Source organism: Mesorhizobium sp. P2_F8 (genome assembly GCF_056403655.1).
This window is the reverse complement of the sequence record NZ_JBFUFB010000005.1, coordinates 345402-460744: the sequence shown is the minus strand read 5'-3', so window position 1 is coordinate 460744 and position 115343 is coordinate 345402. Positions and strand designations below refer to the sequence as shown.

General features: G+C 62.4%; 100 protein-coding genes (2 of these 100 cut by a window edge). 72 read left to right on the top strand and 28 right to left on the bottom strand.

The window, feature by feature from the left end:
• Positions 1-391 carry the beginning of an FkbM family methyltransferase gene (locus tag AC1DZP_RS15480; RefSeq protein WP_477303514.1) on the bottom strand. 797 nt of this gene lie to the left of the window's left edge, so only the first 391 of its 1188 coding nucleotides appear in the window; the start codon lies at positions 389-391; the stop codon falls past the left edge of the window.
• A gap of 74 nt (positions 392-465) precedes the next feature.
• Between AC1DZP_RS15480 and AC1DZP_RS15475 the strand changes: the two genes are divergently transcribed.
• The 8 genes from AC1DZP_RS15475 to apnL all read left to right on the top strand — a co-directional run bounded on the left by AC1DZP_RS15475 (position 466) and on the right by apnL (position 9918).
• A complete protein-coding gene (locus AC1DZP_RS15475; protein ID WP_477303512.1) occupies positions 466-1398 on the top strand; it encodes a hypothetical protein in 933 nt (310 codons plus the stop codon).
• A gap of 193 nt (positions 1399-1591) precedes the next feature.
• Positions 1592-2419, top strand: a complete 828-nt coding sequence (locus AC1DZP_RS15470; RefSeq protein WP_477225736.1) for a phosphogluconate dehydrogenase C-terminal domain-containing protein — start codon at positions 1592-1594, stop codon at positions 2417-2419.
• Between the two features lie 330 nt (positions 2420-2749).
• Positions 2750-3691, top strand: coding sequence for a D-ribose ABC transporter substrate-binding protein (locus AC1DZP_RS15465; RefSeq protein WP_095080533.1), 942 nt, complete (start codon positions 2750-2752; stop codon positions 3689-3691).
• A gap of 109 nt (positions 3692-3800) precedes the next feature.
• The gene (locus tag AC1DZP_RS15460) at positions 3801-4442 is read left to right on the top strand and encodes a DUF2291 family protein (RefSeq protein ID WP_477303510.1); all 642 of its coding nucleotides are present in this window, start codon (positions 3801-3803) and stop codon (positions 4440-4442) included.
• Entirely contained in the window at positions 4439-5986 is a 1548-nt protein-coding gene (locus tag AC1DZP_RS15455; protein WP_477303508.1) for a sugar ABC transporter ATP-binding protein, read from the top strand. The genes AC1DZP_RS15460 and AC1DZP_RS15455 overlap by 4 nt, the downstream gene beginning before the upstream one ends.
• Positions 5979-7043 (top strand): ABC transporter permease, encoded by a 1065-nt coding sequence (locus tag AC1DZP_RS15450; RefSeq protein ID WP_477303506.1) that lies wholly within the window; start codon positions 5979-5981, stop codon positions 7041-7043. The genes AC1DZP_RS15455 and AC1DZP_RS15450 overlap by 8 nt, the downstream gene beginning before the upstream one ends.
• Positions 7044-7045: 2 nt before the next feature.
• Positions 7046-8080 carry a Gfo/Idh/MocA family protein gene (locus AC1DZP_RS15445; protein WP_477225732.1) on the top strand — a complete coding sequence of 345 codons (1035 nt, stop codon included), beginning with the start codon at positions 7046-7048 and terminating at the stop codon, positions 8078-8080.
• A complete protein-coding gene (gene apnL / locus AC1DZP_RS15440) occupies positions 8077-9918 on the top strand; it encodes a D-apionate lactonase (protein WP_477225731.1) in 1842 nt (613 codons plus the stop codon). The genes AC1DZP_RS15445 and apnL overlap by 4 nt, the downstream gene beginning before the upstream one ends.
• A gap of 10 nt (positions 9919-9928) precedes the next feature.
• On the opposite strand, the gene AC1DZP_RS15435 is transcribed toward apnL, so the two are convergent.
• On the bottom strand, positions 9929-10642 hold the full coding sequence (locus AC1DZP_RS15435) for a transcriptional regulator NanR (RefSeq protein ID WP_457153140.1): 714 nt from the start codon (positions 10640-10642) through the stop codon (positions 9929-9931).
• Positions 10643-10826: 184 nt separating this feature from the next.
• Between AC1DZP_RS15435 and oiaX the strand changes: the two genes are divergently transcribed.
• Together oiaX and AC1DZP_RS15425 are read left to right on the top strand one after the other, a co-directional pair.
• Entirely contained in the window at positions 10827-12077 is a 1251-nt protein-coding gene (gene oiaX, locus AC1DZP_RS15430; RefSeq protein ID WP_477303504.1) for a 3-oxo-isoapionate-4-phosphate decarboxylase OiaX, read from the top strand.
• Positions 12078-12081: 4 nt separating this feature from the next.
• A complete protein-coding gene (locus tag AC1DZP_RS15425) occupies positions 12082-13416 on the top strand; it encodes a four-carbon acid sugar kinase family protein (RefSeq protein WP_477226406.1) in 1335 nt (444 codons plus the stop codon).
• Positions 13417-13459: 43 nt separating this feature from the next.
• On the opposite strand, the gene AC1DZP_RS15420 is transcribed toward AC1DZP_RS15425, so the two are convergent.
• The 9 genes from AC1DZP_RS15420 to AC1DZP_RS15380 form a co-directional block, all read right to left on the bottom strand.
• On the bottom strand, positions 13460-14545 hold the full coding sequence (locus AC1DZP_RS15420) for a tartrate dehydrogenase (RefSeq protein WP_477225729.1): 1086 nt from the start codon (positions 14543-14545) through the stop codon (positions 13460-13462).
• Positions 14532-15623: an isocitrate/isopropylmalate dehydrogenase family protein gene (locus tag AC1DZP_RS15415; RefSeq protein ID WP_477225728.1), complete on the bottom strand. Its 1092-nt coding sequence runs from the start codon at positions 15621-15623 to the stop codon at positions 14532-14534. Before AC1DZP_RS15415 ends, AC1DZP_RS15420 begins: the two co-directional genes overlap by 14 nt.
• A gap of 49 nt (positions 15624-15672) precedes the next feature.
• Entirely contained in the window at positions 15673-17082 is a 1410-nt protein-coding gene (locus AC1DZP_RS15410) for an MmgE/PrpD family protein (RefSeq protein ID WP_477303502.1), read from the bottom strand.
• Positions 17083-17316: 234 nt separating this feature from the next.
• Entirely contained in the window at positions 17317-18024 is a 708-nt protein-coding gene (locus AC1DZP_RS15405) for an FCD domain-containing protein (protein WP_477303500.1), read from the bottom strand.
• Positions 18025-18233: 209 nt separating this feature from the next.
• Positions 18234-19964: an ABC transporter permease gene (locus AC1DZP_RS15400; RefSeq protein ID WP_245330953.1), complete on the bottom strand. Its 1731-nt coding sequence runs from the start codon at positions 19962-19964 to the stop codon at positions 18234-18236.
• Positions 19965-20098: 134 nt separating this feature from the next.
• Positions 20099-21145 (bottom strand): ABC transporter substrate-binding protein, encoded by a 1047-nt coding sequence (locus tag AC1DZP_RS15395; RefSeq protein WP_095080506.1) that lies wholly within the window; start codon positions 21143-21145, stop codon positions 20099-20101.
• An 11-nt stretch (positions 21146-21156) separates the two neighbouring features.
• A complete protein-coding gene (locus AC1DZP_RS15390; RefSeq protein WP_095080504.1) occupies positions 21157-22224 on the bottom strand; it encodes an ABC transporter ATP-binding protein in 1068 nt (355 codons plus the stop codon).
• 157 nt (positions 22225-22381) lie between these two features.
• Positions 22382-22921 carry a chromate transporter gene (locus tag AC1DZP_RS15385; protein WP_477303498.1) on the bottom strand — a complete coding sequence of 180 codons (540 nt, stop codon included), beginning with the start codon at positions 22919-22921 and terminating at the stop codon, positions 22382-22384.
• Positions 22908-23492, bottom strand: coding sequence for a chromate transporter (locus AC1DZP_RS15380; protein WP_477288426.1), 585 nt, complete (start codon positions 23490-23492; stop codon positions 22908-22910). Before AC1DZP_RS15380 ends, AC1DZP_RS15385 begins: the two co-directional genes overlap by 14 nt.
• Before the next feature lie 106 nt (positions 23493-23598).
• Here AC1DZP_RS15380 and AC1DZP_RS15375 point away from each other — a divergent pair, with 106 nt between their 5' ends.
• The 3 genes from AC1DZP_RS15375 (at position 23599) to AC1DZP_RS15365 (ending at position 26464) form a co-directional block, all read left to right on the top strand.
• Positions 23599-24309, top strand: a complete 711-nt coding sequence (locus AC1DZP_RS15375; protein ID WP_457154483.1) for an FCD domain-containing protein — start codon at positions 23599-23601, stop codon at positions 24307-24309.
• On the top strand, positions 24306-25055 hold the full coding sequence (fabG, locus tag AC1DZP_RS15370; protein WP_477303495.1) for a 3-oxoacyl-ACP reductase FabG: 750 nt from the start codon (positions 24306-24308) through the stop codon (positions 25053-25055). The genes AC1DZP_RS15375 and fabG overlap by 4 nt, the downstream gene beginning before the upstream one ends.
• Before the next feature lie 65 nt (positions 25056-25120).
• Positions 25121-26464 carry an MmgE/PrpD family protein gene (locus tag AC1DZP_RS15365; RefSeq protein WP_477303493.1) on the top strand — a complete coding sequence of 448 codons (1344 nt, stop codon included), beginning with the start codon at positions 25121-25123 and terminating at the stop codon, positions 26462-26464.
• An 85-nt stretch (positions 26465-26549) separates the two neighbouring features.
• On the opposite strand, the gene AC1DZP_RS15360 is transcribed toward AC1DZP_RS15365, so the two are convergent.
• Entirely contained in the window at positions 26550-27623 is a 1074-nt protein-coding gene (locus AC1DZP_RS15360) for a tartrate dehydrogenase (RefSeq protein WP_477303491.1), read from the bottom strand.
• Positions 27624-27654: 31 nt separating this feature from the next.
• Positions 27655-28713 (bottom strand): PdxA family dehydrogenase, encoded by a 1059-nt coding sequence (locus tag AC1DZP_RS15355; protein ID WP_477303489.1) that lies wholly within the window; start codon positions 28711-28713, stop codon positions 27655-27657.
• Between the two features lie 175 nt (positions 28714-28888).
• On the opposite strand from AC1DZP_RS15355, the gene AC1DZP_RS15350 reads away from it, so the two are divergent.
• The 5 genes from AC1DZP_RS15350 to AC1DZP_RS15330 all read left to right on the top strand — a co-directional run bounded on the left by AC1DZP_RS15350 (position 28889) and on the right by AC1DZP_RS15330 (position 33649).
• Positions 28889-29857, top strand: coding sequence for an alpha/beta fold hydrolase (locus tag AC1DZP_RS15350; RefSeq protein WP_477303487.1), 969 nt, complete (start codon positions 28889-28891; stop codon positions 29855-29857).
• A 443-nt stretch (positions 29858-30300) separates the two neighbouring features.
• Positions 30301-31269, top strand: coding sequence for a helix-turn-helix domain-containing protein (locus tag AC1DZP_RS15345; RefSeq protein ID WP_477303485.1), 969 nt, complete (start codon positions 30301-30303; stop codon positions 31267-31269).
• 145 nt (positions 31270-31414) lie between these two features.
• The gene (gene adh, locus AC1DZP_RS15340) at positions 31415-32932 is read left to right on the top strand and encodes an aldehyde dehydrogenase (protein ID WP_477303483.1); all 1518 of its coding nucleotides are present in this window, start codon (positions 31415-31417) and stop codon (positions 32930-32932) included.
• A gap of 67 nt (positions 32933-32999) precedes the next feature.
• A complete protein-coding gene (locus AC1DZP_RS15335; protein WP_477303481.1) occupies positions 33000-33338 on the top strand; it encodes a DUF779 domain-containing protein in 339 nt (112 codons plus the stop codon).
• 5 nt (positions 33339-33343) lie between these two features.
• The gene (locus AC1DZP_RS15330) at positions 33344-33649 is read left to right on the top strand and encodes a DUF1858 domain-containing protein (RefSeq protein ID WP_477303479.1); all 306 of its coding nucleotides are present in this window, start codon (positions 33344-33346) and stop codon (positions 33647-33649) included.
• Here the strand turns inward: AC1DZP_RS15330 and AC1DZP_RS15325 are convergent.
• Positions 33646-34350, bottom strand: coding sequence for a Crp/Fnr family transcriptional regulator (locus tag AC1DZP_RS15325; protein ID WP_477303477.1), 705 nt, complete (start codon positions 34348-34350; stop codon positions 33646-33648). The genes AC1DZP_RS15330 and AC1DZP_RS15325 overlap by 4 nt on opposite strands.
• A gap of 246 nt (positions 34351-34596) precedes the next feature.
• Here AC1DZP_RS15325 and AC1DZP_RS15320 point away from each other — a divergent pair, with 246 nt between their 5' ends.
• From AC1DZP_RS15320 to AC1DZP_RS15300, 5 genes are all read left to right on the top strand, one after another.
• Positions 34597-35043 carry a pseudoazurin gene (locus AC1DZP_RS15320; protein WP_477303475.1) on the top strand — a complete coding sequence of 149 codons (447 nt, stop codon included), beginning with the start codon at positions 34597-34599 and terminating at the stop codon, positions 35041-35043.
• A gap of 320 nt (positions 35044-35363) precedes the next feature.
• Positions 35364-36467 carry a copper-containing nitrite reductase gene (nirK, locus tag AC1DZP_RS15315; RefSeq protein WP_477303473.1) on the top strand — a complete coding sequence of 368 codons (1104 nt, stop codon included), beginning with the start codon at positions 35364-35366 and terminating at the stop codon, positions 36465-36467.
• Between the two features lie 72 nt (positions 36468-36539).
• Positions 36540-37412: an SUMF1/EgtB/PvdO family nonheme iron enzyme gene (locus tag AC1DZP_RS15310; protein ID WP_457155279.1), complete on the top strand. Its 873-nt coding sequence runs from the start codon at positions 36540-36542 to the stop codon at positions 37410-37412.
• Positions 37413-37629: 217 nt separating this feature from the next.
• Positions 37630-37887 carry a group III truncated hemoglobin gene (locus AC1DZP_RS15305; RefSeq protein ID WP_477303470.1) on the top strand — a complete coding sequence of 86 codons (258 nt, stop codon included), beginning with the start codon at positions 37630-37632 and terminating at the stop codon, positions 37885-37887.
• Positions 37888-37991: 104 nt separating this feature from the next.
• Positions 37992-38423: a potassium channel family protein gene (locus tag AC1DZP_RS15300; protein WP_477225707.1), complete on the top strand. Its 432-nt coding sequence runs from the start codon at positions 37992-37994 to the stop codon at positions 38421-38423.
• 12 nt (positions 38424-38435) lie between these two features.
• Here AC1DZP_RS15300 and hemN read toward each other — a convergent pair whose 3' ends face one another.
• Positions 38436-39785 carry an oxygen-independent coproporphyrinogen III oxidase gene (gene hemN, locus AC1DZP_RS15295; RefSeq protein ID WP_477303469.1) on the bottom strand — a complete coding sequence of 450 codons (1350 nt, stop codon included), beginning with the start codon at positions 39783-39785 and terminating at the stop codon, positions 38436-38438.
• Positions 39786-39943: 158 nt separating this feature from the next.
• Here hemN and AC1DZP_RS15290 point away from each other — a divergent pair, with 158 nt between their 5' ends.
• Entirely contained in the window at positions 39944-40672 is a 729-nt protein-coding gene (locus AC1DZP_RS15290) for a Crp/Fnr family transcriptional regulator (RefSeq protein WP_477225705.1), read from the top strand.
• Between the two features lie 110 nt (positions 40673-40782).
• On the opposite strand, the gene AC1DZP_RS15285 is transcribed toward AC1DZP_RS15290, so the two are convergent.
• Entirely contained in the window at positions 40783-41199 is a 417-nt protein-coding gene (locus AC1DZP_RS15285; protein WP_477303546.1) for a hemerythrin domain-containing protein, read from the bottom strand.
• A gap of 252 nt (positions 41200-41451) precedes the next feature.
• Between AC1DZP_RS15285 and ccoN the strand changes: the two genes are divergently transcribed.
• The 9 genes from ccoN to AC1DZP_RS15240 all read left to right on the top strand — a co-directional run bounded on the left by ccoN (position 41452) and on the right by AC1DZP_RS15240 (position 50291).
• Positions 41452-43062, top strand: coding sequence for a cytochrome-c oxidase, cbb3-type subunit I (gene ccoN, locus AC1DZP_RS15280; RefSeq protein ID WP_477225703.1), 1611 nt, complete (start codon positions 41452-41454; stop codon positions 43060-43062).
• An 11-nt stretch (positions 43063-43073) separates the two neighbouring features.
• Positions 43074-43805, top strand: a complete 732-nt coding sequence (ccoO, locus tag AC1DZP_RS15275; RefSeq protein WP_477303467.1) for a cytochrome-c oxidase, cbb3-type subunit II — start codon at positions 43074-43076, stop codon at positions 43803-43805.
• A 12-nt stretch (positions 43806-43817) separates the two neighbouring features.
• Complete coding sequence (locus AC1DZP_RS15270; protein ID WP_023759205.1) at positions 43818-43967, top strand: CcoQ/FixQ family Cbb3-type cytochrome c oxidase assembly chaperone; 150 nt, start codon at positions 43818-43820, stop codon at positions 43965-43967.
• Positions 43968-43969: 2 nt separating this feature from the next.
• The gene (ccoP, locus tag AC1DZP_RS15265; protein WP_477303465.1) at positions 43970-44833 is read left to right on the top strand and encodes a cytochrome-c oxidase, cbb3-type subunit III; all 864 of its coding nucleotides are present in this window, start codon (positions 43970-43972) and stop codon (positions 44831-44833) included.
• 186 nt (positions 44834-45019) lie between these two features.
• Positions 45020-46579, top strand: a complete 1560-nt coding sequence (gene ccoG, locus AC1DZP_RS15260) for a cytochrome c oxidase accessory protein CcoG (RefSeq protein ID WP_477225699.1) — start codon at positions 45020-45022, stop codon at positions 46577-46579.
• Positions 46576-47073 (top strand): FixH family protein, encoded by a 498-nt coding sequence (locus tag AC1DZP_RS15255; protein ID WP_477303463.1) that lies wholly within the window; start codon positions 46576-46578, stop codon positions 47071-47073. Before ccoG ends, AC1DZP_RS15255 begins: the two co-directional genes overlap by 4 nt.
• Positions 47070-49358: a heavy metal translocating P-type ATPase gene (locus tag AC1DZP_RS15250; protein WP_477303461.1), complete on the top strand. Its 2289-nt coding sequence runs from the start codon at positions 47070-47072 to the stop codon at positions 49356-49358. The genes AC1DZP_RS15255 and AC1DZP_RS15250 overlap by 4 nt, the downstream gene beginning before the upstream one ends.
• Positions 49355-49507 (top strand): cbb3-type cytochrome oxidase assembly protein CcoS, encoded by a 153-nt coding sequence (ccoS, locus tag AC1DZP_RS15245; RefSeq protein WP_457153287.1) that lies wholly within the window; start codon positions 49355-49357, stop codon positions 49505-49507. Before AC1DZP_RS15250 ends, ccoS begins: the two co-directional genes overlap by 4 nt.
• Before the next feature lie 88 nt (positions 49508-49595).
• On the top strand, positions 49596-50291 hold the full coding sequence (locus AC1DZP_RS15240; RefSeq protein ID WP_477225696.1) for a CBS domain-containing protein: 696 nt from the start codon (positions 49596-49598) through the stop codon (positions 50289-50291).
• 70 nt (positions 50292-50361) lie between these two features.
• On the opposite strand, the gene AC1DZP_RS15235 is transcribed toward AC1DZP_RS15240, so the two are convergent.
• The 3 genes from AC1DZP_RS15235 to AC1DZP_RS15225 all read right to left on the bottom strand — a co-directional run bounded on the left by AC1DZP_RS15235 (position 50362) and on the right by AC1DZP_RS15225 (position 52309).
• Positions 50362-50910: a hypothetical protein gene (locus tag AC1DZP_RS15235; RefSeq protein ID WP_477225695.1), complete on the bottom strand. Its 549-nt coding sequence runs from the start codon at positions 50908-50910 to the stop codon at positions 50362-50364.
• Positions 50911-51071: 161 nt separating this feature from the next.
• Positions 51072-51350, bottom strand: a complete 279-nt coding sequence (locus AC1DZP_RS15230; RefSeq protein WP_477225694.1) for a DUF6455 family protein — start codon at positions 51348-51350, stop codon at positions 51072-51074.
• 146 nt (positions 51351-51496) lie between these two features.
• Complete coding sequence (locus AC1DZP_RS15225) at positions 51497-52309, bottom strand: universal stress protein (RefSeq protein WP_477303459.1); 813 nt, start codon at positions 52307-52309, stop codon at positions 51497-51499.
• A gap of 235 nt (positions 52310-52544) precedes the next feature.
• Here AC1DZP_RS15225 and AC1DZP_RS15220 point away from each other — a divergent pair, with 235 nt between their 5' ends.
• On the top strand, positions 52545-54059 hold the full coding sequence (locus tag AC1DZP_RS15220) for a PAS domain S-box protein (protein WP_477226404.1): 1515 nt from the start codon (positions 52545-52547) through the stop codon (positions 54057-54059).
• Positions 54046-54660: a response regulator FixJ gene (fixJ, locus tag AC1DZP_RS15215; RefSeq protein WP_477225692.1), complete on the top strand. Its 615-nt coding sequence runs from the start codon at positions 54046-54048 to the stop codon at positions 54658-54660. Before AC1DZP_RS15220 ends, fixJ begins: the two co-directional genes overlap by 14 nt.
• Here fixJ and AC1DZP_RS15210 read toward each other — a convergent pair.
• Positions 54657-54881 (bottom strand): hypothetical protein, encoded by a 225-nt coding sequence (locus AC1DZP_RS15210; protein ID WP_457155418.1) that lies wholly within the window; start codon positions 54879-54881, stop codon positions 54657-54659. The two genes, fixJ and AC1DZP_RS15210, sit on opposite strands and share 4 nt — an antisense overlap.
• Positions 54882-55051: 170 nt before the next feature.
• On the opposite strand from AC1DZP_RS15210, the gene AC1DZP_RS15205 reads away from it, so the two are divergent.
• From AC1DZP_RS15205 to AC1DZP_RS15180, 6 genes are all read left to right on the top strand, one after another.
• The gene (locus tag AC1DZP_RS15205) at positions 55052-55306 is read left to right on the top strand and encodes a lipoyl domain-containing protein (protein ID WP_477225691.1); all 255 of its coding nucleotides are present in this window, start codon (positions 55052-55054) and stop codon (positions 55304-55306) included.
• 107 nt (positions 55307-55413) lie between these two features.
• Positions 55414-55851: a DUF2267 domain-containing protein gene (locus AC1DZP_RS15200; protein WP_477225690.1), complete on the top strand. Its 438-nt coding sequence runs from the start codon at positions 55414-55416 to the stop codon at positions 55849-55851.
• 2 nt (positions 55852-55853) lie between these two features.
• The gene (locus AC1DZP_RS15195) at positions 55854-56585 is read left to right on the top strand and encodes a phosphoribosyltransferase (RefSeq protein WP_477303457.1); all 732 of its coding nucleotides are present in this window, start codon (positions 55854-55856) and stop codon (positions 56583-56585) included.
• Positions 56586-56597: 12 nt separating this feature from the next.
• Complete coding sequence (locus AC1DZP_RS15190) at positions 56598-57044, top strand: pyridoxamine 5'-phosphate oxidase family protein (RefSeq protein ID WP_477303455.1); 447 nt, start codon at positions 56598-56600, stop codon at positions 57042-57044.
• 10 nt (positions 57045-57054) lie between these two features.
• On the top strand, positions 57055-58308 hold the full coding sequence (locus AC1DZP_RS15185) for an MgtC/SapB family protein (protein ID WP_477303453.1): 1254 nt from the start codon (positions 57055-57057) through the stop codon (positions 58306-58308).
• Between the two features lie 82 nt (positions 58309-58390).
• On the top strand, positions 58391-58777 hold the full coding sequence (locus AC1DZP_RS15180; RefSeq protein WP_477303451.1) for a hypothetical protein: 387 nt from the start codon (positions 58391-58393) through the stop codon (positions 58775-58777).
• Positions 58778-58875: 98 nt separating this feature from the next.
• Here AC1DZP_RS15180 and AC1DZP_RS15175 read toward each other — a convergent pair whose 3' ends face one another.
• Positions 58876-60069 (bottom strand): acetate/propionate family kinase, encoded by a 1194-nt coding sequence (locus tag AC1DZP_RS15175; RefSeq protein ID WP_477303449.1) that lies wholly within the window; start codon positions 60067-60069, stop codon positions 58876-58878.
• Positions 60070-60079: 10 nt separating this feature from the next.
• Positions 60080-62503 (bottom strand): phosphoketolase family protein, encoded by a 2424-nt coding sequence (locus AC1DZP_RS15170; RefSeq protein WP_477303447.1) that lies wholly within the window; start codon positions 62501-62503, stop codon positions 60080-60082.
• 433 nt (positions 62504-62936) lie between these two features.
• Between AC1DZP_RS15170 and AC1DZP_RS15165 the strand changes: the two genes are divergently transcribed.
• On the top strand, positions 62937-63584 hold the full coding sequence (locus AC1DZP_RS15165) for a helix-turn-helix domain-containing protein (protein WP_477303445.1): 648 nt from the start codon (positions 62937-62939) through the stop codon (positions 63582-63584).
• Positions 63585-63696: 112 nt separating this feature from the next.
• Here the strand turns inward: AC1DZP_RS15165 and AC1DZP_RS15160 are convergent, their stop codons facing one another.
• The 3 genes from AC1DZP_RS15160 to AC1DZP_RS15150 form a co-directional block, all read right to left on the bottom strand.
• Positions 63697-64284, bottom strand: coding sequence for a DUF308 domain-containing protein (locus tag AC1DZP_RS15160; RefSeq protein ID WP_457153082.1), 588 nt, complete (start codon positions 64282-64284; stop codon positions 63697-63699).
• A 293-nt stretch (positions 64285-64577) separates the two neighbouring features.
• Positions 64578-65165 (bottom strand): TetR/AcrR family transcriptional regulator, encoded by a 588-nt coding sequence (locus tag AC1DZP_RS15155; protein WP_477303443.1) that lies wholly within the window; start codon positions 65163-65165, stop codon positions 64578-64580.
• A 313-nt stretch (positions 65166-65478) separates the two neighbouring features.
• The gene (locus tag AC1DZP_RS15150; protein WP_477303441.1) at positions 65479-66096 is read right to left on the bottom strand and encodes an SdpI family protein; all 618 of its coding nucleotides are present in this window, start codon (positions 66094-66096) and stop codon (positions 65479-65481) included.
• 371 nt (positions 66097-66467) lie between these two features.
• On the opposite strand from AC1DZP_RS15150, the gene AC1DZP_RS15145 reads away from it, so the two are divergent.
• The 20 genes from AC1DZP_RS15145 (at position 66468) to AC1DZP_RS15050 (ending at position 93122) form a co-directional block, all read left to right on the top strand.
• Positions 66468-66986 carry a hypothetical protein gene (locus AC1DZP_RS15145; protein WP_477303439.1) on the top strand — a complete coding sequence of 173 codons (519 nt, stop codon included), beginning with the start codon at positions 66468-66470 and terminating at the stop codon, positions 66984-66986.
• Positions 66987-67028: 42 nt separating this feature from the next.
• Entirely contained in the window at positions 67029-67574 is a 546-nt protein-coding gene (locus tag AC1DZP_RS15140) for a hypothetical protein (RefSeq protein WP_457152875.1), read from the top strand.
• Between the two features lie 12 nt (positions 67575-67586).
• Positions 67587-68933 (top strand): radical SAM protein, encoded by a 1347-nt coding sequence (locus tag AC1DZP_RS15135; protein WP_477303436.1) that lies wholly within the window; start codon positions 67587-67589, stop codon positions 68931-68933.
• Positions 68930-70141, top strand: coding sequence for a radical SAM/SPASM domain-containing protein (locus AC1DZP_RS15130; protein ID WP_477303434.1), 1212 nt, complete (start codon positions 68930-68932; stop codon positions 70139-70141). The genes AC1DZP_RS15135 and AC1DZP_RS15130 overlap by 4 nt, the downstream gene beginning before the upstream one ends.
• Positions 70142-70317: 176 nt before the next feature.
• Positions 70318-71361: a hypothetical protein gene (locus AC1DZP_RS15125; RefSeq protein ID WP_477303432.1), complete on the top strand. Its 1044-nt coding sequence runs from the start codon at positions 70318-70320 to the stop codon at positions 71359-71361.
• A 110-nt stretch (positions 71362-71471) separates the two neighbouring features.
• Positions 71472-72443, top strand: a complete 972-nt coding sequence (locus tag AC1DZP_RS15120) for a hypothetical protein (protein WP_477303430.1) — start codon at positions 71472-71474, stop codon at positions 72441-72443.
• On the top strand, positions 72436-72981 hold the full coding sequence (locus AC1DZP_RS15115) for a hypothetical protein (protein WP_095080443.1): 546 nt from the start codon (positions 72436-72438) through the stop codon (positions 72979-72981). Before AC1DZP_RS15120 ends, AC1DZP_RS15115 begins: the two co-directional genes overlap by 8 nt.
• Before the next feature lie 73 nt (positions 72982-73054).
• Positions 73055-73627: a hypothetical protein gene (locus AC1DZP_RS15110; RefSeq protein ID WP_477303428.1), complete on the top strand. Its 573-nt coding sequence runs from the start codon at positions 73055-73057 to the stop codon at positions 73625-73627.
• Positions 73611-75548, top strand: a complete 1938-nt coding sequence (locus tag AC1DZP_RS15105; RefSeq protein ID WP_477303426.1) for a RiPP maturation radical SAM C-methyltransferase — start codon at positions 73611-73613, stop codon at positions 75546-75548. The genes AC1DZP_RS15110 and AC1DZP_RS15105 overlap by 17 nt, the downstream gene beginning before the upstream one ends.
• A gap of 9 nt (positions 75549-75557) precedes the next feature.
• Positions 75558-77135, top strand: a complete 1578-nt coding sequence (locus AC1DZP_RS15100; protein WP_477303424.1) for an alpha/beta hydrolase family protein — start codon at positions 75558-75560, stop codon at positions 77133-77135.
• Between the two features lie 430 nt (positions 77136-77565).
• Positions 77566-77976, top strand: a complete 411-nt coding sequence (locus AC1DZP_RS15095; protein WP_477225662.1) for a hypothetical protein — start codon at positions 77566-77568, stop codon at positions 77974-77976.
• Positions 77977-78000: 24 nt separating this feature from the next.
• Positions 78001-82608, top strand: a complete 4608-nt coding sequence (locus AC1DZP_RS15090; RefSeq protein WP_477303422.1) for a non-ribosomal peptide synthetase — start codon at positions 78001-78003, stop codon at positions 82606-82608.
• Positions 82605-85841: an amino acid adenylation domain-containing protein gene (locus AC1DZP_RS15085; protein WP_477303420.1), complete on the top strand. Its 3237-nt coding sequence runs from the start codon at positions 82605-82607 to the stop codon at positions 85839-85841. Before AC1DZP_RS15090 ends, AC1DZP_RS15085 begins: the two co-directional genes overlap by 4 nt.
• Complete coding sequence (locus tag AC1DZP_RS15080) at positions 85838-89188, top strand: amino acid adenylation domain-containing protein (protein WP_477303418.1); 3351 nt, start codon at positions 85838-85840, stop codon at positions 89186-89188. Before AC1DZP_RS15085 ends, AC1DZP_RS15080 begins: the two co-directional genes overlap by 4 nt.
• On the top strand, positions 89179-90081 hold the full coding sequence (locus AC1DZP_RS15075; RefSeq protein ID WP_477303416.1) for a hypothetical protein: 903 nt from the start codon (positions 89179-89181) through the stop codon (positions 90079-90081). The genes AC1DZP_RS15080 and AC1DZP_RS15075 overlap by 10 nt, the downstream gene beginning before the upstream one ends.
• Complete coding sequence (locus tag AC1DZP_RS15070; RefSeq protein WP_477303414.1) at positions 90081-90428, top strand: hypothetical protein; 348 nt, start codon at positions 90081-90083, stop codon at positions 90426-90428. Before AC1DZP_RS15075 ends, AC1DZP_RS15070 begins: the two co-directional genes overlap by 1 nt.
• On the top strand, positions 90425-90847 hold the full coding sequence (locus tag AC1DZP_RS15065; protein ID WP_477303412.1) for a hypothetical protein: 423 nt from the start codon (positions 90425-90427) through the stop codon (positions 90845-90847). Before AC1DZP_RS15070 ends, AC1DZP_RS15065 begins: the two co-directional genes overlap by 4 nt.
• Positions 90840-91535, top strand: a complete 696-nt coding sequence (locus AC1DZP_RS15060) for a 4'-phosphopantetheinyl transferase family protein (protein WP_477303410.1) — start codon at positions 90840-90842, stop codon at positions 91533-91535. The genes AC1DZP_RS15065 and AC1DZP_RS15060 overlap by 8 nt, the downstream gene beginning before the upstream one ends.
• 120 nt (positions 91536-91655) lie before the next feature.
• Positions 91656-92204, top strand: a complete 549-nt coding sequence (locus tag AC1DZP_RS15055) for a glutathione peroxidase (RefSeq protein WP_477303408.1) — start codon at positions 91656-91658, stop codon at positions 92202-92204.
• Positions 92205-92321: 117 nt separating this feature from the next.
• Positions 92322-93122 (top strand): SDR family oxidoreductase, encoded by an 801-nt coding sequence (locus tag AC1DZP_RS15050; RefSeq protein ID WP_477225656.1) that lies wholly within the window; start codon positions 92322-92324, stop codon positions 93120-93122.
• Between the two features lie 41 nt (positions 93123-93163).
• On the opposite strand, the gene AC1DZP_RS15045 is transcribed toward AC1DZP_RS15050, so the two are convergent.
• From AC1DZP_RS15045 to AC1DZP_RS15035, 3 genes are all read right to left on the bottom strand, one after another.
• Positions 93164-93859, bottom strand: coding sequence for an SDR family NAD(P)-dependent oxidoreductase (locus AC1DZP_RS15045; protein WP_477303406.1), 696 nt, complete (start codon positions 93857-93859; stop codon positions 93164-93166).
• A gap of 41 nt (positions 93860-93900) precedes the next feature.
• Entirely contained in the window at positions 93901-94623 is a 723-nt protein-coding gene (locus AC1DZP_RS15040; RefSeq protein ID WP_477303404.1) for a glutathione binding-like protein, read from the bottom strand.
• A gap of 262 nt (positions 94624-94885) precedes the next feature.
• Positions 94886-95326, bottom strand: coding sequence for an Lrp/AsnC family transcriptional regulator (locus tag AC1DZP_RS15035; protein WP_095080404.1), 441 nt, complete (start codon positions 95324-95326; stop codon positions 94886-94888).
• A 132-nt stretch (positions 95327-95458) separates the two neighbouring features.
• Here AC1DZP_RS15035 and rocF point away from each other — a divergent pair, with 132 nt between their 5' ends.
• The 10 genes from rocF to AC1DZP_RS14985 all read left to right on the top strand — a co-directional run.
• Positions 95459-96391 carry an arginase gene (gene rocF / locus AC1DZP_RS15030; RefSeq protein ID WP_477303402.1) on the top strand — a complete coding sequence of 311 codons (933 nt, stop codon included), beginning with the start codon at positions 95459-95461 and terminating at the stop codon, positions 96389-96391.
• Between the two features lie 2 nt (positions 96392-96393).
• Positions 96394-97449 (top strand): ornithine cyclodeaminase, encoded by a 1056-nt coding sequence (locus AC1DZP_RS15025; RefSeq protein WP_457151214.1) that lies wholly within the window; start codon positions 96394-96396, stop codon positions 97447-97449.
• A gap of 370 nt (positions 97450-97819) precedes the next feature.
• Positions 97820-98950 (top strand): hypothetical protein, encoded by a 1131-nt coding sequence (locus AC1DZP_RS15020; RefSeq protein WP_477303400.1) that lies wholly within the window; start codon positions 97820-97822, stop codon positions 98948-98950.
• Positions 98947-100275 carry a hypothetical protein gene (locus tag AC1DZP_RS15015; protein WP_477303398.1) on the top strand — a complete coding sequence of 443 codons (1329 nt, stop codon included), beginning with the start codon at positions 98947-98949 and terminating at the stop codon, positions 100273-100275. The genes AC1DZP_RS15020 and AC1DZP_RS15015 overlap by 4 nt, the downstream gene beginning before the upstream one ends.
• Positions 100272-104120 (top strand): coiled-coil domain-containing protein, encoded by a 3849-nt coding sequence (locus tag AC1DZP_RS15010; protein ID WP_477303396.1) that lies wholly within the window; start codon positions 100272-100274, stop codon positions 104118-104120. The genes AC1DZP_RS15015 and AC1DZP_RS15010 overlap by 4 nt, the downstream gene beginning before the upstream one ends.
• Positions 104117-105457 carry a hypothetical protein gene (locus tag AC1DZP_RS15005; protein ID WP_477303394.1) on the top strand — a complete coding sequence of 447 codons (1341 nt, stop codon included), beginning with the start codon at positions 104117-104119 and terminating at the stop codon, positions 105455-105457. Before AC1DZP_RS15010 ends, AC1DZP_RS15005 begins: the two co-directional genes overlap by 4 nt.
• An 11-nt stretch (positions 105458-105468) precedes the next feature.
• Positions 105469-107499, top strand: a complete 2031-nt coding sequence (locus AC1DZP_RS15000; RefSeq protein ID WP_477303392.1) for a hypothetical protein — start codon at positions 105469-105471, stop codon at positions 107497-107499.
• 20 nt (positions 107500-107519) lie between these two features.
• Positions 107520-109640: an RICIN domain-containing protein gene (locus AC1DZP_RS14995; RefSeq protein WP_477303390.1), complete on the top strand. Its 2121-nt coding sequence runs from the start codon at positions 107520-107522 to the stop codon at positions 109638-109640.
• A 64-nt stretch (positions 109641-109704) separates the two neighbouring features.
• Complete coding sequence (locus AC1DZP_RS14990; protein WP_477303388.1) at positions 109705-112545, top strand: leucine-rich repeat domain-containing protein; 2841 nt, start codon at positions 109705-109707, stop codon at positions 112543-112545.
• 23 nt (positions 112546-112568) lie between these two features.
• Positions 112569-115343 carry the start of an RHS repeat-associated core domain-containing protein gene (locus AC1DZP_RS14985; protein WP_477303386.1) on the top strand. 3681 nt of this gene lie beyond the right edge of the window, so the window shows 2775 of its 6456 coding nt (coding positions 1-2775); it begins with the start codon at positions 112569-112571; the stop codon falls past the right edge of the window.

Sequence of the window (115343 nt, the reverse complement as noted above, 5' to 3'; positions counted from 1 at the left end):
TGGAGCAGCCTATGGACAGGGTTGAGTGACAACTCAGGAACCTCACCTCGACCTCAAGAATCCCTTCAGGACTCTTGTTAACTGATATGGACTTACTAATACCATCGTTGACTATGGAACCGTCCGCAGAAATTTCCGCGACATCAATAGCTCCATAGTGATGGATATAGAAATTAGCGGTAGAACCAGGACGAAATTTTAGAAAGCATTTCATTCTTATAATTCTAAATAGAAAATCCGAATCATGCAGACGCAACAGGTGCCAGTTGTGCTGCTCTGTATCTGAGACAATAAGGGTTCCGTCTTCGAGACGAACTGACATCTCGTGCGCCACCTGCCAACTTGACAAAGTATCGCCTTTGTATGTTCGCGAAAAAATGGCCTCGCCCACTCCTGATACCCCTCCATTTCCCGGCTTTCGCCCTTACGGACAAACATGGTATTTCAAATCTCGGCGGTCGGACATTGGGAATCGAAGTGCGGCGGCGGGATATCGTTACACTATTTGGGGGAGCAGTGGCCGGCAGCTTGATTTCCGCTGCGCTGACCGGTTGGGAGCCGCTGGGCAAAAGCTATGCTGCCATGACGCTGCCGATTGATGTATCTCCGTCCCTCCTCACTGCCCCGATCGAGCTCGCCGGTGATTGGGGCCACATGCTGCCACGTGCGGCAGATCAGGTCGTCGAGCGCATGCGGCATGCATGCCTTGACGGCGTCCGGCTGCTCTCCGACCGCCAGCCGACGCGGCTGCGTGTCGACGAGCACACTTCCGGCACGCCGGCGATCTGGCTGCATCCGGACGGCAGTAGCATGGCCTGGATCATCGTCGATATCGGCGAGCGTGACTGGTCGAAGCTCGCCTACCAGTTCGGCCACGAGCTCGGCCATGTACTCTGCAACAGCTGGCAGGCGGACGCCAAGCCGGCGGCGCCCTGCCAGTGGCTCGAGGAAGCAATGGTGGAGGCCCACTCGCTGCGCGGGCTCGGGCGTCTGGCGAAAAGCTGGAAGGAGGCCCCGCCCTTCGCCGGCGACAACGCCTTCGGCGATGCCATTGCCAAGTATCGCGAAAACATCATCCGAAGCTATACCGCGCTTGCCGACAGCCAGGGGCTCACCAGCGACGCCGCGGCGTGGTTCGCCGACCATCGCAGCGAGATCGAAATACCCGGCCTCAATCTATTCGCCCAGGCGATGTCCGTGACCATCCTCGCCGAATACGACCGCGCGCCGGACTGCGTCGAGGCACTGGGTGCACTCAACCGCTGGCCCGGCCGCACCGGTCTACCGATCGCGGAATACCTCGGGCGATGGGAGGCCAGCTGTGCCGAATTGCGCGCTTCGCCCAGCTTGCCGATCCGCCTTCGTGAGCTGCTGCACGTTCCGCAATGGACCAAGTGAATAGCATCTCGATGTCTTGTCTCGCTGACTAGCGAGCTTCGACCAGCGCCAGACATGCAGGCCAAGGATGGTCCGGCATGAAACATCGGGCATTCCATTCCGATCCAGATTGCCAAACTTTGGTAGAGTGATTATACCAGTTGATAACATGACGATTGGTTGATCCATCGTTGGACATCGGGAGTAGTGATACATGACGACGATTGCACTGTTCGGTGCCGGCGGGAAAATGGGTTACCGCCTGTCGACCAATTTTCGCGGCTCGCCTTACACGATACGCCATGTCGAGGTCAGCGAGGCCGGCCGCGAGCGGCTGAAGTCGGGGCTGGGTTTCGATGCCGTCAGTGCCGATGACGCGCTCAAAGGCGCCGATGTGGTGATCCTGGCCGTTCCCGATACACATATCGGCAAGGTCGCGGCGAGCATCGAGAGCAAGCTCGTGCCAGGCACGATGGTGGTGGTGCTCGACGCCGCGGCACCTTTCGCCGGCCATCTGCCCAAGCGGCCGGACCTGACCTATTTCGTCACCCATCCCTGTCATCCGCCAATCTTCAACGACGAAACCGACATGGCGGCCAAGAAGGACTATTTCGGCGGCGTCAAAGCCAAGCAGCACATGGTTAGTGCGCTTATGCAGGGCCCGGAAGAGGACTATGCCAAGGGTGAGGCGATCGCCAAGATCATCTGGGCGCCGGTGATGCGCTCGCACCGCGTCACTGTCGATCAGATGGCGCTGCTCGAACCGGGTCTTTCGGAGACCGTCTGCGCCTCGCTGCTCGTCGTCATGAAGGAAGCCGTCGATGAAGTCGTTGCGCGCGGCGTCGACAAACAGGCGGCTCTCGATTTCCTGCTCGGCCATATGAACGTGCTTGGCGCTGTCATCTTCGGCGAAACCAAGGGCGTCTTCTCCGACGCCTGCAACAAGGCAATAGAGTTTGGAAAGCCGGTGCTGATGCGCGACGACTGGAAGCGGGTCTTCGAGCCGGAGGAGATTGCCGCCAGCATTCAGCGCATCACCTGAAGCGAAGTTCAGGCGGAACGGCCGGAAGGGCCGAGACCCTTAGATGAAAACCGCGCTTGCGAGAGTTTGGGCCGTCGACGCCCTCATGAAACGCGCTCATCAGGTACATATCATCTGAATTTGTGATTGACTCATCATACCAGTTGGCTTAGCTATTTCTTAAGCTCAGGCCAAGGCTTCGCAGGGAATTCGTGGCCTGGACGAGCGGAGGACTGCCGGGGGCACGACGGCCCGGGTGATGCCGGCAAACAAACGGTTTTTGAAACTGAGACGATCCGCGGTCTGAAATGCAGACAGCGGCCTGAATTGTTTTTCAAACGGGAGGACTTCATGAAACTGACACGCAGAATGACACTGGCGGCTTTTGCCGGCATGCTGGCGCTTGGCACGGCCGCACCAGCCTATGCTGCCGATCTGATTGCCATCATCACGCCCTCGCACGACAACCCGTTCTTCAAGGCGGAAGCTGTCGGCGCGGAGGCCAAGGCCAAGGAACTCGGCTACGAAGCGCTGGTGCTCGTCCATGATGACGACGCCAACAAGCAGTCCGAGCTGATCGACACGGCGATCGGCCGCGGTGCCAAGGCGATCATCCTCGACAATGCCGGCGCCGACGCCACCGTTGCCGCCGTGCAGAAGGCCAAGGACGCGGGCGTGCCTTCGTTCCTGATAGATCGCGAGATCAATGCCACCGGCGTTGCCGTCGCGCAGATCGTTTCCAACAATTACCAGGGCGCCCAGCTCGGCGCGCAGGAATTCGTCAAGCTGATGGGCGAGAAGGGCAATTTCGTCGAACTCGTCGGCAAGGAATCCGACACCAATGCCGGCATTCGCTCCAAGGGCTATCATGACGTCATCGACGACTATCCGGATCTGAAGATGGTTGCCCAGCAGTCGGCCAACTGGAGCCAGACCGAAGCCTACGCCAAGATGGAATCGATCCTGCAGGCCAATCCGGACATCAAGGGCGTCATCTCCGGCAACGACACGATGGCGATGGGCGCCTATGCGGCGCTGGTCGCGGCAAACCGCAAGGACGTCATTGTCGTCGGCTTCGACGGATCGAACGACGTGCGCGATTCAATCACCGCGGGCGGCATCAAGGCCACAGTCCTGCAGCCGGCCTTTGCGCAGGCGCAGATGGCGGTCGAGCAGGCCAACGACTTCATCAAGAACAAGAAGTCGCCGGCCAAGGAAAAGCAGCTGATGGACTGCCTCCTGGTCAATGGCGACAACGCCCCCAAGCTGGAAACCTTCGCGCTGACCAACTGAGCCGGCGTGACATGAATGGCGAGGGGCGAATCTCGGTTCGTCCCTCGCCGCCATTTTCTGCGGATGCCGACCATCATGCCGAGGCCGCCATGCTGAACAACAAACCGCCATGCTGAACAAGCCGACCTGGCCGATCCTTGTCGTGACACTCGGCATCAGCCTTGCCAGCTGCAAGGTTCTGCCGACCCCCTCGGGTGATAGCGGCGGCGCTGCCGCCTTCAATCCCGACAAGATGGTCGAGGCGTTGTGGGCGGCGAAGGTGGTGCCCTACCTCAGGCAGAAAGCCGGACCGTTTCCCGAGGTTCATGCCCTGGCGAAAACCGATCCGGCGGCTGCCGGCGCCAAATACGGCAATCCGAACAAGCAGGCGAATTCGCCGTGGACCTTCGCGGTTCGTGTTGACGGCAAGATCGTTGCCGCAAACACGGGCTCGCGCGCGGCGACGATGGATATCGATGTCGACGGCGACGGCAAGGCGGATGCACGCGTGCAGATCGGTCCCGCCATGCGCGGTACGGCGCTGCGCGACAGCCTCGACTTCGTCCAGTTCAACGACTTCACCAACCAGATCGACTTCGCCCAGTTCGGCAAGGCGTTCAACGCGTATGCCGACAAGACCGTGCTTTCGAAGCTGCCGCGTGAAGCGCTGGAAGGCCGCACCGCCAAGGTTCTCGGCGCCTATACGCTCGAAGGCAGCCAAGACCTGCCGCTGGTGACGCCGGCGGAGGCAGAAATCGGGCCGCGACCATGAGCGATCACGATGTTATTCTGAAGCTGGAAGACGTCTCCAAGGTCTATTCCGGCACGGTTGCGGTCAAGCGCGCGAATTTCGAGGTGCGCAAAGGCGCGGTCAATGTGCTGGTCGGCGAAAACGGCGCAGGCAAATCGACGCTGATGAAGATCATCGCCGGCGTCGAACGACCTACTGCCGGCCGGATCCTCCTGGAAGGGGAAGAAGTTTCCTTCTCGTCATCCGCCGACGCGGTGAACCGCGGCATCGGCATGGTGTTCCAGGAGCTGAACCTGTTCGGCAATTTGACCGTCGCCGAGAACATCTTCGCCACCCGCGAGATCACCAACCGGTTCCGCAAGATCGACCGCAAGCAACAGGAGCGCCGCGCTGCGCAATTTCTCGAACGCCTGCAGGCCGGGATCCGGCCCGACATGCTGGTCGAGGATCTGCGCATCGGCCAGCAGCAGTTGGTCGAGATCGCCAAGGCGGTTTCGCTCGATGCGCGCATCCTGATCATGGACGAACCGACTTCGGCATTGAGTTCCGCGGAAGTCGAGATCCTGTTCAAGGTGATTGCCGACCTCAAGGCGCGCGGTGTGGCCATCGTCTACATCTCGCACCGGCTCGAGGAGCTGATCCGCATCGGCGACTACATCACCGTGCTGCGCGACGGGCACATCACCGGCCAGGAGGAAATGAGAAACGTCGACACCCGGTGGATCGTAAGGCAGATGATTGGGTCCGACGCCAAGGATTTCGCCAAGGCCGATGGCCATGTTCCAGGCGAAGAAATATTCCGAACCCATGACATCTGCCTGCCGCGTGCGACCGGCGGTCTTGCCGTCGACCACGTCTCGCTGTCGCTGCGCGCCGGCGAGATCCTCGGCATCTACGGCCTGATGGGTGCAGGACGCAGCGAGCTGTTCGACTGCATCATGGGCCGCCATGGCCAGGCCACCGGAACGATCTTCATTGCCGGCAAACAGGTCAAGGAGCGCGACACGACGCGCCGCATCCGGCGCGGGCTGGCGCTGATCCCCGAAGACCGCCAGCGCGAAGGGCTGGTGTCGATCCTCTCCGTTGCCAGCAATCTGACGCTGGCCAGCCTGTCGCGGTTTGTCCGCCTGTTTCATATCCGCGGCGGCCCCGAAAGGCAGGCTGTGGTGCAGATGGTGCGGGAACTGGCGATCAAGGTTGCCGATCCGGCACAGGAGGTCTCGTCGCTGTCCGGCGGCAACCAGCAAAAGGTGGTGATCGGCAAGGCACTGCTCACCGGCCCGAAGGTGCTGCTGATGGACGAGCCCAGCCGTGGCATCGATGTGGGCGCCAAGGCCGACGTCTTCCGCACCATGCGCAAACTGTCGCGCGACGGATTGGGCATCCTGTTCGCCACCTCGGACCTCGACGAGGTGATGGCGCTGTCCGACCGGATCGCGGTGATGAGCAATGGAAAACTGACCGGCATGTTCGATCGCGCCGAGGCGACCGAGGCAGCCCTTGTCGCCGCCTCGGCGCTTGGCCACGGGCCGGTCCCGCACACGGAGTACACCGCCCATGACTGACATCCCGGCCAAGGCGGCTATTCCCTCCGCATCGAGCGGCTCGCTGCTGCTGACGCTGATGAAGGCGAGGACCTTCATCGCATTGATCGCCGTGCTGGTCTTCTTCTCGATCGCGGCACCGAATTTCCTGTCGACCGCCAACCTGATCCTGATGTCGAAGCACGTGGCGCTGAATGCGTTCCTGGCCATGGGCATGACCTTCGTGATCATCACCGGCGGCATCGACCTGTCGGTCGGCTCGATCGTCGGCCTGTGCGGCATGGTGGCCGGCTATCTCGTGCTCAACGGCATCGACCTGCAGATCGGCTACACGATCTATTTCAATGTCGTCGAGATCGCGCTGATCACGCTGGCGGTCGGCATCCTGATCGGCGCCGTCAACGGATTGCTGATCACCAGGCTGAACGTCGCGCCATTCATCGCCACGCTCGGCGTGCTCTATGTCGCGCGCGGCCTGGCGCTGCTGTCGTCGGACGGCCGCACCTTCCCCAACCTTGTCGGCAAGCCGGAACTGGGCACCACCGGGTTCGGCTTCCTCGGCGCTGGCCGGCTGCTTCGCCTGCCGGTGGCGATCTGGATCCTGATCGTCGTGGCGCTGGCGGCGGCCTATCTCGCCAAATACACGCCGCTTGGCCGCCATATCTTCGCGGTTGGCGGCAACGAACGGGCGTCGCGAATTTCGGGCGTCCGTGTCAACACGGTGAAGATGTTCGTCTATATGTTCTCCGGTTTCTGCGCGGCAATCGTCGGCCTGATCATCTCGTCCGAGCTGATGGCCTCGCATCCGGCGACGGGCGAAAGTTTCGAGCTCAATGCCATCGCGGCGGCGGTGCTCGGCGGCACCTCGATGTCGGGCGGTCGCGGCACGATCGGCGGGACCATAGTCGGTGCCTTCGTCATCGGCATTCTTTCGGACGGGTTGGTGATGATGGGGGTGAGTTCTTTCTGGCAAATGGTGATCAAGGGCCTGGTCATCATTGTCGCCGTCGTCGTCGACCAGGCGCAGCGCCGGCTGCAGAGTCGCGTGACATTGATGCAGATGGCAAAGGCAGGCTGAGCATGGTGGAATTGCGCGGAGCGCTGATCGGCTGTGGCTTCTTCGCCGTCAATCAGATGCATGCCTGGCGCGACATCGCTGGCGCCACGATCGTCGCCATTTGCGACCGCGATCCCGACCGGCTGCGGATCGTCGGCGACCAGTTCGGCATTACCAGGCGCTACACCGACGCGATGGCCCTGTTTGATGGCGAGAACCTGGATTTCGTCGATATCGCCACCACGGCGCCCAGCCATCGTGCGCTGGTCGAGATGGCGGCGCAACACCGCGTGCCGACGATCTGTCAAAAACCGTTCGCGCCAACGCTTGCCGATGCCAAGGCGATGGTGAAGGCATGCACCGATGCCGGCGTGCCGCTGATGGTGCATGAGAATTTTCGCTGGCAGTCGCCAATCCAGGCGGTGCGCGCCGTACTCGACAGCAACGAGATCGGCACGCCGTTCTTCGGCCGCATCTCGTTCCGCTCCGCCTATGACGTGTTTTCCGGCCAGCCCTATCTGGCAACGGGAAAGCGCTTCATCGTCGAGGATCTCGGCATCCACATCCTCGACATAGCCCGCTTCCTGCTGGGCGACGTCTCGACGATCACGACGCGAACGGCGCGCATCAACCCTGCTATCGCAGGCGAGGACGTGGCGACCATGCTGATGGACCACGCCAGTGGCGCAACCTCGGTGGTCGACTGCAGCTACGCCACGACGCTTGCCGTAGAACCGTTTCCCGAAACGCTGATCGAGATCGACGGAAGCGACGGCACGATCCGACTGGCACAGGGGTATCGGCTCACCGTCACCGGCAAAAGCGGCACGGCGGTCAGCGACGTCTCGCCGCCGCTGCTGCCCTGGGCATCGCGTCCCTGGCACAACATCCAGGAAAGCGTCGTTGCCATCCAGCGGCACTGGGTCGACTGCCTGGCGAAGGGAACGGAGCCCGCTACCTCGGGCGCCGACAACCTCAAGACCTTCGCACTGGTCGAGGCTGCCTATGCCGGTGCTGCAAGCCGCGAGCCGGTGCAGCTCGACACTTTGCTCAGATGACCGCCGACACCTTTCACCTCTACGGCACGGATGCGACCGAGGTCGAGCCGTTCAGGCTGAGCGCCGGTGCGCTCAGTGCCGACTTCGTCAACGGCAATCTGCGCACCATCCGCCATGGCGGTACCGAAGTGCTGCGGGCCATCGCCTACATCGTCAGGGATCGCGACTGGGGCACTTACGAGCCCGAACTGACCGACCTTGTCATTGACCAGGGCGATGACACTTTCTCGATCCGCTATTCGGCAAGCTGCACCGGGCCGGACGCAAGCCGGCTCGGATTCCGCGCCACCATCAAGGGCTCCTCCGATGGCCAACTGGTCTTCGACGTCAGCGCCCTTCCCGAAAGCGATTTCGAAACCAACCGCTGCGGCTTCTGCGTCCTGCATCCGATCGCCGGCCTCGCCGGCAGCCCGGTGACGGTGGAGCACACCGACGGCAGCACGGTCGCGACCAAGCTTCCGCTGCTGATCGACCCGTGGCAGCCTTTCAGGGATTTGCGTGCGATCACGCATGAGGTGCGGCCTGGCGTCAGAGCCGAATGCCGGATGGAAGGCGATGTGTTCGAAATGGAGGACCAGCGCAACTGGTCGGATGCCTCTTACAAGACCTATGTGCGGCCGCTCGCTTTGCCGTGGCCCTATATGCTGCCGGCCGGCCAGCCCCTGCGCCAGACAATCAGCCTGCTGATCACTGGTGAGGGCAGAGCACCGGCTGCCTCCGTGGCCAACGGACCGGTCCGCGTTAAGCTCGGCGAGGCCGGACCGAGGAAGCTGCCCGATGTCGGCGTGATCATCTATCCCGAGGATGTCGAGACGGCACTGGCGAACCTGCCGCTGCTGTCGGCGCTTGGCCCGCAACAGCTGGTCCTCCACTACGATCCAACGCGCGGCCATGGGCTCGACGCCTTGCGATCCTTTGCCCGGGTCGCGGCAGCCTACCCGGCCCGGACGACGCTCGAATGCGTTGTTGCCGGCGTGGGCGATCTCGAGGCTGAATTTTCAGCTGTCGCCAGCTTGGTGCACGAGGCAGGGCTAGAACTTTCGGCCATCGCCGTCTCGCCTTCGGTCGACCGGCAGTCGACGCCGCCGGGGAGCGCATGGCCGGAGTGTCCGCCGCTGGAAACCGTCTATGCCGCCGCCCGCCGCGCCTTCCCCGACATCCGTCTCGGCGGCGGCATGTTCAGCTATTTCACCGAACTCAACCGCAAACGCGTGCCGGCGGACCTGCTCGACTTCGTCACTCATTGCACCTGCCCGATCGTGCACGCGGCCGACGATCTCAGCGTCATGCAATCTCTGGGGGCGCTGCCCTTCATCACCCAATCGGTGCGGGCGATCTTCGGAGAAACACCCTACCGGATCGGCCCGTCGACGATCGCCATGCGCCAGAACCCCTATGGTGGCGCGACCAAGGCCAATCCCGGGGGACAGCGCATTGCCATGGCCGACCGCGATCCGCGCCATGCCGGCCTGTTCGGGGCCGCATGGACGATCGGCTATGCGGCACGCGTCGCACCGGCGGGGCTTGAGATGCTGACGCTCTCCGGCTTCACAGGACCGTTCGGCGTGCTGGCGGGACCGGGCGAGCCAGCCGCGGAAGGATCACCTCGGCCGATCTTCAGGGCTATCAAGGGGCTTTGCGAACTGGCCGGCCTCGCACATGTTGCGGCAACGACGAGCGATGAGACCAAGGTGCTGGCGCTGGCCGGGCGCTCCGCTTCCGGTCAGACCATCGTGTGGCTGGCGAACCTGACAGCGGAGGACGTACCGGTCGACATTTCAGCGCTGGGCAGAGGCCACCTGGTCATGACGCCCTACGCGATCACCCGGTTCGGCTGACACTGCGGATTCACTTTTCGGCGTTCATCACATAGAGCGCACGCGAGCGCTCGAGGTGCTTGATCATCGCCTTCTCGGCGCCGTCGGCATCCTTCTTCTCGATGCGGCCAATGATCTCTTCATGCTCAGTCAGCGTGAACTTTTCCTTGCCGGTCCAGATTAGCATTTCGGTGTGATATTCCTTCAGCCAGCCCAGCATCGCCTCGCTGACGGCGACGTAGATCGGGTTGCCCGAAATCGCCGCGATCTGGGTATGAAACTTCATGTCGGCGGATATGAAGGCTTCGGAATCACCGCGAAAGCTGCGCTGCTCGGCGACGGTTGCGCGCAACCGCTGCACATCCTCGGCGGTGGCTTTTTCGGCTGCTTCCCTGACCATGCCTCGCTCGAAGAAGATGCGGGCGTTCTTGAGGTGCTCTAGCGTGTCTTTCGACGACGACAGGATGATCTTGGCTGCGCCGTCGACCTGCCTGATGATCGACTTGGCGGTAAGCTGCAGCACCTTGGCGCGCTCGCCATGCGAGATCGCCACCAGCCCCATATTGCTCAGCGCCTGCATCGCCTCGCGGATCGCCGGACGGCCGACCTCGAAGCGTTCCATCAGTTCGCGCTCCGAGGGCATGTCATCGCCCGGCATCAGTTCGCCGCTGGTGATCAGGCGCTTCAGCCGCAAGAAGACCTCGTCGGAAAGCTTGCGCCGGACAATCGGTTCGGAACGGTTCATCGTCACGAATCACTCCCTTGATCCGGCCTATCTAACACTGCCGCCACAATTCCCGGAAATTGCGGTCGGGTCGACCCGACCAAACTTCCACTCGGATATCTCTTGCAATACTTATGTACTCATTATACCAGATTTCGAGCATCGGTGAACCTTTTTCGAACGCCCGGGCTTGAGACGGCGGACCATGATCACCCTCACCTATCGCATCGAAACATCAGACAGCATCGAGGTGCTGGCGGCAAAGATCGCCAGCGACCAATCGACCGGCACCTTCGTTGCGCTGCCCGGCGAGACCGAGGAGCTGAAGGCCAGGGTGGCTGCGCGCGTCCTGGCGATCCGGCATCTGCCCGACGCCATGCAGCCCTCCATTCCGGAAGCCGGCGATGGGCCGTTCAAGCGCGCCGATGTCGACATCGCATTTCCGCTCGACGCGATCGGCACAGACCTTGCGGCGCTGATGACCATCGCCATCGGCGGTACCTATTCGATCAATGGGCTGTCCGGCATTCGCATCGTCGACATGAAGCTGCCGGAGCAATTCCGCGGCGCGCACCCAGGCCCGCAGTTCGGCGTCGCCGGCAGCCGCCGGTTGACTGGTGTCGAGGAGCGCCCGATCATCGGCACCATCGTCAAGCCGGCGCTGGGGCTGCGGCCGCACGAGACGGCGGCGATGGTGGGCGAGCTGATCGAAGCTGACGTCGATTTCATCAAGGACGACGAGAAGCTGATGAGCCCGGCCTATTCGCCACTGGCCGAGCGGGTGAAGGCGATCATGCCGCTGATCCTCGACCACGAGCAGAAGTCCGGCAAGAAGGTGATGTATGCCTTCGGCATTTCGCATGCCGACCCGGACGAGATGATGCGCAACCACGATCTGGTGGCGATGGCCGGCGGCAATTGCGCGGTGGTCAACATCAATTCGATCGGCTTCGGCGGCATGGCGTTCCTGAGAAAACGCTCCAGCCTGGTGCTGCACGCCCACCGCAATGGCTGGGACATCCTCACCCGCCACCCCGGCCTCGGGATGGACTTCAAGGTCTGGCAGCAATTCTGGCGGCTGCTCGGCGTCGACCAGTTCCAGATCAACGGCATCGCCTCGAAATACTGGGAGCCGGATGCATCCTTCGTCGAATCCTTCAAGGCGGTGACCACGCCGATCTTCTCGCCCGATGATTGCGCTCTGCCCGTGGCGGGCTCGGGCCAATGGGGTGGGCAGGCGCCGGAGACCTACCAGCGAACCGGCCGCACGGTCGATCTGCTCTATCTCTGCGGCGGCGGCATCGTCAGCCATCCGGACGGGCCGGGCGCCGGCGTCCGCGCAGTGCAGCAAGCCTGGCAAGCGGCGGTAGACGGCATTCCGCTGGCAGACTTCGCCCTGACTCATCCCGAATTGGCACGGTCGATCGAAAAATTCGGCGATGGCAGGGCGGCCTGACGCCATGCAGAACCTGCTGCTCAGCTACTATGGCGACGATCTCACCGGCTCGACCGACGTCATGGAAGCGCTCGAGCTCGGCGGCGTGCAGACGGTGCTGTTCATGCGCCAGCCCGACAAGGCCCAACTTTCGCGTTTCTCACATTGCCAGGCCATCGGATTGGCCGGCACCAGCCGCAGCGAGACGCCGCACTGGATGGACACGCATCTCAAGGACGCTTTCACCTGGCTGAAGACGCTGAACGCCGCGATCTGTCACTACAAGGTCTGCTCGACCTTCGATTCCAGCCCGACGACCGGCAGCATCGGCCGGGCGATCGAGATCGGCCGCTCGGTGTTCAGTCAGGACAGCGTGCCGCTGCTGGTCGGCGCGCCGCAGCTCAAGCGCTACACCGCCTTTGGACATCTGTTCGCCGCCTATCGAGACCAATATTTCCGCGTCGACCGCCATCCGGTGATGAGCCGCCACCCAACGACGCCAATGGATGAATCCGACCTGCTGATCCACCTGTCGCGGCAGACCGGGCTTGCCTCGGGATTACTGGATCTGGCGACCCTGCAATCTGCGTCACGGTCGCAGGCATTCGATCGCCTCGTGGCGAATGGCGCGGCTATCGTGCTTGTCGACGTCGATAGCCACGGGACCCAGGCACTGGCCGGCAAAGAGATCTGGCGCATCCGCAAGCCAGGCGGCTCCTTTGTCGTTGGCTCGTCCGGCATCGAATACGCGTTGCTGGCCGAATGGGCTTCGAATGACATCGTCAGCACTGGACCAGGCTTCACACCGCCGGGTGCTGCCGACCGGATCGCCGTCGTATCGGGCAGTTGCTCGCCGACCACCGAACGACAGATCCGGTATGCCCTGAGCGACGGTTTCGACGGCATCGAGGTCGATCCTGTCGAACTGGTTTCGGAGGCTTCCGAGCAGGTGATCGCGCGTGCGGCGGCAAGCGGCCGCGCCAGCTTGCAAGCCGGGCGCAGCGTCATCCTCTACACCGCGCTTGGCCCCGCCGCCGACAGGGGCGGCGAAATCGACCGGCAGGAAGGCGCCCGCCACAAGCTCGGCCGCGGTCTGGGCGAACTGCTTCGCGCGCTGACGATCGAACAGAAACTGCGGCGCGTGGTCATCGCCGGCGGCGATACCTCGAGCCATGCGCTCGGCCAGATGGGCATCGACGCGCTGACGGTGCGGATGCCCCTGCCTGCCTCGCCAGGCTCCCCGCTATGCGTCGCCCATTCGCGCTTTGCGGTGATCGACGGACTGGAGGTTGCGCTTAAGGGCGGACAGGTCGGAACCGACCGCTATTTCAGCGCGATCCGCGACGGCCTCGGTGGTTGACGGGACAGTCGCCGCGCCCACAACACATCTGTGCGGGTAAGCCTCAGGATCCTGGACTGTTCACGCCCGAAAGCGCGGCAATCACAGCGGCCGTTACTTCGGCGGTGTTGGCTGCGCCACCAAGATCCGGGCTAAGATATTCTCCTCTACCGGTAACGGTTTCGATCGCAACCATGAGACGTCGCGATGCAGCCTGCTCACCCAGATGGTCCAGCATCAAGCTCGCCGTCCAGAACGATCCAAGCGGATTGGCAACACCCTTCCCGGTAATGTCGAAGGCCGAACCATGGATGGGTTCGAACATGGACGGACGATTGCGCGCCGGATCGATGTTCGATGTCGAGCCGATGCCGAGCGACCCGCCAAGTGCCGCAGCCAGGTCGGAAAGGATGTCCGCATGGAGGTTGGTCGCCAGAACCGTGTCGATGCTGCCAGGCTTGTTGACCATGCGCTGCGTCATCGCGTCGACCAGCATCCAGTCGACAGTCAGACCAGGGTGGTCGCGAACCACTTCGCGCACGACTTCGTCCCAGAGCACCATGCCATGGCGCTGTGCATTCGACTTTGTCACCACTGTCAGCAGCTTGCGGGGGCGCGACATGGCAAGGTCGCAGGCAAAGCGGGCGATCCGTTCGATGCCGGTGCGGGTAAAGACGGCGACATCCATGCCGACCTCGATCGGCAGGCCGCGATGTGCGCGACCGCCGACGCCGGCATATTCGCCCTCGCTGTTTTCGCGGACGATAACCCAGTCTATCTGCTTGCCGAGTTCGGGGCGCAGCGGACCGGTCAGACCGGGCAGCAGACGCGTCGGCCGCACATTGGCGTATTGGTCGAACCCCTGGCAGATCGCCAGGCGCAGACCCCAGAGCGTGATGTCGTCGGGAAGGTTCGGATCGCCGACCGAACCGAAATAGATGGCATCGAAGCCCTCGATCTGAGCCAGACCATCTTGCGGCATCATGCGGCCGTTGCGGCGATAATAGTCCGAGCCCCAGTCAAAGCGCTTGAAATCGAAGGCAAGGCCTGGCTCGACGTCGGCTAGCGTTTCCAGCACCTTGACGCCGGCCTCAACCACCTCCGGGCCGATACCATCGCCGCCGATGACAGCGATCTTATGCAAGGACATTTTCAGATTCCTTCTCGATGGCAGCGACGATGGCGCTGGTCATTCCTTCGGTGTTGGTGGTTCCGCGTATGTCGCCCGTGCGCGTTTCGGGCCGCGAGAGCGCGGCAATGGTGGCTTGCGCGATGATCGACGCCGCGGCGAGCGCCTCTGCAATCTCGCGGTTGTGGCCAAGCCACTCCAGCAGCATGCGGGTGGATTCGACCATCGCATAGGGATTGACGATGCCCTTTCCGGCAATATCGGGAGCAGACCCGTGCGCCGCCTGCGCCATGGCTATGTTGCCTTCGCCGATACACAGGCCGGGCGCCATGCCGAGCCCGCCGACGAGGCCTGCTGCCTCGTCGCTCAGTATGTCGCCGAACATGTTTGTGGTGACGACGACATCGAATGTCTGGGGATCGCGAAGCAACCGCATGGCAAAGGTGTCGACGATCACCTCGTCGACAGCGACGTCAGGGAACTGCTCGGCGGCCCGGTAGCACTCCTCCACGAACATACCGCAGCCGAGCTTGAACACGGTGTCCTTGTGAACGATCGTCAGCTTCCTGCGCCGGGTTCTGGCAAGTTCGAGTGCGGCCTTGGCCACGCGATAGCTGCCAGCACGGGTGATGACGCGGACCGAAATGGTCGTATCGTGCGTTGGACGAAATTCTCCCGAACCGGCAACCACATTGCGATCCGGCTGGAAGCCCTCATTGTTTTCCCGAACGATGACGAGATCGACATCGTCGAACAGCGCGCCAAGTCCGGGAAACGAGCGCGTCGGACGGACGTTGGCGAAAAGGCCGAAGTGCTTGCGCAAGATGGGATGCGGGTTGATCGCGCCAATCACCTTTGGATAGGCGCGATGTCCGATCGGACCGAGTATGAAGCCATCGAGTGTCGAAAGCGTCTCGAGCGTGCCTTCGGGCATCGTCGAGCCGTGTGTGTCGAGCGCCGAGCGGCCAATCGGCATCGGTCGCCAGTCGATGTCGAGACCCGTTCGCGCCGCGGCGGCCCGGGCGATGCGCACGGCAGCAGGCACGATTTCGTGTCCGATATCATCGCCATTGAGGATGCCGATCGTGAGATGGGCCATCGAACCAACCTTTCTGAATGCCGGCTGCGGCGCAGCGCCACGAAGACCGTCAGCCGGCCTTGGCGACCAGGGCCATCAACCGCTCGAGCGAGGGCTGTTCTTCGAGGTCGCGCACCAGCGCGACGACCTCGTCAGCCGCCGAACGGGCAAGGCGGGCATGAGCCGCGTTGTCCCGGAACTTGTCGGCAACCTCTTCATAACTCATCGGATTGGCGGGGCTGCCTTTGCCGAAATCGGCTTCGCCATGGATGACGCGGCCATCATTGAGCGTGACGTCGATGATCGTCGTCATCTTGTGATAGCCTGCCTTCTCGGCCTTTTCGTCGATGACGAAATCCACCTTGTCGATCATGGCCTTGACGTCGTCGCGTTGGGTTGCTGCATCCGTAAACTCGCCAAGCCCGGCCTTGCCGTCGAGCAGCAGGATGGCCATGCAGAATTCCATGGAGAACTTGGCCTGCAACTCATCATGCGGATGGTGATGGATCAGGGCGTTCGGCATGTTGGAATTGGTGCCGATGCGCACGTGCTTCACATCCCCGGCCTTGATGTCATTCTCACGGATGAGGCGCGCCATCTCAGTCATGCCGGGATGGGTCAACGACCCCGAGGGATGCGGCTTGATCGAGATGCCTGGGTTGGCGAACGTCCAGGGAGCGCCAAGGCGTCCGCGAATTGCGTTCTCATCGTAACCGCCGCCGGCCGCCTGGAAGAACCCGCGCGGGGCCTCCAGTATCTTGTCGGTGGCAGTCCATCCATGGGCGGCGAACTGTGCGGCGGCGACACCGCTTTCCGATGCACGCCCGGCATGGAACGGCTTGGTCATCGTGCCGAAATTCTCACGCAAACCAGCCGACTGGCTGCCTGCGATCGAAAGCGCACGAGCCGTGGTTTTGGCGTCGAAACGCAAAAGCCACGCCGCAGCCGCGGCCGCGGCAAACGTTCCGCAAGTGGCCGTGGCGTGAAATCCCGTCTGATAGTGGCGGGGCGCGATGGCTTCGGCGATCTTGCACTCGACCTCGACGCCGAGATGATACGCCAGCATCACCTGCTTGCCCGAGGCGCCCACCTGTTCGCCAATAGCCAGAGCCGCGGGCAATGCAGGCGCCGTGGGATGTGTCAGCAAGCCGTAGACGCGATCCGTGGCGACGGCCAATTGGGTGTCGTCATAATCATCTGCATGGATGCCGACACCATTCGCGAATGCCGCAAAGCGCGGTGCAACCTTGCGGCCCGCTCCGATTACGGTCGCGGCGCCCGGCATCAGTCCAAGCTCATCGAGATGGCGGCGGACGAGGTCGCCGCTTTGCGCGACCGAGCCTGAAAGAGCCAGCCCAATGCCGTCCAGTATCGACTTCTTGCCAAGGGCCGCGACGTCGTCCGGCAGATCTTCCGGAGCGGCCGACGCGACGAATTCCGCCACATAATTCGTGAGACCTGCAGGTGCGGTGTCGTGCATTGATAGTCCTCTCCATCGAAATTGTAGCGGGCCAACCAGGCATCGAGTTCAAGCTCGACTCCATGTCATGGCCGCCTGATGCAGAAGAGTAGGAAGGCAGTTTTGGTAAACTGTCAACAATTTTTTGTCGACAGGGCAACCAAGTTTTCAGTTCGTCGGACAGCTGCTACCGCAGGCATGCAAATGCTGCCGCGGTATCTGTCCTCGGACCTCGACTACGGGAATGGGTGAGCGTCAGTCGGAGCCGTGGCGCAAAGCGACGTTGGCCCTGCGCGTTCGCGAGGTGCCATTGACGATATGCTCCCGCCCGGCCGTGAAAGCCCGTTGCGGGTCGCGGGCGGCAACAGCCTCAACTATTGCCCTGTGCTCGCGGTTGGATATGTCGAGCACGTCGCCACTCGCCAATGCTCGATAGCGCTGGATATGAAGCTCGCGAGCGAGGCCGAGATAGATCTGCGCCAGGCGTGCGTTGCCACACATCCTGGCCAGTTCGGAATGGAATTCCAGATTGACCGGGTAGTACTGGCTCACCTCACCGGTCTTGGCCAGCGCGTCCATGCGGTCGACGAGCGCGCGCAGCCTGGCGACCTCGGGGTCGGTGATCCTCTCGGCAACGCTCATGGTCATGCAGGCGAAGATGTAGGCACGGGCCTCCGAGACATCACGGGCTTCGTCTTCRCTGAGTTCGCGCACGAAAAACCCGCGATTGGGAATCACCTGGATCAGCCCAAGAGCGGCCAGCGCGCTGCACGCCTCGCGGATCGGTCCCCGGCTGACCTTGAGTTGCTGGGCCAGGGCGTTTTCGTTGATCCTCTCGTTGGGTGTGAATTCCCCCTCGACAATCATTCGCTCGATTTCGTGCTGCACGACATTGGCAAGCGAGCGCGTGCGCAAAAAGTCGATTGGCGAAAATCCCTGCATGTTCTCGGTTTCGTTAGCCATGGGCCTGAATTCCATTCAATGCGTCACGGAAGATACCGCCTGCGTGGTCAGGCCCCGATGGGCGCCAACGCGTAGCCTGCGCATCATCCATGGTTTGGTCTCCCTCATCGAATTGATGCCGACGCGTCCAATCGGGCCCATGACTGAGACGATACTTCCTCTTGTCAAGCGAAACGCCGATAATTGCTGTGGAACCAAGCTGTATCCTATCAACTGCCACTCCTGGGCGCCGCGCCGCCGAGAACCGGAACCTTGTTGGCTATGAAGACGACGGTGAACGAGACCACCAGCAGCAGAATACCAAGCACCGAAATCGCGCCGTAGTCGCCGCTTTCGTTGAGGTCGTAGATGATGACCGAGACCAGCTTGGTCTGCGCCGTCGTCAGCAGGACCGTCGCCGACAGTTCCCGGATGGTGCCGATGAAGACGAAACACCACGCCGCAATCAGGCTGGTACGCAACAATGGCGCGGTGATCTGCCAAAGGGTCTTCAGGCGGGTGGCGCCGAGAATCCGGCTGGCTTCCTCCAGTTCCGGATGCACGCCATGGAAGGCCGATGACAGTTGCTGGTAGCCTGCCGGAAGCTCAATCGTCAGGAATGCGATCAGCAGGATCCACAGCGTGCCGTAGAGGCCGAAAGTCGGATTGGCGTAGGCCAGGAAAAGGCCAACGCCCAGCACAATGCCTGGAATCGCAATCGGCGCGGTCGCCAGCATGCCGAGCAGCGAGGCGCCCGGCACCGCGCGGCGCGCAACCAGATAGGACACGACAAGGGCTATGCCGGTCGCGATCGTTGCCGTAGCCAGGCCGAGGATCAGGGTGTTCCAGATGGCGAGCCGCGTGCTGGAGAATTCGAAAAGCACGAAATTGAAGTTATGGAGCGTCAAGGAACTCCAGCTGAGCGGTTCGGAAATGTTGTGGGTCAGCGCTACCTTGAGCAAGGCCAGGTAGGGGAACAGGATCGTCACGCACAGGATGAACAGAACGTATGCGCCCGCCAGCCATTTCCAGTTGCCCAGCTTCACACGCCGGGGTGTGCCGCTCTTGCCGCCGAGCACGGTGTAGCCTCGGCGCCCAAGCAGCCATCTCTGCCCCCACAGCAAGAGCATTGTGACCACAAGCAAAGGCACGGCGCTCGCTGCCGCGAGATCAAGCCGTGGAGGAAACTGGAAGAAGCTCCAGATCTTGGTGGTGAGAACGTGGAACCCGGCAGGCAGCGCCAGGATCGCCGGCGAACCGAACATGGTGAAGGCCTGGACGATGGCGACCAGAGACCCGGCGAGCATCGCCGGCAGCACCATCGGCAGGGTCACCCGCCGCAATGTGGTGCCTGGCTTGCCGCCGAGGATCGCCGACGCTTCCTCAAGATCCGATGGCACCTTGTCGAAGGCGTTGGCAACAAGCGTGAAGACGAAGGGGAACGAGTAGCAGGTGACCGCGAACACCAGTCCGGTGAAGGTGTAGATGTTGAACAGCGCCTGCGATTGATCGAGGCCAAATGCCCAGCGGTAGATGTTGTTGAGGATGCCGCTGTTGGGCGCGGCCAGCATCGCCCAGGCAATGGCACCCAGGAATGGCGGCGTCACGAAGGATGCCGTCACCAGGCTGCGGACCAGGCGCTGCCCCGGCATGTCGGTGCGCGCGACGAGCCAGGCGAGTGGTGTGGCCACCAGGCAAGAGAACACGCCGACGCAACCAGCCATGCCCAGCGATATGAGGAAGGCCCGGCGAATTGTGGCATCGGTAAAGAGACGGGCCAGGTTTGCCAGGGTCGGTGAACCGGCCTTGTTGGTGAGGGCGTAGTATCCCAGCCAGAACAAAGGCAGCAGGACCAGCACACACAGAACCACTGCAAGCAGCACGAAGAGCGGCGTCGACAAATCGAACCTGCCGAGGTGTCGCCTGTTGGCGGTATCGGGGGACAATGCAGCGATGGTCACCTGGTCACCTCTGAGTTTGATCCGACGTCGGCGGGTCAACCGCCGATCTGCCCAGGGATGTGGCGATGCCGCCGGTGACGACATCGCAAGATCCTCATTCTGGCACCGATCCGTGGCCGGTGCCGAGCCTTTGCTTACGTGCCGAAATACTCTTCGTACTTCTGCTTGATCTCTTCAACGGCATCCCGAACGTTCGACGGATCGGAGTCGAGAAGCTTGATCTGGGAGAGCGGCGTGCGGTTGGATTTCTCCTTCACGTCCGGGCGAACCGAACGCAAACCGCCGAAATCGTCGTTCAACTGCTGCGCTTCCTGCGAGAACATGAAGGAATAGAACAGCTTGGCTGCGTTCGGATGAGGAGCATAAGCCAGGATCGCGGCGTTGCCGTAAGCGATCGAGGTTCCCTCCGCCGGATAGACCGCCTTGATCGGCACGCCTTTGTCCTGGAGGATGAAGACGTTGTATTCGTTGCCGTCGGCCTGGATCGGGCGTTCGCCCTGGGCGAGGACCTTCGGCGGCTCCGTCGAGGACTGAACCTGCATGACACCCTGCTTGCCCAATTTCTCGAAATAGTCCCATCCGAGAAGCTGGCTGAGTGCGTAGGTGGCGGTCATCACGTTGCCGCTGTAGCCTGGATGCGACTTCACCAGCTTGCCTTTGTATTTGGGATCGAGCAGGTCGGTCCAGGTCTTCGGCGCGTCACCTTCCTTGACCAGGTCTGTCCTGTAGGCGATTACCGTCAGCGTGGCGCGGAAAGCCGCATAGAAGCCATCTGGATCACGATCCTTTTCCGGCCACATCTTGGCGACATCCTCCGGAACGGCCGGCGTCAGCCAGTTCTGCTCCTTGAACGTCAGGAAATGGGATGCGTCGGAGGTTTCGATAATGTCGGCGTTGTGGATGCCGCTCGAATATTCTTGTCCTATGCGCTGAAAGACGCGCTCCGAACCGGCCCTTTCCACCTGAACCTTGATGCCTGGATAGTGCGCCTCGAATGCGGCGCCCAGTTTCTCGGCGACCTGGACATCGGTTGAGGTGTAGTAGACCACCGACGCTTCCTTGGTTGCCGCGGCAACCAGATCGTCCGTAACTTTGTAGGGTTCGGGCGGACCGGCCCAGGCCAATTGACCCCATGCCAAGGCTGCTAAAAACGCGCCTGCTGCGACTTTCTTATTGGACATTCTCTCTCTCCCTAGTGTGCGAGCGCCCGGCAACGATCAGGTGGGCAATGAAGCCAAATTTGCTGGTTTTCCGGGACCGCGACATCGACAGGCGCGATCGCCCGCACGGTTTCGCCACCTGATAAATTGACAAGATAATCGCGATGCGACCCGAGATAGACTTGGCGCACGACCTTGCCGGTGGCCCAGTTGCTCGGATCGCCCTTCGGTTTCTCGTTGGTGAGATGCAGATCGTGATGCCGCACGGATACGGCGGTCTGGCCGTTGGCGGCATAGTCGCCGCTGCCACAGCGCAGCAGCAGACCGTTGCCGCAATCGACGGTGTCCGTTCCGACCCGCTTGCCCTTGAAGATGTTGGTGCCGCCGATGAACTGTGCAACGAACTCCGAACGCGGACGCTCGTAAATGTCTTCGGGAGAGCCGGCCTGCTCGACGTTGCCCTGGTTCATCACCACGATGACATCGGCAGCGGTCATGGCCTCCGTCTGATCGTGCGTGACATAGACGGTCGTGTAGCGGAACTCGTCGTGGAGGCGGCGGATCTCAAACCGCATCTCCTCGCGAAGATTGGCATCGAGGTTGGAAAGCGGCTCGTCGAGCAGCAGCGTCTCCGGCTCGATGACAAGGGCTCTCGCCAGGGAAACACGCTGCTGCTGACCGCCTGACAACTCGCCCGGATAGCGCTCGGCCAGACTTTCGAGCTTGGTCGCCTGGAGGATGCGGCCTGTCTTTGCCTGAATATCGGCCTTGCCCATGCGACGAAGCCGCAAGCCGTAGGCGATGTTCTCAAACACCGTCATATGCGGCCAGAGCGCATAACTCTGGAAGATCATCGACATGTTGCGCGCTTCCGGCGGTTCGCTGGCGTGGGGCGACGAAACAACCCGGCCGCCGACGCGGATCTGACCGTCCGACGGCTGAACGAAGCCGGCAACCAGGCGCAGGGTCGTGGTCTTGCCGCAGCCCGAAGGTCCGAGCAGGCACACGAGTTTTCCCTTCTCGATAGCGAGATCGACCGCGTTGACCACCGTCAGCTTGCCGTAGCGCTTGGTCAGCTTATCGAGTTCCACAAAGGCCATCGGTCCTCCCGAAACATTTCCTCACAAACGCGATGCGCTTGTGCCTGCTACTAAAGGTCGGTCTAATTTTGTCAATTGTCAACAATTAACTGACGACTATCTGCACGAATTGCAAAGCGCTGCCATCTGCGTTGAATCGAAATGGCTTTGCGGCGCGCTATCCGGCGGCCCACAACAGCCCGCAAAAGACCAACGATCCAGCGGCCATCAGCGTCAGTGGACCCAAACGAATTGTCCGCGCGGCAACGGCGACCACGATTGCCACGCACCAGGCGATCCATCCGCCTTTTGCGTTGCTCAAGAGAGTGAACACGCTTGACAGCACCAGCCCGGCGGCGAGCGGGGCCAGGCCATAAATCAAAGCCCCTTGCCATGCCGCATTGGGGCGGCTGTGCCAGAAATGCGCGATCACGATCACCAGCAGCGACGACGGCGCAAAAATCGCAATCGTCGCGACGATCGCGCCCGCCCATCCGGCAAGATGCCAACCCATCAGCGTGACGATCAGGGTTCCCGGTCCGGGCGCAACGCGGGAGATGGCAAACATGTCGAGGAAGGTCTTGTTGGTCAACCAATGGTGGTTGTCGACAACGCTGTGCTGCAGTTCGCCCAGAATGGAGGCCCCCCCGCCGATGGCCATCAAGGACAGAGGCGCGAACACCAGAAACAGGCTGACAAGCAGATTATCGTCTTTCATGGCGACTTCTTGCAAAGCCGACGCCGATGCCGATGGGTGCAAGCACCGCCACAACGACGAGAGCCGAGAAATGAAAGACCGTCGCGCCGATCAGCGTGCACGTGAAGAGGGCAATTGAAACCGCATCGACACAGGCATAGCGCATGGCAAGGTAGCCGACTGACAGTGACAAGCCGGCTGCCGCAACCGCGAGACCCACGAGCATAGCGCCGATCGCGGGATCGGCGCTCAGCCTCAGCACGATATTTCCTATCAGAACTATTGCGACCGCGGGGGGCAGCACCACCGCCGCCAGCGCCACCACGGCTCCGACGACACCTCGACATTGAAACCCGAGCCAGAGCGCCAGGTTTGCAACATTGACACCAGGAAGGGACTGGCTGAGCGCCAGCCCTGACAGAAACTGTTTGTCGCTGAACCAGCGCCGATTCACCACGAATTCCGTGTGCATCATGCCGTTCACACCACCGCCAATGCTTGTGATGCCCAGCTTGGTGAACGCCAGGAAGAGCTCAAGGAGGCTTGGCGGGGGCGACGTGTCAGGCGCCAGCGGGACATCCATTTGATCCATGAAACCTCCGATTTTTCCTGCTTTCAAACCAGGGATGTGCTCGATCGCTGCGTCTGCGGCACTGTATTCTGTTGACAGTTTGCAGTAAATAGTCGATCACTACCCCATGAGGGCCGAGCTTGAATTTCTCCAGAACCACTCCCTGACGAGCGTCCTTCGACGTGAGTTGGAAACCCTCATCCTGTCGGGAGAATTTGCCCCTGGTGAGCGATTGAACGAGAATTCGCTGGCAATCCGCTTCTCGGTGAGCCGCGGTCCGATCCGCGAAGTCTGCCGCGCGCTCGCCGAAAAAGGCTTGCTCGAGCTCGTGCCCAATCGAGGCGTGTTCATGCGCAGGATTGGCGAGGAACAGGCCGCCGAACTCTATGACGTACGAGCAGGCCTGTTTGCATCGGCGGCGCGGTTGCTGGCGACCAAGGTGACGCCGGAGCAGATTTCGGAACTCCAGAGTTTACTTGATCGCATGGAAGAAGCGGTTCTCGCGAATTCGCTCGACAACTACTATCCGCTCAATCTGGAATTCCACGATTCCATCCTGCGCTTTGCCGGGAACAGCCGGCTGCACAAAGCCTATTCCGAGCTCGTCAAGGAACTGCACCTGTTTCGCGAGCGCGCGCTGCTCCAAGGCGGCGGTCTGACCGTATCCAATATCGAGCATCGCCGCATCGTGGCAGCGCTGGGAGCGGGCGACGCCACGGCAGCCATGGATGCAGCGTTTGCGCATGTGCTGAGCGGCAAGAGCCGCATGACCCTGCCAGCGGCAGCCGACACGGAGCATTCGATCGGCGGTGCTGCCAAAACCACGGACATCGCATGAACGGCGCGCGGGAACTTGAGGGGCGCGTCGCCATCGTGACCGGTGCAGGACGCAACATCGGGCGCGTGATGGCGCTGGAACTGGCTCGAGCCGGAGCCGCGGTGGTCGTGAACGCACGCACATCTCGTGCCGAAGCCGAAGCTGTCGTCAACGAGATCACCGCCTTCGGAGGCAGGGCTACGGCCGTCCTGGCCGACGTCGTCGACCCGAATGCCGTCGACGCGCTGGTCGGCGCGGCTGTCCGGCAGTTCGGCGGCATAGACATTCTCGTCAACAGCGCCGCCGTGCGACGCGAAACCGCGTTCGAGGATCTGAGTTTCACCGAATGGCGCGAGGTGCTTTCGATCATCCTCGATGGTGCATTCCTGACCGCCCATGCGGCGCTCCCGCATCTCAAGAAATCAGGACAAGGCGTGGTGATCAACATCGGCGGTCTGTCGGCTCATACCGGCGCCAGCGGTCGCGCCCATGTCATCGCGGCCAAGGCGGGCCTGGCCGGATTCACCCGGGCGCTCGCCCATGAACTTGCCGGTGAAGGCATCACGGTCAATTGCGTTTCACCCGGCATGATCGACACTCAACGTGCCGGCGGAGAACCCTCTCATCATGCCGGGAAACTGCCGCCTGTCGGGCGGCGTGGAACATCCGAGGAAGTTGCACTGCTCGTGCGCTATCTCTGCGGACCGGCGGCTCGCTACATCACCGGCCAGACCGTCCACGTCAATGGCGGTGCCTTCATGGCGTGATGCACGCCAATCAGCAAGCACGCCGATGCACCGGGCGGTGCCCGACGGCGATCCAGGGAGATCAAATGATGGACGTTACAGCCATTCTGGCGCGCTATGTCGTGTCGGCATCCGCGGACAGCGTACCGGCGAACGTCCGGCGCGAAGCGGTGCGCTCCTTCCTCAACTGGACCGGCTGCGCGGTAGGCGGCTCGCAACATCCGAGCGTCGACATTGCCTTGTCCGCGGTGTCACCGTTCGCCGGCAAGGATCAGGCTGCGATCCTCGGCCGCAGCGAACGGCTGGACGCCCTGAACGCCGCGCTCATCAACGGCATCGCCAGTCACGTCTTCGATTTCGACGACACACATCTGAGGACCATAATCCATCCGGCCGGACCGGTCGCCTCCGCGATCCTCAGCCTGGCTCAGATGCAGACGGTGAGCGGGCGTGATCTCCTGCACGCCTTCATCCTCGGCGTCGAGGTCGAATGCCGCATCGGCAACGCCGTCTATCCCGCGCACTACGACATCGGCTGGCACATCACCGGAACCGCCGGCGTTTTCGGCGCCGCCGCCGCGGCAGGCCGCCTGCTCGGTCTCAACGAACAGCAGATGATCTGGGCGCTCGGCATCGCCGGCACACAGTCTTCGGGTTTTCGTGAGATGTTCGGAACCATGTGCAAAAGCTTCCATCCCGGCCGCGCCGCGCAAAATGGACTGCTCTCCGCCGTGCTGGCGCAACGCGACTTCACCTCGTCAAACCGCGTGCTTGAGGCGCCGCGCGGTTTTGCCCATGTCATGTCCACCGAGCGGAATTTCGATGAGATCACAAAAGGCCTGGGCGAGAGTTTCGAGATCGCTCTCAACACCTACAAGCCGTTCGCTTGCGGCATCGTCATCCACCCGATCATCGACGGCTGTGTGCAATTGCGCAATGAATTCGGCCTGAAGGCCGATGAGATCGAAAGCATTGCGCTGGAAGTCGACCCGTTGGTGTTGGAATTGACCGGCAAGAAGACCCCGCAGGTTGGCCTCGAAGGCAAATTCAGTGTCTACCATTCGGCGGCGGTCGCCATCATCGAAGGCCGCGGCGGCGAGGCAGAATATAGCGATGCAAACGTGCGCGATAAGCAGGTCATTGCGCTGCGCGATCGCGTCAGCGCAGTGGCGTCGCAAAGCGTCGCTGAAGACGAATGTCACGTCACGATCAAGCTCAGGGATGGTCGCGTGCTCAAGAGGCATGTCGAGCATGCGATCGGCAGCCTGGCGCGGCCGATGACCGACGACGACCTCAACGCAAAGTTCGGCGGACTGGCCGAACCGGTTCTGGGTGCGAAGGCAACGGCGCGTCTGCGGGACCTGTGCTGGGATATCGAGAGCCTCGAAGACACCGTTGCGATCGCCCAGGCCGCAACCCCGCCTACCTAACAGGTGGGTTTCGCCGACGTCGGCGGCCAGCCTGGCCAATGCAGGCGACCTGTCGTCCCGGGCTTTGAGAAAATTGATCTGGAAGTCAGAGCGCGGCGACGATCGCCTTGCCGCACTCGACGGTGTTTGCAGCGCCGCCGAGATCGCGCGTGCGCAGCGAAGGCTCGGCCAAAACGGTCTCGATGGCCGATACAATCCCGGCAGCCGCTTCAGCATGTCCGAGGTGGTCAAGCATCATCGCCGCCGACCAGATCTGCCCCACCGGATTTGCGATCCCCTGCCCGGCAATATCCGGTGCCGAGCCATGGACCGGTTCGAACAGAGATGGAAAATTGCGGTCCGGATTGATGTTGGCGCTCGGCGCGATGCCGATCGTTCCCGTGCAGGCCGGACCGAGATCGGAAAGAATGTCGCCGAAAAGGTTCGATGCGACGACCACATCGAACCAATCGGGGTGAAGCACGAACTGAGCCGTCAGGATGTCGATGTGATATTTGTCCCAGCGCACGTCGGGGAAGGCCTTCGCCATTTCCTCAACGCGCTCGTCCCAATAGGGCATGCTGATCGAAATGCCGTTCGACTTGGTCGCCGAGGTGAGGTGTTTGCGCTTGCCCTTGGCGGCAAGCTCGAATGCGAATTTCAGCACGCGATCGACACCGATGCGCGTCATGACCGTTTCCTGCACAACCACTTCGCGCTCGGTGCCCGGGAAGATACGACCGCCGATCGATGAATACTCGCCTTCGGTGTTCTCGCGCACGACCCAGAAGTCGATATCGCCGGGACCACGGCCGACGAGCGGGCTCGGAACGCCGGGCATCAGGCGCACCGGCCGCAGATTGACGTACTGATCGAACTCGCGCCTGAACTGGAGAAGCGACCCCCACAGCGACACGTGATCGGGCACGCCGGTCGGCCAACCAACGGCGCCAAAGAAGATCGCGTCATGCGACCCGATCTTGTCCTTCCAGTCTTCCGGCAGCATCCGGCCGTGACGGGCATAGTAGTCGTAAGAGGCGAAATCGAACCAGTCGAACGACAGCCCGATGCCGAAGCGTGACGCGATCTTTTCCAGAACGCGCACGCCTTCGGGTACGACCTCCTTGCCGATCCCGTCGCCTGGGATGACCGCAATGCGGAAACTGTTGGATTGTGTCATTTTGCTTTCCAGGCTGATCGACGGGAATTGCTCAGGCCGCGGCCTCTTCGCGCTGCGCGTCCTTGCGGCGCGCAAGCTGGGCCGCGAGGCGGACTGCGTTTTCCAGTGCACCTGTCGATGCACTTCCCTTGCCAACGATGTCGAAGGCGGTGCCGTGCGCCGGCGTGGTGAACACGGTCTCCAGCCCGGCCGTGACGGTCACGCCGCGGTTGAACCCGCGCAGCTTGGTCGCGATCTGCCCCTGGTCGTGGTACATGGCGACGACGCTGTCATACTCGCCCGCGAAGGCCTTGATGTAGATGGTGTCGGCCGGGAAAGGCCCCTTGCAGTCGATGCCGGTTGCCGCGGCGACCTTGACCGCCGGTCCGATCAGGTCGATTTCCTCACGGCCAAACAGCCCGTTCTCGCCGGCATGAGGGTTGAGGGCCGCAACGGCGATGCGCGGTTTGTCCATACCGGCGCGCTGCATGGTGCGGTTGACCAGTTCGATCGCCTCGATGATGCTGTCATGGGTGATCTGATCGAGAGCCGTGCGCAGCGACACATGCGAGGTGACGCGCGACATCCATTGGCCGTCGAGCACGTTCATCTCGGAGAAATAGCCTTTGTGTCCCAACAGATGAGCAAACATCTTGTGCTCGTCGGGAAATTTCCATCCGCCAGCATGAAGCGCTGCCTTGTTCAGCGGCGCGAAGGTAATGCCATCGACATCGCCTTTCATCGCCAGCCGCACCGCCTCGGCCAAGGTGTCCCCTGTCAGCTTGCCCGACTCCGGTGAGACCACGCCGCGCGGCAAGGCCGCGGGGTCGATGTTACCAAGGTCGATGACAGGTGTTTCTGATGCATCCCAGTCGATGGATGCAACATCCGGGACGGTCTTGAGCGAAAGCGCTACGCCGGCGTCGCGCGCGCCCATCTCCAGGACACGCCGGTCGCCAAGAACGACAATGCGCGCCACGTCGGAGAGCCTGCCGTCCGACAGCACGCGAGCAACGAGCTCCGGGCCGATACCGGTCATATCGCCAAGCAGCAAGGCCAGACGAGGCAGGGGTGAAGCGGTTTTGCGCGAGGATTTATCTGGATTTTCCATGGACATGCCCCCTTCGGCTCAACGGTGGTGAGGTCACCCGAAATCGGCCGCGCAAGGCTGGCTTCGTGACCGCTTTGAAGCCATGTTGCGCCGCATCCAAGAAAAGTCAACTGAAAATTGTTGACAGTATTCAATTTGAAGGCGAGGCTAAGGGTGACCTTATCTGGAGAGCACCATGGACAGCCAACACGCCTCGGAAGTCGCCGCCGCATCCTCTATGCCGCCCTTGGAAAGCAAGCATGGAAGCCTGATGGAGGGATTCTCCTACAGGAGGATCAAGACCAGGGGCGCCGAGATCAATGTCGCCGTCGCGGGATCAGGCCCACCATTGCTGCTTGTCCACGGCAACCCGTTGACGCATGTCAGCTGGCATCGCATCGCGCCTTCCCTGGCAAAGTCCTTCACGGTGGTCGCCATCGACCTGCGCGGCTATGGCGACAGCTCGAAACCCGACGGCGGTGCGGACCATGCCGCCTACAGCTTCCGCGCCATGGGCGAAGACGCCTTCGATGTGATGAGCGCGCTTGGCTTTGAAAAGTTCGCGCTTGCTGGCCATGACCGCGGTGCCCGCGTCGGGTTTCGGATGGTGCTCGATCAGCCCGACAGGATCACCCGTTTCTGCGCGCTGGATATCATCCCGACCTACCATCTCCTGACCAACGTCACCCTTGGATGGGGGCTGGAGAGCTATCATTGGTTCTTCATGGCGCAGAAGGCGCCCTTCCCCGAGAAGCTGATCTGTGCCGACCTCGACTACTACATCAACTACAAGCTCAACAAGAAAGGCGTGGGCCTGGAGATATTCACGCCGGAAGCCTTCAAGGAGTATGCACGCTGCACCACGCCTGAGCAGATCCACGCCGTGTGCGAGGACTACCGCGCGACCGTGACGCTCGACCTCGCCATGGACACAGCCGATTTCGGCAAGAAGACAATCCAGTGCCCGGTCATGGTGATCTGGGGCAGCAACAGCCATGTTGGCCGTCACCTGACGCCGATTGAAGCTTGGACGCCCTGGGCGCCGGACCTCAGGGGCTGGGCCATTCCGACAGGTCACTATCCAGCCGAGCACCGGCCTGATCTGGTCTATGAGAGTTTCTGGACCTTCTTCAACGGCGTTGAGCCGACCCCATATCGCTCCTGATACGGCACCTTGGCCTTCTTGCGTCAGAGCTTCTGCTCTGACGCCCTTCTGAAGGCCGCTTCTCCTCCACGCGGTTCCGCGTCCTAATCTTCGCCAGTCCGGCTTGTGATCCGGAGCATCGAGAAAATCCATCCCATGTCGCCAGGCGGCGTGCCGTGTGAGACTTTGCTCTCGATCAATGAATGCCCAATCTGGTTTGAGTACGCTGTCAGGACGTCAATTGAACGGTTCGCTTCAATAAGGATGTTCGAACGTTCGGGGCGAGAATGACCATCGGTTCGGCCAAGCATGGTGGGGAGTGGTTTGCGCTTCTAGTTCTTCCGACGAATTGACAGTGTGACGATTGAAAGCGGAAAAAGCGGGCGCAATGACAGCTTAACCCTGTCTTGCAGTTGACCTGATCCAGGGCCTGAAAGGGAGAGTTGAGGTTTGGGAGGATAAGCATGGGCGAGGATCTATCCAGTCATCATGCCGACCGCATTCAGGCAGCGATCGCTTCGGACGCCGCGGCGAAGTCCGCTCTGGTTGCCTCCTGGCGACGGTCTTCCAATTTGCATCGGCTCGATCCGACCGATTGCAGTCCCCCACGCTATCTTACAGAGGCGGAATTCGGAGAGGCCCGGCAACGCAGCGAGCCGCTCATCCGTGCTGCCCAATCGAGTCTGGACCGGCTCTATCTTGCCGTGGGTGGCGTCGGGTGCTGCGTCCTTCTCGCCGACCGCGACGGCGTGCCGGTCGAACGGCGCGGCGCCCCGGTGGATGACGAGACGTTTCATTCCTGGGGCTTGTGGACCGGCTCCGTCTGGAACGAACAGAGCCAGGGCACCAACGGGATCGGCACCTGCCTGGTCGAACAGCGCGCACTCACAATCCATCGCGACCAGCATTTTCATACGCGCAACACGGGGCTCAGTTGTACCACCGCTCCCATCTACGATCACCAGGGGGATCTTGTGGCTGCGCTCGACGTGTCTTCCTGCCGGGCCGATCTGACCGAAGCCTTCGCCAACCTTATCTCCGTGGCCGTGGTCGACGCGGTGCGTCGGATCGAGGCGGAGAACTTCAGGATGGCATTCCCGAAGGCGCGAATTCTGCTGGCGCCGGTGACCGACAGAGGTTCGGGCGCGCTGATCGCGGTTGATGCGGACGACCTTGTGGTCGGCGCGACCCGATCGGCCCGCCTGGCGCTCGGAATTACGCAACAGTGTCTCGACAGGCCGATGCCTGCCGCAGACCTGCTTGGTTGGGGCGAGAGCGGGCCTGAAGTCCTCGCCGAGGCTGAGCGCGGCGTGCTGCAGCGGGCGCTGGCGCGAGCAGACGGAAATGTCACGGCTGCGGCCCAGGCGCTGGGCATCAGCCGGGCGACGCTTCACCGCAAGCTCAACCGCCTGGATGTCCACAGGCCTCACTGACCTTCCGAATCCTCGCATGACTGTCGCAATTCTGCGACACATGCCGCCCGCCCACTGTCCTCGGCGCGGTGACAATAGCGGCGGAAATCGCAAGTCTCCTTCCCAAGCGTCGCATTCCGCGGCGTCAGCTCTGGGAGGAAGACACATGAACAAGGTAGAATTCTCACGCTCGGTCAAGGCGCCCTTCGACAAGCGTTACGGTAATTTCATCGGCGGCAAATGGGCCGAGCCGCGCTCCGGCCGCTACTTCGAAAACCACTCACCGGTGAACGGTCAGCTGCTGTGCGAGGTGGCGCGTTCGGATGCGCAGGACATCGAGGCAGCGCTGGACGCCGCGCACGCCGCCAAGGACGCCTGGGGGCGCACCAGCGTCGCCGAGCGCTCGCTTATCCTCAACCGCATCGCCGATCGCATGGAGGAAAACCTCGATCTCCTCGCATGCGCCGAAACCTGGGACAACGGCAAGCCGATCCGTGAAACGACCGCCGCCGACCTGCCGCTCGCCATCGACCATTTCCGCTATTTCGCCGGCGCCGTGCGCGGCCAGGAAGGCAGCCTTTCCCAGATCGACGACGATACCGTCGCCTATCATTTCCACGAGCCGCTCGGCGTGGTCGGCCAGATCATCCCGTGGAACTTCCCGCTGCTGATGGCGTGCTGGAAACTTGCTCCCGCGCTTGCAGCCGGAAATTGCGTCGTGCTGAAGCCTGCCGAGCAGACACCGGCGGCCATCCTGCTCTGGGCCGATCTTGTCGGCGATCTGCTGCCGCCAGGCGTGCTCAACATCGTCAACGGTTTCGGCCTCGAGGCCGGCAAGCCGCTCGCATCCTCGCCGCGCATTGCCAAGATAGCCTTTACCGGCGAGACCACGACGGGCCGGCTGATCATGCAATATGCCAGCCAGAACCTGATCCCCGTCACGCTGGAACTGGGCGGCAAGTCGCCCAACATCTTCTTCAAGGATGTTGTCGCCGAGGACGATGACTTCTTCGACAAGGCGATCGAAGGCTTCGTCATGTTCGCGCTGAACCAGGGCGAGGTCTGCACCTGYCCAAGCCGTGCGCTCATCCATGAATCGATCTACGATACCTTCATGGAACGCGCCCTCAAGCGCGTCGAGGCGATCGTGCAGGGCGATCCGCTTGACCCGGCGACGATGATCGGTGCCCAAGCCTCGTCCGAGCAGCTGGAAAAGATCCTGTCCTATATCGACATAGGCCGCCAGGAAGGCGCCGAGGTGCTGACCGGCGGGTCGCGTAACGTCCTGCCCGGCGATCTGGCGGGTGGCTATTACGTCAAACCGACGGTGTTCAAGGGCCACAACAAGATGCGCATCTTCCAGGAGGAGATTTTTGGACCGGTGGTTTCGGTCACGACCTTCAAGGACGACGATGAAGCGCTGGCGATCGCCAACGATACGCTCTATGGCCTTGGCGCCGGCGTCTGGACGCGTGACGGCAACCGCGCCTACCGCTTCGGCCGTGCGATCCAGGCCGGCCGCGTCTGGACCAACTGCTACCACGCCTATCCCGCGCATGCCGCCTTCGGCGGCTACAAGCAGTCCGGCATCGGCCGCGAGACCCATAAGATGATGCTCGACCACTACCAGCAGACCAAGAACATGCTGGTCAGCTATAGCCCGAAGAAGCTCGGCTTCTTCTGATCCCCTGTTTGGCTCACAGCGCGGCTCCGCGAGGGGCCGCGCCCCCATTCTGAATGCGGAAAACACCATGCATGCGAAGGTCACGGCGACGCCGGCAGCCCTTGAACTGATCGCGGAGATCGTTGCCGAGTATGGACCGGTGCTGTTCCACCAATCCGGCGGCTGCTGCGACGGTTCTTCGCCTATGTGTTATCCGCGCGCCGGTTTCATCGTCGGCGATCATGATGTGCTGCTCGGCCACATCGAAGACGCGCCCTTCTACATCGGGGCTTCGCAATTCGAGGCCTGGAAGCATACCGATCTCATTATCGACGTAGTGCCTGGTCGCGGCGGCATGTTCTCGCTGGACAACGGACGGGAGAAGCGGTTCCTGACGCGGTCGACGATCTGCGCCGTTCATAGGTGAGGAGGGTGCAATCGGCTGCTTCTTCTTTGTCCCAGCGCAACGAGCATCCCGGAAATCAGATGCAGCATGTCCGCTTCCAAGCGTGGGCAAGCGGCATGAAACGCAAATTCAGCGACGATGCGACAATGGACGAAATCATGCACCTGTCGCCGGCGGCCATCCGGGTGGTGCTCCAGCACGGCATGCTTTGCGTCGGCTGCCCGATTGCCTCGTTCCATACCGTTTCCGACGCGGCACGCGAGCACGATCTGAACGAGGAACAACTCGGCTCCGATTTGCGGGCCGCGATCGAAAGCACCAACCCTGACTAACTTTTCTCGGCGCGGCCTTCCGCGATCAGAAGGAGCCGGTGAGGTTCGACCACGGTCACCCTCTGGCGTCCACTTTTGACCAATCCCTGGTCCTCCCAGGCCGAGAGCAACCGGCTCACCGTATGGAGCGTTGTTCCCGTCATCTCGGCAATGTCCTGACGAGAGATCGGGAAGTCGATCAGAATTCCTTCCTCTGTCTTCCTGCCAGCCTGCTTGACCAGCTTGAGCATCGCATGGGCGACGCGCTGTTCCACCTGTTCTGTGGCCATCTCGATGACGCGCGTATGAGCATCCTGCAGCCTAGTGCCCACGGCCTTGTAGGTGTTGGCACTGAAGCTCGGGAAATTTGCTGCGAAGGTCGGCCATAGATGGCTTGCCCAGGCAAGAACCACGCAATCGACGGCAGCGATCGCATTTGCCGGATAGGTGGTGCGGCCAAGCGCGTGGGCGATTCCCATCAACTCACCTGGACTTATGTACCGCACAGTCACCTCGTGACCGTCCGGGGTTGATTTCACGACGCGCACATGTCCGTCGAGCAGCAGGAAAAAGGAATGTGCTTCCTGCTCCTGCTCGAACACCGGCTGGTCCTTGGCGATCCGGAGCGACCTGGCCTGGCCGACGATGCGGTCGAGATCCGTGGCGGCGACGCCCTCAAAGACGGAAAGCCCTGCAATCAGCGAGCGATCGAGGCTAGCCAACTCTTTCCCTCCTGAATTTGACCGCGGCCAATGCATCCAAGCCGGTCTGCCAAAGAGTGTTCTCACGGCGACTGATGCGGGGCAAGGGGCGCATGCTTAGGCTCTCGTCCATGCGCCACGCCACACGAGGGCGCCAACGATGTTTTTGCTCACGAGTTTGCGCCAGCGCAAATCGCCAAGCCGCCTGATGGCCTAGAAGAAGGCAACGGTTGAAGGCCGTGATGAACTCAAGAAAAGGATTTCCAAATGAAACTGCCACTGATCGCCGCGGCCATCGCCCTGCTCTCCATCGCCGGTGCCGCGAATGCCGAAGAACACGTCGTGCAGATGCTGAACAAGGGCGAGAAAGGTTCGATGGTCTTCCAGCCCGCCTTTGTCCGGGCAGTGCCCGGAGACACGATCAAATTTGTGCCGACCGACAAATCCCACAATGCCGAGAGCATCAAAGGAATGATCCCGGACGGTGCTGAAGCTTTCAAAGGGAAGCCCAGCGAAGAAGTAATCGTGACCCTCACCAAGGAGGGCGTCTACGGCGTCAAGTGTGCCCCACATTACGGCATGGGCATGGTTGCGCTGATCGTGGTCGGCAAGCCCGCCAACCTGGAAGCGGCGCAGGCCGTCAAGCAGGTCGGCAAAGCCAAAACCGTGTTTGCCGAACTGTTTGCCGAAGCGACCAAGACTGCTTCCAACTGAGCCTTTTCCAGGATGCCCTCCGGTTGGCGACCTTCCGGAGGCAGAGGCCGGACAGACCGAGGGGAGCGGTCTGGTCCGGCCTATTTCATTTGGATATCGATAGACAGCCCGAGACACGATCTTCTCGTCCCCAGCGGTTGCCTTATCCAAGGTTGCTGATCTGGAGTTGGCAGTCAGTGAACCTCGGCCGGCCGGGCTCGGCTACTCGCCCCGTCAATCGAGCAACGCAACAAATGAAATCGGATTTGCGCCAGCGCAAAGACGTGGCCCGCGAGCAGACTATTCTTAGTGCATCAGATCGGTGAAAAAAGGAGATGGAAATGCTTACGAGACGAGAAGCTTTGTTAGGTTCTGTCCTTACCGCGGCCGCAGCCGCGGCCGTTGTTGCAATGCCGGTTGTGGCAAGTGCAGCCGAAGTTGCAAGTCTACCGCGCGAAAAGGTCACCCTCGTCGCGCCGCCGTTCGTCCACGCCCATGACCAAGTGGCCAAGGGCGGTCCAAAGGTCGTCGAATTCACCATGACGATCGAGGAGAAGCCGATGATCATCGATGCCGACGGCACGCAGCTCAATGCGATGACCTACAACGGCTCGATTCCGGGCCCTCTGATGGTCGTGCATCAAGACGACTATATCGAACTCACCCTGATCAATCCCGAGACCAATACGCTTGCCCATAATATCGATTTCCACGCCGCCACCGGCGCGCTTGGCGGCGGCGGCCTGACCCTGGTCAATCCTGGCGAGCAGGTCACGCTGCGCTTCAAGGCCACGCGCACGGGGACCTTCGTCTACCACTGTGCGCCTGGCGGCGCGATGATCCCGTGGCATGTCGTGTCGGGGATGAGCGGAGCAGTGATGATACTGCCGCGCGACGGCCTCAAGGACGACAAGGGCAGGCCCGTTCGCTATGACCGCATCTTCTACATCGGCGAGAACGATTTCTACGTCCCCCGCGACGAGCAGGGGAAATTCAAGAAATATGAAACAGCCGGCGACAATTACGATGATACGGTCAAGGTCATGCGCGGGTTGATCCCCACCCATGTCGTGTTCAACGGCAAGGCGGGATCGCTGACTGGCGACAACGCGATGAAGGCGAAGGTCGGCGAAACGATATTGATCGTTCATTCGCAGGCCAATCGTGACACACGCCCGCACCTGATCGGCGGCCATGGCGACTTTGTCTGGGAACAGGGCAAGTTCGCCAACCCTCCGGCCAAGGACCTGGAAACCTGGTTCATCCGCGGCGGGTCGGCTGGGTCGGCGCTCTACACGTTCCGGCAGCCAGGCATCTACGCGTATGTGAACCACAATTTGATCGAGGCGGTGGAACTTGGTGCAACCGCGCACTTTGTCGTCGACGGAACCTGGGACGACGATCTGATGATGCAGGTCGAAGCACCCAAGCCGATCGCCTCGTAAACGGGAGATCCGATCTTCAGTGCAACCTTGCGGCGGAGCCAAAAGGTTGCACGTGCGGCCGGACTTGGTGCCATGCCCTTCGATCCTGTCTTCGCATTCGGAACAACTGCGGCTGCCGCACTGATCGGCTTGGGCATAACCCATGCGCTCGACAGGGCTCCTTTGGATTTGCCGACACCGGTCGCCGTGAGCGAACTTGTGGTCCTGGGACCCGGCTCGTTCGATCACCCACAGCCCGGGGAATTCCTCAAGCAGAACCATTCCGTCGCAGCCCCCGTCGTGCGGGAAACCATCGATGCGCCGCTGGAAATCATGAAATACCAGGTAAGCGTTTCGGACTATGGACGTTGCGTGGCGGACGGTGCCTGCAAGCCCGCCGACTCGCGCAAGATCGGCAACGTGCCGGTCACCGGCGTCAGCCACATCGATGCCGAAGCCTATGCAACCTGGCTGTCAGCCCGCAGAGGTGAGGCATGGCGGCTGCCCACGGATGTGGAGTGGGCTTACGCCGCCGGCGAGCGATTCAGAGGTGACATCGAGGGTGGCGAAAGCGACCCGAACAACCCGGCGCGACGGTGGCTGACACAGTATCGCCAGGAGGCTGCACTCGGACGCAAACCTGATCCCGAGCCGAGAGCTCAAGGCGCCTTCGGAACCAATTCAAAGGGATTGTCGGACATTGCAGGCAATGTCTGGGAATGGACCTCGACATGTTATTCGCACGCCACGATAGACAGCGACGGAAAGCGCACCGCGAGTTTGATCGACAATTGTGGAGTGCACGCCGTGGAGGGCTTCCACCGCACCTATATGTCGAACTTCATTCGGGACGGTAAGAGCGGCGGCTGCGCCGTAGGAACGCCGCCCGACAATCTGGGTTTCCGGCTTGTGCGCGACCGGACAGGTTTCTTTCAAACTACCATTCGCAGCTTGGGATTGACCTGACTGCAGCAGAAACAAGAGAGCACGAATGACTTCAAAATCCGCTCCGGTTGACCGGGCACGTCCTGTCGCGGAACAAGCTCTGAACCATAACGGCGTTGATCGAACTTCGATCGGAAAACTGGTCCGCGAATTCTATGCAAAGGTCAGACAGAACGAGCGTCTCGGTCCGATTTTCGCGCGCGAAATCACCGGGGATTGGGAGCCTCATCTTGAGAAAATGACGGACTTCTGGTGTTCTGTCATCCTCAAGAGCGGCGACTATCACGGACGCCCGGTGCCGGCGCACCTCAAACTCAAGGATGTCACCGAGGCCGATTTCGATATCTGGCAGGCCCTCTTCGGCCAGACGGCGGCCGAACTCTTCGTCCCGGAAACGGCGGCGGTGTTTGTCGACAGAGCCGAGCGGATCGCGGCAAGCCTGAAACTGGCGATGTTCTTTCGCCTTGGTCCCGCCGCGCCAGGCGCAGGCCAATAGGCGAACTTGGCGAAACCCGACCGATTGCTTCAAGGCTCGAAAGGCCAGCGCCAGGTTTGATTTTACGCAAGGAAAGCGTCCCTCGCGGCTCCTAGTTTCCTCGCATGGCTCTCAACCTCTTCGTCGGCACGATCGTCATAAGCCTGACGGTCGTCATTCACACCTTCGGCCTCATTGCCGTCACCCGTGCGATGGGACATCTGGTGGCGCGATTTCGCATGCATGGTCGACGAAGCCGGGTCGTTGCAATGATCAGCGTGGTGATGGGCCTTTTTGCCGTCATGACCGCCGAGGTCTGGTTGTGGGCAGGCGTGTACCGCCTGCTCGGCGTCCTGCCCGACTTCGAGACCGCTCTCTACTTTTCCACCATCACCTTTTCGACCGTCGGCTATGGCGACGTGGTGCCGGCCCATGACTGGCGCGTGCTGGCTGCGTTGGAAGGCGTGAACGGCTTTCTTCTGCTCGGCTGGTCGACCGCCTATCTGATCGCGGCCGGAACGCGCATCGGCCCGTTCCGGGCTGGCGAGCACTTTTGACCGGGTGGACGCTCAGACCGCTACCGAATGCCTGGCCTTGCCGGCTTCAAGATATTTGTCGAACTTCGCCGCAATGCTTCTCACAAAGGGGCGACTTTCCGCCGGCACGACGAAGCTGTCGCCATCGAGTTCAAGGAATTGCGCAGGACCATCAAGGGCGGTGGAACTTGCCTTGAGCAGAAGCCTTTGGCCGGCTTGGCCAAAGCGCTCCACCAGCTCGATCGCCGAGAAGGCGAAATCGCACATCAGCCTCTCGATGATCCAGCCGCGAACGCGGTCGTCGTCGGAAAGTGCGATACCGCGGACAGCCGCCAGCCCACCGTCTGAGACCATGCGCCCATACTCCGCGGTCGACGGCATGTTCTGCGCATAGCCTTGGCGAAATTGACTGATGGATGATGGGCCGAGGCCGATCAGCGTTTCGCAGCGATCCTCCGTGTAGCCTTGGAAATTGCGGCGCAAGCAGCCGGTTCTGGCCGCTACGGCCAACGCATCGTTGGGCTTGGCGAAGTGGTCGAAGCCGACGGCTTCATATCCTGCGTTCAGCATAAGACAAGCGGCCAGTTGTGATTGAGCAAACCGCTCCGCCGGACCCGGCAACCATGCCTCGTCGATCATCGTCTGATGCTTCTTGAACCAGGGCACATGTGCGTAGCCAAACAATGCCATCCGGTCCGGTTCCAGGGTCAACGCCTGCGCGACGGTGGCGGACACGCTCTCCCTAGTCTGGTGCGGCAGGCCGTAGAGCAGGTCCAGATTGACCGATTCGACACCACGTGTGCGAACGCCGTCGACGACCGCTTTGGTCTGCAAAAAGCTCTGCTCGCGGTTAATTGCCTTTTGCACCTTCGGGTCGAAATCCTGGACGCCGAGGCTCGCCCTGGTCATGCCGATCTCGGCAAGCGCATCGAGGCGGGCGTCATCCATATCATTGGGATCGATTTCGACGCTGATCTTGGCGTCCGGAAGAAAATCGAAGCTGGCCCGCAATGCTTTCCCCAACTCCACCATGTCCTCGGGCTTCAGCATCGTCGGAGAGCCGCCACCGAAGTGGACGGCGCGCACGCCGGCCTTGCCACCGACAATGCGGGCAATAGTGGCGATCTCGGCATGCAAAGAGCGGAGATAKGCGGTTACGGGGTCATAGTGACGTGTCTGCTTGGTGTGGCAGGCGCAGAACCAGCAGAGCCTGTCGCAGTAGGGAATATGCAGATAAAGCGAAATCTCGTCGCCTTTCCCGAGCGCCTCCAGCCAGCCTCGACAGACAGTGGCATCGACCCCCGGATGGAAATGCGGCGCGGTCGGATAGCTCGTGTAGCGCGGCACGTTCTCGCCAAGCCTGGCAGCTAGTTCCGATCGCATGTCGCCATCCCTTGTGTTTGCATGGCCAGCAAAATGGCCGCGACGGGACGCCAATGCCTTGATTTCGGTCAAAGCCCTTGCACCGGACAAACTGCCACAAGGCGTTTTCAATTGGCCGATGCTATCTTGCCGATACTCTGGATCCTCGGACGATCGTGATGACAGTGCGTGAGGATATTCATAGCGCCGGCATTCCTGTGCTTTGCCAATCATGCGAGGCAAGGCATCGCGGCGTTTGCGGTGCCCTCGACCCCGACCAATTGGTTGGGCTCGCCAAGACCTCGTCAAGGCACAGTGTCGAGCCGGGCAGCGAACTGATCGGCGACGCCGAAACCGTCGACAGCTACTCGAACGTGCTTTCCGGCGTGGTGAAGCTGACGAAGAGCCTTTCGGACGGACGCCAGCAGATCGTCGGCCTCCAGTTCGCGCCGGACTTTCTGGGACGACCTTTCAAGGTGGAAAGCGAGATCAACGCGGAAGCGGCGACCGCTGTCTCCCTTTGCTCGTTTCCGAAGACGGCGATCGAACGGATGATGAAGCAATCGCCGGAGCTCGAGCATCGCCTGCTCAAGCAAACGCTGAACGAACTCGACGAGGCGCGCGACTGGATGGTGACGCTGGGACGCAAGACCGCTGCGGAAAAAGTGGCGAGCTTTCTGCTGATGATTGCCAGAAACATCGATCCCACGCTCGATCCAGCCACCAACGCGACGAGCTTCGACCTGCCGCTCACGCGCGCCGACATCGCCGACTTCCTCGGCCTGACGATCGAAACGGTGAGCCGCCAATTGACCCGGCTGCGGACAGACGGCGTGATCCGGATCGACAACAACCGCCATGTGACGGTGGACAGCCTCACCCGGTTGGCGAGCCGCTCTGGCGCCTAGAGCCGGATGATTTCAGGTCGAATCGACCTGAAAGCTGAATCCGCATCTAAATCAAAACGATAGAGCATGATGTCGGCCGAAAACCGCCTCACACTTTTCGGCATCACGCTCTAGTCCCGGTCGACGATCCCGATCATCGGCAGGACGTGCTCACGTTCAAACGCGATGTGCCGCCGCAAGTTCTCGAACAGGCCGCGCAACATGAAGCCGATGGTTTCGGGGTTCTCGACTGTCTCACCATGACCGATGGCCAATAATATTTCGGTCACCTCACTGGCAAAGCATTCGTCTTCCACATGTTCGGCCCGCAATCGCCGGGTTGAGGCAAGGTTCGCACCGCTGCCGGTCAAAGCGGCATCGTAGGCGGGAAAGATGACCGTCTCTTCGTATCGATGAATGTTGCGCAGCAACGGAACGATCGCGTTGGCCGTGCCGAGACATTTCAGACGATCGACGCTGGGCAAGGCGTCTGCAATTCTCTCCAGGGCATCGCAGAGCTGCAGCTTTTCCCTGTGCGCGCGCTTCATCACCGCGGCCGGGACGGCTTCTCTGCAGGATCGATCGGCTGGTGCGGGATTTTCATCGCCTGCTCCGAACAGCGACGTTCCCGGTCCTTTCGTCTGGCTCAACGGCGGCCCCCGGTTGGTTTGCAAGACCACGCTGCCCAATCCGAAAGCGCTGAGCTTTGACATGGATCAAGGCGGTGACAACGCGGCTGAGGAATTGGTGTCCAGGCGGATTGGCGTCCGCGCATCGGAATCCGAGGTCGGGGACATGTCATGAAATTCGGCACACAAATCTTCGCTTTGGCCCTCTTTACATTTGCGGCTCTGGTGGCCGCTGGCTTCGGTGTCGACGAGCCCTTCCGGCAGCACATGTGGGTGCTGTTTTTCGTGCTGCTCGGTTTTGTCGCCGTCCTCATCCGCAACACGAGCTTTGAAGCTGCCGCTCCCATCGACGCATCCGCTTACATGGATGGGCCAGTCCGTTACGGCGCCATCGCCACCATGTTCTGGGGCGTCGTCGGCATGCTGGTCGGCGTGGTCATCGCGCTGCAGCTCGCCTACCCCGATCTCAACATCCAGCCCTGGTTCAATTTCGGCCGTTTGCGGCCGCTGCATACGTCGGGCGTGGTCTTCGCTTTCGGCGGCAACGCGCTGCTTTGCACGTCTCTTTATGTCGTGCAGCGCACCTGCCGCGCGCGGCTGTTCGGCGGCGATCTCGCCTGGTTCGTGTTCTGGGGTTACCAGCTCTTCATCGTCATGGCGGCGACCGGCTATCTGCTCGGCATCACCGAGAGCCGCGAATACGCCGAACCCGAATGGTATGTGGACATCTGGCTGACCATCGTCTGGGTCGCCTATCTCGTCCTGTTCCTCGGCACGATCCTGAAGCGCAAGGAACCGCATATCTACGTCGCCAACTGGTTTTACCTGTCCTTCATCGTGACCATCGCGATGCTGCATGTGGTCAACAACCTGTCGATGCCGGCCTCCTTCCTGGGCTCCAAGAGCTATTCCGCCTTTTCCGGGGTGCAGGACGCGCTGACGCAGTGGTGGTACGGCCACAACGCCGTCGGCTTCTTCCTCACCGCCGGCTTCCTCGGCATGATGTATTACTTCGTGCCAAAGCAGGCGAACCGGCCGGTCTACTCCTACCGGCTGTCGATCATCCATTTCTGGGCGATCATCTTCCTCTACATCTGGGCCGGTCCGCATCACCTGCACTACACCGCCCTGCCCGACTGGGCGCAGACGCTCGGCATGGTGTTCTCGATCATGCTGTGGATGCCGTCATGGGGTGGCATGATCAACGGGCTGATGACGCTGTCGGGCGCCTGGGACAAGCTCCGCACCGATCCGATCATCCGCATGATGGTGATGGCCATCGCCTTCTACGGCATGTCGACCTTCGAGGGGCCGATGATGTCGATCAAGACGGTCAACTCGCTGTCGCACTATACCGACTGGACCATCGGCCACGTCCACTCCGGTGCGCTCGGCTGGGTCGGCATGATCTCGTTCGGCGCGATCTACTACATGGTGCCGAAGCTCTGGAACCGTGAACGTCTCTATTCGCTGCGGCTGGTCACCTGGCACTTCTGGCTGGCGACGCTCGGCATCGTCGTCTACGCGGCGGTGATGTGGGTGTCCGGCATCATGCAGGGCCTGATGTGGCGCGAATACGACGAGCAGGGCTTCCTGGTCTACTCCTTCGCCGAAACCGTCGCCGCCATGCACCCCTATTATGTCATGCGCGCCATCGGCGGGGCCATGTACCTCTCCGGTGCCCTGATCATGGCCTGGAACATCACCATGACCATCCTCGGATACCAGCGCGCGGAAGAGCCGATGCCGGGCTCCGCACCCTCCCTCCAGCCTGCCGAATAAGGAGCCAGAGAATGAGCCTGATGGACAGACATGCACTCATCGAGAAGAACGCCACGCTTCTTCTCGTTGGCTCCCTTCTTGTGGTGACCGTAGGCGGCATCGTCGAGATCGCGCCGCTCTTCTATCTCGACAACACGATCGAGAAGGTCGAGGGCATGCGGCCTTACTCGCCGCTCGAACTTGCGGGACGCAACATCTATGTGCGCGAGGGCTGCTACCTCTGCCATAGCCAGATGATCAGACCTTTCCGTGACGAGGTCGAGCGCTACGGCCATTACAGTCTGGCGGCAGAGTCGATGTACGACCATCCTTTCCAATGGGGATCGAAGCGCACCGGACCGGACCTCGCCCGGGTTGGCGACCGTTACTCGAATTTATGGCACGTCGAGCACCTTGCGGATCCACGTTCGGTCGTCCCGGAATCGATCATGCCGAGCTACGCGTTCCTCAAAGACGCGCCGATCGACGTGAAGGACTTCTCGACGCATCTGGTCGCCAACAGGCAGGTCGGCGTCCCCTACAGCGATGACATGATCGCGCACGCAAATGCCGATCTGATGGCGCAGGCCGATCCCAACGCCGACACATCCGGCCTCGAAGCCCGCTATCCCAAAGCCAAGATCGGCGACTTCGACGGCAACCCGCAACAGGTGACCGAAATGGATGCCCTCGTTGCCTATCTGCAGATGCTCGGCACGCTGGTCGATTTCAAGAACTACGACGAAGCCGCCGGCTACCGCTGAGGAGTCTTATCCATGGATTACAATTTGATGCGAGAGTTTGCCGACAGCTGGGGTCTGGTCGCCATGGCGCTGTTCTTTGTCGGCGCAATCGCCTTCGCGCTCCGCCCCGGCAGCCGCAAGCTGGCCGACGAAGCCGCCCGGATTCCCCTTGAGGACGAGTGATCATGAGCGACGAGCACATCGACGAAATCTCTGGCGTCTCGACCACCGGCCACGAGTGGGATGGCATCCGGGAGCTGAACAACCCGCTTCCGCGCTGGTGGGTCGTCACGTTTTACGTCACCATCGTCTGGGCGATCGGCTACACCATCGCCTATCCGGCATGGCCGCTGCTGCACTCGGCAACCAAGGGCGTGCTTGGCTATTCCAGCCGCAACGAGGTCAAGAACGAACTGACCGCTGCTGAAGCCGCCAAGGGCAAGTATGTCGCGGCGGTGGAGTCCAAGAGCGTTTCGGAGATTGCCGCGGACGACACCTTGCGCGAGTTCGCGGTCGCTGCCGGTGGCGCCGCTTTCAAGGTCAATTGCGTGCAATGCCATGGCTCTGGCGCCCAGGGCTCCAAGGGCTTTCCCAATCTCAACGACGACGATTGGCTCTGGGGCGGCAAGGCCGAGCAGATCCAGCAGACGATCACGCATGGCATCCGCTTCGCGTCCGATCCGGATACGCGCCTGTCGGAAATGCCTGCCTTTGGCGACATCATTACCGCTGACCAGATCGCTCAGGTGAGCGCCTACGTGGCCAGCCTTTCCGGCAAGGTCCAGGACGCAAGCCTGATCGCGCCCGGCGCCAAGGTCTTTGCCGAAAATTGCGTCTCCTGTCACGGCGACAACGCAAAAGGCAACAAGGAACTCGGGGCTCCAGATCTGACCGACGCGATATGGCTCTATGGCTCCGGCGAAACAGCCATCTCCGCTCAGGTTCGCACGCCAAAGCAGGGGGTAATGCCAGCCTGGGGCGCACGCCTGGGCGAAACCAAGGTCAAGGAACTGGCGGTCTACGTTCATTCGCTTGGCGGCGGAGAATAGGAAGCGGGGGCCTATTCTCATCCCTTCACCGCCCGAGCGACGAGGCCCGGCATGTCCGGGCCTCGGTTTGTTTCGGCAACCCGGTTTGACTTGCATCAACGCGCGTGGCGCTGCCCTGCGGCAAGACTTCACTACGCTGGCGGCCCAGGCATGGGCAGATTGCCGCCCGCGCGAGTGGAGGTGCATGTGCTGGACAATACGCAGGTAGAACGGCTCGAAGCCGAGGCGGTCAACTCCGCCAAAGTGCGCCAGCCGATGTATGCCGCGCGCAAGAAGATCTTCCCCAAGCGAGCCTCGGGCAGCTTTCGCCAGTTCAAATGGCTGGTGATGGCGATCACGCTCGGCATCTACTATTTGACCCCGTGGTTGCGATGGGATCGTGGTCCGTTTGCTCCGGACCAGGCCGTGCTGCTCGATCTCGCCAACCGCCGCTTCTACTTCTTCTTCATCGAGATCTGGCCGCAGGAATTCTACTATGTGGCCGGCCTGCTGGTCATGGCCGGCGTCGGTCTTTTCCTGGTCACATCCACGGTTGGCCGTGCCTGGTGCGGATATACATGCCCGCAGACCGTATGGGTCGATCTGTTTCTGGTCGTCGAGCGGGCCATCGAGGGCGACCGCAACGCGCGCATGAAGCTCGATGCCGGGCCGTGGACCGCCCGCAAACTCGTGCTGCGGGTATCGAAGCACGCCATCTGGCTGGTCATCGGTGCGGCGACCGGCGGCGCCTGGATCTTCTATTTCGCCGATGCGCCGACGCTGGTCGGCGAGCTTTTCACCGGCACTGCGGCACCCGTCGCCTACATCACCGTCGCCGTGCTGACGGCGACGACCTATACGTTCGGCGGGCTGATGCGCGAGCAGGTCTGCACCTATATGTGCCCATGGCCGCGCATCCAGGCAGCCATGCTGGACGAAAGTTCGCTCACCGTCACCTACAATGACTGGCGCGGCGAACCGCGCTCGCGTCACGCCAAGAAGGTGCAAGCAGCAGGGCAGCCCGTAGGCGACTGCGTCGACTGCAATGCGTGCGTCGCTGTCTGCCCGATGGGGATCGACATTCGCGACGGCCAGCAGCTCGAATGCATCACCTGCGCGCTTTGCATCGACGCCTGCGACGGCGTCATGGACAAGCTTGGCAAGGAGCGCGGGCTGATCTCTTACGCAACGCTCTCCGACTACAACGCCAATATGATGCTGGCGACCGCGGGCGGCTCCGGTTCAGTCAATCCGTCGCTGGTCAGGACCGCTGATGGCCTGTTCTCCGACAAGGTGGCCCATTTCCATATTCGCAAGATCTTTCGCCCGCGCACGTATGTCTACATGGGCTTGTGGTCACTGATCGGACTGGGCCTGCTCTATTCACTGCTGACGCGCGACAGGCTCGAAGTCAACGTGCTGCATGACCGCAATCCGCAATTCGTCACGCTGTCCGACGGTTCGATCCGCAACGGCTACACCGTCAAGCTGCTCAACATGATCCCCGAGCCACGGACGATCGTCGTCACCATGCAAGGCTTGCCAGGGGCTGAAATGAGCGTGGTCGGCGACGACATCCCGGCAGGCCGTTCCTTCGCCATTCCGGTCGAGCCCGACCGCCTGAAGATGCTGAAGGTCTTCGTGCGCCAGCCGGTCGATCAGATCCGCGGCATAGCGCAGACCTTCAAGTTCCGTGTCGAGGACAAGGCGAGTTTCGAGACAGACGAATACACGGCCACTTTCAACGCGCCGGAGACCGCCAGATGAGCGCGAATACGCAGAAATCCCGCGAATTCACCGGCAGGCACATGTTGGCCATCATCCTTGCCTTTTTCGGGGTGGTGATCGCGGTCAATCTGACCATGGCGACGCTCGCCAACACGAGCTGGACCGGCCTTGTCGTCGAAAACACCTATGTGGCGAGCCAGCAATTCAACAAGCAGGCCGAGGAGGGTCGCGCGCAGGCAGCGCTCGGCTGGACCGGCAAGCTTACCATCGCGTGGGGCGAAGTTCGCTACGGGCTCACCGACTCCACAGGCAAGCCTGTTCCCTTGCACGGCGTCAAGGTGCTGTTTCGCCATCCCGCCTACGAGAAAGAGGACAAGGCCGTCACGCTCGCGCTCGCCTCCGGCCAGGAGTTTGCCGCGCAGCACCTGCCGAAGGACGGCGTCTGGATCGTCGAGATCGACGCCGATGCCGGTCTGGCGAAACCCTATCGCGACGTCCGCAGGATCATGATTTCCCATGGAGCGCTGCAATGAGCTGTTGTGCGCCGGGCGCTGAAATGGCGCTGGATGTCTCGAGCACCACATCGGTCCTGCCATCTAGCGAGGAGATCCGGCTGGCGAGCCGATCGCTTGGCGATGACCTTCGTCTGACCGATCTTTCCGTGCCGACGGTTCATTGCGCAGCCTGCATCCAGACGATCGAGACGGCGTTGGGAAAACTTGAGCGCGTCGAGGGCGCTCGTGTCAACCTGTCGACGAAACGGGTCTCGGTCCGGTGGCGTGGGGACGAGGTTCCACCGTTCGTCGCCGCGATTGGGCGGCTCGGCTACCAGGCGCATCTCTTCGCTCCCGAGGCCGACGCGAAGGACAGAATGCTTTCGGAGTTGATCCGCGCCGTCGCGGTTGCCGGGTTCGCGGCGGGCAACATCATGCTGCTTTCGGTCTCTGTCTGGTCTGGTGCCGAAGGCGCGACCCGCGACCTGTTCCACTGGGTCTCGGCGCTTATCGCCATCCCTGCCCTCGCCTTCGCCGGCGGCATCTTCTTCCGCTCGGCCTGGAATGCGTTGCGCCACGGCCGCATGAACATGGACGTGCCCATCGCGGTCGGGGTGTCGCTCGCCTACGCCATGAGCCTCTATGAGACGATCAACCATGGCGATCACGCCTATTTCGATGCGTCGGTGTCGCTGCTGTTCTTCCTGTTGATCGGCCGCACGCTGGATCATGTCATGCGGGAACGTGCTCGGACCGCCGTGAAAGGCCTCTCGCAGCTGGCGGCGCGTGGTGCAATGGTCCTGCGCAGCGATGGTGCACGCGATTACCTGCCGGTTGGCGACATCGAACCAGGCATGCTGCTGCTGATCGCAGCCGGCGAAAGGATACCCGTCGACGGCAAGATCGTTCAGGGGGCGTCGGATCTCGACTGCTCGCTGGTTTCCGGCGAGAGCACGCCGAAAACGGTGGCGTCGGGGGAACGGGTTCAGGCCGGTACGCTCAATCTCACCGGCTCGCTGACGATCGAAGCGACAGCCGCCGCGAAGGATTCGTTCCTGGCGGCAATGGTTCGGCTGATGGAGGCCGCCGAGGGCGGCCGGGCGCATTATCGCCGGATCGCCGATCGCGTTTCGGCGCTCTATGCCCCTGTGGTTCACCTGACCGCCTTCGTGACGTTCCTTGGCTGGATGGCGGCAACCGGCGACTGGCATAGGGCGATCACCATCGCCATTGCTGTTCTCATCATCACATGCCCGTGCGCGCTCGGCCTCGCCGTGCCGATCGTTCAGGTGGTCGCCGCGCGGCGCCTGTTCGAGAACGGCATCATGGTCAAGGACGGTTCGGCCCTGGAGCGCCTGGCGATGATCGATACAGCGGTGTTCGACAAGACCGGAACGCTCACGCTTGGACAGCCCCGGCTCGTCAATGCGTCGTCGATCGACCCAGCCATGCTGGCAATCGCCGCAGACATGGCCGCGCATTCGCGTCATCCGTTTTCGAAGGCCATCGCCGGATTTGCCTCTCCTGGCAGGCAACAAAAATTCGATGCCGTCACCGAGCATCCCGGGTTTGGGATCGAAGCTGCCGACTCCGGAGCTATCTGGCGGCTGGGCCGACGCGGATGGGCCGGATGGAAGGCCCGGACCGGCGGCGAAGGCAAGCATGGCTATGGCGGAACGGTCCTGACGAAAGACGGCATCATCGTCGCCACCTTCGATTTCGAGGATGCGCTGCGTGCCGACGCCAGGGCGGCAGTCGAGCGATTGAACGATGTCGGGATGTCGGTGCAAATGCTGTCTGGCGATACCGCAGGGGCCTGCGCCGAAGTCTCGAAAATTCTGGGTGTCGGCGACTTCGTTGCGTGCCTGCTGCCGTCCGGCAAGGTCGAATGCATCGAGACCCTGGCGAAAGACGGACACAAAGTCCTGATGGTTGGCGACGGCCTCAACGACACGCCTGCGCTGAGCGCGGCGCATGTCTCGATCGCACCGGCGACCGCAGCCGACATTGGCCGCAACGCGGCGGACTTCGTATTCCTGCGCGAAAGCCTTCTGGCCGTGCCTCTCGCACTGAACGTCTCGCAGAAAGCCGGGCGGCTGATACGCCAGAACATCGCGATCGCGATCGTCTACAATGCCGTCGCCGTGCCGATCGCAATCCTGGGACAGGTCACGCCATTGATTGCGGCGATCGCCATGTCCGCCTCCTCGCTGCTGGTTATTGGAAACGCGCTACGGCTGCAGGGCTTTGGGCCGCACACTCCAGCAAAAAGCACCGCGGCCGACAGGCGCGCCGGCTTTGGTGCACTGGCACGATCCTCATGACGACGCTCGTCTACCTCATACCTGTGGCGCTGTTCCTCGGCGCGCTCGGGCTGGCCGGCTTCCTGTGGGCCTTGAGGAGCGGTCAATACGAGGACCTCGACGGGGCGGCGGAACGGATACTCATCGACAGGGACGACAAGTCAAATTGACGTCCGTCGACGCCGGAGATGACGCAGATCAAGGCATGCCTCACACAAGGCCCCGATAATGATCCGATAGATGTTGGAGGAGGCAGACATGCAAGCCGCAGCCATAATGACCGCTCCGGTCATCGGAATAGAACCAACAGCATCGATCTCCGATGCGGCAGGGTTGATGCTCTCCAAGAAGTTCAGTGGCCTTCCCGTCATTCGCAGCGATGGCACGCTGGTGGGCATTGTCAGCGAGGGCGATTTCCTCCGCCGGGGAGAACTGGGCACCAACCGCAAACGCTCACGCTGGCTGGAGTTTCTTGTGAGCCCCGGAAGAGCCGCTGACGAATATGTTCAAGCCAACGGACGCCGTATCGAGGAGGTGATGACGACGGATGTCGTAACGGCATCGCCGGGCGTATCGCTGCCCGAGATCGTCGAGCTCATGACGTGCCATCGCGTGAAACGCATTCCGGTTGTCGACGACGGGAAAGTCGTTGGCATCATCACCCGTTCCGACATCCTGCGTGCGCTGCTCACCGTCCTGTCGGCCCCTTCGGCAGCCAGGGACGACGAACGGATCCGCCAGGACATCATCGCCGAGCTTGCGAGGCAGAAATGGGCCGGCAAGGACATGATCGACGTGACCGTGGACAAAGGGGTGGTGGAGCTGAGCGGCGCCATCTTCGACGAACGCGAGCGCCAGGCGGCCATTGTCGCCGCCGAAAACGTCGCCGGCGTAAAGGCAGTGAAGGATAGGCTTTTCTGCCCGGGGCCCCTGTCGGTGGTGCTCGTCTCTTAGTTAGCACCAAAGAATTCGCGGACTCCGCATTGCACGACCCGACATTCGAGGCGAAATGTCCGCGTTGACCCTAGATCAAGGCTACCGCTATCAACGGTCGAAGCAGCAACAGGGCGAATAGAACAAGTGCCGCGCCCGCGACTCTGTCTGCTACTTTTTTGCCTCCGTTCAGCCGCCTGCCGAGCAAGATCCACATCGACCCGGTGGCAGCCGTGGTCACCAGGAGCGCGATCCAGAAGAGGCCCAGTTCGTACGGTCCCGCTTCTACCGGCACGATTGCCAGACAATAGATAAAGGCTTTCGGGTTGAGTGAAGTGGTTGCGAGAACCGAAAGGCTATCGCCGCCGTCGGACGCGTTGACCCGGTCGGTGCCTATCAGACGCAGGCCAAGAATTACGAGCCATACAGCTGCGGCCAGCTTGAGCACCTGGATGGCGCCGGACGGCAGCAAGGGTCGCAGCAAAAGCCAGCAGGCCGCTGCGATCCCGTAGCCGCAGGCCTGTGCGACCAGGAGTGTATTTGCCTTCTCGCGCTTGACCGCCCCCGCCATCAGAAGAGCGTTGGTTGGCCCGGGCGCGATAAAGAGCAGAAATGCTTCCAGGAAAAATAGAGTGTCCAAAACTGCCTGGTCCCGTGGATGCAAATGTATCACAGAAGAACTCGGTTTGACGCGTTGACTCTCGTCAGCCCCAAACGTCGAACGGCATTCGCAGACCTCTTTGCTGCAAGCAAGCTATAGGACACTAAATACGCACCAGCCCGTGTCTGGCGCTGAAAGCACTATCGGCGGCCGGCCGCATGCTGCAGCCGTGCGATCAGGTCGCGGTTACGGCAGTAATCCGGCGGATCATCCGCTTGCCGGTGTTCGTCGAGCCAGTTCGAGCATTCATCCTGGTGTCCGCAGGAGCGGCAGCGGTCCACCGCCCGATTTGTAACGGCTGCGTGGTCCGCGACGATCTTCAATTGTCTGTCGACGCCGAGCTTCCGCATCATACGGCCCATCAGGGCTGTCCTTGCGTCCACTGAAATCAGGTAGTCGAGAAAGGTCACGTCGGTCACTCCTATTTCTCAGCCATCTTTCCCAGCCATCATCGCCATGTTGGCGACCACTACATTGATCTCGGTCAACAGCGCGACGCACGCTCGGCCATCGTTCCAGCTTGTGACTGCGTGTGGCGACTTGAAGAAGCTGACGCGACACGCGTTCAATAGGACATCAAGCGATTGATGCCGTTGTCCTCGATCAGCGAGCGGGTGACGCCGCCGAATGCCCATTCCCGCAAACGGCTATGACCATAGGCGCCGGAGACGATCAGGTCCGCATGGATCGAGCGCGCGAATGCCAGCAGCCGGTCGCCGTCGGCCTCGCCGGCGATCAGTTCGGTCCGTGCCATGATGCCGTGATGCTCAAGAAAAACCGCCACGTCGGCGAGACTGTCGCGAATGCTTTCGTCGCGGTCGGTATCGATGGTGGCAACGACAACTTCGTTGGCCTTGGCCAGGAAGGGCAATGCATCCACCATCGCCCGTCGCGCTTCCCGGGTGTCCTTCCAGGCAACAAGCACGGCTTTCGCCATGACATGCTCGACATTGCTCGCGGCGACCAGGACCGGCCGTCCAATTCCAAGTGCGAGGCTGCCGACATCCACGGCGCGAAACACATTTTCGCCTTTCCCGCTGCCGGTAACGACAAGATCGGCGGCTCTGGCCGAAGCGCTGAGGAAGCGGGTTGGGCTGCAAACGGCTTGGCCCCATTCGCTAAAGATCGAAGCGGGAACCAGTTCCTCGAATTCGGCACGCAGTTCGGCAAGCCGCTTTTCGATCTCCGTGCGCTGGATCTGCATGATCTCGCCTTCGTAGACCATGCCGTCGCCTGTCGCGACCAGTGGCGGGACATCTGCTGCCGCCAGGCCGATAAGACGGGCTCCAAACCGTTCCGCAAGCTCGATCCCCAATTTCACCATGGCCGCCGGAGGTGCATCCACGGCAAGATTCACGATGATTGACTTGTAGGACATGATGGAGGCCTTTCGCTGGACCGGTGAAATACGATGGTGAAATGGCATCCATCGGCGCTCGACGCCTTGATGCGTGTCAAAGAACCCGCCAATTGCATCCGTGCGAAAAAAGTCGGCCTCGATCCGTTTTGCCTGTACGGAGAGAAGTGATAGTTAGCCTCTCTTGCAGGCGTATCGAGCCCAGGGATCTCAGGTGAGCCAATACGAAGCGCCTATTTTGTCGGCCGGCGGCGCGATGCTGAAATCAGTCTTGTCGCAAATGTTCGAGCAGGCTCCGGGCTTCATGGCTCTGATGCGCGAGCCGGACCATGTCTTCGAACTGACCAATGCTGCCTACCAACGGCTGATCGGCCACAGGCGGGTGATCGGAAAGTCGGTGCGCGAGGCCCTTCCAGAGTTGGAAGGTCAAGGCTTCTTCGAACAGCTGGACCAAGTGTACAAGACCGGCGAACCGTACAGAGGCCAGGGCATGAAGATTGCCCTTCGCAACAACAACGACGAACCGGCAGAAGAGCGCATCCTGGATTTCGTCTACCAGCCGATCAAGGCCGACGATGGTCGCATCACGGCCATCTTCGTCGAAGGCACCGATGTCAGCGAACTGTCCTTTGCGAATGCCGCACTTCGGTTGCGTGAGGATCATCTGCGCTCGATCCTGGCAACGGTGCCAGACGCAATGGTCGTCATCGACGAACAAGGCCACATCCAATCCTTCAGCACGGCCGCGGAAACGCTGTTCGGTTACAAGTCCAGCGAAGTCATAGGCCAGAATGTCAGCCTGCTGATGCCGGCGCCGTATCGTGGCGAACATGATGCCTACCTGCACCGCTATCTGACGACGGGGGAGCGCCGGATCATCGGGCTTGGTCGCACCGTCACCGGGATGCGCAAGGACGGTTCGACCTTCCCCATGGAGCTTTCAGTCGGCGAGATGCACCCGGGAACGGGACGCTTCTTCACCGGCTTTTGCCGCGACCTGACCGAGCGCCATCGGGCGGAAGCGAGAATACAGGAGCAGCAGCAGGAATTGCTCCACATGGCGCGATTTACCGCGCTCGGCGAAATGGCCTCGACGCTTGCACATGAGATCAATCAGCCACTGACGGCCATCACGAACTACCTCAAGGGCAGCCGCCGGCTGCTCGAGAAGAGTACGGAAGAGAACGCCCCTATGCTGCGCGATGCCGTGGAAAAGGCGGCTGAGCAGGCCCTGAGGGCAGGAAATGTCATTCGTCACCTGAGGGACTTTGTTGCGCGGGGCGAAAGCGAGCGTCGGGTCGAACGACTGCCGGCGCTGATCGAGGAAGCTTCGTCGCTCGCCCTGGTCGGCGCAAGGGAGATCGATGTCCGCGTCAGCTACGAGCTTGATCCCGCCGCCGAGCTGGTGTTGACCGACCGCATCCAGATTCAGCAGGTTTTGCTCAACCTCATGCGCAACGCGGTGGAAGCCATGCAAGGTGTACCGCGCCGCGAGTTACACGTGAGGACCGTCGCACGGGAGGATGGGATGGCCGAGGTAAGCGTGACGGATACAGGCACCGGCCTTGCGCCAGAAGTCTCGGCCCAACTTTTCCAGCCCTTCGTCACAACCAAGAAGCAAGGGATGGGGGTCGGACTCTCCATTTGCCGTACCATCGTCGAGTCGCATGGCGGCCACATCTGGGCCGAGCCAATGCCCACCGGAGGAACAGCATTCCGGTTCACATTGCGCATCGTTGAGAAGGAAGAGGTCGCCAATGGCCGGCAATGATCTTGTGCATGTCGTCGACGACGACGTCGACGTCCGCAAGTCGCTTGGGTTTCTTCTCGCCACAGCCGACTTTGCCGTGCGCCTGCATGAATCAGCGACAGCCTTTCTGGCCGCGACGACAGACAATATTGATGGCTGTATCGTGACCGATGTGCGCATGCCGGGTATCGACGGCATCGAGTTCCTGCGACAGCTTCGGACTCGCGGACATAGGCTTCCGGTTATTGTCATGACTGGCCATGCCGATGTGGCACTCGCCGTCCAGGCGATGAAGGAAGGCGCTGCTGATTTCATCGAAAAGCCGTTCGACGACGAGATGCTGATCGACGCGATCCGCTCCGCCTTGGCCAATCGCAATAGGATAGATGCAACGCACCCGCAATCCGCGGAAATCCGCGGGCGTCTGTCTACACTATCGGATCGGGAGCGGCAGGTGCTGGATGGACTTGTGTCGGGTCTGCCGAACAAGACAATCGCCTATGATCTGGGGATCAGCCCGCGCACTGTCGAAATCCATCGCGCCAATGTCATGAGCAAGATGGCCGCGAGCAGCCTGTCGCATCTGGTTCGCATGGCACTCATCGTGGATCCCAAGCACTAGGGCGACCGAGAGATAGAGTTGCCGATATCTGCCGGTGTCTTGTCCGGCACCCAGTCGCGCCAATGGGTCGGGTGGATGTCGAGATAGGCGCCGGTCGCGGCGTTCCTCCATCCTTTCCGCGTCTTCATGCAGGGAAATACAAGCGCATGCTCGCCATCCTCGTCGAGGACGGCCAGTTCGAGATCGCTGTCGAACGGAGCGCTTAGGATCGGCTTCCACATCCCCCTAGGATGCGCGAGATGGCATGCCTCGCCTTGATTTGAATCAGTTTTCGACACCCGAATGCAGCCTTGAGCTGGCTGCCCTGCGTCTGCCGAACCGCACCTTTTGATCGCGATCAATGTCCATCTTGGCGGTTGGGCTACTTTCCCTGCTCATAAGGAGAAACGCGATGCACGAAATCAAGGTCGATGAAGCGCTGTGGGCGTCCAGCATGCTTCCCGAGGGCATTGTGGAACGATGGTTCGTTGCCAGCGGCACCACGATCAAGGCTGGCGATAGAATAGCCGAGGTTCGAATTGAAGACGCGCTGCATGAGATCGTGTCGCCGGCAAGCGGTCGCGCGACGATCATGGCCCCCGTGAATGCCGTGATCGAACCCGGATCGGTTCTGGCAACATTGGACGATACGATCCGGGCCGACTGACGGCGCATGCCGACCACCGATCGGGCATCGCCGGCAGTGGGTCGGATGCAGGAAATTGATCCGGCGCGATGCTCACGCACTCCCGGGATTGGAAGCGAGCAATTGACATGACCCAAATGTCTCACACATCATTTTCTGGCTTTTCCCACGCCGCGCAGCAGGCTCAGCAGTGGGTCAACGAACTCGCCAGGGACCTCTGCTGGAGCGAGCCGAGCGCGTACCGGCTGCTGAAATCCGTTCTGCATACGCTGCGAGACTGGTTGTCGCCTGCGGAAACTGCCGACCTTGCAGCGCAGCTCCCTGCCTTGGTTCGCGGCATCTATTTCGAGGGCTGGCAGCCAACGAAAGCACCTGCCTGCAAGCGAACGAAGCGAGACTTCATCATCGATGTCAGAAGCGGTTTCGGCTACGATGACGAAGTCGATTTCGACACTGCGATCGGTGCAGTTTTCAAGCTCCTCGATCGCCATATATCGCATGGCGAGATCACCCAGGTGAGGAATTCGATGAGGAAGTCACTTCATCAACTCTGGCCGGCGGACTGACGATGTTCCGAGACCGCAAAGAGGCTGGAGAGAAGCTCGGCATCGAACTGGGCAAGCTTCAATTGCGCCAGCCCGTCGTGCTCGCGCTGCCGCGTGGCGGCGTTCCGGTCGCCGCCGAAGTGGCCAAAGCTCTGAAGGCACCGCTTGATCTGATTATCGTGCGCAAGGTAGGCGCGCCGGGAAATCCCGAACTGGCCATTGCCGCAATCGTAGACGGCGATCCTCCGGACATCGTGCTGAACCGGGAGATTGTCGAAGCCTACTCGCTCGATGATGACGCACTTCGCGCCTTGATCGCGCAGGAACGACCCGAGCTTGAACGTCGCCGGCTCGCCTATCGAGCAAAGCATGCACCCTTATCGATCGCGGGGAAGACGGCGATCATCGTCGATGACGGCGCGGCAACAGGAACGACGATCAAGGTTGCCATTCGTGCCCTGAGAAAACGAGCCCCCAAGGAGGTCGTCGTAGCAGTTCCTGTTTCACCGCGCGATACGATATCGGAATTGGCTGGCGAAGCCGACCGGGTGGTTTGCCTTAGTCAACCAGCGCGGTTCGGTGCACTGGGCTACCACTACTTGTCGTTCCCTCAGCTTTCCGACAGCTCTGTTGTCGCCGCAATGGACGAAGCTGCCCTGCGGCAAGCGACCCGCCAACGCAAGAATCTCAAGAAGCCCGCCGGCCGCCGTACAGATGAGACTGAGCGTCAGCACGGGGCCACCTCGAAAAAGTAGGAGATCGCACCGATGCTGATCCGTAACCTTTCTGCCTTGGAATGCACGAAATTGCTGACCGCCAACCGGATCGGTCGTTTGGCATGCGCGAAGGACGGCCAGCCTTACGTCGTGCCGATACACTATGCCCATTCAGACAATCACCTTTACGCGTTTTCGATGCCAGGCAAGAAGATCGAGTGGATGCGAGGCAACCCGCTGGTGTGCGTTGAGGTCGATGAACGCGGCAAAGGGCGAGGATGGAGAAGCGTGGTGGTCGACGGCCGCTATGAGGAACTGCCGGATCAGATCGGCCACAAGGTCGAGCGCGACCATGCATGGTCCGTGCTCAGCAAGCACGCGGACTGGTGGGAGCCCGGTGCCCTCAAGCCGGCAATACCTCCCGTTTCAGACAGCGCGTCACCTGTGTTCTTCCGAATTCTGATTCAGCAGGTGTCGGGCAGGGAAGCGGGCGAGTAAACTGCCTCCCATGGATCCGCTCATCGCCCGGCTCGGACTCGCCTTGGCAATCGGCCTGCTCGTCGGACTGGAGCGTGGCTGGCGGGAGCGGGATGCACCGGATCGCAGCCGTACGGCCGGTATTCGAACCTTCGGCATATCCGGCCTGCTCGGTGGCATTCTGGCAGCGCTGGCCGAAGCCGTTGACGCGGTTTCGGTGCTGGTCGGGGGGTTTATCGCCTTTGCCGCGATCTTCGCGTGGTACAAGGCGCGAGAAGCTGCTCATGACCAGGATTTCAGCGTCACCTCGGTCATGGCCGGCCTGGGCGTGTTCGCGCTCGGCGCACTCTGTGTAGCCGGCGACTATCGGGTTGCTTGCGCTGGAGGGGCCGCGCTCGCGGCGGTACTTGCCAGTCGCGAGGTCCTGCACGGCCTGTTGCGACGACTGACCTGGATCGAGCTTCGTTCGGCGTTGATCCTGGCGGTAATGACCGCGATTGTCCTGCCCTTGCTGCCGAACCGGACCATGGACCCATGGGGCGGTTTCAATCCTTGGGAGGTCTGGTTCCTTACGGTGCTGATGGCGTCGATATCGTTCGCTGGCTATGTCGCCGTTCGCGTTCTTGGAACCACGCGGGGTCTGCTCGTCAGCTCGCTCGTCGGTGCAATCGTCTCCTCCACAGCCGTGACCGTGGCGCTTGCCCGCAACGCGACGTCGTCGAGCAATCCGCTACCGCTGGCAGGGGCAGCTTCGCTGGCAGCGATGGTCTCATCGCTGCGCGTTTGCGTGGTGGTTTTGATCATCCAACCGAGCGTATTCGTCCCAGCCGGCATTCCCGCGATTGCGGCGGCATTCGCCTTCGCGGCCTGCGGCGCATTTCTGTTGGTGCGCGTCGGCGGGGATCAAAAAGGTGGTGGGCTGACGCGCAATCCATTCGAACTCGGTCCATTGCTGCTCTTTGCGCTGCTCTTTGCAGTGGTCTCGACCGCCAGCGCCGCACTGGCGGGTCAATTCGGCGGGCGCGGCTTGCTGGCGAGCTCGGCGCTTGCCGGAACGTTCGATGTCGACGTCTCGGTGCTCAGCGCGTTGCGCCTGGTCAGGCATTCGGTCCCTGTCGAAACCGTGGGGCAGGCAGTGCTGGCGGCGCTGGCGGCAAACGCGACCGGTCGCGTCTCGCTGGCGGTCGTTGCCGGCCCGGTCAGGTTCTGGTTGCCGTTGGCCGTGGCGACCCTGATCGCTGCAGCCGCCGGTTACTGCGCCATGGTGCTGCTAGCGACCTTCTGACTGCGCAGAAACGACGGCCCCTTTGATCGGGATCAAGGCCAAATCCGGTCGTCGCGCTATGAACTCCGTCAAGGAGTTCGCCATGACCGATCTGAAAGATCTTACCCCGAAGTTCCGGCATGTCCGGCTGCTGCTTGCCCGCGAGAAGGGCCATCCGGGCGGCGATCGCGAAGAGGGCTATGATGTGCTCGCCCCGTTGAAGAGCGACGGTCGGATCGACGCCGACGAGTGGAAGTCGCACCAGGGTTCCTGCCGCGTTCGCCGTTTTCGTGCTGACGAAGAAGACTTGGTCGGTCTTCTGCGGCGCAAGCCCGGTGGACAGTGGTACTTCGACTATGCAGAAGGCGACCGCGATGACGAGATCGGCTTCCACCTCGGCGACGAACGTTTCGTCACCGGCGAATACGTGTCCATCGAACGCAACGGCACCATGCACACCTATCAGGTGGCAAGGGTCGAACGGCCTTAGAGGTATTACGCCTGGAAGCACGAGGCGAGCGGCTTGAACAAAATGCGCGAGCCGGACGAACGGGCCAAGTCATTTGTCCGGCACGGGAGGCCTACCCGTCAGGTCGCGCGCCGCGATGCCGCCTGGGATGCAGCCTGTACATCACTGGCGACTGCCCTCTCTTCATCCGTGGGAATGACAAGCACGTTGACGCTGGAATCGGCAAGGCTGATCACGCCCTCGCCTCTCCGGTTCAACTCATGGTCGATGCCGACGCCGAGCCAACCGGCCGCGGCACCGATCTTCTCCCGGACCAACGGCGCGTTCTCGCCGATACCGGCCGTGAACACCAGCGTATCCAGACCTCCGAGGGCAGCCGCCAGCGACCCGATCTCGCGCCCGATTCGATGGACGAAGAGATCGATCGCCTCGGCGGCGGCAGGATCCTCGGAACCGATCAGCGTGCGCATGTCTCCGGATATCCCCGACACTCCGAGCAGGCCGGATTGCTCATAGAGAAGCGTGACCAGTTCATTGGGCGACAGCTTACCGTCCTCCAGCAAATGGAGGATTATCCCCGGGTCCAGGGCGCCGCAACGCGTGCTCATCACCAGGCCGTCCAGCGTCGAAAACCCCATCGTCGTGGCGATACTTCGTCCGGAGTCCATGGCGCAGAGGCTGGCACCACTGCCCAGATGGGCAACGATCGCTCGGCCTCCAGCCCGCGCGCCGTAGCGGTCGCGCAGCTCTGAAGCGATATGGCTGTAGGACAGGCCGTGAAAGCCATAGGAAACGATGCCCGTCTCGGTCATGGCGCGCGGCAGGCCGTAGATTTTGGCGACCTCCGGCCGGGCCGAATGGAATGCCGTGTCGAAGCATCCGACCTGGAGGGCTCGCGGCAGGAACTCAGCGGCCAGGGCGACAAGCTGGAGATTGATCCTTTGATGGATTGGCGCGAGCGGCTCGAGCAGGCGCAGTGCGTCGAGCGTGGGCCCATCGAGCAGCGTCGCTCCGGTGAAATTGCGGCCACCATGGACGATCCTGTGCCCGACCCTGCCGATGCGGCGCAGCAGGTTGCGATCGGCAAGCACAGAGGCGACGGCCGCGAATGCCTTGCCAATGTCGATCGGTCCGTCGCCCAGGCTTTTGTCTGTCAAAGGCTCACCCGCAGTGGCCTCGACACGCAGTCGCGGGTGCCCCGCCAGCGACAAGACGTTGCCGCGCAAAAGCAGGGGAAGCGCGTTGCGTTCCTCGAAGACAGCGAACTTCAAGCTGGAGGAACCGCCGTTGAGGACCAGGATAGCGTCGGTCATGCGTTCGTCCTCAGCGGCGACCTGTCGATGCCGCATCGGGATCCTGATCCCACTTCCAGCCGAGTATTTCCGGCATGTCCTGGCCATGAGCCCGGATATAGGCTCGATGCTCGAGCAGCTTGCTCTCCATTGCCTGCTTCAGGCCAACCCGCACGCTCCTGAGTTGCGGAACCCAGTCAAGCACGCTTTGCACGAGGTGAAACCGGTCGAGGCCGTTCAGGACCGTCATGTCGAAGGGGGTGGTGGTCGTGCCTTCCTCATTGTAACCGCGGACATGGATGTTGTCGTGATTGGTGCGCCGATAGGTAAGCCGGTGGATGGTCCACGGGTAGCCGTGATAGGCGAAGATGACAGGCTTGCCGGTGGTGAACAATGCATCGAAATCGCGGGCCGACAGGCCGTGTGGATGATATTCCTTGGGCTGCAGGGTCATCAGGTCCACGACGTTGACCACCCTGATCCTGAGCTCAGGAACGTGATGCCGCAGGATCTGCACCGCTGCCAGCGTTTCGAGGGTCGGAACGTCGCCGGCGCACGCCATCACGACGTCTGGCTCGTCGCCGTTCTCGGTCGATGCCCAGTCCCATATACCGATCCCTGCCCGGCAATGGACGATGGCCTTGTCCATCGGCAGCCATTGCCACGACGGCGGCTTGCCGGCGACGATGACGTTGATCCGATTCCATGTCTGCAGCACGTGATCGGTCACGCAAAGCAAGGTGTTGGCATCCGGCGGCAGATAGACGCGCACAATGTCGGCCTTCTTGTTGAGGGCGACATCGATGAAGCCGGGATCCTGATGGCTGAAGCCATTGTGCTCCTGGTGCCAGACATGGCTCGACAGCAGATAGTTCAGCGAGGCGACCGGCCGCCGCCACGGGATGTCACGGCAGGCATCAAGCCATTTCGCATGCTGGTTGAACATGGAATCGACGATGTGGATAAACGCCTCGTAACAGGAAAACAGGCCATGCCGCCCGGTCAAAAGATAGCCTTCGAGCCAGCCCTGGCAGGTGTGCTCGGAGAGGATTTCCATGACCCTGCCGTCGCGGCCGAGATGAACGTCTTCGGGCAGGATCTTTTCCATCCAGGCGCGCTCGGTGGCTTCGAACACGTCCTGAAGCCGGTTCGAGGCCGTCTCGTCAGGGCCGACGATGCGGAAGTTCTTCGCGGCCTCGTTCAGTTCCATCACAGCTCGAAGGAAGCTGCCCATTACACGTGTTGACTCGGCCTTCACCGCGCCGGGCCGAGCGACGGCCACTGCATGGTCCTGCAGCCCGGGCAAATCGAGGGTCCGGCGCAGCAGGCCGCCATTGGCATGCGGACTGGCGCTCATGCGCCGCGCGGCTTGCGGCGTGGTGGCACGGATCGCCTCGACAGGGGCACCAGCGGCATCGAACAACTCATCCGGCCGGTAGCTTTTCAGCCACTCCTCGAGCATCGTCAGATGCGCCGGATTTTCCGCAAGGCCAGACAACGGGACCTGGTGCGCACGCCAGAAGCCTTCGGTCTTCAGCCCGTCGACTTCCTTCGGACCGGTCCAGCCCTTCGGGCTGCGCAGCACGATCATGGGCCACTTCGGCCGCAACCCCGCGTCGGCAGATCCGCCGCGCGCACCTTTCTGGATCACTTCGATGCGGTCCAGCGCATCGTCGAGCACTGTTGCCATTCGCTCGTGCATCAACGTCGGGTCATCGCCCTCGACGAAAAGTGGGTCATAGCCATAGCCGGTGAACAGCGCGCGCAGTTCCTCTTCGGGAATGCGGGCAAGGATAGTGGGATTGGCGATCTTGTAGCCGTTCAGATGCAGGATCGGCAGCACTGCCCCGTCACGCGCCGGGTTGAGAAACTTGTTTGAATGCCACGCGGCAGCCAATGGCCCGGTCTCCGCTTCACCGTCACCGACAACGCAGGCAACGACAAGGTCCGGATTGTCGAAGGCTGCGCCAAAGGCATGAGAAAGCGCGTAGCCCAGTTCGCCACCCTCGTGGATCGAGCCCGGCACATCGGGCGCTGCATGGCTTGGAATTCCGCCCGGAAAGGAGAACTGCCGGAACAGTTTGCGCATGCCTTGTTCGTCCAGGGATATGTCCGGACTAAGCTCGCTGTAAGTGCCTTCGATATAGGCATTGGCGACCATCGCCGGACCGCCATGACCCGGTCCGCAGACGTAGATCACGTTTGCATCCCTGAGCCGGATGGCGCGGTTGAGATGGGCATAGATGAAACTCAGGCCCGGCGATGTTCCCCAGTGGCCGAGCAGACGCGGCTTCACGTGTTCCAGGCGCAAAGGCTCCCGGAGCAGCGGATTGTCGAGCAGGTAAATCTGCCCGATCGTCAGATAGTTGGCGGCGCGCCAGTATGCATTGATGTCGTGCAACTGGCGTTCGGACAGCCGCCTGCCGGGGGTTGCTGTCGTCGTGTGCTCGGTCATGTCTGGCTCCCATAGCCCCCATTTGCGAATGCCGTCGGATCGCGACATGCGCCGCTATTCATCGAAATCGCCCCGAATGGACGACCAACGCATTCGAGCGCCATTCGGTTCATGACCGCCGGACCAGATTGCAGCGAGGTGGCCGTCAACCCGGCGTATGGCGGGCGGTCGTTTGCGCCATTCATAGTGGCGACGAACAATGCGAGCTTTGATCCACCGCAAACGCGTTTGTATCAGGTGCCGAAGGCCGAACGCCTGGATCACAATGCGTTCGCTGGCTATGGGCAACCCTGCCGAAAATTCCCGGCTGACAACGCTGTCGAAATCGTCACGACAAGGGGAGTCTAGGTAGTATCCCGTAGGGACATAACCGAATTTCGCGCGGCGCGGATTCGAGCGATTGCTGTGACACTGATCAACCGGGGAAACAGCCATGCACGCCTACACGACCTCCAAAATTTCGCTGCCGTCGCATTTTGCCCAGCCGAGCCTGCCGACGGCATTCGACCCGGCCCCAGTGCAGCCGCTTAGCTTCTTTCCCGCCGGTGCGGAAATCTATGCCCAGGGCGAGAAGGCCGGAGCTTTCTACCAAATCGAGTTTGGGGCCGTTCGTGTGTACCGCCTGCTCGCCGACGGTCGCCGGCAGATAAGCGCCTTCCACCTTGCGGGAGAGACATTTGGCTTCGAAGCAGACACGACGCATCATTTCTTCGCCGAAGCAATCAACGCCACCGGGGTCCGCGTCTTCCGCATTGCCGCCGGGGCTGACATGTCTCATCAGTTGCTGCCGTTGGCGCTCAAGGGGCTGACCAGGGCGCAGGAGCATCTGCTGGTCCTCGGCCGCCAGAACGCCATCGAGCGCGTCGCAGCGTTCCTAGTCGATATGGCGGAGCGCCAAGGCGCGCTTCGGCAGGTCGAACTGCCGATGTCGCGCGTCGACATTGGCGACTATCTCGGCCTCACCATCGAGACGGTCTCAAGAATATTCACCAGGCTGAAGGAAAAGGGCATCATTCGCTTGGTCAGCCTGCGCTGCGTCGAAATAATCAAGCATGATGCGCTTCAGAATATGAGCGAGTGATCGCGGTTTCCATCAAAACAAGGCATTACACGCCGCCGCATCATGCAAGCGCCGACCTTGCAGGGCAGCGCTCCGATTGAGGGGCTTGGAGGACAGGAGCGTTTGACGCTCTTCAGCCAGCCGCTTGAGCCGACTTGCGCCGCGCATCACTTACCGTCAACCAGACAGCGGAAACGAGGAAGTAGAAGGCGCCGAAGGCCGCATAGGGAGCGATGTTGGTGATGTCGATCGTCGCCGCACTGCCCGCCATCTTCACAAAGAAAATGCCTGCCAGTGCCGACTGAGCGCCGCTCAACACCATTGCCCACTGCGCGCCGGACTTCCAGCGCCTGACCGCGGTTGCAAGCTGAAAAAGGCCCGACAGGACCGCCCAGACGCCGAAGACGGCGAGCACCGTGTTCATATCTTTTCCGAGAGCAATGGCGACCGCTACCGTCGTGATGATGCTGATGACGAAGTTGAGCAACTGCGTCTTGTTGCGGTTCAAGCCGCCGGTGCGCTGGGCGTCGATGAAATTGGCCAGCGCATCCCAAGCCGGATAGGCGACCAGCATGATGGCTGCCAGGGGAGGCATTGCCTTGGCTACCGTGAAGGCCAGGAGGACCCAGGCGGTCGAAACGGCAAAGCGTGTGAAATAGTAGCTTTTGAGCCAGGCGGTTGAGGATTGGACCAGGTTGGCTTCAGTCGTCTTAGCAAGCATTTCGATTTCTCCTTCGCGCTTGATATTGTCGACTACCTACTAGAAGGTAGATATTGTGACGTCAACCACTTTCTTGGCGGTTTGACGCCGTCCCGGACGGCAGGGGCTGGGCGACCGGAGCTCGGCACGACCGATCAACCAAGCGGTGGCGGAGATCGTGAACCGTATTGGCCATACGAAATGGCCGACCCTAAGTTGCTACTTTCAGCACCGATGCACTGGAGGTCTCAACGGTCCCTGTGAGATGCGAATTTGGTTGCGGCGGCTCGCCGCCATGCCGCGCAAATAACTTGTCAGTGAACCTTCGCCGATAAGCGCTGCAAGGTCGACGTCAGGATCGCGCCAAAGATGGCAGGGCTGCCATAGGCACGCGCCGACAACATCGCGCCATGGACAGTCGCCATGAAAGTCTCTGCCTCCAGCTCCGCAGAGCCGGCGAATTTGAGAACGCCCTGTTCAGCGCCCCGCTCCATGACCTTGGTCAACCAGGACGACAGAAATCGAAAGTAGGCCCGCACCTCGACGGCAACCTCAGGCGGGAGTGCCGGGAGTTCGCTGGCAAGCAGCGCGCAGACGCAAAACGGGATGCTCGCGTCTTCAATGCATTTTGCCCAGTAGCCAGCATAGGTTTGAAGCAGTGCAAGCGGATCAGGGAGTTTACTTTCCAGATCTGCCATGCTGGCCTCGGTACGCTCGCGATGGCGCGCCACAAGCGTGCGAACAAGGTCGACTTTGCTGGGGAAATGATGGTGGATACTCGCCTTGCGGATCCCTACCACCTCAGCGATATCAGCATAGCTGAAGCCGTTGTAGCCGCCCGAAACAATGAAGTTGCGCGCGGACGAGAGGATCTGATCGGAGGTCATGACAAGATTGCTCATGCAACATGCCTACCTTCTAGTAGGATCGTTGTCAATCGACCTTACTCCTTCACCTAGGGACCGTGGCGCCCCGGCCGCGGGATCAGACGTGTCGGGACGCCGGTTGCTCCCAGGTGCGCCCGGCGTCCCGCTGCTTGCGATCGTTCCCGGTCAGTTGCACCGGGGCGGTATGCAGGGATTGCCGCGCAGCGGCGCGAAAAAGCAGGGGCAATCGCGGCGGCCGGTGCCTCACCGCCCGGTCGGCGGTTCATCGAGCCGCCCTCAGCCAAAAGCGTGGCTTAGACTGCTGAACGGATCCAGCCTGGACTGCGTATCACCCTGAGCCGTTCTGGCGCCGGGATGTCCACCACGAATAGGCCACACATATGAGTGCTGCGGCCAGCAGAATAGCCAGCACCGCCGGGCCGACGCGATCGTCCGACAAGCCGAAAAGAGGCAGCGACACAGTGAGCAGCCCGGCCGCCCGAAAGACGGGGCCGCCGAATCGGTGAGTTCTCGTCCAGACGTCCCGATCCGCAAGGGTCCAGGGTGTTCTGATGCCGAACCATCGGTTGGGCTGCAGGAGCGGCATTCGAGCACCGACGACGATCATGATCACGCCGAGGATGATCGGCATCAGCCGAAGGCGGTTCGTCTGGAATCCAAACGCCGAAGCAATCAAGAAGGCCTGCAGCAGGATGAGCAGCAAAAGGCCGATGAGCCACGCATGGTCCGGCGCAAAACTTCTTGCGGGTTCGCCGGCTGCCTGCCTGTTCTCGACCTGCCGCCCAGGCCACAGGCGCAGAACCATCCACAGCACGGCGAGCAGCACCGGCGCACCAAGCAATGCGACCCAGCGGCCCGCAAAGACGTCCGCTTCGCCCGACGCCGACCAGTGAACCGCAATGCGTGCATTCGGCGACGTGAAGAGTGCCGCGACGATGCCGCTCAATACCATCACAACGAGCGCTATCAGCCTTCCGTGAATGAGAGGTCTCCCTGTTCGACCATTTGCCAGTTCAGGCGGCCGGTTCGCAGCGCCGCGTCCGCTCGCGCTACCGCCAGGGAATGCTGCCCCGAATCGGCGTCAGGATCAACGGCATGGCCAAACACGGCCTCGCATTCGATTGTGAGCCTGATTGTAAACCCTTTCTTAACTCACATTAGCAACGGTAAAATAACGTACTTTTCTTGCCTGAAAACTCGCGATAGGGTAGTAATCTTTAAGTTTCCGCCGCGAATTTGGAAACAATATTACGCTGGCAAACTGACGATTGTCACATTCGAGAGGCATGGCCAACGCGCTCAGCGTAGGGGGAACCTATGGTGTCGCCTTATGCAGATTTCATAAAGAAGCTCCACAGGGACAAAGCGTTCCGGCAGGCATTCGCCGATGATCCGCGCGGCGTTCTTCGCGCGAGCGGGCTCGATCCAGACCTCCTTGACCTGCCTTCCAAGATCGATTTCGACGCGCTGGAACGGCGTATCGACGCGCAAATATCCTCCGCTCCGCCGGATGCGGCCACACTGAGGCATGCATCGGCACAGGAACTTTGGGACAGGTTCAATTTCATCCGCGTCAACTATGATCTTGCGTCGCCGTCGATCCCAGCGACGAGCATCATCTACGGTACGACGGCAACCACCTCCGTCATATCCCTTGTTACGGCGCAGGGCAGCGCAGCCCGCACGGATGTGGAGTTGGCGCGTCTCGGCCGGTTGCGCAAACTGACCCGGCTGCCAGCAAGGGCCCTCAGTTTTGCGGTGAGCGGACCGGACGGGAGATCACTGCACGGCCTCGGCATCGAAGCGATCAAGGCGCTGGTCGGCCGCCTGCGCTGAGCGGCCCGACCCCGCAAGCATGCGAAGTACAAGGAGCTTGTCATGGGAACCGAAGCGGCGAGTTTCATCAACCGGTTGCGCAAGGACAAGGACTTTCGCCACCGCTTTGTCCAATCGCCCAAGCACGTGTTGTCCGAAGAGGGGCTGAACCCCGACGTGCTGGCGCTTCCCGACCGCATCGACGAACGGGATCTGCTGAAGAAACTCGAACACGTGTTTTCGGGGCGAGAGTGGCAAGACGAGTTCGCACGGGCCAAGCCGGAGACGTTGACGGCCGGGGAGTTGTGGGAGCGGTTCGGCGTGATCGGTTGGAAGGGTTCGGCAGCCGCGGGCGGCAAACCCGGGATCGACGTGTCGGTTGCCTCGGCGGTGGTCATCTACGGCGTCTCCGTGGTGACGTCCTCATCTACGCAGGTGGCGGCCGCCGGATCATTGGCCATGACATCGGTCGAGCAGTTGAGGTCACTGCGCGAACTGGCTCGCTTTCCCAAGGAGAAGCTCAGCTTCTCCATCGTCGGGCCGGATGGCGTTGCCATCGAGGGCGTGAACGCCGACATGCTCGCCGCCTTTCTCGCTCGTGTGAAGTGATGGTGCGCCCCAATGCTTGACGTCTACGATGGTGATCCGACGAAGACCGTGCGCTGGTGGTCCGGGCCGTCCGAGCCACCACGCGTCTGCGTCTGGGAAATCACGCTGAAGTGCGATCTCGGATGCCGGCATTGCGGTTCGCGGGCAGGCGCCGAACGCCCTGGCGAGCTGACGCTCGAGGAGGCGCTCGACACCGTGAAGCAGCTTGCGGCGCTTGGCGTTCGCGAGGTCACTTTGATCGGCGGCGAGGCCTATTTGCGGGATGACTGGGTCGACATCGCCAGCGCCGTCACCAAGGCTGGAATGGCCTGCACCATGGTGACCGGCGGATATCGCTTCGATGATTTCCGCATCCAGGAAGCGCTCGCGGCCGGCATCAGGCGGATCGGCGTGTCGATCGACGGCATCGGCGCGACGCACGACCACCTTCGCGGCCGCATCGGCAGCTACGAAGCAGCACTCGACGCAGCAAAACGGATCATGGCCACCGGCCGGATCGGCCTCAGCGTCAACACCCAGATCAACCGGCTTAGCCTGCCGGAATTGCCGGCGCTTGCCGACCTGTTGGTCGAGATCGGCGCGAGCGCCTGGCAAGTGCAGCTGACGGTCGCTCTCGGCCGCGCGGCAGACCGTCCGGACCTGCTGCTGCAGCCCTACGATATGCTCAACGTGATGCCGCTGCTCGCAAGGCTCAAGCGGACGGTGCTGGAGCCGGGCGGCGTCCAGCTCTTCCCTGGCAACAACATCGGCTATTTCGGTCCGCACGAGCCCTATCTGCGCTACGGCGGCGCCGACGGGCATACATGGAGCGGTTGCCTCGCGGGCCAGGCTGCGCTGGGCCTTGAAGCCGATGGCACATTGAAGGGCTGTCCCTCCTTGCCGAGCGCCGACTATGGTGCGGGCTCGGTGCGCACCAGCTCTATCGAGGACATGTGGCGGTCGAGTGAGCGTATACGCGGCCTCGGCGCAAGGACGCGCTCCGATCTGTGGGGGTTCTGCGCCACCTGCGAACACGCCGATCGCTGCAAGGCGGGCTGCACATGGACGGCACATGCGCTGTTCGGGCGTCCCGGGAACAACCCGTTCTGCCACCACCGGGCACTGACGCTCGCGGGCCAGGGCCTGCGCGAACGGATCCGTCTGGTCGAGCGTGCCCCCGGCGTGCCGTTCGACTACGGCCGCTTCGAGATCATCGAGGAGCCGTTGGATGGCGAGGAAGGCGATCAAGGCGGGCTCGAGGAGCTTGCCGCGCTCGCGACGCTCTTGGGCGCGGCCGGCAGCGGTGTCTGGTCGAACGCCGGGCTGCGGGCGGCGACGGCAAAGACGGCGCAGCCCCGTCACCGGGAGGCCGCGCCATGAATGCACCCGGCACAGACGTTCAACGCCCGCTCGAACTGGGAATCATGTTCACGCACCGTTGCCCGATCGCCTGCCGCCATTGCGGCATCCTTTCCGGCCCGGACAATTTCGACAGCATGGCCATGGAATTGGCGGAGCGCTGCATCACCGAGGCAGCCTCACTCGATCCCAGGCCGTCGACGATCGTCTTCACCGGCGGCGAGCCGATGATGTACCCGCACCACCTGGAGCGCCTGCTTGGCGTGGCCAACCAGCTGGGATTTGCGACACGCGTGATCACCAACGGTTTTTGGGGTCGCAATCAAGCCACCGGCCGGCGCCTTCTCTACCGGCTGCAGCTCGCCGGGCTTGATTCCCTCAATTTCAGTGCCGACAAATTTCACCTGGAATTCCTTCCGGCCGAGGTTTTCCGTCGCGCAATCGAGATCGCCTGGGAAGCAGGCTTTCCGGTCATCGTCAACACGGTCCTCAATATGCCGGGCGATCCTGTCGCCCTGTTCTCGCAACTTTACGGCATCCCCACCGAGAAGATCCGCCTCTTCGACGAGGACGAGTTCATCAGGCAGGTGGCTACCGATACCGTGCCGCCCGAATTGACCCAGAGGGTGAACCTCTCGTTTGGCAGGCTTGTCGGCCTCGGACGCGCCGCCGAATACCCCGAAGAGCACTACCGCTCGGATCTCGCCACCTACACGTATACGCCTTGCCAAGAAGTGGTGAACCGACCGGTCATCTACCCCGACGGCAGTTTTCAGGCGTGCTGCTGTGCCGGCGGCAAGATCGCGAGCTTCACGGTCGGCAACGTGCGTGAGCGTTCGCTCGCGGATCTGTTTGACGCGATGCAAACGCGGACGCATTTCCGGTTCATAAATCAGTTCGGTCCGCGCGCACTCCATGAGGCGATTGCGGAAATGAGCCCAGATCGCTCCTCCGACCCTGACGGCTACGCCTCGATTTGCGACGTCTGCGTCGCGGCCACGAAAGGCTTGTGCGCGAAGGAAGTCGATGCACGCCTCGATCATTGGCTGCTCAAGCGATTTCTCGAGAAGGATGAAATCTCGGCCGAGAGCGAACCGAAGCGGTCGGAGCTGGCGGAGCGTGACGAGGAAGGCGTGATCGCGGCCGGCTTTTTCGACACCGGCCGGCGACTGCCTGGCGCGCCGGAAGATATGAAAATTTCAACTGGATCGCTTGAAAATGTAATATGAGTAACATATAATAAAAAAATCTTGAAAAGTGCTGAAACCTGCGCTGATATTTAGTCGGTGCGGCATTTATATTTGTATACACAACAGATATATCTCGAATCTATTAGTCAGTATTTCTTAGTGCGGGTGTAATTCTGTGGCCAGGACGGATTTTCGGAGCATCGGTGGTTATATCGATGCGGCAGGAGCGGCGTCCCATGAGTATGCTTTCTCCAGTTGACCAAGCGACGTCGTCGACCGTCGCGTGCTGTCTTGAGCTGGAAATACGCGACGAAGACGGACGGCTTCCGCAAGGAAACATGTTCCCGGTACTGACCCATCTCGACAGCGGACGCACATGGCGCATCCTTCGCTACGCCCGCGCCTTCGACGGTTTGCTGTTCAGGGCTTTGCCGCCCGGCAAGTTCAGACTGCATGTTGCGAGCCCGCGGCACGAAACGGTGGAGATGGAGATCATGCTTGCCGCGGGTGGGCGCGAGCGGATCAATCTGCAACTGAAAAGAAAGCCGGGGCGCCAACCGCTGATCATCGATGTCGGGGCCGACGAGGAAACGCTGATCCCTGCCCGCCATTCGGTCTCTCGGCTCGTATCCTGTCTCCTTAGCGATCGCGCCGTCCTCAATGCGGTCGAGGCGCCGCTTGATGCGTTGGATGCGATCGAAAAAAGCGAGCGGCACCATGTCCGGCGGCTGCTTTGCATAGGATTTCCCACCCCGCGCCGGCCGCTTGCTCAGCGGCTGTTCTGGAGCATTGTCGACCGGCGCTGCCGTCTCGAGGCATTGCTCGCCACGGTGTTCGCCAATGAGGCGGTCGCCGAAATGCTGAATTGTGAGCCAGCTCAGGTGGCGGATGAAGCGCGGACGGCAGTCGACGGACTGGACCGCCTGGATATCGCCGACGCGTTGATGATGCTGGCGCTCTACAGCGCGCCATGGAAGGCGGTGATGTCCGAGGTTTGCCGCACCCAGGCCGGAATTCGCGACGTGCTGATTCCGGCCGGCCTTGCCCACATGCTGCAGCCCGATGCAAACCCGGCAATTCCGACACGGCCGAGCGCGCGCGGGCGCTGGGCCGGCGAGTCGTCCGACCAGACCGTGCTCGAGGCAGGTCCGCTGATAGCGCGCATCGCCCTGGTGATAGCTGGCGCGTCCGAGGCACAGCCGGCCTATTTCGCAATGTTCGACCCGGTCATCAGACAAATGCGGGAGGGCAACGCATGAACGCCGGCAGGAAACCAACCACGCTGACCTTGCTGACGTCCTACCAATGCACGGCCGCCTGCGAGAACTGCTGCTTCGCGTCGCATCCCGGGATCGCGGAGAAACTGCCGTTGTGGCGCATGCTCGATGCCATTGAGCAGGCGGCGGAGATGCCGTCGATGAAGCTTGTGGTGTTCTCCGGCGGGGAATGCTTCATGCTGGAAGATGAGCTTGTCGTGGCGGTTGCGCGCTGCACCGAGCGAGGGCTCGCCAGCCGGTGTGTCACCAACGGCTATTGGGCGAAGTCGGTGCAAGCCGCGCACGCACGCCTCGAGCCGCTCTACAGGGCTGGCCTGCGTGAAATCAACTTGAGCACCGGCGACCACCATCAGCAGTTCGTACCGGTCGAGCGCATCGCCTATGGCGCAGCCGCAGCGATCCGGCTCGGCATGAATGCCGTCGTCGTGGTGGAACGCGAAATGGACCGGACTTTTCATGCCCAGGGACTGCTCTCTCATCCGGAGATGGCAGCGATCCGCGACCATCCCAACCTCATTGTGTTCGACAGTCCCTGGATGGCGATGGAGGATCGCGATTCCGTGCGGCATGGCCCCGCCAGCCTGACCAACCACATGAACATTCACCGCCGCGCGCCCTGTGAAAGCGTGCTGGACACGATGGTGGTCAATCCGCGCGGCGAGGTCGGCGCCTGCTGCGGTTTGACGCGCGAACAGATTCCCGAAATGCAGATCGGGTCGCTTGAAGAGGCTACGCTCGTGGAACTCGCGGAAGCCGCCGGCAATGATTTCCTGAAGATATGGCTCGCGGTAGAGGGGCCGGAGCACATACTCGCCTGGGCTTCCACGATCGATCCACGCATCGACTGGGAGAACCGTTTCAATCATCACTGTGACGCATGCCGCGCGCTCTATGACGATGCATTGGTGCGCGACGTGCTTGCCCACCATTGGCGCGAGCGGCGCGACGACGTCCTTTACCGTTATCGGCTGGCTCATCAAAAACCCGAGGCAGAATGGCCGGACCAGTCCACCCGGCATACGCCAATCGCCTCATCCCGGCAGGAGGCCATAGACCATGCATGATAGCGATCTCATCAGAAAACTCGTCAGCGATAACCCTCCGGAAAAAGTCAGGAACCTGTCAGAAAGACTTGCGTCCGACCCGAGCCTGCTCGAGAAATTCGTCGACAAACCGTCAGCGGTGCTGAAGGATCACGGCCTTGCGGTGAGCGGCGATATCAAGCTCGGCGACCGTGAAAAGGCGATGATCCGGATGTTCTCCGATCCTCGCGTCATCGAATTGTACAACAGCGGCAAGATCGACGACCTGCGCGCCCACATCACCGACAAGTACAGGGAAATCGTGATCACCAATCCCGGCGACACCCACGCAGTGGCGGTCGCGGACTTCGACGTGGCTATCGAGGTCGAGGTCGTCGCCGTTGCGGTGGCCGTCGCGGCGATCGTTGTGGCGGGTGCAGCCGACAGGTTTTCCAAGCTGGCAACGATCGAGGCCGAGGCGGGAATTCTCAGCGCCAAGGTGGCGGCGCTCGAGGCTCGGGTCAATCTTGTCGACAAGCTCGATGCGAAGGTCACCCGTCTCGAGCAGCGCATTCGCTGACGCGGCATCACCGGGTGAACGCCCATAGCGTTCACCCCCGTGTCTTCGTCCGTGTGGAGACTGGAGGGCTGGTATGCGGCAAAGGGAACTGTTGCGGGAATTTGTGACGGCACCTCCACCGGTCGGGCTGGCCCGGCTGCGCGACGACATCGCTGCCGATCGCAGAGTGCTCGACAGTTTCTGCGATCATCCCGGAACGGTGTTGCGGACCTATGGCGTGGCCGCCGACCAGACGATTGCGCTTGGCGACCGTGAGAAGGCAATCATCCGGCTGTTCTTCGACCCTCACGTGGTCGAGCTGCATAGCCGCGGGGAACTCGACCGGCTGCGCGAGTATATCCTTGCGCATCATCCTGAAGTCGGCATCGCCAACCCGACCGACCTGGCCGGTGCGTTTGCCTATGTCGACGTCGACGTGGCGATCATTGCCGAAGCCGTGGCCGTGGCGGTTGCGGTGACGGCGATCGCCGTCACCGGTTCCTTCAAGTCTGGAAGCACGGTTGGCAAGGCGATCGAGCCTCTCGCCGCGCGCATTTCGGTTCTGGAGAGCCGGTTGGCGAGCCTGTCGCGGCTGGAAGTCCGCCTCGCCGAACTGGATCGGCGAACACAGCAAGCCTCGGAGGCCGCCAATGCGAAAGGCCGCTAATTCGAAAGTGCTGCTGTGCGTGATGCCGTTCCTGCCGATCGAAAGGCCGGCCCTGGGCGTAAGCCTGTTTGCCGCGCGTCTGCGACAGCAAGGCATTGCATGCGACGTATTCTACGCCAATCACCGCTTTGCCGACCGCATCGGCTTTCCGCTCTATCAGCGGATCGCGCAAAGCGCTCCGACGCACGACCTGCCGGGGGAATGGGTGTTCAGCCGCGCACTTTGGAGACACGACGCGCTACCCGACGAGGCCTTCGATAGATATGCCAGGACCACGCCGGGCGATTACTACCCCAACGCCTTCCTGGGCCAGATCCGCTATGCACGGGAGCAGGCTCCCCAGTACATCGACGCTCTGGCGGAAACGATCGACCTTCAAGACGTCGACATTGTCGGTTTCTCGAGCACCTTTCAGCAGAACCTCGCGAGCCTTGCCATGGCCAAGGCGCTCAAGGCGCGCGCGCCAAACCTGCATGTCGTGTTCGGCGGCGCCAATTGCGAGGGTGAGATGGGGCTTGAACTGCATCGCAGCTTCAGCTTCATCGATGCGGTCTGCCGCGGCGAGTCCGATACGAGTTTTCCGCAGTTGATCGAGGCCGTTCGCAAAGGTTCGGACATGTCAACCATTGGCGGCCTCGTCTATCGTGGCGCGGGAGGCGAAACCGTCGAGAGCCTCGTGCCACAAGCTGCGATCCGCGACATGGACAGCCTCCCCTTCCCCGATCACAGCGATTTCCTCGCCGCGTTCGAGCGGTCCACGGCGCCGCAATTCATCGAACCGGAGCTAACCATCGAAACCTCGCGCGGATGCTGGTGGGGCGAAAAGCACCACTGCACCTTTTGCGGCCTCAACGGCCTCGGTATCGGCTACCGAGCAAAGTCGGCGGACCGCGCGCTGGCCGAGTTCCGCCATCTGCGGGACAGCACGGGGATTCATACCTTTTTCGCAACCGACAACATTGTCGACATGCGCTACTTCGCGACGGTGTTTCCGTCCCTGGTGGAGGACGGCACCAAGCTGCAGCTGTTCTACGAGACCAAGGCAAACCTCAAGAAGGACCAGATCGGGGTTCTCAGACGCCTGGGAACGACCTGGATGCAGCCCGGAATCGAGCACCTGAACACGCATGTGCTCAAGCTCATGGACAAGGGCATTCGCGGCATCCAGAATGTGCAGACCTTGAAATGGGTCCGCCAGCACAAGATGCTGGTCACCTGGAACGTTCTCTGCGGCTTTCCTGGGGAACGGCCGGAGGACTATGAGGAAGCCATCCGTTTCATGCGGTCGATACGTCACCTGACCCCGCCGTCGTCCTTCGCTGCGTTTCGGCTGGACCGATTCTCGCCGATGTTCGACCGGCCGGACGATTTCGGGCTTTCCGACATCAAGCCATACCCATCCTATGACCTTTGCTACCCGGGCGTTTCACCAGGTGCACGGGCGCGCATCGCCTATTTCTTCACCTACCGCGGGACCACCGACGCGCAGACGCTGGAGGGGATCAATCGCGCCTGGCGCGAGGCGCAGGACTGGAAGCAGGAGCACCGGCACGCCGCGCTGAGCGCTATCGTCGGCACCGATCTGGTTACCATCATCGACCTGCGGCCGGATCACCCGGTTCGCCCTTACATATTGGTCGGGGACGATCGGCTCGTCTATCTCGGCCTCGACAGCATTCAATCCATTGCTTCTCTCACCGCCAATTTGCGCGGCGTTGCGCCCGATCGCGCATGGGACGAGGAAACCGTGGCCAAAACGGTGCAAGGCTTCATCCAAAACGACCTCGTTCTCCAGGAGGACGATCTCTACCTTGCGCTGGCGATCCAAGTTGCCGCCGACACGAGCCAGGATGCCGAGCACGTGGATATGGCGGCGCCATCGATGCGCTTTGCCCGACAAGACGAAGCGGCGGTGACCTGAGCCGGTGCAATGAAGCCAATCGATTTGCCTCTCATGGAGGGTTTCCAAATTTTGCTTCGCGGCGAACTCTTCGTCGAACAGGCGCGGCGGCGGGTAGCGTCGACCGTCGACGAATATCACTGGACCACGCACGCCGAGAAGGTTGGCGGACCCAAGCCTGTTCAAGAAGCGGCAGTCATTGAAATCGGTGACGACGGCAAGGTTGCGACCTATTCGCTGTTTTCATCCGGCGCCGTGCTTCACCGCGCCGTTTTCGGTCAGAACCGTGCGCTCCTGACCTTGCGCGACGGCAACGAGCATGAGTTGGCGCTGACTGTCGCACCCGACCTCGTGCTTCAACAGAATTTACTTCTTCAGCTTTCGCGCTGTCTTGCCGCGCTCGATCGCGATGAAGGTCCGCGCAAACTTCACTACTTTTCACCCGAAGCGCTGGCAGTGCGCGACTTCGACGTCGCGCCCGCCGGAGCGCTGGACTGGGAGACGTCGATCGGCATACGGCTCAACATGAGCGCCAGTGGCGCCCTGGTCTCCGCCGTGGGAATGGACGAGAAGGGAACGCTTATCGGGCGGGCGGGCACGCCGGTGTTCCACGCGGCGCCGATTGAGACCCTTCGCGGCGCCGAGGAAAGCATCGAACCACCACCGCCTCCCCCTGGCATCGACCGCGAAGAAGTTACGATCGAAAGCGAGGATATCACGCTGCACGGCCTGTTCGTGCACGGACGCAAACCCGCCGGGCCTAGTCCGGCCTGCCTGTTCCTGAATGGATCGGGCTCCATCACCCGCTGGGGCGGTGCGCCCGGCATGCGCCTGAAGACACTCGAGACGATGGATGCGCTCGCGCAAGTCGGCGTAGCCAGCCTGGCGATAGATGCGCGCGGAGCAGGCAAAACCGGATTCGGCAAGGCCGACCGCCCCTTGGGCGCGACGCGGCTGGCCGATGCCGCCGCCGCCTGGCGCTGGCTCGCCGCGCGCGCCGACATCGATGCCCTGCATCTTTTCGCAGCCGGTCATAGCCTGGGCGCCCTTGTGATCCTGCAGCTGTTGTCGACCGACCCGGCCCTGGCGCCGGCCGGCCTGATCCTGCTTGCCCCCCCGGGCAGGCCGTTGCGCGATATCCTGATGGAACAGAATGCACGCGAGAGCGCACGCCTGCACGTGTCGGAAGAAGAGGCCGGCAAGCGAGACGCGGCACTACGGMAGTGGCTCGACCGGGAAGCAAGGACAGATGGCGCGGAACTGCGGCTCGGGGGCCTGAGACCGCTCACCGATCCGGCCGTTCTCGAAACCGATCCACGCGCAGCGGTTGGAGCCGTCCGCTGTCCGATGCTGATCTTGCACGGCGACAAAGACATTCAGACATCGGCAGACCGTGATGCCAAAGCGCTGCACCGCGCCGCCCGCAGCCACAATGTCCGCTCCACATACAAGGAAATCCACAACGCCGACCATCTATTCCGGCTCGAGCCCGAAATGTCGACGCCGGAGCGTTACCGCCAGGATCTGCCACCGAACCCGGAGTATCTCGCAGCCGTTGCTGGGTGGATTGCCGGACTTGCTGCCAGTGCACCCAAACCGCGACGTTGACGCCGATTGCGTCACGCTTTGCCAAATACATTCTGGCGAGGCGTTCGACGATATATAGCAATTATCGGCACCTGACCTCGGTCATGGCGCTTATAGAAAATTTTTTGCAGTATTTCTTTCTATAACAATTTTATTTTAATAATACAGACTAAAATAAATCTGTTGACGATGGGCATTGCAAACTTTAAGTTGCTTGTGCGGCGCAGATGCGAGCCGCTAGAGCGTAGTGAAGCCGTCCGATTTGGAGGCCGATCAGGAGTCTGTTTGTCTTGGAAGCGACAGACGAGACCGTTCGGCAACGCTACCTCCGACTAGTTTTTTCGGGAGGGCCGGCATGGTCCGACGTAGAAGTCGCGCGTCCGACGAAGTCGCTTCCAAGCGACGTTCTGCGCCTGAGCCGTCAGAGGGCCCACGATCGCGGGAGCTCGCCATGAGTGCTGAAAATGCCTATTCGAACTACTGCCTGAAAGGGTTTGAGGTGGCGCAGCAATATGCAGCGCGCGCGCAGGAACTCTACGGCCGCAGCCGCCAGCAGCTGGAAGAGGCCGAAGTCCCGGCCCGTGATCAACTCCAACAAATCATGGCCTCGTGGCAGCGGGCGTTGAGCGAGGCTGGCAACGGGGACGACGCGCAACAGCGCGCCGCGTCTGCTTGGCTCGATCACGCGCGCCAGTACGGGCAAGTGATGAGCAAGCATCAGAACAGCGTCGGGCAGACCATGAAGGACTTGGGCGAGCAGTTGGCGTCCGCATACGACGAAGCTCAGCAAAAGGCACGCGCGAATTTTTCGGACTACCTGGCCGACCTGCAGACACTGGCGAGCGGCAAATCCGACGAATGACATTGCTCTGTTTGGGGTCGGCATATGACGGCAATCCCCATATCCGGCAACATAAGTGCCGAACGTCGTTCGCTGCTCGGCAAATTGCTTGGCTCGGCCGGACTGCAGCCCCCCGCGTCAGATGATCCGCTACTGTCGCCCCGCAGTCACCCTGGCCCGGCAGCGCTTTCCTGGGCCCAGCAGCGCCTGTGGTTCATGCAGCGCCTCGCGCCGGCAAGCCCTTTCTACAATGTGCCTCTGAACTTGCCCTTGCGCGGCCCTCTCAACGTGGCGGCGCTCAAGCGCGCCCTTGATCACGTGGTTTCACGCCATGCCGCCCTGCGCACTGTGTTCACTGACATTGCAGGCGAGCCGATGCAGCAGGTGATGCCACCCGGCCCGGTGCCGATGCCGCTGCTCGACCTAATGCATCTTGAGCCGAAGGAGCGCGAGAAGGCAGCGCGCCGCGAGGCCGGCGAACAGGCGCGGCTGACGTTTAATCTGCGGCATGGGCCCATGGTGCACGCACGTTTGCTGCGGCTGTCGATGCACGAACACTGGCTCCTGCTGACCCTGCATCACATCGCCTGTGACGGCTGGTCCATGCAGATCCTGCTGCGCGAGCTGGCTGCCGCCTATGGGGCGTTCGTCGCAAACCGGCCCTCCCCGCTGCAACCTCTGGCGATCCAGTATGCCGATTTCGCCGAATGGCAGCGCCAGTATTTCAGCGGCGAGCGGCTGGAGACGGAGCTGTCCTATTGGCGCCGGCAGCTCGCCGATCTGCCGCAATTGGCGCTGGTGCCGGACCGACCGCGTCCGGATGAGCCGAGCTTCGAAGGCGATTTCGAGGAGTTGAGCATCGGGGCCGCCGTGCTCGTTTTGCTGAAACGGGTGGCAAGCGAAGAAGGCGCTACCCTGTTCATGGTGCTGTTGGCAGGCCTTGCCGCGATGCTGCAGCGCTACACAGGCGACGAGGACATCGCGATCGGCGCCCCGATCGCCAATCGCACGCGGCCCGAGGTCGAGGCGCTGATCGGTTTTTTCGTCAATACACTCGTGTTTCGCATCGACGTCAGCGGCAGACCAACCTTCCGCGAACTGGTGCGCCGTGTGCGGCAGACCGCGCTCGATGCCTACACACATCAGGACATGCCCTTCGAGAAATTGGTCGAAGCGCTTCAGCCCGAGCGCCAGCCTAACCGCAATCCGTTGTTTCAAATCGGGCTGGTGCTGCAGAACGCATGGAACATCGATAGCGGCAGTGCACTGCCGGCTCAGGATTCGGTGGTCTCCATCGAACGCGGAACCTCCATTTTCGATATCGCATTCCACCTGCATGAGCATGCCGGCGGGATTTCCGGAGGCATGGAATACAGCACTGCGCTGTTCGATCCCGAGACGGCCGCGCGCATGGTCGGGCATTTCTGCTTCTTGCTGAACTCGGCGGCGGCGGACCCCGAGCAACCGATCGATACGATCGCGATGCTCGACCGGGACGAGCGGCGCCGGTTCCGGCACGCGTCCGAGGGCAAAGCGGTCGCCTTCGACGAGACGCCGCTCCGCCAGCAATTCGAGCGCTTCGCAGCCAACGCACCTGAGCGTATCGCGCTTGCCGGCCCCGCGGGCACCTTCACATATGGGGCGCTTGATCAGCAGGCTGAAAAACTCGCCGCCGGACTTGAGGAGGCCGGCGTTCGGCCGGGCGAACCGGTACTGCTGCTGCTCGACCGTTCCCCTGCGGCCGTGGTCGCGATACTCGCCGCGCTGAAGGCAGGCGCGGCGTTCGTACCTCTCGATATCGATCTTCCGATCGAGCGCTTGCGCTATGTTGCCGAGGATACCGGGGCGCGCCACATCCTCACCGAGCCTGCGGCGTGGGGCCGTGTCGAGGGCGCGCTGTCGTTGCTCGAATGCCGGCCACTCTTCGTCAGCGCGATGGTGCGCGACAGCGCCACGGCCCCGCGGGCAACTGAGCGCGCATCAGGTGATGTGGCCTACATCATCTACACTTCAGGCTCGACGGGCCAGCCGAAGGGCGTGGTCATCGAGCAGCGTGGACTGGCCAATGTTCTGGCGGCCCAACGACGACTGCTCGACACGACGGCGGAAAGCCGCGTGCTGCAGTTCGCCTCGCTCAGCTTCGATGCCGCCGTGTTCGAACTCGGCCTCGCCGTCGGCGTCGGCGCCACGCTGGTGATCCCGGGACTGGAGCAACGAATGCCCGGTCCCGGGCTCGCCCGGCTGATCGACGAGGCACGCGTCACCCACGCGGTGTTGCCGCCTTCCGCGCTGTTCGCGTTCGATGTATCGGGGTTGCGAACTCTCACCACGCTGATGGTGGCAGGCGAAGCCTGTCCGGCGTCGATAGTGGCACAATGGGCGCCCGGCAGGCACTTCTTCAACCTGTACGGTCCCACGGAAACGACCATCTGGGCGACATGGGAGCGATGCGAGGATTTTTCGCGCCCGCCGACCATCGGTGTGCCGATCGACAATATGCGCGCCTTCGTCCTCGATGCGCACGGAGAGCCGGTGCCGATCGGCGTCCCAGGTGAGCTCTGCCTGGCAGGGATCGGACTGGCGCGGGAATATCTTGGCAGGCCGCAACTGACGGCGGAGCGGTTTGTCGAGCTGCCGCTGAGCAATGGCCCTGTCGAACGCATCTATCGCACCGGCGACCGCGTGCGATTGCTTGCCGACGGGCGCATCGACTTCATCGGCCGCATCGACCGCCAGGTCAAGCTTCGCGGTCACCGCATCGAACTCGGCGAAGTCGAGGCGGCATTGCAATCGCATCCCGAGATCGCCGAGGCGGCGGTCGCGGTGCGCGAAGTCGGCGCTGGAGATGCGCGTCTCGTCGCATACGTGGTGCAGCGCGACGACCCGCGCGCACCTGACGCACAGTTCGAGAGCGCAGCTTCCAGCGAGCAGGTGGAACACTGGCACCGCATCTACGATGAAACCTACGGTACGATAGCGGAAGCTACCGACCCGGCATTCGTCATCGATGGCTGGAACAGCAGCTACACGGGCCTGCCGCTCGACGAGCGGACGATGCGAGAGTGGCTGGCAAGCACGGTTGAACGATTGAATTCTCTCGCAGCCGAGCAAGCCCTCGAAATTGGCTGCGGCACCGGGTTGCTGGCTTTTCGCCTGGCACCCAAGGCCCGTCGCTATGTGGCAACCGATATCTCGCAGGGCGCGCTTGACCATTTGGCCAAGCATGCGGCCACCACCGGGATCAAGGGTATCGAGTTCCGTCGATGCGCTGCGCACGAGGTCGCGGCCCAATCGATGGACACAGTGGATCTGGTGATCCTCAATTCGGTCGTGCAGTACTTCCCGAGCGAACGCTACCTGATCGACGTGATAGGCGCCGCGTTGTCGACGCTGGGTACCCGCGGCACCGTATTCATCGGTGATGTGCGGAGCCTGGCGCTGCTGGAGTGTTTCGCAGCCTCTGTGGAGTTGTACCGGGCAGAGTCCGACCTGCCGCTAGCCACCTTGCAGGAACGTGTGGCGCGCCGCCTGGGGCTGGAACAGGAGTTGGCGGTCGACTCAGAATTTTTCCTTGCCCTGGCAGCGGATTTCCACCGCATCCGGGCCATTGAGATCCTGGCCAAACCGTGCCGCGCCGACAATGAGCTGACGCTTTTCCGATATGACGTCATGCTCCATGTCGGCTGGTCGCCCGAGGTTGTGGAGGCGGCGGACACCTGTGACTGGGCGAGCGTGGGCAGCGCCGAAGCGCTGCTGCGGACGTTGCGGGCACTTGACGGGAAAACCCTGCTGGTCGCCGACATTCCAGGCCGAACCGTCGCGGCGGAGATGCTCGCCGCCGCGGAGGTCATGAGCAGCGATGGATCGCGCTGCGTCGGTGATCTGCGCTCGAACGCAGGACAGGTGACCGTGCAGGGGCTTGACGCGGACCAGTTGCTCGCTTGCGCGGTCGAGGCCGGCTGCAAGGTCGAGCTTCATGTTGCGGGACGCCATGCGACCGGTCACATCGACGCCGTGTTCAGTCCGCTCGCAATGAATCGGGCGGGCCGCGGGCCAATCCCGAGGCGCACTCTTGGAGGCGGCGCCGGGCACCGCCGGCGCTGGACCAACAACCCGCTGCAATCCGCCTTCGCGCGAAAGATGGTACCGCAGGTCCGCGCCTTCCTTGCCCAGCGTTTGCCGGCCTACATGATCCCGGCGCGCTTCCTGCTGCTTGACGCGCTGCCCATGACGGTTAGCGGCAAGATCGACCGCCACCGCCTGCCGAAGATAGACGGCATGCGGCCTGAACTCGGAGCTGAGTACGTTGCCCCATCGACGGCTGCCGAATTGCGGCTCGCCGCCATCTGGGGCGACATATTGCGGCTCGAGCAGGTGGGCATCAACGACAATTTCTTTGAGCTCGGCGGCGACTCCATTCTCGGCATCCAGGTCGTCAGCCGCGCGCGTGAAGCGGGGCTGTCGATCGAGCCGAACGACATCTTCGTCCACAAGACACTGGCCCTGCTCGCTCGCGCCTCGAAGCCGACCGAATCCGTTGAAGAGGACGTTGATGAAGAAGAGGACGTTGGGGGGTTCGCCCGTCATATCAAGGCGGAGGACCTGGTCACGTTGATGTCGCGCCTCAACCGTGGGCAGGGGGGCCAAGATTGAATACGAACAGCGTTGACGTTGAAGACTTCTGGCCACTGGCGCCGCTCCAGGCGGCGATGCTGGTCGCCAGTCTGCGTGCGCCGGAAAGCGGCGTCTTCATCCAGCAGGAGGTGATGTCGCTGCCGGAGCCCGTCGATGCGCACGCGTTCCAGGCGGCGTGGCACGAACTGCTTCGGCGCACGCCTGCACTGCGCACATCCTTCCACTGGCAAGACCTTGAGCAGCCGGTGCAAGTTGTTCACCGTCACGTCGCGCTGGCTTTCGAACAGCTCGACTGGCGACATCTCGACGCGGCCGCCTTCGAAGCTCAGCTGGCAGGGTACCTGGGGGACAGCCGCCGGGCGGGCTTCGTGCTCGATCGTCCACCGTTGATGCGGCTGGCGCTGATCCGCGGCCGTGCCGGACAAGTGAGATTTGTCTGGCAGTTTCATCACATCCTGCTCGACGGATGGAGTGCGCAACTGCTGGCAGCGGAGATGATCGAACATTATCGCGCGCTGGTCCGCAACGCGCCCTACCAGCCTCCGGTGCGACGCTCGCTACGCCACTACATCGACTGGCTGGCCACGCGCGACCTCGAAGCAGCGCGCGAATATTGGGCCGACGTGCTTCGTGGCTACGACGAGCCGGTGGAGATCGGCCTGCCGCGGCCCCCTGGCCGAGCGGCTCTTGCAGATGCAGACAACGAGGTCAGCGGCAACCTCGATGCAGGGGAATCGGAGCGGCTCAGGGCGTTCGCACGCCAGCACGGCCTGACGTTGAACACCGTACTGCAGGGTGCGTGGGCTTTGCTGCTCGGCCACTATACGGACCGCGACGATGTGGTTTTCGGTGCCGTCGTTTCCGGGCGACCGCCTGAGGTTCCTGGCATCGAGCAGATGATCGGTCTCTTCATCAACGCGGTCCCGGTGCGGGTGCGCGTGGATCCGCAGGCAGCACTGGTGCCATGGCTCAAGGATTTGCAGAGTGCGCAGGCACGCGGCTCGGCTTTCCACCACCTCGACAGCGCCGAACTGCAACGCTGCTGCGAGATCGCCCCTGATCGACCTCTGTTCGACACGCTGGTGGTGTTCGAGAATTTCCCGCAAGCGGCGGCCAAGCTCGAATCCACGACCGGCGGCGTCGACTTGGCGCGTGCCAATGTGCCGCTCAGCTTGCTCGCTGTTCCGGGTGGCCGGCTGCAGCTCAAACTGCGGTTCGACCGTAGCCGTTTCCATGGCGATGACATGGGAGCTCTTATCGAGCATCTGCTCAACCTGCTGCGGGGCATATGCGCTGCGCCCTTTGCAACTCTGGCGACCTTTTCGCCGCTCTCCGATGCTGAACGCCGGCGGCTGATCGAAGAACCAAACGTCGGCGATGCCGATGCATGTGTGGATTTGGACCCGCTCGAATTGTTGCGGGGTCTGGCGCGCGACAAAGGCGCGGCTCCGGCCTTCATCGCCGACGATCGTGTGCTCGACTTCGACACGTTGGAGCGCGCGTCGTCGCGGCTCGCACGACGGTTACGCGACCTGGGTGTGGATCACGGCGTGCCGGTCGCCGTGTCTGCACCCCGATCGTTGGAGCAAGTTGTGGCCTTCTACGCCGTGCTGAAGGCGCACGGCGTCTATCTGCCGCTCGATCCGGCCTATCCCACGCACCGCCTGGAGCAGATGCTGGCGGACGCCAAGCCGGCCGTGCTGCTGGCAACCGGCCCAACGCCGCCGGACGGACCGGCAACCGTGATCGACATCGGCGACGTCCTCGAACCCTGCAGCGGCAATGCGGCAAAGGACGAACCGGTCTGTTGGCGGCGCGACGACCCCGCCTATATCGTCTTCACATCAGGCTCGACGGGCCGTCCGAAAGGAGTGCTGGTTCAATGGGGCCAGGTGTCGAACCGGCTCATATGGATGTGGCAGGCCTATCCTTTCGATGCGAACGAAATGGCCTGTCAGCGTACCGCGATCAACTTTGTCGATTCGCTGTGGGAGCTGTTGGGCGCCACGCTGCAAGGTGTGCCGACCACGATCGTTTCCGAGCAGATCGCAACGGATGCTTCTGCGTTGATCCGCCTACTGGCATCGCGCGGCGTCACGCGGCTGTGGCTGGTGCCGTCGCTGCTGAAGATGATGCTCGAGGCGCAACCGGACCTCGGGCGGCACTTGCCGCACCTGCTGTTCTGGGTTTGCACCGGCGAGCCGCTCCCGGCAGACCTCTACCAACAGTTCCGCCGACACCATGCGAAGGCCACGCTCTACAATCTTTACGGGACTTCGGAAATCTGGGACGCCACTTGGTTCGATCCCGATCAAGAGCCTCCTGTGCTGGGCGTCGTCCCGATCGGGCGACCGATCACCGGCGTGCGTGCCTATGTGCTCGACAGCAAGCTGCGCCCCGTTCCGCTTGATGTGGCGGGCGAGCTGTACATTGGCGGCGCAGGTGTCGCGCTTGGATATCTCGGGCCCACCGAACTGACGCGCGAGCGCTTTGTGGCCGACCCTTTTGCAGGCAGCAAAGCGGCACGAATGTACCGCACCGGAGACCTGGCCCGGGTGCAGCGCGACGGCTTGATCGTCTGCCTCGGCCGGCGCGACCAGCAGATCAAGTTGCGTGGTTTCCGGATCGAACCGGCTGAAGTCGAGGCGCTGCTTCGACAGGCCCCCGAAGTCAGCGATGCCATGGTTGTGCTGCGGGAGGATCGCCTGGTTGCCTACGTCGCCGCGCCCGCGCCAAGCTTCGATGCCCGGCGATTGTTGGCCGGGTTGCGGGAACGGCTGCCGCACGCGTTCCTGCCGGCGGTCATCGTGCGTTTCGACGCGCTGCCGCTGACGCCCAACGGAAAGCGCGACAGACTGGCGCTGCCGCCGCCGGGAGAACTGCCGGATGCTGGCGATGCCAATCCGGTGCTGCCATTTGAGAAAGAGGTCCAGGCGTGTTTCGCGCAGGTGCTGCAGCTGCATTTGGTGACGCTTGACGCAGACTTCTTCCTCGATCTCGGCGGGCATTCGCTGGCGGCCTTGCGCGTCAGTTCACGACTGTCACGCCAACTCGGAACCGATGTGCCGGCGGGAGTCGTGTTTGACCACCCGTCTGTCCGCCAACTTGCCGGTTGGATCGCGGAGCGCCAGGCCGCGACTCCGGAAACCAGCGACGACGAGCTGTTGGAGCTGTTGACGTCGCTGCCAGCGGCCGAGCGCGAGGCGCTGCTCGCCTCACGAGAACCAGCTGAATCGAGAGGGGCGCCTTGAACAGTCTGCAAAACCGTATCACCGCAATGACCCCGGAGCAGAAGCGCTCGCTGCGCGAGCACCTCATTCGGGTTCGGCCGGCGCAGGAAATCCCTGTCCAGCCGCGCGACGGACGCGACTTCCCGCTTTCACACTCGCAAGATCGCCTGTGGTTCCTCGACCAACTCGTTCCGGGCAATCCCTTCTACAATATCTCGATTGCGCAGAGGCTGCCGTTTGTCCCCCTCCAGCGTTACCTGGAAAAGGCACTGTCGGCGGTGGTCGCCCGTCATGAGGCGCTGCGCACCGTGTTCCCGCTCGTCCGAGGGCAGCCGGTGCAGCGCATTCTGCCTGCAACGACCATGCGATGCGAGATCGACGACCTCAGCTGCGAGCCGGATCCGGAGGCGCGCGCCGCGCAGATTGCCACGGCTGCCAGCCAGCAGCCTTTCGACCTTGCCGAAGGCCCGCTTCTGCATTGTCGGCTGTTGGAGCTTTCTGCTGGTGAATCGCTGCTGCTGCTCGTGATCCATCACATCGTCGCCGACGGATGGTCGCTGGAGAAATTGCTGGCCGAAATCGGCCAGGTCTATTCCGAGCTGTTGACCGGCAGGCTTCCGTCCCTGCCACCATTGCCGGTGCAGTATGCCGACTTTGCCGTCTGGCAACGCGAGGCAATGTCCGGTGAACGGATGGCTCAGCACCGCAAATACTGGGTGCAGCGGCTGGAGGGCATGCAGCAACTCGAGCTGCCCACGGACCATCCTCGGCCCGCCCGGCCAAGTTATCGCGGGGCGCGCGCACCGATCACCATCGATGCAGCCGCAGCCGCGGCCGCCGAAGCATTGGCACGCCGCCTGCACACAACACGCTTCACCGTGCTGTTTGCCGCTTTTGCCGCGCTGCTGCACCGGCTCGCCGGACAGGACGACGTGACCATCGGCACTCCGATGGCGGCGCGTCCCTATTCCGAGCTCGAAGACGTCGTCGGCTTTTTTGCCAACACCGTGGTTTTGCGGCTGGATTTCAGCGGCGGCTGCAGCTTCGAGGAAGCGGTGGAGCGTACGCATGCGCGGCTGCGTGAGGCGCAGAACCATCAGGACCTGCCCTTCTCCATGGTGGTGGCGGCCCTGGCGCCCGAACAAGATCTGTCGCGCAACCCGCTGTTTCAAGTTTCGTTCCAGGTGCTCTCTTCCAGCCAGGTGCGCAGGACGATCACGGATGCCGCGCCAGCGTTCAATTTCGCGCGTGGCACTTCGGCCTTCGACCTTACCCTGCAGCTTACCGAGACGGCATCTTGCCTGGTCGGTGAACTGGAATACGCTACCGATCTCTTTCAGCAGGCAAGCGCCGATCGACTGGTGGAGCGCTTCCTGCGACTCCTTTCCGCCGCACTGGCCGACCCCGAAGCTTCGGTGGCAGATCTTCCGCTGATGGATGCCGCCGAACTGCATCAGTTGGAAGCCTGGTCGCGGGGCCCTGTGATGCCGTCGGCCGAAACCGACCTGTGCGGGCTGTTCGAAGCACAAGCGCGTCTTAGCCCGGACGCAGTCGCCTGCCAGGCACCCGACGGACGCCTCAGCTATGCGGAGCTCGACGGCGGCGCCAACAGTCTCGCTCATCAGCTCATCGCACATGGCGTGGAGCCCGGCGATTGCGTGGGGGTCGCGATCGAGCCGTGCACGTACCTGCCGATGGCACTGCTCGCCGTGCTCAAGGCCGGCGCTGCCTATGTGCCGCTGGGGCCTGAATTGCCGGTTCAGCGCGCCCGCGACATGCTCGTCGATGCAGGGGCGACGGTGCTTCTTGGTTCCAAAGGCACGGAATCCGACTTGCAAACGGGGCTCACCTCGATCGCGGTGGATCGCGAACCACCGCAACCCGGCGTACCGCCCCCGAAGGTGCGGCGCGACGCCGAGAGCCCGGCCTACATACTGTTCACTTCCGGTTCCACCGGACGGCCCAAGGGCGTCTCGGTGCCGCATCGTGCATTGCTCAACTACCTCCGCTGGTGCATGAGCGTCTATCCGGTGAACGATGGCGAAGGGGCACCGCTGTGCACTTCGATCACCGCCGACATGTCGGTCACCACGCTTTTCGTGCCGCTCTTGTGCGGCAAGACCGTGTTCTTGCTGCCAGCCGGGGGGGGCCTCGAAGCGCTCGACGAAGCGCTTCACTCGGGCCGGCGCTACAGCTTTGTCAAATTGACCCCAAGCCACCTCGAAGGTTTGCGCCAGCTTGCGGCAGGGCGGGCGCCCGCCTGCGCAACCGGCTGTTTCATCGTTGGGGGCGAAGCCTTGCACGGCGAGACGCTGGAGCCCTGGCGCACGCACATGCCGGGATTGCTGATCGTCAATGAGTACGGGCCAACAGAAACCACGGTTGGTTGCTGCGCGCATTTTCTGCGCGCCGGCGACATTCGACCGGGCCCGGTGCCGATTGGCCGTCCAATCGCCCTCACGCGGTTGAATGTGTGTAACGGGTCCGGTGCGCCGGTCCCGGTCGGGGTGGTTGGCGAACTGCGAATTGGCGGCGCCGGCGTTGCGCTGGGCTATGTCGGCCAGGCCGGCCTCACCGCGGAGCGTTTCGTACGCGGACCGGACGGAGCCCTGGTCTACCGTTCAGGGGACCGAGTGCGGCACCGTCGTGATGGCACGCTCGAATACCTCGGCCGCGCCGACAATCAGATCAAGTTGCGTGGGCACCGTGTCGAGCCAGATGAGGTGGAGGCTGCACTGCGCACACACCCGGCGGTGGCTGAAGCGGCCGTGGTGCTCCACCGCGCCGGACCGGGTGATGACAGACTGCATGCGGCATTGCTGCTTTCGCCGGCGTGCGACCTCGATCAGGCCGACTTGACCGGGACTTTTCGAAGCCATCTCCAGGATAAACTGCCGCCGTTCATGATCCCGAGCGCCTTCAAGGTCGTCGAAGAGATCCCGCTCACCGCCAATGGCAAGGCAGACCGCGATCGTATCGCCGGGATGCTTGCCGGCGCCGCCCCGAGGCAGCGGCGGCACGCGACTCCGCAAACCGCCCTTGAAACATTGCTCGTCAGGTGCTTCTGCGACGTGTTGAAGGTCCCGGAAGCCGGCGCGACCGACGATTTCTTCGCCGATCTCGGAGGCCACTCGCTATTGGCTACGCGACTGGTTTCGCAACTGCGGGAGCTGTTGCAGATCGAGATTCCGCTGCGTCGCGTGTTCGAGGCCCGATGCGCACGCGAGCTTGCACGCGCGATTGGTCCTGACGATTCGGCGCGGCAGCGGCTGGAAGCGGCAGCAGCCATCGTGCTGCAGGTGCTTGAAATGAGCGATGCCGATGTACGCCAACAATTGCATGAGCAAGGAGAGGGCGCATGCGTGTGATGCTAGATGTGTTCTCCGGTCGTCCCAACCCGACATGGCAGGTACCGCCGGCTTTGGCCCAGCATTTCAGGCAGCTGATGTCGCGCCAGGGCGGGCCGGCCTCTGCCACCCCGATGCCGGCGCTTGGCTACCGCGGCCTGCTCGTGGGGAGTGGTCCGGAAGACGCCGACGCGCCGGCAGCCTTTTATGTCGGCGTGCCACCGCTTGCGACAGTGGAGACCAAAGAGGAGCTAGTCTCCGCACGACGGGCGCGGCTGCCGGATGACGAGCGCGAGGCCGTTTTGGCGCTGTTGGAAAGCGCCCGACCGATCGTTGCGCGTACAGTGATCGATGAAGCAGCGCGCTGCGTCGAATGGCGGGGCGACGGGGTGGCACCCCGTGCTGGCCGCAGCGCCGCGCTACGCGCCAGCCACGCGGAGGCGGCCACAGCTGCCGAACCGCCGGAGGTCGGCCCGCCCTGTGAGCCGATCCTCGCCGCCTACAGCCCCTGGTTCTGGAACACAGTTTCCGTGCGCCTGCGCAACAATTGCTACAATTATGCCAGCAACTATGTTTCCAATTTCGTGGCGCAGCCCGGACGCAGGGTTGGCCGCCAGTATGACGAGTTCAGCTGCGAGGCGGTTGCGCGAGCTGCAATCGCCGATGGGTTCAGGGCCAACTGCGACGGCCCGGCGCGGCTGGCGGCGCTGGCTGTTTGGCCGGGACACGATTTCCATTGGTACCGCTCGCATGGCGCCTTCTGGGCCCACAAGCTGGGCATCTACAGTGCCCGCAACGTCGACAACCAGGGTCGCGTCATTGCCGGCGCACTGACGCCGGCGACGTGCGACCGCGGCCCCTACACACAATTTTGCAGTTATCTGTTCGTACCACCGGGCGTGGAGGTCTTGTAGTGCGCGTGGTGTTGGACATGTTCTCTGGCAGGCCGAATCCTTCGTTCGGGCTGGCACCCAATGAGGCCGCGGAACTGGCCGCCCGGGCGCGGGCGTTGTCGGTTCCAAGCGCCGCGCCAGCCGGGCCTCAGGCGGGCTGGCGAGGGTTCGTCGTCCTGGGCGACGGCCTGCCCGGTTCCGAGCCGATCTTACTGCGCGTCAAGGAGAAGGTGGTCGAGATGCAAAATGGCGCCTGGCAGGACAGCACCGGTATCGAGGTATTGCTTGAGACGTCTGCGCGACGTCATGGCTATGGCGCGTTGCTGGATGAAGCGCGCAAACGGACCAACTCTGGAGCTGTATCATGAACCCGGAGCAACAATCGCCTTGGCAATGGACCCATGACGGTCCCCAACTCGACTTCGCCCGCGCTTTCGCACGCTTTCGCGGCGTCCTCGAATCCGCCTGGACCTCGCCAGAGGATGGCGCGGCCGTTGCCGAGACCTTCGCCCGCTGCGCCGAAACGATGCAGGAGCCGCTCCAGGCCCCCGAGGCGGCGGAACGCATAGCTCAGTCATTTGCCACCTATCACGAGGCGCTGCGTGCAGCGACACTGACGCCGGAAGCGCGAAGGATGGTGCGGGAGGCACTGCACGAATACGTGGCCGACCTCATCAAGGCCTGGGCTGCGGTCCCGCCTGACAATTTGGCGGCTGCGGATCTTGTGGCGATCGCGCAAAGCATGAGCTGGATCGCCAATGTGGCGGTCGACATCGAAAATGCCTGAGCCGCCGGACGTCGGCAAGGTCGACTTGTGGCTGCTCGACGTGCGGCCGTGCATTACGGCAGAAGCCGATGCGCTGGAGCTGCTCGACGATGAAGAACGCGGGCGCGCGGAGCGGCTGCGTTGCCCCCGGGCGCGGGCACAATTCGTGCGCACGCGAGCGGGATTGCGTCGCATCCTGGCGAGTTACCTGGCGGTGCAGCCACAGTCCGTCCCCTTTGCGTATGGCGCTCACGGCAAGCCTCGGTTGCCGTGCGAACGGTTGCGCTTCAATGTTTCGCATGCGGGTGGGGCGGCGCTTCTCGCATTTGCATCTGAGTGCGAGGTCGGCGTCGATCTGGAACGCATCGAGACCATCGATGCCGCCGAAATCCTGACGACGTGGGCATCGCCACGCGACTATGCCGCCTGGAGAGCCTCCTCCCCCGGCGACCGCCTGGCCGCCCTCTACCGCGGCTGGGTGCGCAAGGAGGCCATACTCAAGGCGTGGGGCTGCGGATTTTCCGTGGCGCCTCAAGAGCTTGACGTACCCATGAGTGCGACGGCCGGGGAACATGTCGTCGTCGGTACGGCCTTGCACCGACCCAACTGCCGAGTGCTCGATGTGCCGGTAGGCAGTTCCTGGACTGCGGCGCTCGCAGTCGAAGGCGGGGCACCTTGTACGGCCTCGTTCATGGTCCAGCCTGCGTAAGACCGACCCGGCTGTCTCGAAAGATGCCCAGCAATTTGGTTCTGGAGAACAGCTTTCCTTGACGGGAGCGGCTAAGCGACCAATGTACGGAGGCCTTCTTGTCTGCAGGAACTTTTGCTTATGACCGCCTCGATCTACGATATTCCGTTCAGCCGCGCCGACGGCTCTACCACAAGCCTTCGTGCATATGCCGACAGCGTCCTGCTGATCGTCAACGTCGCCTCCAAATGCGGCTACACCAAGCAGTATGATGGCCTGGAGGCGCTTTACGCATCGTATCGCGAGCGTGGCCTGGTGGTGCTCGGCTTTCCGGCCAATGACTTCGCCGGCCAGGAACCGGGCACCGACGCCGAAATCCAGGAATTCTGCCGGCTGACCTATGGTGTCGAATTCCCTGTGTTCGCCAAGATCGTAGTCAAGGGACCACAGAAGCATCCGCTCTATCGAGCGTTGATCGAGGCGCTGCCGAAGGCTGTCTTCCAACCGGGTAGCACGCTGGCGGCCCGGATGGCGGGGAAAGGTGCCGCGCCCGGACCCGACGAGGTGAGTTGGAACTTCGAGAAGTTTCTGGTCGACCGCAAGGGGATCGTTGTCGCCCGCTTTGGCTCCGACACCGAGCCGCAGGACGAGGCGATCGTCGGCCCTCTCCGCAAGCTCCTGGCGGTGTGACGCAAGATACAGCCTGCTGGTGCGGCCCTTCCATGGCTGCGTGCTGCAAGGTTCTTGGCACCGCTGCGTTGCAGCTTCAGTGGTAAAGCCAGCCATCTAACCCGAGGAGAGTAGGTCATGGATCTGCAACTGGACGGAAAACGCGCCCTGGTCACCGGCGGCAGCAAGGGAATTGGTCGTGCCATCGCCCGGCAGTTGGCCCTGGAAGGCGTCGATCTCGTCATCGCCGCACGCAACGTTGCCGATGTGGACATTGCCGCGCGCGAACTGGCTGCGGAGACCGGACGCAAGATCGTCGGACTGACCGTCGACACACAGGACGACAGCTCGGTCAGAGCGCTGGTGGCCGCAACGGTCGCGGCGCTCGGCGGCCTCGACATTCTGGTCAACGCCGCGGCCAAACCGGGCGGGCAGGCACCGCCGCCGAAACTGGCCGAGATCACCGACGACCTGTTCTGGGATGACGTGAACGTCAAGGTGATGGGCTATCTTCGCATGGCGCGCGAGGCTGCTCCTCACATGGCTGCCGCGGGCTGGGGCCGAATTATCAACATAAGCGGCCTCGCAGCGCGCCAGACCGGCTCGATCATCGGCTCGATCCGCAATGTTGCCGTCTCTGCCCTGACCAAGAACCTTGCCGACGAATTGGGCCCCAAGGGGATCAACGTGACGGTGGTCCATCCTGGCCTGACCCGCACCGAAAAGACCGCTCCCCTGGTCGCCGCCCGCGCGGCTTCGGCAGGCGTTTCGCCCGAGGAGATCGAACAGCGTCTTGCCGCCAATGTCACCATCGGTCGCCTCGTCGATATGGCCGAGATCGCCGACGTCGTTGCATTCCTCGCTTCGCCGCGAAGCGTTGCCATCAACGGCGACGCGATCGCATGCGGCGGCGGGGTCAAGGGGCCGATACACTATTAGCCGGCAACGGCCGGCGGCTGTTGCAGTCGGCTACTTGTGCATCAAAAATTCTCCACCCAAGGCCGCAATTCAATCTCCCACGTCCAGGCGCTTCGATGCTGCTGATGGATCGAGAGATAGGCTTCGGCGATCGCGTCCGGCGAAAGCCAACGGTCGGGCGGGGTCGAGTCTGGCGACCGCCCCGGGTCGCTGGATGCTATGCCGCCATCGATGACGAAATGCGCCACATGGATGTTCTTTGGCGCAAGCTCGCGCGCCATCGACTGCGCCAGCCCACGCAGACCAAACTTCGGCATTGCGAAACCGGCGGAATTGGCAAAGCCCTTGACGCTGGCCGTGGCTCCCGTGAACAGGATCGATCCGGCGCCCGCGGCCTGCAACCGACGTGCTGCTTGCTGACCGAACAGAAAGCCGCCATAGGCACCCACGAGCAGTGCTCTTTTCACCTCCTCCGGATCGAGATCGGCAATGCCGCCGCGCACGCGGCCGGCCGCATTGAAGATCGCCAGCGAGAGCGGGCCGATGCCATCCACCGCACGGAACAGGTTTTCCACCGATGCCGGGTCCGACACGTCGGTTGAGATCACCTCGGCCCCGGTCTCGGTGGCAAGCGCGTCGAGCTTCGCAACATTGCGCGCCGCCAGCACCAGCTTGAATCCTTGGCGGCTGAATACCCTCGCCAACGAGGCGCCAAGGCCGGATCCCACGCCTGCGATAACGGCAACTTTGCTTGTCATGGTTCTCTCCGACGTTGCGCCCTTGTGATGGGGACAGGCCCTCAGTCAGGCAGATGAATAGCTCGCTGGTTGTAAAGGATCTTGCGGATGTGGGCCTGTTCCTCCTGCGTAAGCTTGCTCTGGTCGGTTGACAGGTCGGCGCCCACCGCCAGGCCACGCTGCACGCCCGGGCGCGCGCCGACCTCCTCGAACCAGCGTTTGAAATGCCTGAACTCATTGATGTCCTGGCCCTGTGCCTGCCAGTTGACGGTCCAGGGATAGCTGATGATATCGGCGATGGTGAAGTCTTCACCTGCAAGGTAGCGGCGATCGCGAAGTCGCATATTGAGGACGCCGTAGAGCCGGTTTGCTTCGTCGGTGAAGCGGCGTACCGCATAGGACTGGTCGCCTTCCCTGTCGCCCAGCCTGCGGAAATGACCCGCTTCGCCCAGCTTCGGCCCCTGGTTGGCCATCTGCCATATCACCCACTGCGCGACATCGCACTTGGTGCGCAGGTCCTGCGGCCAGAGCTTGCCGGTCTTCTCCGCAAGATAGAACAGGATCGCGCCGGACTCGAACACGCCGACGGGCGCGCCGCCGTCTCTCGGTTCGGTATCGACGATGGCCGGCATGCGGTGGTTGGCGTTGAGCTTTAGGTATTCAGGCGTGAACTGGTCACCATGTGAGATGTCCACAGGCTTCAGTGCGTAAGGCGTGCCTGTCTCTTCCAGGAAGATCGAGATTTTTTTGCCGTTGGGCGTCGGCCAGTAATAGAGATCGATCATGCTGCGTCCTGCCTGCACTGTTGGGGAAGCGGCATCAGCTTCGCGCCATTCGCTCATGAAGCAAGCTAGACGAAATCGGGTTCCGGTTCACGAAGCGACGATCTACGGATGCACGATTTTGAGGAAAAATTGTCTGTACGAGGACGGAGGCTGAGCAAGCGTCAGGACGTGCTTGACCGTGGCCCGCGGGCAGCTACGGCACCAGCGCCGCCTACGCCGGAATAAACACCGTCAGCCTGATGCCGGATAATGGACAAATTGCTTACGTTAGTCGTGCTCGCGTGGTGCGCGGCGTGGCCAGGAGCAGGCTTGTTTCGCTGCCCGTTATGCCGGCAATCAATCGGATGCGCCGTAGCACAGCATCGAAATCTGTCAGTGATGCCGTCCCGAGTTCGACCACCAGATCCCACCGGCCATTGGTGGTGTGGATGGTCGAGACTTCCGGGAAGCCGCCCAGCGCCCGGACCACGCGGTCGGCGGCATGGCCCTCGATCTCGATGAGCATGATACCGCGGATGCGCTGATCGACGGCGTCGGCGCGCAGCACCACCGTGTACCCGATGATGTCGCCGGACCGTTCCAGGCGCTCCATACGCGCCCTGACCGTGGCGCGCGAGACGCCGAGATCGACGGCGAGATCCGACACGCTGCGCCGCGCGTCATGCCGCAGCAAGGTTACGAGCCGTTCGTCCAGTGTATCCATCAGCTTACCATTTTGACCAGTTCTGCTGCCAATACGATAAACAATGCATTTCGAATTGCCAATTCTGCCTGTTCATATCGCCGGCTCGCCATGGTTCTCTCGCGGCATTCGAACTTGACCGTGGGAAAAACAATGCGTTGCAAAATCGTCGGGGCACCGGTGCAGGACGGCGCTGGCAGAATGGGCTGCGAAATGGGGCCGAGCGCCCTGAGGACCGCCGGACTTGTTGAAGTGCTGTCCGGCCTCGGCCACGCTGTCGAGGATATGGGCGCCGTACAGGCGATGCCGGCGAGACGCATTTCGCATGGCAATCTGGCGCTGAAGGCCCTGCCCGAAATATCGGCCTGGACATCCGCCATTGCCGCGGCCGCCTACGCGGCGAGCGAGGACGCCATGCCGATCTTTCTCGGCGGCGACCACTCGATCTCGGCCGGGACCGTGTCGGGTCTCGCCCGCCGCGCCGCTGAGACCGGGCGGCCGCTGTTCGTGCTGTGGCTCGACGCGCACCCGGACTTCCACACGCTCGACACCACCGCCAGCGGTAATCTGCACGGCGTTCCGCTCGCTTACGCCAGCGGCCAGCCGGGTTTCCACGGCTATTTTCCGGATCTACCGGCAGCGGTCGATCCCAAGCGTATCTGCACAATGGGCCTGCGCAGTGTCGACCCGGCCGAGCGTAGCGCGCTCAACCAGGCGGGCGTGACCGTGCACGACATGCGCGCCATCGACGAGCATGGCATCGCGCCGCTGCTGCGCGCCTTCCTGGCGCGGGTGTCTGATGAAGACGGGCTGCTGCATGTCAGTCTCGACGTTGATTTCCTCGACCCGTCGATCGCGCCCGCAGTCGGCACCACGGTTCCGGGAGGCGCGACGTTCCGTGAGGCGCATCTGGTGATGGAGATGCTGTCCGACAGCGGCCTCGTCTCCAGCCTGGACCTGGTCGAGTTGAATCCTTTTCTGGACGAGCGTGGCCGCACCGCGACGTTGATGGTCGACCTGACGGCGAGCCTGATGGGCCGCCGCATCATGGACCGGCCGACCCGCAGCCATTCCGGGAGCTTTTGATCATGACCACGGCAAAGCTGAACATCGTCCCCTTCGTCAGCGTCGACCGCATGATGAAGCTGGTGAATGTTATCGGTGTCGAGCGCTTCCTGACCGAACTCGCTGGCTACATCGAAGAAGACTTCCGTCGCTGGGACCTGTTCGACAAGACGCCGCGCATCGCCTCGCATAGCCATGACGGCGTCATCGAGCTGATGCCGACAAGCGATGGTCGCCTCTATGGCTTCAAATATGTCAACGGCCATCCGAAGAACATGCGCCAGGGTCTGCAGACGGTCACGGCCTTCGGCGTACTCGCCGATGTCGGCAGCGGCTATCCGATGCTGCTCACGGAAATGACCATCCTGACTGCCCTGCGCACCGCCGCCACGTCCGCTGTCGCGGCCAAGTATCTGGCGCCGAGCGGCGCGCGCACCATGGCCATCATCGGCAATGGCGCCCAATCGGAATTCCAGGCGATCGCCTTCAAGGCGCTGACCGGCGTCGATCGGCTGAGGCTCTACGACATCGACCGCTCCGCCTCGCGCAAATGCGCCAAGAACCTGGCTGGCATGGGTTTTGATATCACCATCTGCGAAACCGGGCAGGAAGCGGTCGAAGGTGCCGGGATCATCACGACCGTTACGGCTGACAAGCAGTGCGCCACCATTCTCACCGACAACATGGTCGGCTCCGGCGTCCACATCAACGCCGTCGGCGGCGACTGCCCCGGCAAGACCGAACTGCACAGGGACATCCTGCTGCGCTCCGACATCTTCGTCGAATTCCCGCCCCAGACACGCATCGAGGGCGAGATCCAGCAGCTGGATCCCGACCATCCGGTGACCGAGCTCTGGCAGGTGATTGCCGCCAAGACCCAAGGCCGCCGAGATGCCAAGCAGATCACCCTGTTCGATTCAGTCGGCTTCGCGATCGAGGATTTTTCGGCGCTACGCTATGTGCGTGACCAGCTGCAGGCGACTGGCCTCTATGAGGAACTCGACCTGCTCGCCGATCCCGACGAACCGCGAGATCTGTTCGGCATGCTGCTGCGGGCCGCTATGCAGCCGGCAGCATAACAAGGCTCATCTCGAGAACAGCAGGTCTCTGCCTTGCCAGCCGAGCCAGATTTCCTTTTACGTTTAAACAGAAGTTTAGACGCTCAGGGAAATGGATCGAAGGTGCGCAAAAGACAGTTCTTTACGATCCGTTAACCGCGTCGATACTTTGGCGCAAATTTCCGTTACGGAAGCCAAAAACCAGGTGCATTGGTCGCCAATCCGTTTTAGTTTACATTCTATAAATGCGTTATTTGGCGAAGTTGACTTTGAGTTAGCCACGCTTTTTGTGGCCGATCCTCGCTGTAACGATCCAATACAAAATTGATCTTGCAAAGATATTGCCTGTAAAGAGCGATGAGGCTGCCGCTTCGGTGGCCGGGGGGCTTTCGTGCATTTTCTTTTGCTCGTCTTGCTGAAGAGATACGTCTTCAATCCGGCGATTGTCTTGGCAGCCTTCCTTGTCTACGGCGAAGGAACTCACCTTGCCGCAGCTCAGCAAATGTGCGGCCAGGCGCTGTCACAGTGCGACCTGCAGACCGACTCCGCATGCCTCGAGCGCACCTATGCCTGCGGTGAATATGATACCGTTATCCAGTCGCTCTTCGTCGAGCGGTTCGAACCGACGCCCGACCAGAAATACTTCGTCGGCGCATCGTTTTACGGCCGCCACATCCGCGAGCGCGCCGCCGGCGTGCAGTGCGAGATGGTGAAGTTCGCGCGCGAATACCTGACCGACTACCTGTCCGGCGTCGAGGCCGAGTTCACCACCAGCGGCTCGTTCGGCACGATGCGACAGATGGACCAAATCTATCATGCCGCGCAGATGCTGACCGACCTCGGCGACGTCACCGGCTGCCCGGAATCGGCGCTGACACGCGCCACCGTCGAGGACATCGCCCGTAGCGAGGCCGTACGCTATGCGCGCTCGGTGTTCCTGCAGCCGCCGCCGGAAGCTCGTTCCTCGTTCGACACGCTGCAATTGGCGCTGAGAAGCTTCGTCAGTCGGGCGTCCGATCTCGAGACGGGCATCGCCCTGCGCCGCGTCGAGATCAAGTCGGCCGAAACGCACCTGAAGGCGATCCGCGTCATTTTCGCTGATATCTTCGGACCGGTGACCGGGGCGGGCGCGACGCTGGTCGCCAACACCTCGATCCTCGACGGCCTGGCCGCGAAGACGACGCAGATGTTGCGCTCGGTCGAAGTATCGGAGGGAGAATTCAAGCGGGCACTCGGCAACGTCACGCCAGAGCAATACGCCAATCTCAATCGCAACACGGTCGCCAGCGCGGAGGATTTTCTCAAGGTCTCCGCCTTCCACATCAACATGATCGGGGTGCTGCTGCCGACCGATCCGGCAAAGCCCTTCTGGCGGCTGGACGCCGAGGTTCATGCCGACAACGCTGCCCAAGGCGCATTCAACGATCTCGCCAAGGTAAAGGCGGACTGGAAGGCGCACGGCGCGGCCACCGGCATCTGCGCCCAGGCAGGCGCTGCCGACAGGGTGTGGTACTGCCGATGACAAGCTTCCGAGCCATCGCGTTGTCCGTGATTGTCAGTTGCGTCCTGGCCGGCGCGGCCAGCGCCGCATCGATCCTGGAGCGGGCTTACACATCGGAGAAACTCGACGGTTTCTGGAACGCCACGCTCTCGAACGCAACGCCCGACGCCACCCGGTTCAGCGTGCTCGCCCCCGGTCCCGCCGCCGTCGAACCGAGCCACGAGGCGACGCAGCCCGATTTCGGCTTGCCCTTCACCGGCGAGGTGGTCGGCGAGGCGTCGGGCTCCTCCGGCGGCAGCCGCAGCGTCGGTTTCCCGATCATCCCGCTTTCGGCCGATGACGCCTCGGTGCTGATGCGAAGGCTTGCGTGGTCAGAGATCTACCTCAGCCGCTACCGCTTCTTCGCCCCAATCTCGACCGATAGCGCCGAAGAGCTCGCCGCGCTCGTCGGCCGACAATACGCCGCTGCCGTCGAGGCCTACCTGATTACCGGGCGGCTTTACTTCTCCGGGGCCGACTTGCCGGAGAAATGCCGGCACCTGACGCGGATGAACGAGATCAATGCCGGGCCTTTGTCAGGCGCCAGCCTGGCTTCGCTGCCTGCGGCCTGGCGTCCGCTGTTCCCGATCGTCGAGGCGGTGCGTGCACGGCTTGGTTCAGACGCGCTGGCGAAACTGGTCTGTTCGGTCAAGCCGGTACGCGGGCGCGCCGAGACGACCGGCCTGATCGAGACGCGGGTGCGCGCAAAGATCGTCAAGGCGGTCAGGACGAAGGTCGACGACACGCTCAACCTGATGAACGCCGCTTCGACCGAATACCAGTCACTGGTCAACGAGATGGACGTGTCGATCAAGTCGGCCGAGGTGATGGAGTTGGAGCGTGTGCTCGGCAACGCACAGGCCAACATGGTGCTCGTCAAGGAGGATCAGCTGAAGGCAGCAGAGACGATCGCCACGCTGCAGGCCGTCGACCTCTCCAGCCTCAACCAGCCGGAATCGCTGAAGGAGTTCGAAGACGGCAAGGCAAGGATGACGCAGATCGTCGGGCAGATCGAAGGCGTCATGACGGCTCTCTCCGGCCTCGCGCACGTCGTCGACGATCCGGCGATCACCGCCGAGCTTTCTTCCTGCGCAGGATTGGCCGGAGCGTATTCGAGGCTCGACCTCACGCTCGACACTGGCGCGCTGACCGCGACGATCAACGGCCCTTACGAGGACTGCATCAACCATGCCCGGGCGGTGGTCGGGCGTTTCCAGAATCCATCGCTTTCCAAGGCGCAGATGGCCGAACTTGCCCGGCACGTGCGCCAGATTTCCGAGGTCTTTCTGTCGACGGGGCAACCATGAGACGGTTCTTCCTGCTTTGCGGACTGGTCGTCAGCATCGTTTTCGGCGCTGCGGGAATGGCGCGCGGGCAGGACTGCATGGCTCTCGACATCGACGCGGCGGCCGGCCATGCCGGCGAGCTGACGACACTGCTCAAGATCGCCAATTTCCGCGCCGACGTGAAATACATGGGTGAGGTCGCCACCGAGCTCGAACAGTTCCTGACGACTTGCGGCGACGAGGCGACCGGACGGCTGGCGATCGTGTGCGATTTCGACTGCCACCTGCAACTCGGGCGCTATCGCCTGTTCCTCGCCGCCGACATGCCCTTCCTGTCGTCGGCGAGCGGCGTCAGCCGCAACGATACGCCCGTCTCGCCGCAAGCAGCGCAGGAATTCGGCCGGCAAGGCATCGAGATCGTCGACCGGGGTCTTCGCATTCTGGCCCGACAACAAGGCGGTGACCAGGGCACCGCGGCGGGAGCAGATGCGAGTTACCGCACCTTCGTGCGGCAGCTGACGGCGCTGTCCTCACTGAAGATCCAGTTGCTGATGAACACTGGGGATGTCTGGTACCAGACCGTCTCGGAGGCACGCGTCAAGGCGCTCGACTTCCTGGTCAGCGATACGCTGGGTGCCGTCGGAGGCGCTGGCCTCGACAGCCAACCCAACCTCTCCAAGGCCTACACCAATTACGAGGCCGCGATGTGGGTGCTGGTCGAGACGCAGATGGATATTCCGGGCGAGTCCACCTACGACGACCTGCGCGCCGACCTGCTGCTGCAGCAGAGCGACCTCGATGCGCGCATGGACAGCGTGCGCAAGGGCTTCCTGTTCCTCAACATCGACCCGATGCAGTTCACGACGATCCCGTTCGAGGACCTGCAGGAGGCCCTGGCCGAGAGCGAGCAGCGGTTGACCGAGGTCGAGCGCAATGTCGAGGCGCTGGTCGAGCGGTGGTACGCCAACAAGGAAGGCGAAGCGACGCGCGCTCTCGACGAGGAGCGGACGATCCGCAGCCAGGAAGTCAACCTTATCGCCCACAAGATCGGCAAGCTGGAGCACGAGGCGCAGACCTTCGCCACCACTGTCCAGCAAGAGATCAACGCGGTCGACGCCGAGAAGGACACGTTCGGCTATCGCCAGCAGATCAGATCGCTGGAGATCGAGCTCGGCACCAAGATAGCCGAGTTCGAAAACCAGCGCCGCCAGATCAATGACAGGCAGGAACTCGACCTCATCGTCCTCTCCAAGGAGGCCGAGGTCGAGCGACGCAACGAACTGCGCTGGCTGCTGAACTGGGAAATGACCCAGATGAACCTCGATCTGCAGATTTCCTCGCTCGAGAGCCAGATCACCGAATACGCCCGCCAGACGGAGCGCAACGCCAACCAGCTCGAACAGGCGGTTCGCCAGCGGCAGATCCTTCAAACCCAGATCGCCAACAACCAGGGCGCGATCGCCCGCGCCAACGACACAATCACCGAACTGCAACTGCGCCAGACCGACCTCTATCAGCGCCGCCGGGCCGTCGACCGCGAGCAGCTTTGCGGCATCGAGAATCAGCTCGCCCTGATCGGAGATACGGCCGACCATCCGTTCACGCCGCTGCTCGCGGGCGAACAGGCATGCCAAACCGTGACGCCGGCCTTCACGCGCAACCAATACGTTGCCCAGATGTGCGGCCCGGACGGTCAGTCGGGCCTCAGGGCCCAGCTCTTGAACTCGCAGACACAAGCGAAAGCGTTCCTGATGAAGTGCGTCATCGGCAGCGCCGACTTCGCCGATGTCGAGCCGCTGATCGCCGACCAGCAGATGATCACATCGAACATCCCGCTGCCGCAGGAACTTGCGAACGTCGATTGCGGTTCTTTTTCCCAGACAGAAACGGACTTCGCCAAGAAACTCTACGAAGCCGAGAGGGACCTCTATGCGAAGAGGAAGGCGGACCTCGAGGAGGCGCGTGACCAGGTCGACGGCCAGTTGTCGGAAGTGATCGCCTGGTTCGTCGCGTTCAACGGCACCACACAGGCCGCGCAGGTCATCCTGACTTCGGTGCAAGGTGCATACTCGATCGGCGCCGCGGTGCCCGAAATCATCACCTGCGCCTGCGGTTTGGGCAGCGGCGTCGCGACTGTGGTGGACGTCGCCAAACCGATCAGGGCGGCCTTGGAAGCGGCCCAATCCATCCTGTCGACGATCATCACCACCGGCCAGATCACTCAGGCGAATATTAATGAAATCAACGCGCTGAAACAGCGCCTCACGCAGCTCCGCCAGGCGATTGGCCAACTCGATCTCGACAAGGCGCTCAAAGCAAGGGCGCTGGTCGACACGCATTTCCAATTGGCCGGCCGGTTGGCGCAAGGGGCGCAGGAGATCAAGGAATTGGCGCTACAGGGCTCGATGGCGGCGGTTGACTGCCAGAGCCAGGATCTCAGCATCGACGAGCAGGTGGCGCGGCTCAAGTCCGACCACGAACGCATCCTCGCCGGGCTCGACCTTCAGGCGCGCGAGAACGACATGCTGAGTTTCCAGATTACGGACCAGCAGCGCACGATCGACCGGCTGACCAACGAGATCGCGATCCTCAATCTCGAACTCGACAAGCTGTCCCTGTCGGAAGCCCAGCTCAACCAGGACAATGCACGTGTCGCCGAACTGGTCGCGGCAACCAACGGCCGCATCGACCGCGTCCGCGCCGCGCAGACGACAGTGACAGGCCTCGCCGAGGAATCAAATGCCTCGACCAACCTGATCAACGAACTGCGCGACCGGCAGAAGGACAAGATGCTGGCACTGAACGATGCCGAACTCGCCTTCGTCGAGCAGCGCATCACGCAGTCGCGTGGCAACACCGAGGAACTCGTCGCGGGACTGAACCAGGCCAAGGATCTCGGCCTGAAGAGCCGCGCTCTGCAGGACAGCATCCTGAAGTTCCAGAGCAACGTTCAGGCCGAGGTGACAAAGCAGCAGGAGGAAATGACCAAGCTCGTCACCCAGATCGACGATCCGGCGACGCGCAAGAATCTGTTCATCGCGACCCAGGATACCATCGCCGACCTGATGAAGGGCATTCCCGAATATCTGGTGACCAAGCGGCGCGTGCTCGAGACCGCCAACCGGCTGATGCACCTGATGCGACGCCGCTTTGAAGTGGTGCAGGCCTTCACCGGCGACGCGGCGACAGTGCCCGCGGTGTATGTGCGCAACGCAACCCAGCTCCAGGCGATGATCGACGACATCGTTGCCAAGCGCTTCTTCGACGAGCGCCAGATCAACATCGATGTCGCCCAGATCGTCGTGCCCGCCAATTCAGGTTTCGCCCGCAAGCTGGCGCTCGACGAGAATGTCGAGTTCGAGGTTTCGCCTTTCGCGTCGACCGACGCGCTGATGAAGGCAAACGGCTATTTCGCGCTGTGGGCGCCCAACAAATTCCGCGAGCGCAAGAACCTGACCCTGATCGATGTCTTCGCCGGCACCGACTACCAGTGCACGGGGGCGCAGTGGAACCGCTTCGCCCTGCAACACCGCGGCAGCGGCTTCATCTTCAAGCCGCTGACAAAGGGGGCGAGCGAGGTCCGCGCAGACATTTCGGTCGGGCCGGAGCGGGTCGCGTTGCAGACCTTCTTCAACCAGGCCGACAGCGGCGACGAGATCAGCCGGATCATCCGCTACTGGGTGCAGGATCGCTACCAGGCGCGCAAATTCCCGCGCGCGCCCGGACCGTCGAACGACACCAGCCTGATCCTGCCTTATCTCGGCGCGCCGCTGATCGGCTCCTACCGGCTGTCACTGCAGCCGAGCGACTGCCCGTTCGACGGCGCCGTGTTCACCCTCTATTTCATCTTCGCGAGCGCGCCATGAGAGCCGTCGTCGCCACAGCAGCGCTCGGTCTGGCGCTCAGCGCGACGGGAGCGGCCGCGCGCGACCTCTTCGTCGACAATCTCGCCGGCTATACGATCGAATCGCGCGTTCTCGACGCTCCCAACTGCGAGGGGCCGGCCATTCCGGACGGCACGCTGAAGACCTTCGAGCAAGGCCTCTGCGTCTTCCACCGCCCGGCCCGCAGTCCGAGCGATAGCGAACGTGCGGCCAACCTGATGCGGGAGGCGCAGACACGCGGACTGCCGCCCGTCCACCAGCAACTCGCCGGGCTGATTTCAGGCTTGGCGACCTGCGCCGAGGCTACGCGTCACCTCGACGCCTACCGGGCTTCCGGCAACCAGAACCGGATGGAGCAGACGCTGTTCTGCCGCGACCGGCGGCACAGCCAGGCCGACCTGAACGCGATCGAATGGAACCATGCGCTGTTCGAATATGCCGACGGGCTCGCTTCTAACCGAACGCTGGACCAGAGGCTGGCCGAGATGAGCGCCTGCCAGGCCGGGCCCTTGAGCGCCGATTTCGACGCCCAGTGCGGCCTGATCTCCAATCTGTCCGACACCGAGATCGATGCCTTCGCCGACGGGGCTGCCGGCAAAGTCATCGAGAGCTACTTCGCCAGCGTCGAGAGCCCGATCACCGCGATGTTTTCGCGCAAGCTGAAACGAGCCGAGGGCCTGGTGCAGAGTTCGCGCGCCGGCATCGATGACATCAAGGCGGGCGCCGACACCGTGAACAAGGAATACGCCGCATTGAACCAGGTCTACGAAGCGGCGCGCGACACCAAGATGGGGCCGATCTACAACGCCTACCGCGAGGCGATCCTGAGGGCGACCTCGATCCTCGACGAGTTCGACCGGTGGAAGGGCGGGCTGTTCATAACCTCGGAAAACATCAACCTGATGCCGAAGATCACCGAACGATCGGGCGAGATCGCGGGCGAGAAGACGCGCGTCGACGGCCTCGCCTTCGAGGCCAAGGCGAGCGCGCTGGTCGGCGACATCAAGCGCATCATCAATGCCGACGCCGAGAACCGCGCCGCGGTCGCCGCCTTCTGCCGCATCTATTTCTGCGAACTGACCAACCGCCGCTCGATGGCCGACGTCATCCGGACCTGCCGCCGGCCGGCGCTCGCCAACAACCCGCTGTGCGTTGGCCAGAACGGGCAGATCACCAATGGAACTCTTACGGTCGACTTCCAAGGGCCGCATTCGATCACGGTCCAGGCGCTGTGCCAGTCAGCCGGCCTCGATCCGTTGATGACCGAGGTCAATATGGACCCCGCGCGCGCCGCAAGCTGCTTGAGCGAATTGAGATGAGACAGGCGGTCATGTTGCTCACCCTGGTTCTCGCGGGCACGTCAGTGTCCCGCGCCGAGCCGCAGCTTGCCGCTTTCGTCACCGACCAGAACAACGACGTCTATGTCGCGCTTTTCGACGGCAAGGCGGTGGAACTCGCCGGCTGCTCTAGCCCGGGCCAGGCGAAAAGGTTGCTGCACCTGGCTGACACCGCGCTAGTCTCGGAGGCGACGCTCGCCAAGCTTCAAACTGAAAACAGTTTTGGGACGCAGCCGCGGCTGCCATGCCCCGGGACGGCATTCAATATCGACTGGCCGGCGACGACAGCGATCTGGGCCGATGTCGAGGCATCCGGCAACTACTATCTGCCTTCCCCCTCAGGCCCCGGCTATTTCGCCGTGCCCACTGCCTGCGCCGAGATCAAGGCGGCACTTGCCATCCGCGAGCGGCTGCAACTGCCGGGCGTGCTCCAGGGTTTCGCCGCGCCGCCCGACGTCGGGACACCGTTCGTACTCGATTGCGGGCGCGGCGATCTCGGCGGTCCATCGGACATAGCGGCGGCGAGCGTGGCCCGCTGGAGCCTGCACCGGTTCGAAACCTTCCTCAGCGCCGAAAGCATCGGCGACACGGTCTATGTCGTGCGCTACACGCCGCCAGGCGAAGGCGCGCAGCCCTCCTACCTGCCGATTGCGCGCCTCGACGGCAAGGCGACGCGCGACGTCATCGCAGATGTGGCCGCAGCGGAAGCGGCGGAGACGAAGCTGCGGGCATTCTTCGGCATCGCCGAGGCCGAGGGGGTAACCCTGCTCGGCGCCGACGCTGTGGCGGCGCTTCGTTCGGCGCCCTTCGTCGACCTGTGTCTGTCGAATTGCGATGGCTATCAGCGCGAGCACGCGGCATTCGCGCAACCGGGCATCGACCTCGGCCTGTCGCCGCTGTCGGCTGGCCTGTCCATCACCTCACTCGACCCCCTCGGCAATACGCGGCTGGACTGGACCTTCGCGGAAGGGCGCACGCTGTCCTTCACGGGCTGCCCGCTTCTGACGTCGGCGCTCGGCCTGTCCGCACCCGGCATTGGCGACTGGATGGGCGAGACAGATCGCGCGCTGACCGCCACTCCGCCGCCGGGTACCGGCTTCGACTGTCGGGGGTCGGCCAGCGATACCTGCGTTCGCCGCGTCAATGATGGCGGTACGCTGACGATGGCGCAATTCTCATCCGAGGGCGATTGCGCCGGACGGACGAATCTCAGGCTCGAACTGCCCGCATCGGTCAAGACGCCGCAGACGCTGATCCTGAAGGGATTGCCGTTCAAGACGGTGCACATGGCGCCGGCCCCCGGCGTCGCCCGCACGCGGCTCGTCGGCACCGCCAACCGGGTGCCTGCCGGCACGTCCTCATGCATCCTGTCCGCGACCGGGGTGATCATCGTCGCGGACGGGTTGCCTCGGCTCGAACTCGAGCGGATCGACCTGGCGCGGGCGGCCGATCAAACGACCGATGAGGTCGTCGCCGTGATCGCCCAAAACGGCGCGGTCGCGCTCGACGATGTGACCATCGGCACCGTGGCGGACGGACTGTCACCGATGGCGCGCGGCGCGTCGCTGTGCCTGGCCGACCTTTATGCGCGAGGGCTCAGAGTTGAAGCAGACATGCTGGCGATCCAGGGCGTTCGGGCCCGGCTGCTGATCTCGGCCCAGGCGCCGGTCCGCTCCACCCTCGTGCGCGCGCGTTTCGGCGCGGTGCTCACTTCAGACAGCCTGATGCGCATGGACTTCACCGACATCGCCGCAGCCAATCCGCTGGTGCTGCGCGGGGCGGTCGTGGCGGGTCGCTCGGACGGGCTGGCGCCGACGGCAGCCGGCCTTGCGGTCGGCTCCGCTATCCAGCTTGAGCGCGGTTCGTCGGCGAATTTCACCACCTCGACGGTCTCCGGCTTCCGCTGCGCGGTCAGTTTCGCCGACAGCGCCTCCAGCGCCAGTTTCCTGCTGCCGGGCAACGACATCGCACACGACAATACCAGCCGGGCCTGCGGGCCGGGCCGCTTCAGCCTCGTAGAATAGAGCGGAAGGAGGATTGGCAGATGAACCCTATCGCCCGATCGCTGCTCCACCTGCTGGCGCTGCTCGCGGTGATCCATGCCGGTCCGGCCCGGGCCGAGGAACCGAAGGTCGTCCTGTTGGAAGACCCGACGCTGAACGCCACCCGCTTGCACTATCCCCTGCTCATCTCGGAAGGTCGCGGCTACCGCATCCGCTGCAACGATCAGGCGGACGAGGAAGCGGTGATCCGCGGACTGGGCTTCGCCACCGTCCCCTCGCAAGTGCTGACTGTCGTCGACAACGCAGTCATCGCTGCCGACCCAGCCGCCAATCCGCTGTTGTGTCCATCCGGCGAGAACTACCCGATCAAGGTCTTTGCGCATGATGGCGGCAGCGGCATCGTCTACTATCTGCAGTTCCCGACCGATTTCGGTTCGCCATCCCTTTCCGACCAACTCTACATTCCCGGCTGCGGGCCTTTGGTCGAGGGACTGAAGCTCGACCTCAATCAGGCGATCGACGCCGACCCGACCCCATTCTTCGCTGGAAAGGTCCATACCATCGCATGCGTTGCGGGGCCGCCGGTTGTCGGAAGGACGACGACCTTCGTCAGTTGGTGCATCAAGGATGACCTTGATCCGGCCCAGAAGACGACGGTCGAGGAACTGCTCGACCTGACACCCGGCGGCGCCGGCGCCCTTGGCAATCCGGTGGCGTGCGCAAGCGCACAGGATTTTCTCGCGTCGAGCACGACACTCGACCTGGCCGGGCGACGGCTGACAAACCTCGAGCCGCTGGCGACACTTACCCATCTGACGAGCCTGACCTTGTCCGGCAATGAAATTACCGACATGCGCGACCTGGAAAAGCTGACCAAGCTTACGTTCCTCGATCTGTCGCGCAATCGGATCAGCAACATCAGCGTGACGGCGGTGATGAAGGATCTGGCCGAGGCCGACCTCAGCTCCAACCAGATCGCCGATCTACGGCCGCTCGCCTCGGCACGGGCGCTGACCCGGCTGGTTCTGGCCAGCAACAAGATCGTCGACGTGTCGCCACTACGGTTTCTGCAAGAGCTCACCGCGCTTGACCTGTCGAAGAACCGGATCACGGATGCGCGTCCCTTGATGAGCCTGACCAAACTCGCCGCTCCGAACCTGCGCGCAAACCGCTTGGCCACGGCGCAATCCGTCAGCGCCATCCTGCCATTCAATCCGTCGCTGGACGGCAATCCGGTCTGCATCAGTCGACCCGAGCAATCGACCGTGGCCTCCGGCAAGATTTTTGAAGCCTGCATCACGGCAGTGAAGGAAGGCGACGTGGTGCTGGCAAACATGCAGACCGGCAAGTGCCTGGCTGTGGCCGAGGGGCGCCTCGACAACAACGCCCCGGCCGTCCAGTTCAATTGCGACGGCGACCAGTGGCGTCGCTGGAAACTGGTCGAGACGGAGGATGGTTTTCAGCTGCAGAACGTACGGACCGGAAAATGCCTGACGATTGCCGGCGGGGTCAGCACCGATAACAACGTCCCTGCCCTCCAATTCGACTGCGACCGGGACGCATCGCGACATTGGAAGCTGACCGCGACCGGCGACGGCTTCCAGGCTGAAAACGTGCTGACGGGGAAATGCCTGACGATTGCCGGCGGGGAGAGCACCGACGACGACGTCCCTGCCCTCCAGTTCAATTGCGACCGCCATCCGTCGCGATTCTGGAGCATCCGGGCGGCTGACCCCGAAGTCATGCTGGTGAACAGGCAAACCGAAAGGTGCCTGTCGGTCGCGGAAGGACGAATCGACAACAACGCACCGACGGTGCAATTCGACTGCAACGGCAGTCAATGGCAGCGCTGGAGGCTGGTTGAGACAGGCGGCGGATTCCAGGTGGCGAACGTCCAGACGGGCAAGTGCCTGACGATTGCCGGCGGGATCAGCACCGAAAACAACATCCCGGCCTTGCAGTTCAACTGTGACAGCGACCCTTCGCGCCGCTGGAACCTGGTCGAGACGCGCGACGGCGTTCAGGCGGAGAACGTCCAGACGGGCAAGTGCCTGACCATTGCCGGCGGAGTGAGCAACTTGAACAACATCCCGGCCCTTCAGTTCACCTGCGACCGCGATCCGTCAGGCTACTGGACCATCAAGGCGGCGGACGAGAGGTAGTGCTGCCAGTCGCCCGGGCTGATCGAGCCGCATCGATCAGCCTGAGCTCGAAAGGAGAGATCCGATGAACCGCATCGCCCAATTGCTCCTTGTTGTGGTCGTGCTCGTGGCCGCCGGCACCGGCCCGGCCCGCGCGGACGAGCCGAAGGTTGTGCTGTTCGAGGATCCGGGGCTGGAGGCGAACCGGCTGCACTATCCGCTGCTTATCTCGGACGGGCGCGGCTACCGCATCCGCTGCAAGGATCAGGCGGACGAGGAAGCGGTGATCCGCGGACTTGGGTTCGCGACGGTTCCTTCGGAGGTGTTGACCGCCGTCGACAGCGCGATCGTCGCCGCTGATCCCGCCGCCAATCCACTGCTGTGCCCGTCGGGCGACACATATCCGATCAAGGTTTTCGCGCACGACAATGGCAGCGGCCTCGTCTACTACCTGCAATTCCCCTCCGACTTCGGTGCAACGACTTTTTCCGACCGGCTCTACATTCCGAGCTGCGCGCCCCTGGTCACCGTGCTGAAGCTCAATCTCGACCAGGCTCTGAACGCCGACCCAACGCCGTTCTTCGCCGGCAAGATCCACACCATCACGTGCCTCTCCGGCGCGCCGCTGGTCGACAAGCCGACGACCTTCGCGAAGTGGTGCGTCAAGGGTGACCGCACGCCGGCTGAGACGGCGACCGTGATGGCGGTGCTCGATTCAACGCCCGGCGGGGTCTCGGCGCTCGGCGACCCGGCTGCCTGCGCCGCGGCACAGGCCTTTCTGGAATCGATCACAACGCTGAACCTGAACGGCAAGGGCGTGCAGTCGATCGAGCCGATTGCGGTGCTGAAGAACCTCACGAGCCTGTCGATCGCCGACAATTCGATCACCGACCTCGGGCCGCTGACCAAGCTCAAAACGCTGACCTTCCTCGACATTTCCGGCAATCACGTCGGCAACATCAACGCGCTGGCGCCGCTCATCGCGCTGACGCGGGCCGACGTCTCCGACAACGACATCATCGACATCCGCGCCCTGTCGGCGCTGGCGCTGCTCACCAACCTTACGCTCGACAACAACAAGATCGCCAGCCTCGACCCGCTGCAATTCCTGCAGGCGCTCTCGACACTGTCCATCGCCAACAATGGACTGACAGGCGACATGCTCGATCCGCTCAGCGCCCTCGGCGGCCTGACCAGCCTCAACCTCGCCAACAACAAGATCGAGACCTTCGCCAATCTCGGTAGCTTCCCCTCGACGCTCGCCATCAACCTCAGCGGCAATCCAATTGTCGCGGACGGTGGGCAGAGCTTCGTTGACCTGTGCGTGCTGCATCGCGACGCGGCGACCCCGCTTGGGCAGACCATCCGCGCCATGGTCGAATTGGAGGGCGGCGGCACGTGCGCCGCGGTCGGCAACAATCTGCTGGCGACCACGGCGCTCGACCTTTCGTCGAAGATCGTCAGCGACCTGCGTCCGCTCGCGACCTTGCCGCAACTCACCTCGCTCAACCTGTCGAGCAATGCCATCACCGACGTCGCGCCGCTTGCCGGCCTGACCAACCTCGGCATACTCAACCTGTCAAAAAATTCGATCGTCAATGTCAGGCCGCTGGCAGCGCTATCGGGCCTGATCAATCTCGATCTTTCCGACAATCCCGTGCAAGCGACCGACTTCCTGTCGGCATGCCTGATGCGGAACCAGACTGACTTTCTGACTCCCGCGCAAGCCACGGAAGTGAATGCGCTGCTGTCGATCTCGGGCAAGGCTGCCTGCGGCAAAGCCTACGACGATCTCAATTCACGCCAGTTCGCCGACGCGAAGAACCGCGGGTTGACCAGCGTCTCGCTCTTCCCGGTGATGGCCAATCTCACCTCCATCGACCTGTCCGACAACCAGTTGTCCGACGTCTCGGCGCTGTCGGCGATACCGGGGCTGACGAAGCTTTGGATCCGCAACAACCAGATCCCCTCGATCCAGGGCGTCCTGCAACTGCGCCGCCTCGAACAACTGAGCATCGACGGCAATCCCGTGTCGAACCTGATCGGCATCGGGATGCTCAACAAGCTGACCAAGCTCTATTTCTCGAACACACACGTGCAATCCGTGACGCCGTTGGCGGACCTGCCGCTGCTCGACGACGCCGGTATGCGCAACCTGCCGCTGCAATACGCCAGCTTCGCCGAATACTGCATCGTCTACCGGTTCGATTCTGTCGCGCTCGGCGACGCGCGAGGCTTTATGGCGGCACTCGACAGCCGCATGCAGGCCGACCACGTCGATAGCGCCGATTGCAGCGCTGCGCAGAGCTGGGCGCAGTCACTGACCAGCCTGACGCTGAACAAGAAGTCGATCATCGCCGTCAACCCCGTGGTCCATTTTCGGGCGCTGGGAGAACTTAACCTGTTCGACAATGTGATCACCGACGCGTCCCCGATCGCTTCGCTGACGGGACTCCAGAAACTGAACCTCGCCACCAACCGGCTGTCGGCGATCCCGCGCTTCAGCTCGAGCGGGCTCAAATACATCTATCTGAACGACAATCAGATCACTGACGTCGGCAATCTGTCGAACATGCCGGCGTTGTCGAATGTCGATCTGCGCAACAACCGGGTCTTCAATGCGCTGCCGCTCGGCTCGCTTCCGGCGCTGTCGATCGTCGATCTGCGAGGCAACCGGATCGAGAACTTCGTTCACGTTCATCCGGTGATCGGAAAATCCTATCTCGGCAATAATCCGATCTGCTCGTTCCCGCAGCCGCTCACCCCACAAGTCGCCGAAGCCTGCAAGCGCGAGCCGTCGCGCATCCTGGACGTCAATATTCACGTGTTCGATGAAATTGCCGTCCAGCCTTTGGTCGTCTGTCCGCGTCCCAGCTGCCTGCAGCTCCAGCCCCACGTCATCGTGGGCCCGCTCATTCACCAGTAATGCCTGCACCCGGAGGTAGTCCCATGTTCGCCAAGACCCTTACCGCCCTCGCAGCCCTGACCGCTGGCGCCGCAGTACTCGGCTCCCCGGCTCGCGCCGAAGACAAATCAGCGACCTCGATCGTGCAGTTGCCCGCCGCGGGCGGCACCGTCACGCAGGAGGAAGGCAACTTCTCGCTGAACAACAATACAGGATCGGCGAACTTCACCCTGCCACTGCCGACCCTGCCGACTCGTGGCCAGTTCGGGCCGCAGATGAGCCTCACCTACAGCCAGTTCGCGGGCGATACCGGCAACGGGCTCGGCATCGGCTGGCGGTTCAATACCCAGGAGATCGCCGTCAACGACGATCTCGGCACGGCCGTGCCCGGCACCAAGCCGGGCGGCGATTTCTTCTCCCGCCTGTCCTTCATGGGTACGCGGCTCGTGTTTCTCGGAAACCAGAACGGCGTCTGGGAATACAAGCCCGAATACGCCGAGGATTTCGTCAAGATTCTCTATCACACCGGGGCGTTCAACGTCGTTTCGCTCGACCTGTCAGGCGGCCTGCACACCGACACCATCCCCTCCGGCTTCGAGGTGACCAACGCCGACGGAACGCGGCTGATCTTCAGCGGCGACCCCTCCGTGGCGGAGGGCAATTTCGACATAGCCAAGCCTTACGTGACGAAATGGCCGCTGGTGCTGCAGCTCAGCGCCAACCGCGAAGCCGTCCGCTACGACTACCAGCGTTTCGGTGGACGCAGCTACCTGACAAAGGCCAGCTTCGCCGGCGGTCAGAGCAGCTATCAGTTCGACTTGATCGAGACGCAATCGACCCTCGTCAGCCACACCAATGGCAGCAAACAGGAGAACGCCCGGCTTTACGGCAAGGTCACGGCGAAATTCAAGGACACCGTCTACGCCCAATGGTGCATGGGATATGTCGGCCGTGACACCAATGATACCTCGAAGTTCGTCGTCAGGGCGCATCCGGACTGCCTGGCGAAGGCTCAGGCCGACCTGACGCCGCTCATCGACACGCAGTCGGTCAATGTGCTCGACCAGTTGCGGGTGCTCTACCGGTATGGCGACACCGGCGGCGGGGCGCTGGCGCAATCGACGCTGAAGTTCCCGGACATCAATTTCGGCTATTCGTCGTGGACAAGCGCCGAACTGGCGTCGCGCCCCGTCGTGTTCGAAGCGCCGAAGATGGCGTTCGCCGGCGACATCCCCCCTCAGAATTTCGAATTGGCCGATCTCAACATGGATGCATTGGTCGACATCGTGCAGACCAAGGATGACGGCGCGACCGTGCATCTCGGTAGCGGCGACCTGAACAGCGCCTTCGGCGACACCACCCAACTCGTGCTGTCGCGTCCGACCGAGGCTGGACTGATGCGCCAGATCGCGCCCCGGCTCACCGACAATCGCTTCGCTTTTGCCGACATCCTTGGCGACAGCTTCGTCGATATCGTCGAAATCGAAGACGGGCTGATGCACGTCTATGACGGCAAGGCCGATGGGACCTTCCCTTATCTCGGCCGCTCGATCCCGCTACCCGGCGTCTCGCCGACGACATTCGCGGGCGGCAACGGCCGCTTCGCCGACGTCAATATGGACAGCATGTCCGACATCGTCACGACGCGCCTCAACGCTGATGGCCGCACCGAATGGCGGATATTTCTCAATCTCACCCGGCGCCAGGCCGATGGCGGTTACAGCGTCAATTTCGGCGCGCTGACCAAGGCGTTCCCATTCAACAGCCAGGACGGCCAGATACTCGGCCGCAACAATGTGCGGATGGTCGACATCAATGGCGACCGGCTGCCCGATCTCGTCGTCATCCGTCCAGCCGACCAGGGCTTCTGCCTCTACGAGAACCAGGGCAACATCTTCTCGACGGACCCGAATGCGCTCTTGTTTGGCGACGCCGCGATCAACGATCCGGTCTGCGGTCACGGCACCTTCTCGAAGATTGGCGGCATGCAGCCCGGCGAGAACCTCGCCACGATGTGGTACATAGACGCCAATGGCGACGGCATCATCGATTTCGCGTCGATGGGCGAGCGCACCGACCAGATGCGCATCTGGCTCGGCTTCGGCGACGGGACCTACCTGAAGGATCCGCTCAACATCGCGCTCAATCTGCGGGTTCAACTCGGCACGTCGACACAGACCTTCGCCTCGCGCGTCGCCGACATCGACGGCGACGGCCAGACCGAAATCATCGTGTTCCAGAAACCGTCCGGTGACGATGTGAAGCCCGTCGTCATCATCGACTTCAACCGAACCGCAACCATGCAACTCGTCAAGGCGAACCTGTTGACGGTCGTCGACTTCGATTCCGGACGCCGGCACGACATTCGCTATGCGACCTCGATCGACGAGATGCTGCGCGACCGCGCCAACGGCCAGCCGACGCGCAACCTGCATTTCCCCGTTGTCGTCGCCAAGCAGCTCGTCACGTCGCAGGGCATACCCGGCCAGGTTCGCGCCCAGGTACAGACGGACGAATATTTCTACCACAATCCCTTCTATGACGTGATCAATCGCCGCTTCATCGGCTTCTCGGAGGTCGAGAAGGTCGCTTACGGCGATGAGAACGCGGCCGGCCAGCGCGTCACGCAGCGTTCCCGCCTCGATCGCGAACAGTATTACACCTTCGCGGAGAGGGCGGCCGACCTGAACCTTGCCGGCAAGCTGAAGATCCGCAAGACATACGAGGTAAAGCCCGAGGCGACGCTCGTCGCGAGCGCTGAGACAACCGAGACGCTCGATCCGTCAGCGGCGGCGCTGCACTCGCTGTCGACCGCTACG

Coding starts and splice junctions, on each gene's coding strand:
- AC1DZP_RS15130 (WP_477303434.1), top strand. CDS start 68,930: ATGAATGCACCCGGCACAGACGTTCAACGCCCGCTCGAACTGGGAATC.
- AC1DZP_RS15470 (WP_477225736.1), top strand. CDS start 1,592: ATGACGACGATTGCACTGTTCGGTGCCGGCGGGAAAATGGGTTACCGC.
- AC1DZP_RS15160 (WP_457153082.1), bottom strand. CDS start 64,284: ATGCTTGCTAAGACGACTGAAGCCAACCTGGTCCAATCCTCAACCGCC.
- AC1DZP_RS15195 (WP_477303457.1), top strand. CDS start 55,854: ATGTTCCGAGACCGCAAAGAGGCTGGAGAGAAGCTCGGCATCGAACTG.
- AC1DZP_RS15395 (WP_095080506.1), bottom strand. CDS start 21,145: ATGTCCAATAAGAAAGTCGCAGCAGGCGCGTTTTTAGCAGCCTTGGCA.
- ccoN (WP_477225703.1), top strand. CDS start 41,452: ATGAAATTCGGCACACAAATCTTCGCTTTGGCCCTCTTTACATTTGCG.
- AC1DZP_RS15155 (WP_477303443.1), bottom strand. CDS start 65,165: ATGAGCAATCTTGTCATGACCTCCGATCAGATCCTCTCGTCCGCGCGC.
- AC1DZP_RS15005 (WP_477303394.1), top strand. CDS start 104,117: ATGAGAGCCGTCGTCGCCACAGCAGCGCTCGGTCTGGCGCTCAGCGCG.
- AC1DZP_RS15040 (WP_477303404.1), bottom strand. CDS start 94,623: ATGATCGATCTCTATTACTGGCCGACGCCCAACGGCAAAAAAATCTCG.
- AC1DZP_RS15270 (WP_023759205.1), top strand. CDS start 43,818: ATGGATTACAATTTGATGCGAGAGTTTGCCGACAGCTGGGGTCTGGTC.
- AC1DZP_RS15105 (WP_477303426.1), top strand. CDS start 73,611: ATGCGAAAGGCCGCTAATTCGAAAGTGCTGCTGTGCGTGATGCCGTTC.
- AC1DZP_RS15145 (WP_477303439.1), top strand. CDS start 66,468: ATGGTGTCGCCTTATGCAGATTTCATAAAGAAGCTCCACAGGGACAAA.
- AC1DZP_RS15435 (WP_457153140.1), bottom strand. CDS start 10,642: ATGAACCGTTCCGAACCGATTGTCCGGCGCAAGCTTTCCGACGAGGTC.
- AC1DZP_RS15015 (WP_477303398.1), top strand. CDS start 98,947: ATGACAAGCTTCCGAGCCATCGCGTTGTCCGTGATTGTCAGTTGCGTC.
- AC1DZP_RS15445 (WP_477225732.1), top strand. CDS start 7,046: ATGGTGGAATTGCGCGGAGCGCTGATCGGCTGTGGCTTCTTCGCCGTC.
- AC1DZP_RS15250 (WP_477303461.1), top strand. CDS start 47,070: ATGAGCTGTTGTGCGCCGGGCGCTGAAATGGCGCTGGATGTCTCGAGC.
- AC1DZP_RS15385 (WP_477303498.1), bottom strand. CDS start 22,921: ATGAAAGACGATAATCTGCTTGTCAGCCTGTTTCTGGTGTTCGCGCCT.
- rocF (WP_477303402.1), top strand. CDS start 95,459: ATGCGTTGCAAAATCGTCGGGGCACCGGTGCAGGACGGCGCTGGCAGA.
- AC1DZP_RS15390 (WP_095080504.1), bottom strand. CDS start 22,224: ATGGCCTTTGTGGAACTCGATAAGCTGACCAAGCGCTACGGCAAGCTG.
- AC1DZP_RS14990 (WP_477303388.1), top strand. CDS start 109,705: ATGAACCGCATCGCCCAATTGCTCCTTGTTGTGGTCGTGCTCGTGGCC.
- AC1DZP_RS15170 (WP_477303447.1), bottom strand. CDS start 62,503: ATGACCGAGCACACGACGACAGCAACCCCCGGCAGGCGGCTGTCCGAA.
- apnL (WP_477225731.1), top strand. CDS start 8,077: ATGACCGCCGACACCTTTCACCTCTACGGCACGGATGCGACCGAGGTC.
- AC1DZP_RS15255 (WP_477303463.1), top strand. CDS start 46,576: ATGAGCGCGAATACGCAGAAATCCCGCGAATTCACCGGCAGGCACATG.
- AC1DZP_RS15365 (WP_477303493.1), top strand. CDS start 25,121: ATGATGGACGTTACAGCCATTCTGGCGCGCTATGTCGTGTCGGCATCC.
- AC1DZP_RS15350 (WP_477303487.1), top strand. CDS start 28,889: ATGGACAGCCAACACGCCTCGGAAGTCGCCGCCGCATCCTCTATGCCG.
- AC1DZP_RS15125 (WP_477303432.1), top strand. CDS start 70,318: ATGCGGCAGGAGCGGCGTCCCATGAGTATGCTTTCTCCAGTTGACCAA.
- AC1DZP_RS15000 (WP_477303392.1), top strand. CDS start 105,469: ATGTTGCTCACCCTGGTTCTCGCGGGCACGTCAGTGTCCCGCGCCGAG.
- AC1DZP_RS15345 (WP_477303485.1), top strand. CDS start 30,301: ATGGGCGAGGATCTATCCAGTCATCATGCCGACCGCATTCAGGCAGCG.
- AC1DZP_RS15355 (WP_477303489.1), bottom strand. CDS start 28,713: ATGGAAAATCCAGATAAATCCTCGCGCAAAACCGCTTCACCCCTGCCT.
- AC1DZP_RS15205 (WP_477225691.1), top strand. CDS start 55,052: ATGCACGAAATCAAGGTCGATGAAGCGCTGTGGGCGTCCAGCATGCTT.
- AC1DZP_RS15450 (WP_477303506.1), top strand. CDS start 5,979: ATGACTGACATCCCGGCCAAGGCGGCTATTCCCTCCGCATCGAGCGGC.
- AC1DZP_RS15290 (WP_477225705.1), top strand. CDS start 39,944: ATGACAGTGCGTGAGGATATTCATAGCGCCGGCATTCCTGTGCTTTGC.
- AC1DZP_RS15200 (WP_477225690.1), top strand. CDS start 55,414: ATGACCCAAATGTCTCACACATCATTTTCTGGCTTTTCCCACGCCGCG.
- AC1DZP_RS15035 (WP_095080404.1), bottom strand. CDS start 95,326: ATGGATACACTGGACGAACGGCTCGTAACCTTGCTGCGGCATGACGCG.
- oiaX (WP_477303504.1), top strand. CDS start 10,827: ATGATCACCCTCACCTATCGCATCGAAACATCAGACAGCATCGAGGTG.
- AC1DZP_RS15420 (WP_477225729.1), bottom strand. CDS start 14,545: ATGTCCTTGCATAAGATCGCTGTCATCGGCGGCGATGGTATCGGCCCG.
- AC1DZP_RS15225 (WP_477303459.1), bottom strand. CDS start 52,309: ATGTCCTACAAGTCAATCATCGTGAATCTTGCCGTGGATGCACCTCCG.
- nirK (WP_477303473.1), top strand. CDS start 35,364: ATGCTTACGAGACGAGAAGCTTTGTTAGGTTCTGTCCTTACCGCGGCC.
- AC1DZP_RS15300 (WP_477225707.1), top strand. CDS start 37,992: ATGGCTCTCAACCTCTTCGTCGGCACGATCGTCATAAGCCTGACGGTC.
- AC1DZP_RS15055 (WP_477303408.1), top strand. CDS start 91,656: ATGACCGCCTCGATCTACGATATTCCGTTCAGCCGCGCCGACGGCTCT.
- AC1DZP_RS15360 (WP_477303491.1), bottom strand. CDS start 27,623: ATGACACAATCCAACAGTTTCCGCATTGCGGTCATCCCAGGCGACGGG.
- AC1DZP_RS15090 (WP_477303422.1), top strand. CDS start 78,001: ATGACGGCAATCCCCATATCCGGCAACATAAGTGCCGAACGTCGTTCG.
- AC1DZP_RS15010 (WP_477303396.1), top strand. CDS start 100,272: ATGAGACGGTTCTTCCTGCTTTGCGGACTGGTCGTCAGCATCGTTTTC.
- ccoP (WP_477303465.1), top strand. CDS start 43,970: ATGAGCGACGAGCACATCGACGAAATCTCTGGCGTCTCGACCACCGGC.
- AC1DZP_RS15460 (WP_477303510.1), top strand. CDS start 3,801: ATGCTGAACAAGCCGACCTGGCCGATCCTTGTCGTGACACTCGGCATC.
- AC1DZP_RS15375 (WP_457154483.1), top strand. CDS start 23,599: ATGAGGGCCGAGCTTGAATTTCTCCAGAACCACTCCCTGACGAGCGTC.
- AC1DZP_RS15185 (WP_477303453.1), top strand. CDS start 57,055: ATGGATCCGCTCATCGCCCGGCTCGGACTCGCCTTGGCAATCGGCCTG.
- AC1DZP_RS15180 (WP_477303451.1), top strand. CDS start 58,391: ATGACCGATCTGAAAGATCTTACCCCGAAGTTCCGGCATGTCCGGCTG.
- AC1DZP_RS15285 (WP_477303546.1), bottom strand. CDS start 41,199: ATGAAGCGCGCGCACAGGGAAAAGCTGCAGCTCTGCGATGCCCTGGAG.
- AC1DZP_RS15210 (WP_457155418.1), bottom strand. CDS start 54,881: ATGTGGAAGCCGATCCTAAGCGCTCCGTTCGACAGCGATCTCGAACTG.
- AC1DZP_RS14995 (WP_477303390.1), top strand. CDS start 107,520: ATGAACCCTATCGCCCGATCGCTGCTCCACCTGCTGGCGCTGCTCGCG.
- AC1DZP_RS15335 (WP_477303481.1), top strand. CDS start 33,000: ATGCATGCGAAGGTCACGGCGACGCCGGCAGCCCTTGAACTGATCGCG.
- AC1DZP_RS15095 (WP_477225662.1), top strand. CDS start 77,566: ATGAGTGCTGAAAATGCCTATTCGAACTACTGCCTGAAAGGGTTTGAG.
- AC1DZP_RS15025 (WP_457151214.1), top strand. CDS start 96,394: ATGACCACGGCAAAGCTGAACATCGTCCCCTTCGTCAGCGTCGACCGC.
- AC1DZP_RS15190 (WP_477303455.1), top strand. CDS start 56,598: ATGCTGATCCGTAACCTTTCTGCCTTGGAATGCACGAAATTGCTGACC.
- fixJ (WP_477225692.1), top strand. CDS start 54,046: ATGGCCGGCAATGATCTTGTGCATGTCGTCGACGACGACGTCGACGTC.
- AC1DZP_RS15075 (WP_477303416.1), top strand. CDS start 89,179: ATGCGTGTGATGCTAGATGTGTTCTCCGGTCGTCCCAACCCGACATGG.
- AC1DZP_RS15115 (WP_095080443.1), top strand. CDS start 72,436: ATGCATGATAGCGATCTCATCAGAAAACTCGTCAGCGATAACCCTCCG.
- AC1DZP_RS15165 (WP_477303445.1), top strand. CDS start 62,937: ATGCACGCCTACACGACCTCCAAAATTTCGCTGCCGTCGCATTTTGCC.
- fabG (WP_477303495.1), top strand. CDS start 24,306: ATGAACGGCGCGCGGGAACTTGAGGGGCGCGTCGCCATCGTGACCGGT.
- ccoO (WP_477303467.1), top strand. CDS start 43,074: ATGAGCCTGATGGACAGACATGCACTCATCGAGAAGAACGCCACGCTT.
- AC1DZP_RS15220 (WP_477226404.1), top strand. CDS start 52,545: ATGCTGAAATCAGTCTTGTCGCAAATGTTCGAGCAGGCTCCGGGCTTC.
- AC1DZP_RS15415 (WP_477225728.1), bottom strand. CDS start 15,623: ATGGCCCATCTCACGATCGGCATCCTCAATGGCGATGATATCGGACAC.
- AC1DZP_RS15380 (WP_477288426.1), bottom strand. CDS start 23,492: ATGGATCAAATGGATGTCCCGCTGGCGCCTGACACGTCGCCCCCGCCA.
- AC1DZP_RS15175 (WP_477303449.1), bottom strand. CDS start 60,069: ATGACCGACGCTATCCTGGTCCTCAACGGCGGTTCCTCCAGCTTGAAG.
- ccoS (WP_457153287.1), top strand. CDS start 49,355: ATGACGACGCTCGTCTACCTCATACCTGTGGCGCTGTTCCTCGGCGCG.
- AC1DZP_RS15045 (WP_477303406.1), bottom strand. CDS start 93,859: ATGACAAGCAAAGTTGCCGTTATCGCAGGCGTGGGATCCGGCCTTGGC.
- AC1DZP_RS15240 (WP_477225696.1), top strand. CDS start 49,596: ATGCAAGCCGCAGCCATAATGACCGCTCCGGTCATCGGAATAGAACCA.
- AC1DZP_RS15305 (WP_477303470.1), top strand. CDS start 37,630: ATGACGGACTTCTGGTGTTCTGTCATCCTCAAGAGCGGCGACTATCAC.
- AC1DZP_RS15410 (WP_477303502.1), bottom strand. CDS start 17,082: ATGCACGACACCGCACCTGCAGGTCTCACGAATTATGTGGCGGAATTC.
- AC1DZP_RS15465 (WP_095080533.1), top strand. CDS start 2,750: ATGAAACTGACACGCAGAATGACACTGGCGGCTTTTGCCGGCATGCTG.
- AC1DZP_RS15455 (WP_477303508.1), top strand. CDS start 4,439: ATGAGCGATCACGATGTTATTCTGAAGCTGGAAGACGTCTCCAAGGTC.
- AC1DZP_RS15310 (WP_457155279.1), top strand. CDS start 36,540: ATGCCCTTCGATCCTGTCTTCGCATTCGGAACAACTGCGGCTGCCGCA.
- AC1DZP_RS15065 (WP_477303412.1), top strand. CDS start 90,425: ATGAACCCGGAGCAACAATCGCCTTGGCAATGGACCCATGACGGTCCC.
- AC1DZP_RS15425 (WP_477226406.1), top strand. CDS start 12,082: ATGCAGAACCTGCTGCTCAGCTACTATGGCGACGATCTCACCGGCTCG.
- AC1DZP_RS15050 (WP_477225656.1), top strand. CDS start 92,322: ATGGATCTGCAACTGGACGGAAAACGCGCCCTGGTCACCGGCGGCAGC.
- AC1DZP_RS15060 (WP_477303410.1), top strand. CDS start 90,840: ATGCCTGAGCCGCCGGACGTCGGCAAGGTCGACTTGTGGCTGCTCGAC.
- AC1DZP_RS15140 (WP_457152875.1), top strand. CDS start 67,029: ATGGGAACCGAAGCGGCGAGTTTCATCAACCGGTTGCGCAAGGACAAG.
- AC1DZP_RS15135 (WP_477303436.1), top strand. CDS start 67,587: ATGCTTGACGTCTACGATGGTGATCCGACGAAGACCGTGCGCTGGTGG.
- AC1DZP_RS15110 (WP_477303428.1), top strand. CDS start 73,055: ATGCGGCAAAGGGAACTGTTGCGGGAATTTGTGACGGCACCTCCACCG.
- AC1DZP_RS15320 (WP_477303475.1), top strand. CDS start 34,597: ATGAAACTGCCACTGATCGCCGCGGCCATCGCCCTGCTCTCCATCGCC.